This is a genomic window from Actinacidiphila yeochonensis CN732, from assembly GCF_000745345.1.
GTDB lineage: Bacteria > Actinomycetota > Actinomycetes > Streptomycetales > Streptomycetaceae > Actinacidiphila > Actinacidiphila yeochonensis.
Map to the genome: position 1 here is coordinate 4,261,310 of NZ_JQNR01000005.1, position 115,343 is coordinate 4,376,652.

The window sequence follows — 115,343 nt, forward strand, 5'->3', positions numbered from 1 at the left end:
GGCCACCAGCACCCCGCCGACCTCGGCCAGCAGTGACGCCGCGGACTCCACCAGCAGACGCCGCCACATCGGCAGGTCCTGGTATTCGGCGACCTCCTGGAGCTGCTTCTCGGGCAGCAGCCGGCGCAGGCACTCGCTCAGCGCCGCCGGGTCGAAGAGGGTGCTCTCCGGTACCAGGTCCAGCATCTCGTGGGCCACGTCGGCTTTGCCCGCGCCGAACGCGCCGTTCACCCAGATGATCACGGTGCCCCCTTCTCCTTGACGCCTACGAACTGCCCGGATCATCGGCCCCGGCAAACGCGCCCATCGCCTCTTGCGGCGGGTAGCGACCGCACTGCGGGATCGTGACCACCGCCCGGAGCGGGCGGACGGCCCATTGCGCGAGGTCGACCGACTCCGGTGCGGCACAGTGGTGCTGACGGCACATCGGCGACCGACGCCGTCGGGAGGGGGGATCGGAAAAGGGCCTGTGTGGGCCCTGGGTGAGTCGGCGTGGCCGTGGTGGAGGTGTTCGCCCAACAGTCTGCCCGATCGGCCCGGCCTCAGGGCAGGGGAATTCCCCGTGGGGCGGGCCGGGGTGCTCCGGCCGGGCCGTACTGCCGTGGTGGTGTGGAGGGGCGCGAGGCCCAAACGTCGTCCAGGTGGTGGCGAAGACCAGGCCGGTACGCAGCCGGACAGGAGAGCGCGAGCGAGGGACGGGACCGAGGAACGGGAACCCGGAACGGGACCAGGGAATGGGACAGCGGCCCGGGGGAGGGCAGGCCGGGCGAAAGGCCCGGCCGCGAGAGGCGAAGCGCCGGCCAGACGGTCAGAAGAGCGGCTGCGGCGGTGGAGTGGAACGCGGCGCCGGCGTGGACGGGAACGGCGCCCCGGGTGAGGAGGACGACCGTGCCAGGGGCCAGCCGCAGGTCAGCCGGGTGTCCAGGAGAACGGCTCCGGAGGGTGCGTCCACCACCAGATCGTGTCCGGCGGCCACGGTGACGGTGCCGACCAGGGCGCCCCCGGGGACCAGTTCGCTGATCGCGGAGGCCGGTGCGGAAGGCGGCGGATCGGCGTCGAGCCCGAAGGAGGCGGTGTGGTCGTCGTACTGGAAGGGGCGCAAGCGCAGCGCCTCGGGGAGCCGGTCGCGCAGCCCCGCCGCTTCGGCGTACAGCGCCGCCAGCTCGGCCCTCCGCTCGGCGGTGGGCGGCAGCTGGTGCCGAGCCGCCCGCTTGGCGGTGTCCCGCACCCTGTCGGGCAGCCGCAGCGCCGCCCCGAGCACCGCCTCCGTGCGGCGTGCCGTCATCAGCGGGCCCTCGCCCAGGAACGCCGAGCAGACGGCTGCCTGTTCCAGCAGCCGCAGGCCGCCCCGCGCCGCCGAAGTGATCCCCACCTTGTGCAGGCCGACGCCGAAGGAGGCGAGATAGACCGCGTACGGTCGCGGGTCGCCCGGGACGGTGTCCGCCGCCACCGACGCACTGCGGTCCAGTGCCGCGCACGGCTCGCACTGGTCCCGGCGCGCCCGTGCGTCCAGCACCGCCTCCTCCGCGCACGGGATCCGGCGCCCCGCCCGCCACACACCTCCGCAGAGCCGCTCCGCGTCCGGGCCCAGGGCGAACCCCACCGGCCCCCCGACCCGCAGGGGGCTCGTACGCCGCCCGTGGCGCGGGTGCCACCACACCCAGTACGCCCCCTCCTGCTGCCATCGCACCCCGCCGCACCGCCACACCTCCGGCTCCCCACGTCCAGCGCGCCCGTCGGCATCCGCTCCAGGCGGCGGCCGGGCACGGCTCCTCATCGGCCGCCTCCCGCGGACCCGCCCGCGCGGACGGCGGCCGCACCGTACGTACGCAGCCTAGGCGCGCCCACTGACAGCGCCCGCGCCGAAGCGTTCCGTGCTCCGGAGACGGCCGGGGGACCCCGGCGAAGACCGCTCTGGAAGGACACGCGCCGCCCTACCCGAAGGCGGTGGCGGACGGCAGCCGAGCCGGCCAGCCCGCCCGCCCGCTCGGCACGTCGGGGGACCCGGGCCCGTGGACCGGGCACTCCTGCCACTCCTGCCGCTCCCGGCGCCTGGCTCGAACGGGCCGGCCGCCGCTCTCGCAAGGGAGCGGCGGCCGGCCCGTCGGGGGTGCGTGGCGCTGTGGGGCGCTGCGCCGGCGCACGCCGGGTGCGCGGGCAGGTGGGGTCTGGGGTTCGGGTCAGGCGACCGAGGCGGCCACGGCGAGGCGCTCTCGCAGGGCGGGTTCCTCCACGGGCGTGCTGGTGGTCCTGAGCGGCACCAGTGTGGGCACCGGGCCCGGCCTGCGCAGGACGAACCACACCACCTTGCCGTCGTCGTCGGGCAGCAGGTCGGTGCCCCAGCCGTCGCACAGCGCTTCGACCATGGCCAGGCCGCGGCCGGTGGTGGCGGTCGGCTCCATCGGCTGGACGTGCGGCAGTCGCGGGTCGCTGTCGGCCACGGCCACCGTCAGGCGGTCGGGCAGCAGGGTCAGCTTCACCGAACACCGCTTGTCCGGCCTGGCGTGCCGGTGGACGTTGGCCAGCAGTTCGCTGATGCCCGTCGAGGCGGCGTCGACGAGGGGTTCGAGGCGCCAGTAGCGAAGCTGTGCCGAGACGATCCGGCGGATCTGCTGGATCCGGTACGGATGCGCCTCGAGTTCGAGCGCGCACTCACGTGCGGCTGGGTCGGTCTGGTCGGATTGCATGATCACGGCTGCGACTCCCTCCGCGGTGGCCGGCCCCGGCGAGCGGGGCTCGGGTGCACACCGCATTGATGGGAACACCTGAGCGGCAATGCGTAGAGTGACTGCGGCAGTACTCCGTGATGCGTAATCAGGTTCACCCGTTGCGGGGGCGTACGCAACTCGGGGTGCCCGCGCATGTACGGGCTGTTCGGGTGATCTTTCCATGACCGTGCGGGGACTCGTTCGCCCCGGCGTGTTCCCGTTCGCCGCCACGCCGTCGTCGGCCGCCGCGGCGGTGGCCTTGGGCCGCGCCGACCGCCCCGGCCTGCGGCAGTCGCAGGCCGCGTGGCTCTGGACCCGGGCCGCTGCCATCCGGCGCCGTCGAACGGTTGCGGGGGATCGTGCCCTCGCCGCCGCGTGGAGGCGTGGTCGACTGGGAGGCGGTCCACCGCCGGTTCGGCCCTCGCCTCCCGCAGGACCACCGTGGCTTCGTCTCCGTCCAGCGGGGCGGCGCGCTCGACGGTGTACGAAGGGCGGCTCCGCCGGGCGCGGTGGTGGATGTGCGCACCAGCGGCAACACCCCGGCATTCCGACCAGCCGATTCGACCGGTACGAGGACGTCATGCACCGGGCCGTGGAAGAGCTGGGTCGTGTCATGCGGCCGCCTCCGAGGGCGGCGGTGTGCTCGGCTGGGAGGCGCCGCGTGCTGATACCGGTTGGGAGTTCCGGCGGACTGCCGCGACTTCGGCGCGGTGTACGGGATGGGATCGATCAGCGACTCGATCGGCGTCCACACGCCGCCCTTCGACGGTTGTCCGCAGGAGGACCACGTGCTCTTCCGGGCTCAATGGCCGCCGACGGACGGGACTCTGACCTGGGCGCCGAACGAGGGCGGTGACGAATTCCCGTTGCGGTGCACTGGCGACCCCGATCAGTGGCGGGGCGGTGTCCCGGCCCAGGGCCCGCGGCCGTGACCACGAATACGCCGTGGGGGTGGTCGAGTTCCTCCTGCGTCTGGTGCGGGGGGGTGCCTCTATGTCTTTCGTCAAGTTTGGGGTGGTCATGCGGTGGCTGCATCGGATTGGGGTGGGTCGTAGAAGGTTCCGTCGCGGAGCATGGCGAACAGGACGCTGATGCGGTGGCGGGCGAGTCGGAGGAGGGCTTGGGTGTGGGTTTTGCCGCGGGTCCGGCATTTGTCGTAGTAGGTGCGGGAGGCGGGGTCGTGGAGGGCGGCGAAGGCGGAGAGGAACATCGCGCGTTTGAGCTGGCGGTTCCCGCTTCTGGGGGCGTGCTCGCCGTGGATCGAGGTTCCGGAGGATCTGGTCGCTGGTGCCAGGCCGGCGTAGGAGGCGAGGTGGGCGGCGCTCGGGAAGGATCTGCCGTCGCCGACGGTGACCAGGAGGACTGCGGCGGTCCTGACGCCGACGCCGGGCAGTGACGTCAGGACCTGGGAAAGAGGGTGGGCCTCCAGGAGTTCGCTGATCTGGGCTTCCAGGGCTCGGCGTTGCTCGTGGACGGCCGCGAGGGAGCGGGCCAGGGACGGGACGACGATGTCAAGGGTGCCGGTGCCGGGGACGGTGACGGTCTGTTCGTCGAGGGCGTCGAAGATGTCGTCGATGAGTCGGGTGGCCATGCGGGGGGCCTTGGGGCGGATCAGTTCGACGAGCTTGCGGCGGCCGGCTGTGCGTAGGGCGGTCGGGGATCCGTGGCGTTCCAGGAGCCAGGTGACGGCCTGGTGGTCCAGACGCGGGCCCAGGACGCGTTCGAGGCTGGGGTGGAACTGGGTGAGCAGGCCGCGTATCCGGTTGGAGGTGCGGGTGGCCTCTGCTGCGAGGTCCTGGTCGAAGCCGATGAGGACGGTGAGTTCGGCGGTGATCTCGTCGGTGAGTTCCAGCGAGCGCAGGGTGTGGGGCATGGTGCGGGCGGCGTCTGCGATCACTGCGGCGTCTTTGGCGTCGGTCTTGGCCTCGCCCGGGTAGAGGTCGGCGATCCGGCGCATGGCAAGGCCCGGCAGGTAGGCGACCCGGCAGCCCGCGTCGCGGGCCACGGCCAGTGGCAGGGCGCCGATCGAGGCGGGCTGGTCCACGACCACCAGCACGGTGCCGAACTTCGCCGCGAGCTTGCCGAAGACCGCCCGCAGCTTCGGTTCGCTGTTGGGCAGCTGCTTGTCGAAGACCGTCTTGCCGGTCGGCGTCAGGCCGTGCCCGTGGTGGGTGCTCTTGCCGACGTCCAGTCCGAGGAAGACGCCCACACCGCTTGTGTCGATCACCGTGCCCCCACATGCTCGTTGCCTGCTGGCCTGGGCATCGGGGCCGTTCTCGCGCATCCACGTTATGCAGACCTGCCGCCCGCGGATGGCCGGGCATTGCGCCGGGCCGGGCGGCGGCCGGACCTCTCATCAGCGTCTCCGACGGCACCCCTCGGGCCCGGTGACACCACCCCCCAGGTCATCCGATCGACAGGGGGCAAAAGTCATACCGGGCCCGGAGGCCAGCGGCCCTCTTGCAGGACCACGAAAAACATAACGGGACGTCCACCCGCCGCTCGGCGCCGAGTTGGAGCTGCCGGCCGTGTTCGACCCGTGGCGTGACGAGGAGCAGCGGATGCTCGACGAGGCCGGTGATCTTGAGGGATTCCGACCCGGGCGGCCGGCTTCAGGGGGCGTCACCCTCTCCTCGCCTTTCGGACCTCCCGGCAGCCGGTCGCCCAGGCGCGGCCCCCGACGTGCCCCCCCGACGTGATCCGCCCCGGCCTGATCCGCGCCGCCACGACGTCCGCCGACTGCCGGTGGTCCGGCACACCGCCCCCGCACGCTGGGCCCAGGAGCCCGGCCGGAGCAGGACCATCACGCCGTGACCAAGGCGGCGCGTTGCCCGCGCGACCGCACGGCCCATAGCCTCGGTGGGCCGGGCGGGGAGCTCGGCAGGCCGCCGTTCGGCGGGCTGATCCCCAGGGGAGGACCCTCATGACCGCGCAGACCGTACCGGTCCCAGGCGCGCCTGCCGCCGACGGCTCCGGGAGGCCGGCCCAGCGCACCGTGCGGGCACACGATGTCGTCCTCGCCTACGAGGAGCACGGTGGCCCCGCCGGCGACGGCTCCGAGGCGCCGCCGCTGCTGCTTGTGCACGGCCACCCCTTCGACCGGACGCTGTGGCGGCCGCAGTCCGCCGCGTTCCCCGGGCGCCGGGTGATCCTCCCCGACCTGCGCGGCTACGGGCACAGCGGCGGAGTGCCGCAGCCGGGCGGCAAGACCCTCCTGGAGGTGTACGCCGCCGACCTCGCGGCCCTGCTCGACGCGCTCGGCGTACCGCGGGCGGTCCTGGGCGGGATCTCCATGGGCGGGCAGATCGTCATGGAGTTCCTGCGCCTCTTCCCCGAACGGGTCGCGGGGGTGGTGCTGGCCGACACCTCCGCGCAGGGCGAGTCCGAACCGGCCCGCCAGGAGCGGCGCGAACGGGCCGACCTTCTGGAACGGGAGGGGATGGCGGGATACGCGCACGCCGTCCTCGACTCGATGATCACACCCGCCAACGCGGCCGCCCTGCCGGACGTCGCCGGGCACGTGCTCGGCATGATGCTCGCCGCCCCGCCGGCCGGGGCCGCCGCCGCCCTGCGCGGTCGCGCCGAGCGGGCCGACCGCACCGCCCTGCTGGCGCAGATCGCGGTACCCGCCCTCGTCGTCGTCGGCCGGGAGGACGTCTTCACGCCGGTCGCCGACGCGGAGTTCCTGCACGCGCGCATCCCCGGAGCCCGGCTCGCCGTCATCGACGGGGCGGGTCACCTGCCGAACCTGGAGCGGCCGGAGGCGTTCAACGCCGCCGTGGCCGAACTGCTGGCCATGGTGCCGCTGGAGGACGGCGGCGAGGCCTGATCGGGCGCGCGGCCACGGCCGGGGCACCGTTCCCGGCGGTCGCCGCGCGCCGCCCGGACGCCCCGGGGCTCCGCCGTCCGCGAAGGCCCCGTCAGGGCTCCGCGAAGGCCCTGAAAGGGCCCCGACACCTCAGCCATGGCAAGGGGGTACGACGATTCGCCGGCGGCACGCCGCCGGACTCTGGCCCGCCGGACTCTGGCCCGCGGGCCCGGCACGTGCTCGAATCACGGCATGGACAACGACACGGCCGCCGGCGGGCCCACGGCCGGCGGACACCGCGGCGGCGACCCGGTGCCGCTCGACCCGCCGGGCGGACCGCACCAGGAACCCCCGGAGAGCGGCACGGCGGACGACGAGCGCGAGGGCACCCCCGTGGGCAGGCGCCTCGTGCTCGGCATGCTCGGTCTGGGCGCGGCCGGAGTCGCGGTGGGCGGCGCCCTCCAGGACCGGATCGACTCCGTACTGGCCGCCGTCAGCGCCAAGGACCCCGTCGGTGTGACCGGACTGCTGCCCGGCGGCGGGGGGTTCCGGTTCTACTCCGTGGCGAACTCGATCCCGCACCGCTCGGAGGCCGACTACCGGCTCACCGTCGACGGGCTGGTGGACCGCCCCGCCTCGTACCGGCTCTCCGACCTGCGCGCGCTGCCGCAGACCCGACTGGTGCGCGACGTCCAGTGCGTCACCGGTTGGCGGGTGCCGAACACCGCGTTCTCGGGCGTGCTGCTCTCGACCCTGCTGGACGCCGCCGGGGTCCGCCATCCCGGCACCGCCGTCCACTTCACCTGCTTCGACGGCGTCTACACCGAGAGCCTCACCCTGGAGCAGGCCCGCCGTTCCGACATGCTGGTCGCGCTCACCATGGACGGCAGGCCGGTGACCGCTGCCCACGGCGGCCCGGTACGGCTGTACGCGGCGCCCATGTACTTCTACAAGTCCGCGAAGTGGCTTTCGGGCATCACGGTCACCGAGCACGTTCGGCGCGGCTACTGGGAGGAGTACGGTTACGCCGTCGACGGATGGGTCGGGAGGTCCAACGGGCGCCATGACCAACCCACTTCCTGACCGCCTCCCGCGCGCGAACGCCGGGGACGGTCCCCTCCCGGAGAGCGTGCGGCGGTTCAGCCGTGCCGAGACCTGGGTGCACCGCTCGCTGGCCTGGCTGATGGGCGTGTGCGCCGTCACGGCGGCCGTCCTGTACCTGCCGCCGCTGGGTGAACTCGTCGGCCGGCGCCGCCTGGTGGTCACCGTCCACGAGTGGTCCGGGATCGCGCTGCCGGTGCCGGTCCTGCTGGGGCTCGTCTCGCGGGCGTTCCGGGCCGACGCGCGGCGACTGGGCCGGTTCCAGCCGCACGACCGGCAGTGGCTGCGCGCAGCCCTGCGACGGCGCCGCCGCGAGCCGGGCCTGGCCGGGAAGTTCAACGCCGGCCAGAAGCTGTACGCCGCGTTCACCGTCGGCTTCGTCCTGGTGATGGCGGGAACCGGGCTGATCATGTGGTTCCCGCGGCTCACGCCGCTGCTGTGGCGCACCGGAGCGACCTTCGTCCACGACTGGCTGGCTCTTCTGGTCGCCGCCGTGGTCGCCGGGCACGTCTACTTCGCCGCCATCGACCCCGAGGCCCGCCGTGGCCTGCGGACCGGCCGGGTGGCGCGCTGGTGGGCCGGCAGTGAGCACCCCCTGTGGCGTCCGGAACCGGCCGAACCGCCGGAACCACCTGATCCGCCTGAACTGTCCGCAGGGGAACGCGAGTAGGCCGGGCCCGCCCGTCGACCCGCAGGAGTCCCTCGCCTGGGTGATTTGTCGACCAGAGGGTTGACCGTGTAAGAGTGGGCGGAACTGCTTGGGGGAGCGTTGAGGGGCGAGCCGTCACCGTCACCCCTGCCGGAGGAGACGAGACCCGCCCGATGAGCACCAGTCCTGTGCCCGAGCCCGAGGAGCCGCCTGTCCCCGACGACGTCTGGGACCGGTTCCTCAACGACACCGAGCGCGACATCCGAGCCTCGGCGCCCAAGGAGCCCTCAGCCCGCGCCCGGGTCGTGGCCCGGCGGCTGCGCGAGATGGACGCCCGCACCGCCGAGGGCTCCGGCCGCGTCCCGCGCCGCGGCGCCCGCGAGGCGTCCGACACGCGGCGGCGTCCGGCCGCCGTACCGGGCGACGGCCGGAACCGCCGCTTCGGCTGGCTGCGCTCCGTGGCGACGGTCGTCGGGGTGGTCGCCGTCGTCCTGTTCGTCCTGGCGCCCACGCGCTTCTGGGACCTGATCTCCGGCAACTGACCGCCCTGCCGTACGGGCCGGGCCGCACCACGCGGGTGCGGCCCGGCCGCTCCGGTATCCGGCCTGGCCCCGGAACCCCGCAGGACGCGCGCGGGGGGAAGCGGGCTCAAGGGGAGCCATGTGGCCGCGGCCGGGGAGCCGCCGGCCGTGGCGCCGCGCGTCCCCCGGCGCGCGGCCGGGACCGCCAGGTGCGCCGGGGTGTCAGCTCTCGGCGGCGGCCGGGGGCTCGCCCGCCACCACGAGGTCCGCCAGGTGCTCGGCGATCTCCTCGCGCAGCACCTCGGGGATGCCGGCGTCCGTCACCAGGGTGTCCACGTCCTCCAGGGTGGCGAAGGAACTCAGGCCGACGGTGCCCCACTTGGTGTGGTCAGCGATCACCACGACCCGCCGCGCCGACCGCACGAACTGCCGGTTGGTCTCCGCCTCGGCCAGGTTCGGCGTGGACAGGCCCGCCTCCACCGAGATGCCGTGCACGCCCATGAAGAGCAGGTCGAAGTGGAGTGAGCGGATCGCCCGGTCGGCCACCGGGCCGACCAGCGTCTCGGACGGGGTGCGCAGCCCGCCGGTGATCACCACCGTCGCCGCGCCGCCGTGGCTGCCCATCCGACGCTGGCCGGACTGGAAGACGTCGGCGACACGCACCGAGTTCGTCACCACCGTCAGGTCCGGCACGTCCAGCAGGTGCTGCGCCAGCGCGTAGGTGGTGGTGCCGCCGGCCAGGGCGATGGCGCTGCCCGGCGAGACCAGGGTGGCGGCGGCCCGGGCGATGGCCTCCTTCGCGCCCAGCTCCAGCCCCGACTTGGCCTCGAAGCCCGGTTCGTGGCTGCTCGGCTCGGCCACCGGCACGGCCCCGCCGTGGACCTTCTCGACCACGCCCTGGCGGGCCAGCGCGTCCAGATCGCGGCGGACGGTCATGTCCGAGACGTTCAGCCGCCGGGTCAGCTCGTTGACCCGCACCCCGCCGCGTCGCCGCACCTCGTCGAGGATCAGGGCCCGACGCTGTTCCGCGAGGAGGTTCTGGTTGTCGCTCACCCGTGACCTCGTCCCGTCCGTTCTCGTTGTTCCAGTGCGCCCTGCGCGTCGCGCGCGGTCCGCTCGCGCCTGCCGCCGCCGGCCCTGCGGACCGGCGGAGCGCTGCCGTCATCCTTCCACGCCTCAACCCGCGCCGGGTACGGAGTGGCCAGGCTCGTGGCTGATCCCGGCGGCCCGCTCCACCGCGGCGCCTGCTCCCGGTCGTCCGGCGGCCGGCTGCGGTCGGTCGGTGGCCGGGCGGGCGGCGGGCGGTTGGTCGGCGACGCACGAGACGGGCGGGAAGCGCCGGACACAGCGCGAGGATCGGGGCACCAGTGACCACGGAGACCACAAAGACCGCGGAGACAACAGGGACGACGCAGACAGGGGACCGGCACAGCCGGGACCGCCGGGTGGGCGCACCGCCGATCGCCCTGGAGTTGCTGGTGCACGGGGTGGGCGGCACCACCCCGGAGCAGATGCTCGCCGACCCCAGGACGGTCCGGGTCGCCGGCGACGACACCGCCGGGCTCTACCGCCGCGCCCGCGACGCGGACGCCGAGCGGTACCGGGCGCGCCGCCGGGGGACCCCGGTGCCCGAGGCGTACTGCTGGTCCAACCTCACCTCGGGCAACGGCTGGCGTGCCCTGTGGCTGCTGCTGCTCCCGTTCATGATCGCCAACCTGGCGCACTGGATGCGCCCGCCGTCCCGCCGCTCCCGGCTGGCCGCCGGCTACGAGGTCGTCGTCAGGCTGCTCGCACTCACCCTCACGGTGCTGCTGGTCGCCGCGGCCTGCGAGGTCGCCATGGACGCCGTGGCGTGGCAGTGCGCCGGCCGCTCCGGCTGCTCCGGCAGCCACTCCTGGCTCGGCTTCGCCGCCGCGGACCGGGAGGGCTGGTGGAGCCGGCCCGGCCGCCGGCTCGCCCTCGCCGCGGCCGTGCCCGTCGCGCTCACCGGGCTGCTGTGGCTGGCCTCCCGGCGTTCCTGGTCCGCCTACGAGGCGCAGCGGCCCGCCGTCCCCGCCGAACCTCCCGCGCCCGGCAGCCCCGCGCTGGCCCTGCCCGGCTTCTGGTACGGGCGGCGCTCCGGCGCCCGGCTGCGTGCCGCCCACACCGCCGTCGCCCTCGCCACCGCGGCGACCGCGCTGACCGTCCCGGCGCTGACCCACGACCAGGGGCGCGGCGGCCCGCTGCGGGTGCTCGGCTGGGCGCTGGCCGGGTCCCTGGCCCTGCTCACCGCGGGCACCGCCGTCACCGCCGCCCGCTCCGGCCGCCGCGAACACGGCCTCGACGACGGCGGCGACCCGCTGGCCCAGGCCCTGCCGGCGGTCTCCGCCGCGCTGCTGGCGGCCGCCGCGCTCTACGCGGGCTGGAACCGCCCCGGTTGGGCCTCGGACGGCCCGTTGCCGGCCGCCTCCGCCTTCTTCACCGGCCTGACGATCCTGCAGAGCGCCCTGGTCGCGGTCCTCGCCGTCGCCGCCGCCCTGCTCCACCGGGCGCCGCCGCCGGGCCACCCGGGCCGCGGTGCCGCCATGGCAGGGCAGGCCGGTCCCGCCGTGGCCCTGCTGGCCTGCGTGATCGGCGGGCTGTTCACCGGCTGCGCGGCGCAACGCGCGGCGGACTGGCTGGACCGGGGCGGTACCCCCGGTGGACCCGGCAGCCCGCTGCCGGGTGCACCCGCCGTCCTCACCTGGCAGTCCGCCACCGTCCCGGTGGTGCTCGCCGTGGTCCTCGTGGTGGCGGGCGGCCTGGCGCTGCGGCTGCGCCGCCGGGAGCGGGCGCTGCGCCCGGAGGTGGAGCGGCTGTACCCGGGGGTGCCACACCAGCCGGCGCGGACCCGTGCCATCGCCGCGGCCATCGGCCGCGCCCGGCTCACCGACTCCGCGCCCCTCGGCGTCGCCACCCTGTGCGGTGCCGCGTTCGTGCTCGGCGGGGGAGCGGTGGCCGGGGCGTGGGCGGGCGGCGGCACCCCGGAAGAGGTCGCCGCGCACGCACCCGCACCGGTGGCCGGGCTGGCCGCCGCCGCACAGTGGCTCGGCTCGTGGCTGGCCGCGGCCGGGGCCGTCGCGCTGGTCGCGGTGGGCCGCCGCGCCTATCGCGACCTCTCCGCCCGCCGCATGGTCGGAATCCTGTGGGACGTCGGCACGTTCTGGCCGCGCGCCGCCCACCCGTTCGCGCCCCCCTGCTACGCCGAGCGGGCCGTCCCCGATCTCACGTGGCGGCTGGACACCTGGACCCGGAGCACCGGGGGCGTGATCGTCCTCTCCGGCCACTCCCAGGGCAGCGTGCTGTCCGCCGCGGCCGTCTGGCAGCTGGGGCCCGCCGCACGGTCCAGGGTCGCCCTGCTCACCTACGGCTGCCCGCTGGCCCGCCTCTACGGTCGCTGGTTCCCGGCGCACTTCGCTCCCGCCCTGCTGCGCGACCTGCACGACACGCTGCCGGCCTGGCGCAACCTCTGGCGCCGCACCGACCCCATCGGCGGGCCGGTCCTGCTCGGCGGGCGCGGCAACGGCCTTGACGGGCGCGGCAGCGGCCTTGACGAGGGTACGGGCACGCGCGTCCCGCGTGCCGTCATCACCGAGGCGCAGGCCGCCCCGCCCTGCCGAGGTGACGCCGCCATCCCGGCTCCGGCCCGACCCGAAACGGCCGACCCCCTGTCGAAGGAGCCGCTGAGGGCGCCGGAACCGGAGGGTCCATGGGCCGCCGTCGACGTCGGGCCGCTGCTCGATCCGGTCGCGTACGGCCGCAGCGCCGCCCACCCGCTGCCCGAACCCGTCCTCGCCCACACCGGCTTCCAGACCGACCCCGCCTACGCCGAGCAGCGTGCCCTCCTGCTGTCCCGCTTCGGCCCGGCGGTCTCCACGGCGCTCCCCGCCCCCGCGCCCGCGGAGCCCGACCCGGTGTGAGCCGGGGCCGGCCCGGATCGGGTCGGGCTGACCCGATCCGGGCCGCGGCGCGGCCGCGGCCCCGGCTACGGCAGCGTCGGGAGGTCCTCGGGGTGGAGGAGCTGGAGTTCCTCGTGGGTCGGGTCGGCGATCTGCGCCAGCCGTACCGCGTGGCTCTCCACCATCGCCTCGAAGGTCTGCCGCGCGGTGCGGCCGTTGCCGAACGCGGGGCCCTTGGGGATGGCGGTGAAGTACTTCAGCAGTGCCTCGGAGGTGTCGTCGGCGATCTCGTACTGCTGGTCGGCGGACTGCGTGCCGACGATCTGCAGCAGCTCCTCCGGGCTGTAGTCACTGAACGTGATGGTGCGTGAGAAGCGTGAGGCGACACCGGGGTTGGAGTCGAGGAAGCGTTCCATCTCCGCCGTGTAGCCCGCGACGATCACCACCACCGCGTCCCGGTGGTCCTCCATCAGCTTCACCAGGGTGTCGATCGCCTCCCGGCCGAAGTCCCGGCCCGCGTCCTCCGGCGCGAGCGCGTACGCCTCGTCGATGAACAGCACGCCGCCGCGGGCCCGTTCGAACGCCTCCTGGGTGCGGATGGCGGTCGAGCCGATGTGCTCGCCCACCAGGTCCACCCGCGCCACCTCCACCAGGTGGCCGCTCTCCAGGACCCCGAGCGACGCCAGGATCTCGCCGTACAGCCGTGCCACGGTGGTCTTGCCGGTGCCGGGGGAGCCGGTGAAGACCAGGTGGCGGCGGGGCGAGGGGGCCTTGAGGCCGGCCTGCTCGCGGCGCCGCCCGACCGAGATCATGTCGATCAGGGTGCGCACCTCCCGCTTGACGCCCTCCAGGCCGACCAGCGCGTCCAGGTCGCCCAGGACGTCCGTGCTCTCCCGGGTGGCCACCCGCACCTGCGGCGGAGCGGCGGGCTCGGCAGGCCGCTGCGGCGGCACCCCGCCGAGCACACCGAAGGACTGCCCGCCGCTCACCGCCCGCAGCGGCTCCGGCGGCGGGGTCGCCGACGGCTCCTGTGCCGCGGCCTTGTCGCTCGTGCAGTCCTCCACCACCGGCCCCGGCTCGGCGAACTCGTACCCGCCCCGGGCGCACCGCTCGGTGCGGCACCGGGTCAGGGTGGAGCGGCAGCCGTCGATCACGTGGAAGCCGTACCCGCTGCTGCCGGTCACCCGGCAGCCGGTGAACGTGCCCCGCCCGCCGGCCGAGACGTAGACACCCGCCTCCGACGGGTTGGTGATCGTGCAGCGCTCCAGGGCCGGGTCGGCGCCCTTGGTGACGATGACGCCGGTCGAGGTGGCGTCGATGGTCGTCTGGGAGAGGGTGCCGCCGCTGCCGTGGTCGCGGAACCAGGCGCCGGTGGCGGCCTCCCGGATACGGCAGTCGTCGAGCTGGACGACGGCGCCGTCGCTCACCGACACGGCCGTGTTGCGGATCTGCGTGAAGTCGCTGTCCACGACGTCGGCGCGCGAGCCCCGGTCGAGCACGAACAGCGCGTCCGGGACGTCGTGCACCCGGCAGGAGTCCAGTATGGCCACCGCGCCGTCGCTCACCCACACGGCCGGGTAGTCGCCGGAACTGTCGTGTATTTCGCACTGGTTGGCGTCCACCCGGGTGCCCGGGTCCCACACCGACAGGCCGTTGCGGCCGAAGCCGCGCACCGTGCAGCGGGTGAGGGTGAGCACCGAGCGGGCCCGCAGGTCGACGGCGTTCTCGGGGACGTCGTGGATGTCGCAGTCGTTCAGGGCCAGCACCGCGTCGGTGTCCAGGCTGATGCCGTCACCCGTGGTGCGGTGCACCTGGCAGTCGGTGAACTGGCCGGCGCCGCGCGCCGACAACTGCACGCCGGGCCCGCGCACCTCGTACACCTCGCAGCTGACCGCCTCCAGGTTGCTGCCCTCGCCGGTCACCTCCAGTCCCGCCCCCGAGGCGTGGTGCACCCGGCAGCGCTCCAGCCGCGGTCCGGCGCCGCCGCGCACCGACACCCCGCTCTGCCCGGCCGAGACGACCTCGCACTCCTCGAACAGGCCCCCGGCGCCGTCCAGGACGCTCACCCCGATCCCGGCCGGGTTGTCCACCACGCAGCGGCGGACCGTCGGCCGGGCCCCGTCGCGCACTTCCAGCCCCACCGCGGAGCGGGTCGAGATGCGCAGGCCGACCAGTTCGGGGGTGCTCCGCTCGACGAGGAGGGCGGGTGAGGTGACGTCCTGGCATTCGACGGTGAGGTCGTGCACGGCGGCCGGGGCGCGCAGTGTCAGGCCGACGCCGGAGGACGGCGCGATCCGGACCGTCCCTGGACCGTCGGCGCAGCGCAGCACCACCGCGTGGTCGAGGACCAGATTCTCCCGGTAGGTGCCCGCACCCACCGAGAGCACGTCGCCGTCGCTCGCCGCCTCCAGCGCGGCGGCGAGCGACTCGTACTCACCTGTGCGGCGGCGCCACCGAGAACCGCTCGGATTGGTCACCTGCACCACGCCATGTGCCATCGGGCTGCCCTGCCCCCACCTCTTGCGATCGGCCGACCGGGGGTCAACGGTAGCGTGCTGCGAGGTGTGCCCGTGACCGCGACCCGGTGAACGGACGGCGCACTCCGGCGCGCCCGGAGGCGGCCCTTCCGCCGAGGCGGCCGGCGCGCGATGCCGCAGATGGCGCGCCGTCAGCCGTCAGCCGCCGGTCGTCAGCCGCCGGTCGTCAGCCGCCGGTACGGCCGGGACACGGCGCTGCGGCTGGCGCGCCGTCAGCCTCCGGCGCCCGCCCGGCCCCAGTTCTGCCCGACGCGGGCCCACTCGCGCTCCCACGACGCCATGCGGCGGCGCATCAGGCGCCACATCGCCACCTGGCGGGTGATGACGATCAGGCCCGCCACGGTGGAGGCGGCGGCGGTGCCGGTGAGCACCGCCCGGGTGTCGGCGGTGACGGGGTCCAGGGGCACCGGGACCAGGTCCCCCCGCCGGTCCACCCACAGCCGGACGCCTCCCCGCTGCCACACTTCGAGGTCCGAGGAGACCGCCGCGGTGTGCGTGCTGCCGTTCGGGGCGGTCCACCTCAGGACGTCGCCGTGGCCCGACAGTCCGGCCCGGGGATCGTTCCTCGCCCCCTCGGCGGTCCGGGCGACCACGACGCCCTTGGCGCCGGACTCGACGGTCGCGGGCACGAGGGCGCGTTGCGCGTGCTGGGCCCGCACCGTCTGCCGGAGGGCCCGGTCGGCCGACTGGCCGGCCCACCAGCCGAGCAGCGGGGTCAGGCACAGCAGCACGGCGCTGACCAGCACCAGCCACGCCTCGACGACATCGGTGGGACGGCGCAGCGCGTTGCGCCGCCACCGCCACCCGCGTCGGACCAGCCCTTCGCGACGGCTCATCGGCGGCCACCCCCTCTCACACCCTTCAACTACCGCGGACGGCGTGATTCATGCGTGTCCGCCCGCAGGGGTCGCGCGACGGGGCGCGGAAAGTCACTCCATCAGGGTCAACGCGTCGCCGACGTGCAGGGTTCCGGGCGCCTCGGGGATGAGGTTCTGGCCGAACAGCAGCTTTCCCGCGCCGGTGCGGCGGCGGGCCAGCGCGGGCAGCGGTTCACGGCCGCGCTCGCCGGTGACCTGGTCGGTGGTGGTGACCACGCACCGGGCGCACGGCTTGGGCGCCCGGAAGACCACCTCCCCGATACGCACCCGGCGCCACCCGTGCTCGGCCCACGCCTCCGTCCCCTCCACGACCACGTTGGGCCGGAACCGGTCCATCGGCAGCGGCCCCTCGTGCGGTGCCGTCCCCTGGGAGACCAGGTCGTTGAGGGCGGCCAGGGACGCCGTGGCCGTCAGCAGCAGCGGGTAGCCGTCGGCGAGGCTGACCGTGTCGCCGGGCAGGGCGTACTCGGGGTCCACCAGCCGGGGCAGGGCGACCGGGTCCTGGTGGACCAGGCGGACGGGCGTGCCCAGGAACGCGCTCAGCCACGCGTCGGCCTCCGGGCCGGCCGCGCGCACCCGGATCTCGTCCTTGAAGTGCCTGACGAGCAGCTCCGGGCCGGGCGGCGGCACCGCCACCGTCAGCGGGGCGCCGCCGGCCACCGACAGCCGCACCGCGCCGTCCGGCAGGAGCGCGGCGTCGACCCGGGCGAGTGCGGGCTGCTCCCGCTGCGTCACCGAGCGCAGTGTCCGGGCGTCGGCGATCATCCACCGGCGGTCGCCCGCGAGTCCCCACGGCTCGACGACCGCCGTACGCACGCCGGTGGTGCGCAGCGATTTCACCGGATAGAGGTACAGGGCGGCAACGCGCGGCGGTGTCATCCCCCCAGGGTGCCATCGCCGCGGCTGGTCCCCCGATCCGCCCCGGCCCCGCACGGTGTCGCGTCAGCCCTGGTAGTAACCGCCCCCGTGCTGCTGCTGCGGGGGCACGCCGGCGCCGAGGTTGCGGCGCTGGTAGAGGTCCTCGGGGTGGCCACCGGGCATCTGGCGGGGCGCCATCGGGCGCGGCGGCACCGGACGGGCGGTGTCGTATCCGGAGGGTGACGGGTGCTGGGGGTTCTGCGTCGGCTGCCCGCCGCCGTTCCAGCCCCCTCCGTAGGCCGCCGGCCGCGGGGCCGGCGCCGGCTGGGGTGTGTACGGCGTGGCGGGCTGCGGGTAGCCCTGGGCCGGGTAGCCGTTCTGCACCGGCTGGGGCTGGCCGTAGGACGGCTGCGCGGACGGCCCGGAGGGCAGCGCCGGCAGCGCGGGCAGCGCCGGGCGCATAGGCATGTTCCCGCTGTTGCCGAAGGCGTTGAAGCTGCCGGTGTCGTACGACGGGTAGGGCGCTGGCACGCGGATGGGTGCGATCTGCGGGGTGCCGCGTTCGGCCACGAGGCTGTCGTAGATCGGGGTGTCCGGGAAGGACGCAGACGAAGGGTAGTAGCTGCCGGAGCCGCCACCGTACGAACCGCGGGGGGTGGTCATGAGCCATAAGTTAAGCCCACGATGTGGTCGTTGGGGAGACCGATTTGATGGTTGTTTTGCGTGCAGTGGGTGACCTCCGGTCATCAATACGAGCGAACCTGTGGAAAACGGTCCGCATATGCCGCTGTGATCAGGTAAAAGCCGCGTTTCGCGGACCCGTCGGCGTGTCGGGTGAAGCCCGTCGGGAATGGTGGGGCCGAAGGGCGCCGAGGGGAGTTCGATGGCGCCGCCGCGAAGCGCGGTGCCTGGTGCCCCCGCGCGGGCTCAGCCCCCAGCGCACCGCCGGCTACGCCGACGGATGGGGCCTGGCCTGGCCGCCCGGGCCCGCGTCCTGACGCACGGCCTCCGGGCACGCTTCCGACCCCACGGCCGCCGCGGCCCGGACCGACCGGGCGGACTGGGGCGCCCCAGGAGGCGAGTCCGGCCTCCAAGGGCGCGCACCCGGCCGCGCCGCTCGCTCAGACCGACGGGTCCGGCTTGGCGTAGGTGCGGCCCTTCCAGGCCGCGCCCTGGCCGCGGTAGTGGCGTACCGCCGAGTCCACCGTCATCAGCAGGTACAGCGCCGCCGTGTACGGCAGCAGGGGCGCCAGCCGGCGCGGCTGCCCGTAGTACCGCAGCATCGGCAGGTACGTGCCCGCCATCACGGCCCAGGCCGCCGCACCCAGCGCGCACAGCGGCCACGCCCCGGCGACCGCGCCGCCCACCGCGGCGACCGGCGGCACCAGGTAGACCAGCGCGAGCCCCAGCACCGTTCCGGCCAGGACCAGGGGGTTGTGCCGCAGCTGGGCGTAGGCGCTGCGGGCCACCATCCGCCACAGCTCGGCCAGGTCCGGGTAGGGGCGGACGCTGTCGACCCGCTCGGCCAGGCCCAGCCAGATCCGCCCGCCCGAGCGCTTGACCGCGCGGGCCAGCGCGACGTCGTCGATCACCGACTGGCGGATCGTGTCCGGCACCCCCGCTGCCTCGGCGGCCGTGGCGCGCAGCAGTACGCAGCCGCCGGCGGCCGCCGCCGTGCGCCCGCGCGGCCGGTTGATCCAGCGGAACGGGTAGAGCTGCGCGAAGAAGTACACGAAGGCCGGGACGATCAGCCGCTCCCAGCCCGTCTCCACCCGCAGCCTGGCCATCTGGGAGACCATGTCCAGGTCGTGGTCGCGGGCGGCCTCGACCAGCGCCCGCAGGCTGCCCGGGCGGTGTGCGATGTCCGCGTCCGTGAGCAGCAGGAACTCCGCGCCGGTGCGCTCGCGGGCCAGGTCCATGCCGTGCCGCACCGCCCACAGCTTGCCGGTCCAGCCGGCCGGCGGCTCGCCCGGCGAGGACACCGTCAGCGGCAGCGAACCCGGCCGCCGGCCCAGCTCCCGGGCGATGCCGCCGGTGCCGTCGGTGCTGCCGTCGTCGACGAGGAACACCTCCGCGCGGCCCGGGTACTCCTGCTCCAGCAGTGAGGCCAGGCTCACCCCGATCACCTCGGCCTCGTCCCGGGCGGGCACCACCACCGCGACGTCGGGCCACTTTGCGGGCCCGGCCCCGGGGCGCCCGCCCGCGTCGCCGGACACGCCCCGCCCGCGTCGCCGGACCGTCCGGCCCGGGAGCCGGGCAGCCGCACGTCCGTGCGCCAGAACCCGCCCTGCCCGGCCAGCAGCCAGATCCACGCCACCAACGACACCCCGGCGATACCCGTCATCACACTCACCCCCGCAGTCTGCCGGACCGCCCCCGCCGGCCGGCGGACGGCACCCCGCCCGCGTCCCCGGGCCCGGAGGCCGGGCGCCCCGGAGCGGGCCGGGTGCGGCGCGGGAGGGCCGGCGCGGCGGGCGGTCGTAAAGTGTGGGGTGTGAAGATCGGCTTGGTGGATTCGGGGATCGGACTGCTCGCCGCCGCGGCGGCGATCCGGCGGCTGCGGCCGGACGCGGACCTCGTGCTGTCCTCGGACCCCGAGGGCATGCCCTGGGGGCCGCGCACGCCGCAGGACGTGGCCGGGCGGGCCCTGGAGTGCGCGCGGGCCGCCGCCGCACGCGGGCTGGACGCCCTCGTGGTGGCCTGCAACACGGCGTCCGTGCACGCCCTGCCCGCGCTGCGGGCCGAGTTCGAGCCGCTGCTGCCCGTCGTGGGCACGGTGCCGGCGATCAAGCCCGCCGCGTCGGCCCACGCCGCCGTGGCGATCTGGGCCACCCCGGCCACCACCGGCAGCCCCTACCAGCGCGGACTCATCGACGAGTTCGGCAACGGCGCCCGCGTCACCGAGGTGCCCTGCCCGGGGCTCGCCGACGCCGTGGAGGCCGGGGACGCCGCCGCCGTGGCCGCCGCCGTGGCCGCCGCAGCCGCCCGCACCCCCGCCGGCACCGAGGCGGTCGTCCTCGGGTGCACGCACTACGAGCTCGTCGCCGACCGCATCGCCGAGGCCGTCCCCGGCGCCCTCCTGTACGGGTCGGCCGACGCGGTCGCCGCCCAGGTGCTGCGCCGCGTCGCCCTCTCGGCGCAAAGTGGCCAAGTTCACAAGGATGCCGCAGGGGAGGGTCCGCGGGGCGGTGCTCTGGAGGTGCTGCTGGACGGGCGCGCGGCCGAACTCTCCCCCGTCGCACGGGTGTACCCCCAGGGCGCCCTTCTGGCCGAAGCGCCGGCGAGGGCCTGAGCATGTCCGGTGCCGCCGGACCGGGCTGTGGGTACGCTGCGAGGCATGACGCACGCCCCCCGGCCGGAGAACGGCGCGTCCCAGGTGTGGACGGGCCGGGCCAGTAACCGTATGCAGTGGGTGCTCGCCGCCATGGGCGGCGCGTGCCTCGCGCTGGGCATCGTCCTCGCCGTGGAGGGCCCTGGCCCCACCGCGGGGCTGGCGCCCCTGGTGATGTCCGTCGTGGGCTGCCTCGCCGTCGGCCTCCTGGTGCTGTTCGGCACCGTGGCCTTCACCCACGTGCGGGTACGCGTGGACCGGGAGGCTGTCGACGTCCGCTGCGGGCACATCGGGGTGCCGCGCCGCCGCATCCCGCTGGCCGAGGTGAGCGGCGCCCAGCTCGCCCCCTGGATCAGCCCGCGCTCCTGGGGCGGCTGGGGCTACCGCTGGCGGCCCGAGAAGGGCACCGCCGTCGTCGTCCGGCGCGGCCCCGGAGTCGTCATCGACCTCGGCGGCGGCCACTGCTTCACCGTGACCGTCGACGACGCCGAGGGCGCGGTCCGCACCATCCGCGAACTGCTCGGCCTTGCCTCGTCCCGCTGAACCGCCGCCGGCGGGGGCCGGGCCGGATACCGGCCGCGGCGCCCCCGCTGCCGACCCCGTGACCGTGGCGCCGCCTCGGGCGGCGGCACGCGTTCGCCTCCCGCCCGCCCGATGCCCGGCGACGCCGTCTCGTAGGCTCTGGGCATGGCGACTCCCAAGTTCATCCAGGACATCCGGGCGAAGGCCGGGCACATCCTCCTGCTGCTCCCGGGCGTGGTGATGGTGGTCTTCGACGGCCAGGGCCGGGTTCTGCTCAACCTCCGTTCGGACAACGGGAAGTGGGCGCTCATCAGCGGCATCCCGGACCCCGGGGAGCAGCCCGCCGAGGCGGCCGTGCGCGAGATCATGGAGGAGACGGGGGTGTCGGCGGTCGTGGAGCGGGTGGTGAGCGTCTTCACCAACGAGCCGGTGGAGTACGGCAACGGCGACCTCGCCCAGTACACCGACATCGTGCTGCGCTGCCGCGCGGTCGGCGGGGAGGCCCGGGTGAACGACGACGAGTCGCTGGACGTCCGCTGGTTCGCGGTCGACGACCTGCCGCCTCTGGGGCCGATCGCCCGGGAGCGGATCGCGATGGCCCTGGCGGACGAGCCGACCTGGTTCGCGCCCGCCGCCCCGCCCGTTCCCGACGCCCAGGCGGCTCCCGGGGCCTGAACCCTGCTGCCGCCCCGGCCCCGGACCCGCGCCGGGTGCCGAGCCGCGTTCCGGCCGGTGGCTCCTGGGGTCGGGGCGGCCCTGGGGGAGACAATCTGACGGATGGTCATACCTATGCTGGCCAGCGGACTTTGTCAGTGCGTGGGAGTAAAATCGACAGTGTTCGAAAGGGTTGGCCGACGCCTCAGGAGGAAGCCCGATGGCCGCTGCCGTACTGCCCCTGCCGATGCCCATGGAGGGGCGCCACGCCCCACTGCCGAAGAGGCCGCTGCCCGCCGGACTGCCCCGGGAGTGGTACGTGTCCCACAACCGCCGGCTCAAGACGATGCGGCTCGCCATCGCCCTGCTCGACTCGGGCGTCTACGAGCCGGAGCAGGCCGGCAACGGCCTGATCCGGCGTACCGCCGAGCGGATAGGCGTGCACGCGCCGTCCGACCTCACCTGCCGGATGGTGCGCCGCATGCTCACCTACGGCCGCTGAGCCGGCCCCGTCCCGCGCGCTGCCGGGCCGTCCGCATCCGCCGCCGTGCGGTGCGGACGGCCCGGCAGCGCCCACCGCTTCGGGCCGGGCGCCGCCGGCCGTCAGGTCTTGCGGTACGTGTAGGCGTCCGCGGCCGCGGCCGCCACGGCGTCGAGGTCGGCGCCCGTGGAGGCCGTGACCACCGCGGCCACCGCTCCTTCCAGGAACGGCGCGTCCACCAGCCGTGTCCCGGCCGGGAGCTCCTCGTCGGCCAGCAGCGCCTTGACGGTGAGGACGGCGCTGCCCAGGTCGGCGAGGACGGCCACCCCGGCGCCCCGGTCCACGGCGTGCGCGGCCGAGGAGATCAGGTCGGAGCTCGTCCCCAGGCCGCCGTCCGGCCCGCCGCCGGCGGGTGCCACGGGCACGTCGGCGCCGCCTCCGGTGAGCGCCCTGGCGAGGTCCGCCACGGCCTGGGCCGCGGCGGCGCTGTGGGAGACGAGGACGACGCCCACCAGCGGGCGCTTCTCGCGTACGGGGGTGTCCGGGCTGTCCCCGGTGGGCGCGGTCATACGGCGGCCTCCTGCACGGTGTCGGCCAGGGCGTTCAGCAGCAGGGCCGCCGAGGTCGCCCCCGGGTCCTGGTGGCCCACGCTGCGCTCGCCCAGGTAGCTGGCGCGGCCCTTGCGGGCCCGCAGCGGGACGGTGGCCAGCGCGCCCTCGTCGGCGGCGCTCGCGGCGGCGGCCAGCGCGGCCGCGGTGCCGCCGCCGTCGTCGAGCGCGGCGCCCATCGCGTCCACGGCGGGCAGCAGCGCGTCGAGCATGGTCTTGTCGCCGGCCGCCGCGCCGCCGAGCTGGGCCACCCCGGCCACGCCGGCCCGCAGCGCGTCCCGCAGCGCCGCGCCGTCCACGGCCGCCGCGTCGCCGAGCTCCTTGCCCGCGCGCCGCAGCAGCGTGCCGTACAGCGGGCCGGAGGCGCCGCCGACCGAGCTGATCAGCTGCCGCCCGGTCGCCACGAGGACCGCGCCGGGCGTCTGCGGCGGCTCCTGCTCGACGGCCGAACGCGCGGCCTGGAAGCCGCGCCGCATGTTGGTGCCGTGATCGGCGTCGCCTATGGGGGAGTCCAGATCGGTCAGGTGCGCGGCTTCTCGGTCGAGCACCGCGGCGGCCGTCTCCAGCCAGCGGCGCATCAGCGCCGCGTCCACGGGGGCGTCGGGGGTGGCGTTCATGCGTGACCTTTCGACGGTTCGGCGGGTGTCGGGCCGGTGGCGCACCGGCGGAACGGGGGCGGCTCCCCGGGGAGCCGCCCTGGCGGTCGGTGGTCGGCGGTCGGTGGCTGTCGGTCGGTCGCGGTCAGCGGCGGGTCGTCGGTGGTGGGTCGTCAGGGGCCGTACGACGTCGGGCCGGACGGTCGCGCGCCTGTGCGGCGGTCAGCAGCCCCAGCGCAGCGCCGGGGTCGACACCGGCGCGTCCCACAGCCGCAGCAGCTCCTCGTCCGCCTCGCAGACCGTGACCGAGGCACCCGCCATGTCCAGCGAGGTGACGTAGTTGCCCACCAGGAAGCGGGCGACCGACACCTTGCGTTCGGTCAGCGCCCGGTGCACCTCGGCGGCGAAGCCGTACAGCTCCAGCAGCGGGGTGGCGCCCATGCCGTTGACGAGAAGGAGGACCGGCGCCTCGGGGCGGCGGTCCTCGACGACGGCGTCCACCGCCGCGTCCGCGATCTCGCGGGAGGTCATCATGGCCCGGCGCTCGCGGCCCGGCTCGCCGTGGATGCCGACGCCCAGCTCCAGCTCGCCCTCCGGCAGGTCGAAGGTGGGGCCGCCCTTGGAAGGGGTGCTGCACGCGCTCAGCGCCACACCGAAGCTGCGGGAGACCTCGTTGACCCGGCGGGCGACGGCGGCGACCTCCTCCAGCGGCGCGCCCTCCTCGGCGGCGGCGCCGGCCAGCTTCTCCACGAACAGCGTCGCGCCGGTACCGCGCCGGCCCGCCGTGTACAGGCTGTCGGTGACCGCGACGTCGTCGTTGACCAGCACCTTGGATATCTGGACGCCCTCGTCCTCGGCCAGCTCGGCGGCCATGTCGAAGTTGAGCACGTCACCGGTGTAGTTCTTGACGATGAAGAGCACGCCGGCCCCGCTGTCCACCGCGGCGGCGGCCCGCACCATCTGGTCGGGCACCGGGGATGTGAAGACCTCGCCGGGACAGGCCGCGGTCAGCATGCCCATCCCGACGAACCCGCCGTGCAGGGGCTCATGCCCGGAGCCGCCCCCCGACACCAGCCCCACCTTGCCCTCGAAGGGCGCGCCCCGGCGGACGATCACCTGGCGCTCGACGTCCACCGTCAGGTCCGTATGCACCGCGGCGAAACCCCGCAGCGCGTCGGCGACCACCGTCTCGGGCACGTTGATCAGCATCTTCACGGGTACTCTCCCTGGCACGTCACCAGACGCCCCGCACCCCGGCCGGCAGCCGGCCGCGGACCGTCCAACGGATGGTTGAGCCTCGGCGCTGCCGGGCGCCGCACGCGCCCGCGGGGCACCCCGCGGCGACCGGTGCCCCGCCTGGCCGGGTGGCTCCCCGGCGACGGGGTATCGGCACCCGGTCCCTCGTCCCGCGCGTGTCCCGCACGCAGCCGGCGCATGGCTCCAGTATCCGCTGGTGATCGGCAATCGTCACGGCGAACGTACGACCTACTCCGCGGCGCCTGCCGTCCGCCGGGCGCCGGCGCACCGCCGCGCCGGCCTACCGCGCGGCCGCCGAGGTACCCGGCCACGCCGCCGCCACCGCGCTCCCGAGCAGCTCAGCGGCCGCGTCGACGGCCGCGTCGACGGCCGCGGCCAGCGCGGCGGGCGCGCCGGTCAGGCCGGCCAGCACCCCGTCGACGTCCCGCAGGCCGGCTGAGGCAAGGAGGTGCTTCTCGTCGGCCACCCACGTCCCGCGCGCCGCCAGCACGCCGTGCGCGGCTTGGCAGGCGGCCGTGGCGATCGCGCCGGCGCAGTCGGCGAGGTGCCCTTGCCGCGCGCCCTCGTCCTCTCCGTTGCCCCGCACCACGCCTACCGTCCGCACCGTCCTCACGGCTCGTCCCGTCGGCTGTCGACTGCGGCCAACCGCGGGCAGCCGCCGCAACCGGACACGTTCCGGCACCCGCACCCTCGGTCGAAGTCCGCCCGGCTGCGCCCGAACCCGAGCCGCCCCGCGCCCGGACGCGCCCCGGGCACCCGATAGGGTGGGATCAGCGGCACCGGAAGGTCGCCGCCACGGCGGTGGGGCCCGCCGTACCCGAACCGCGGCGACACCGCCGCCAACGGTCCCTGCTTGCGACGCGCACCCGTGCGCGCGCCCGTACCGTCCACCGACGGCGCGGGGTCCGCGCGCGCCCGTACCCGGCGAGTAGGAGTTTCCCGTGCCCAGCGACCCCCGTCCTCCCCTGGCCGGCGAACCGGTCGACCCCGACGTCGACCTGCGCGTCCCGGAACAGCGTGCGGAGACGAGCCCCAGCCCCGCGCCGGTGCTCGCGGTGATCGCCGTGGGCGGTGTGATCGGCTCCTGCGCCCGCTACGGGGCCGGCCTGCTGTGGCCCACCGCCGCCGGCGCGTTCCCGTGGACGACGCTGGGGATCAACGTCGTCGGCTGCTCGGTCATCGGCGTGCTCATGGTGGTGATCACCGAGGTGGTCACACCGCACCGCCTGGTACGGCCGTTCTTCGGCACGGGCGTGCTCGGCGGTTTCACCACCTTCTCCACCTACGCCAACGACGTGCGGGGCCTGATCGACGGCGGCAACCCCCGTACCGGCCTGGCCTACATGGCCCTCACCCTTCTCGCGGCGCTCGCCGGGGTGTGGCTCGCGGCCACGGCCACCCGGCGGCTGCTCGTCCACCACCGGGAGGCACGGTGAACTGGCTGCTGGTGATCGCGGGCGCCGTGGTCGGAGCCCCGCTGCGGTACCTCACCGACCGCGCGGTGCAGTCCCGCCACGACACCGCCTTCCCCTGGGGAACCTTCCTGGTGAACGTCTCGGGCTGCACCCTCCTGGGCTTCCTCAGCGGCGCCACCACCGCGGGCGCCATCTCCTCGCACCTGGTGCTGCTGCTCGGCACCGGCCTGTGCGGCGCCTTCACCACCTACTCGACCTTCTCCTACGAGACGTTGCGACTCGCCGAGAGCGGCGCCCGCCTACAGGCGGCGGTGAACGCCGTCGGCATTGTGGCGGCGGGGCTGGGCGCGGCCTTCACCGGCGCGGCGGTCGCCCAGGCGCTCTGGCAGTAGCCGCGCCCATCCCTCTCCGCGGGGAGCATGACATCACCGCCAGGATCAGCACCAACGACATCTCCACTGCGGCATCATCCGGTCGGCCGTCCGCCGATTCCCGAGCGGCCGGCCAACCAGATGACCGACCGTTGAAGTGGGGTGCCCGGCCGTGCGGGCCCGCACGGCCGACGGCTTGGACGCGTCGGCCAGGGTCCTGCCCGGAGCGGCGGCTGGTGAGCGGGAAGAGGGTGCACGGTGTGCAGGGCGGATCGTGAGGCGGCGGCGGTGAGCGCCACAGCGGCACTGGCGACGGCGTACCCGAGCCTGACGCGGGGGCGTTCTCCGCACCCCGCGCTCGCCGGCTGTGAGGACGTGGCGTGGTCGGCGGTTCCTGGTTGCCCGAAAGACGTCCCGGTCGTGTTGCGCGGCCTGCTCGACCCGGACGCGGCCGAGCAGGCCGAAAGCGTCCTGGGGTGGATTCTGTTGTCGGGGCCGATGGCCATCAGCGCGGCGACTCCGGCCTTCGTGCCCTTCCTGCTGCGTCTGGCCGCCGACCCGTCCGTCCCGCGACGGGGTGAACTGTTCGGTCTGGTGCTGGTGGTCGCCGCCCTTTCGGAGCCGTCCGACCCCGGCAACGCGTGGTCCCTTGCGCTCAGCGGCGCCGAGCAGGATCATCCTGAACGGCGCCTGTGCCGGGCATCGTTCGCCGCTGACGCCGCGTTGGTGCTGGGCTTGCTGGCCGACGAGGAGCTGTCGGCGGCCTCCTCGCTGAGTGAGGACGACCGCACCTCGCTGCTCCGGGCCGCCGGGCTGTGACGCGCACGAGAGCCACGCTGCCGCGCGCCCGTGACGGCGGCGGGGTCACGTCGTCCACCGCTTGAGCGCGGCGCGGCCCGCCTCCTCCGCCAGCCACTCGTCGAACGCCTGCCGGGCCCTCGCCGCCCGCCCGGACGGCAGCAGCGCGCCCTCCGCGACCGCCCGGCCCGCCGCGCCCGGCAGCGGTACCGGCAGCACCAGGCGGCGCTCGCCGCGTGCCCGCGCCACTCCGCGCACCATGTCCGGCAGGTACTCCTCACGGGGCCCCGCCAGCTCCGGCGCGACTCCCAGCGGCGGTCCGACGGCCAGTTCGGCGAGGGCGGCGCCCACCTCGCGCACCGCCACCGGCTGCACCCGGGCCTTCGGGACCGCGGCCACCGGCCCCGGCGTCCGGTCCAGCAACTGCCGGGGGAACTCGTGGAACTGCGTCGCCCGCAGCACCGTGCACGGCACCGGGCCCGCCGCGGCGAGCCGCTCCTGCCGCAGCTTGCCCCGGTAGTAGCCCAGGCCCACCCGGTCCACGCCGACGATCGACAGGACCACGTGGTGCGCGACGCCCGCACGGCGTTCGGCGTCCAGCAGCATCCGTCCGGCCGTGTCGAAGAAGCCGACCGCCGCCCGGCGCGTGACCGCCGTCGTGTTCGAGACGTCCACCACGGCCGCCACCGACTCCAGGGCGGCGTCCAGTCCGGCGCCGGTGAGCAGGTCGACCCCCGCGGAGCGGGCCAGCACCACCGGATCGTGGCCCAGGTCCCGCAGCGCGGCGGCCACGTGCCGCCCGGCCAGGCCGGTCCCGCCGGCCACCGCCACCCGCATCCCGACCGCTCCTCCCGTCCGGACCGCGCTCCGGCGGCGCCCGCGGGCACCGCGCACCCGCCACCAGCGCAGTATCGCCCCCGGGAGGCCGCGCCACCCGTCAGCCGGCACCCCCGCGCGCGGCGGGGCGGGGCCGCGGGCTCCCACAGCTCGGGCCTCACCATTACCGTGGGTGGTGTCAAGGAGGGCGGCGGGCGGGACAGCCTGTTGTGGCAGGCAGGCAGGCAGGCGGACCGGGCGGCGCCCACGGTCCCCGCGGGACGACACGGAGGCGGCGATGCGTGACGCGGACCCCGGGCTCTTCGGGCCCGGCTCGGTGACCTGGCAGTTGCACGGCGACCCGATCATGTGGGTCGGCGGGGTACGCGCGCTCTACCTCCAGGCCCTGCATCCCCGCGCGGTCCGAGGCGTCGCCCAGAACTCCGACTTCCGGCAGGACGCCTGGGGCCGGCTGCTGCGTACGGCCTCCTTCGTCGGCGGGACCACCTACGGCACCACCCTCGCGGCCGAACGCGCCGGCGCCCGCATCCGCGGTATCCACCGCCGCCTGACGGCCACCGACCCGGAGACCGGCGAACGCTTCCGGATCGACGATCCCGAGCTGCTGCTGTGGGTGCACTGCGCGGAGATCGACTCCTACCTCTCCGTGGCCCGCCGCTCCGGCTACCCGCTGACCGACGCGCACGCCGACGCCTACGTCGACGAGCAGCGGGAAGCGGCCCGCCTGGTCGGCCTGGACCCGGCCGACGTGCCCGCCGACACCGCCGAACTCGCCCGCTACTTCGAGAAGGCCGAGCCCCTGCTCGCGACCACCCCCGAGGCCCACGACGTGCTGCGCTTCCTGAAGTCGCCGCCGGTGCCGGCCCCGCTGGTGCCGCTGCGGGCGGCGCTGTGGGGGACCCTGTCCGCCGCCGCCTACGCGGCTCTGCCGCCCTACGCGCACGCCCTCTACGGCACGCCCCCGCCCTCCGCGGCCGGCACCGACCGGCGGCTGCGCGCACTGGGCCGGCTGCTGCGCGCCGTCCCGGCCACGGGGCGCTGGCAACTGCCGCCGGGCCACATCCTCAAGGCCGTCGGACGGCTCGGCCCGGGCACCCACCCCTCGCCCCGCCGACTGCCGCCGCCACGAGCGGGGAGTTGACGCGCACGGGGTTGACGTACCGGGGCCGCCGGGGGACGGACCGGCCATACTGGGGCGGGGAAGCACGAGCGGCCCGCGGGACACGACCCCCCGTCGGGCAGGGGAAGCACCGACAGCACGGGGGCGGCGGCGCTGATGACGGCTGGACAGCAGCAGGAACGGCAGGGCGGGGACGCCCCGCCGCAGGAACGGGTGCCGGAACCGGCACTCCGACGGGCACAGGAGGCCGCACGGGAAACGGTCCAGGGGCAGTCGGCGGGCCGCGCCGCCGGGACGCCGAACGGCGGCCGAGGGTACGCGGGGCCGCGCGGCGAGGCGGGCCCGCGCGACCTGCGTGAGCTGCGCAGGCCGTCCGGAGCCGACACCGGCACGGACGTCCTGGAGCCGGCGGGCCCCGGCACCGGAGATGCTGACACCGCGTACCCGCCTGGCCGGCACCCGGACCTCTCCGCCCCGTACCGCACGGGGCCCGCGGTGCCCTCGGCCGTCGCGGTCGTCCAGGGCCGCTACCGGCTGCACGAACTCATCGGACGCGGCGGCATGGGTGAGGTGTGGCGTGCCCTCGACGAGTCCCTGGGCCGCCGCGTGGCCGTCAAGTGCCTCAAACCGCTGGGCCATTCCGGTGATGCCTCGTTCACCCGCGTGCTGCGCGAGCGGTTCCGCCGAGAGGCCAGGGTCGCGGCCTCCCTCCAGCACCGCGGCATCACCGTCGTCCACGACTTCGGCGAGCACGACGGGCTGCTCTTCCTGGTGATGGAGCTGCTCGACGGCCGCAACCTGCGCCAGGCGCTGGACGACGGGCAGCGCCGGCCGCTGCCCGTGCCGGAGGTCGCCGACATCGCCGAGCAGGTGACCGCCGCCCTCGCCTACACCCACGCCCAGGGCGTCGTACACCGGGACCTCAAGCCCGCCAACGTCATCCGGCTGACCGACGGGACGGTGAAGATCTGCGACTTCGGCATCGCCCGCCTCGGCCACGAGATCGGCTTCACCTCCCGGCTGACCGGGACCGGTGTCGCCATGGGCACCCCGCAGTACATGTCGCCCGAGCAGATCGGCGACTCCGAGGTCGACCACCGCAGCGACCTGTACTCCCTGGGCTGCGTGCTCTACGAACTGGCCACCGGGCGACCGCCGTTCGACCAGGACGACGCCTGGTCGATCCTGGTCAGCCACCGCGACGCGGTACCGGAGCCGCCGCGCGCGCTGCGGCCCGAGCTGCCCGCGGCGCTGGAGGAGCTGATCCTCCACCTCCTCGCCAAGGACCCCGCCGACCGGCCCCAGGACGCGGCGGACGTCGCCACCCGTCTGAGGAGCGCCCGTTCCGCCCCCGGCGCCGGCCGCCCGGTGGTCGGGGCCGAGGGACCGCCGCCCGACTGGGCCCGGACGCTGAGCGCGGGCCCCGCCGCCCGCTCGACCCTGCGGGCCCTGCCCCCGGCGCCGGCCCACCACGAGCTGACCGGCGTCTGGTCCACCCGCGCCACCGGGGCGCACCCGGACCCGGCGGAGGTCGGCACCCTCGACGCCCGGCAGTCCGAGGCCGCCGACCACGGCCGGATCGGCAACTGGCAGCAGTCGTACGACCTGCACACCGCGGTGGCCGCCGACCGCGACCGGCTCCAGGGCACCGAGCACCCCGACACTCTCGCCAGCCGGCACGAGGCGGCCTACTGCCTGGCCCGCCTCGGCCGTACCGAGGAGTCCCTGCGCCTGTACTCCTACGTGGCCGAGGTCCGCCGCCGGGTGTTCGGGCCCGACCACGCCGCCACCCTCGCCGCCCGCCACGAGGCCGCCTACGCGCTCAGCGTCCTGGGCCGCCGTCTGGAGGCCCACCAGGAGTTCTCCGCCGTGCTCGCCGGCTACGGACGCACCCTCGGGGCCGACCACCCCGACGGGCTGCGGTGCAAGCACAACCTCGCCTACAACCTGGGCGAGCTGGGGCGGACGGAGGAGGCGCACACCGCCGCCGAGGAGGTGTACGCCGCCCGCAGCCGGGCGCTGGGAGCCGACCACCCGGAGACGCTGAGCAGCCGGTTCGAGGTCGGCTACACCCTCGGCCGGGCCGGCCGCTGGTCCGAGGCACTGGCCGTCCACCGCGAGGTGGCCGCCGCGCGCTCCAGGCTGCTGGGCCCCTGCCACCCGCACACGCTCGCCGCCGACTACGAGACCGGGATCTGCCTGGGCCGGCTCGGCCGTCCCCGGGAGGCGCTGGAGCTCTACGAGAGGCTGGTCGCCGACCTGGTCCGGACCGCCGGCTCCGCCGACGAGGAGACGCTGCGGGCCCGCCAGGCGTTCGGCGTCAACCTGGGCCGCCTCGGGCTGTGGGACCGGGCGCTGGCCGAGGCACGGGACGTGGCGGCCGTCCGGCAGCGGGTGCTGGGGCACGCCCACCCGGACACCCTGGTCAGCAAGCGCGAGATCGCGGTCTGCCTGGGCTGGCTCGGCCGCTGGTCCGAGGCGCTGGCCGTCTACCACGAGGTGGCCGAGGCCCGCGAGGCCGTGCTCGGCCCCGTCCACCCCGACACCCTCACCTCCCGCAACGACGAGGCGCGCTGCCTTGAGCACCTGGGGCGCGACGACGAGGCGCAGGTCCTGTACCGGAAGGTCGCCGCCCACCACGACGGCCTGGAGGCGCTGTAGCCCGCCGCGTGCGGCGGACGGCGTGGTGGGCGCCCGCGCGGCTATGGTCGCGGTATGGGAGAGGTCACGGCGTACGAGGTCGGCGGGGTGCGGCTGGTGTGCGAGGAGGAGGGGCCTTCCGGCGGGCCCGCGGTGGTGCTGCTGCACGCGCTCGGTGAGGACCGCACCTCCTGGCGCTCCGTCACTCCCGCGCTGGCGGCTGACGGATGGCGCACGCTGGCCCTGGACCAGCGCGGCCACGGCGCCAGCGACCGCCCGGGGGAGTACGCCTTCGAGGCGATGCGCGACGACGTGCTGGGCCTGCTCGAACTGCTGGGTCTGGAGCGGGCGGTGTTCGTGGCGCACTCCATGGGCACCGTCCCTGCCTCGCTGGCCGCGATGGACCGGCCGCACGTGGTGGCCCGGCTGGTACTGGAGGAGGGGCCGCTGCCCTTCCCGGCCGACCCTCCGCGCCCGGTGCCGCAGGGGCCGGACGGTTCGGCCCGCTACGACTGGCGGGTGGTGCGCGACGTCGCCCGGCAGCGCAACGCCCCGCCCGCGCGGCACTGGGACGGCCTCGCGGAGATCACCGCGCCCACCCTGGTCGTCGCCGGCGGCCCGCGCAGCCACCTGCGCCAGGACCACCTCGCGCGCGTCGCCGCCCGCATCCCCGGCTCGGCGCTGACGATGCTGGACGCCGGACACATGGTCCACGACGAGCGGCCGGCGGAGTTCCTCGCGGTGCTGCGGGGGTTCCTGGGCCGCCCGTTCGCCACGCCGGGCGGGGCCTGACCGGACGCCTTTGATGCCGGACGCCGCCGGACGCCGCCGGATGACGCAGGGCGATGCCGGGCGGGGCCTGACACCGGACGCCTCTGATGCCGGACGCCGCCGAGAGCCGGAGCCGTCCGATGCCGTCCGATGCCGGATGACGCCGAGCACGGGACGTCGTCCGACGGCGCCGGACGCCCTCCGGCCCCCGACGCCTGACGGCCCGCGGCCGTCCCGCGTCCGGGTTCAGCCCGCCGCCACGCGGGCCGCGATCACCCGCGCGCACTCCAGCGTGCTCGCCGTACCGGTGTCGACCTCCAGGTCGTAGCGGACGCCCCGGTGCACCAGCTCCGCCTGGCCGCGCGCCATGCCGGTGGCCCGGTCGCCGCGTGCGGCCTCGCGCGCGGCGGCGGTCCCGGGGGCGCAGCGGACGCCCACCCACAGCACCTCCAAGTCCCCCAGCGCGGCCCGCCAGCGCTTCTGGGAGTCGGCGCCGCCGAGGAAGACCTCGTCGACGATCAGCCGCGCCCCGGCCCGCGCGACCTCGGCCAGGCCGCGTGTCCAGGCCGCGTCCAGCCGGCGGAACTCGGCTCCGGCGGCGACCTCGCCGCCGGAGCCGAGGAGCAGCCCGGAACCGCCCGCCAGTAGCCTGGGTGGCAGCGCGTCCACCAGGGTGTCGGTGCCGAACGTGAGCCAGGGGTCGCGCAGTTCGACCTGGAGTGCGCGGGCGAGGGTGCTCTTGCCGGAGCTGGAGCCGCCGTTGAGGACGATCACCTGGACGGGCATCCGGCAACCTTACGAAGGGCGGGTCGCCGGATGCCAGCGGGATTCCCGGCTGAGGCCGCCTCAGCGCCAGTCGGCGGCGAAGGCACGGGCGGGGTTGCGCGTGAAGACCGTCTCGGCGGCGTCCTCGCCCAGCTCCCTGGCCACCCGCGGGCGCAGCACCCGCAGCTGGTAGGGGAGGCCGGGGCCGCCGCCGGTCGAGGCCCGCGCCCGCGCGGTGGTGGTGTCCCCGCCGAGCAGCAGCTGTCCGAGATGCCCCGCCGAGGCCAGGGCGGTCAGGCACTCCAGCAGCCGCCAGTCGGTCGGGTGGTTGGCCAGGGAGGGGCCGTCGAAGGCCAGGAACGCGCCGGACGCGGCCAGTTCGAGGTGCAGCCCGGGGTCGGGGAACCGGTTGAGGTGCCCCAGGACGATGCTGCCGGTGGGGACGCCCAGGTCGTCGTGGAGCAGACCGAGCACGTCCGCCACGGCGGTGCCCATCTCGTGGTGGACGCCGATCGGGGCACCGGTGGCGTGGTGGGCCGCCGCCGCGGCGGCCATCACCTCGCGGGCGTGGGCGTCCAGACCGTGGAACACGCCGGCGACCTTGATCATGCCGGCCCGGACGGCGGTACGCGGACCGTCGGGGCTGTCGTCGGCGAACATCCCCTCGGTCAGCTCCGAGGTGAACAGCTCGGCCAGCCCGCCGGCCCTCAGCCGCTCCAGCAGCTCCGGCGGGTAGTGGGCGGCCTGGTGCAGGCCCGTCGCGGCGATCAGGTGCACCCCGGCCGCCCGGGACAGCTCCGGCAGCTCCCCGGCCCGCCGTCCCAGCCCGAACGGCGTCCACTGCGCCAGCCCCCGGCCGCCCAGCTCCCGGTAGGAGGCCAGTTCGGCGGCGGCCGCCGCCGGGTCGTCGAGTTCCTGGCCGCGGAGTGCGGGGATGCGCAGGAAGAGGTGGTCGTGCGCGTCGCAGGTGCCCAGGGACTCCGGCGCGATGTCCCCGAGTACGGTACGGACCGCGCTCACGGCGCCGCCTCGCCGGTGTCCCGGTCCGCGTCGCCCGGTGCGGTGGCGCCGTCCGCCGGGCCGCCGCCCGCACCCGGGTCGGTACCCGTTTCCTTGAAGACGGCCGCGGCCACCCGCAGCCCGGCCAGCGCTCTCGGGACGCCGATGTAGGGGGCGAGGTGGACCATCACCTCGACGATCTCGCGCGGCTCCATACCGATCCGCAGCGAGTTGCGCACATGGTCGTCGACCTGCGGCTCGACCCCGCCGAGCGCGGTGAGCGCGGCCAGCGTGGCGATCTGCCGGTCCCGCAGCTCCAGCCCCTCCCGCTGGTAGGTGCCGCCGAAGAGGGCGGTGACGATCCAGTCGGCGAAGCCCGGGGCCAGGCTCTCCAGGCTCTTGAGGGTGCCCTCCACCGTCTCGGGTCCCGCGAGGCGGCCCATCAGCGCGTAGCCGGCCTCGCGGTCGACGCTCGCCCGGGTGTTCACCACTGCCGTCCCTCCTGGATCGCGTCGAGGCCCGGGCGGGACAGGTGCAGCACCTCGAAGCGTTCGGCGCCGGGCCCGTCCTCGGGCGCGGCGTCCTCCCAGAGGGTGAAGCGCAGGAGCTCCCAGTGGCGGGGGTCGACCAGCAGCGCGGCCGAGTGCAGGCCGGAGCTCCGCCCCAGCTCGGCGACCTCCGCCAGCTCGCGGGCGATGACCTCCGGCAGGTCCGTGTCCCGCGCCAGCGGGCGGGACGTGCGGGCGGCGGCCCGGGGCGCCTGCCCCACCGCCGGTCCGCGGGTGAAGCCGAGACCGGTCCAGTGCTCGACGACCGGGCGCCCGAAGTCGTCGGCCAGGGAACGGAATCCGGGGCCCCACAGGAAGCTGTTCATGCCCTGGGGGGTGTTCCATAGGTAGAAGGGGGCGTACTCGTTGACGGGCGAGCCCTCGCGGCCGCGCTCCCGGATCAGATACGCCTTCTGCCCCAGGCCCGGGAAGTCGTCCAGCAGGTGTCCCCGGGTGGCCACCCGGCGGCGGATGACGCCCATGTCGTAGTCGGCGGGCAGGGTGACGCGGTAGTTCATGCCGTGCACAGGTGTGCGCTCCTTTGTTCGGCGGCGTGGTGTGAGATGGCAGTACGCGGTGTGCGGCGGCCGGGCACGATCCGCGGCAGTTCAGGAGCCTTCGTCGGGCCGCCCGGTGGCGGTGGGCGGGGTCGGCGGCGCGGAGGCGCGGAGCAGGGCGAGCGCGCCGCGTACGGCCTCGTCGAAGGGCGCGCGGTCGCCGGCCGCCCGGGCCAGGACGTAGCCGCCCTGTACGACGGCCGCGACGGCTGACGCCGTCTGCCCCGGGTCCAGGTCCGGGTGCAGCTCGCCCGCCTCGACCGCCTCGGCGACGAGTCCCGCCAGCAGCTCGCGCAGCCAGGCGAAGGTCTCCTGGACCGGCTCGCGCAGCTCCGGGGCGGCCACCACGTCAGGGTCCATCGACAGCCTGCCCACCCGGCAGCCGCGCAGCGGGTCGCGCTCGCGGGTCAGGTAGCCGGCCAGGGACTCCAACGCCGAACCGCCCTCGGCGAGTTCGGCCTCCACCAGGGCGCGCAGGTCGGCGGCGCTGCGGCGCATCGCGGCCACCGCCAGATCCGGCTTGCCCCTGAAGTGGTGGTACATGCTGCCCTGCCCGGCGCCCGCGAGCTCCTGGATGGCTCGGGGGCTGGTCCCGACGTATCCCCGCTCCCACAGGAGTTGCTGCGTGCTCGTGATCAGCCGTTCCGCGGTGTCCATGCAGGCAGTGTACATACTAGTAGGTACAGAAGATCGGGAGGGGAGTTACGGGGCGGCGTCCCTGGCCGGTCCGCGGCCGAATCCGTTCGGACCGAGCGACCCGACCGGTCGCCACCTGGGCCGTTCGCGGCGGTGCCGGCCACGGGGCCGGGCGGGGTGCGGTCCGGCGGAGTCCGCTCCCGCCGTCTGCTTGGTACTTCCGGCCTATGGGCGCACCCGCGGCCGATACGCTGTGCGGCGTACCACCTGATTGGGAGGAGCCCTACGTGGCCGAGAGCAACAGCGGACAGCCGTTGGCGAACGGGAAGAAGCCGCAACTCGACCTGAGCGGTGCGGAGTGGCTGTCGAGCAGCCAGGGCAGCGGCGACGTGCAGATCGCCTTCGTGGAGGGCTACATCGCCATGCGCGACGGCCGTGCCCCCGACGGTCCCGCGCTGATCTTCACCCCGGCCGAGTGGCGCGCGTTCGTCCTCGGCGCGCGCGACGGGGAGTTCGACCTCACCTGATCCGGGGCGGGCCCCCGCCGGCCCGGCCTGACCGCGCCACGGCCCGCACGGCATCAGACCGTGCGGGCCGTGGCGCGCTCGTATGTTCGTACGTTCGTCCGCGCGTTCACCGCGCGCGTTCACCCGCGCCAAAGGGCGCGTCCAGCGCGTGCGTCCAGGGTGTGCGTCCGGCCGCGCAGGCCGGCTTCCGGCGTGCCGTCAGGGCCACGGCCCCAGCAGCGGCGGCGCGTCCCCGGACAGCCGCGCCGCCGGGGCGCGACCCGCCAGCCACGCGGCCACATCCGCCAGCGGTCCGGCGAGCCGTACCTCCCTGCCGTCACCGCGGCTCGACGTCCAGCCGTCGTCGGTGGCGGTGAGCGTCAGGCGGACGTCTGCCGGAGCCCGGACCGACAGGAAGTCCACCAGGTGGCGGCAGAGCGGGCGCGACCAGTCCGCCGGGGTCGGCCCCATCAGCAGGTCCGCCGTGTGGATCGCCGACTCGCGCCACCAGGCGGCCACCGCACCGGTCAGCGCGCCGTCGCGGTAGGCGACCGGGCGCTGCCAGTCCGCCGGGCCGACCGCCGACCAGGCCGCCTCCACCTCGTCCAGGGCCGCGCCCACCGCCGCGGCCACCTGGTCGGCCGTACGGCCGTGCAGCGCCTCGATCGCGGCGTCGCGAGCCGGCCGCCCGCCGTCGTAGACCTCGACCCGCTCGCCGCGCACGGCGTACCGCGCCTGCCGGGCCAGCGCCAGGCCCACCCCCTCGATGTGCGCCCACACGTGCCCGCGGCTCCAGCCCGGCAGCGCGCTCGGCTCCCGCAGCGACGCGTCGGTGAGTCCGGGGAGCAGTCCGCGCAGCAGGGCCGTGCCCGCCGCGCACTCCGCCCTGGCCTCCTCCGGTCCGGTCACGGCCACAGTGATCCCCTCTCCCATCCGCCGGCGGCCCGCCGGTACTCGACTCTCGTGTGCGCCCGTCGTGTGTCGCCCTGCCAGAACTCCACCTGGCCGGGAAGCAGGGTGTAGAGGGTCCAACCGGGCGCGACGAGGCCGGGGTCGGCGGCGATCCGGTCGGCCGCCGCGGCCGCCTCCCGCTCCCGTACGGCCGGGTCCGCCAGCGGGCTGCTCTGCCGGCCGAGCAGCGCCTCGGCCCGCGCCGAGGGGGAGCGGGCCAGGAAGTCCGCGGCGGACTCCGCCGCGGAGGCCGGCTCCACCGTGCCGCGCACCCGGACCTGCCGCGCCTGGGCCGGCCAGTAGAAGGTCAGGGCGGCGGCCGGCGAGGCCGCCAGCTCCCGGCCCTTGCGCCCGCCGGCGTCGGCGGCGAAGCGCCAGCCCTCGGCGGTGACGTCCTTGCAGATCAGCACCCTGGCAGACGGAAGGCCGTCGAGGCCGATGGTGGAAAGCGTCATCGCGTGCGGCTCGCGCACCCCCTCCTTCACGGCCTGGAGCAGCCACCGGGTGAAGAGTTCGTGTGGCGCGGCGGGCAGGTCCGCGAGGTCGAAGACCGGCAGCCTGCCCTCGAAGACCCCGATCCCGCGCAGGAGTTCGCGCAGTCCGGACATGAAGACCCCCCCTCTTTTAATGGTTTCACCGGACGATACCATTAGCGAATGCACGATGATCATCTCGCGCTGGACCTCGCCCTCACGATCCGCCACGACGGCCACGGCGGCGTCGCCGACGACCTCGCCGAACCCGCCGGGCTGACCGTGTGGGCGGCCGCCCACGCCGACGCCCTGGCGGAGTCCGGCTTCGCCCCCGAGGGCCGCTACGCCGCGGACCAGGCCGGGCTGGCCGCGGTACGGGCGGTGCGGACCGCCGTGCGAGCCCTGTTCGCCCGCGCGGTCCCGGGCGAGCCCAGCGCGGCGGACGCCGGGCGCCTGCCCGCCCCGGCCCGCGCCCTGGAGGTGCTCAACGCCGCCTCGCTCCGGGCCCCGGTGGTCCACCGCCTGGCCTGGCCCGACGGCGGTGAGCCGGCCGCCGTCCAGACACCGGCCGGCGCCGTCCCGACCGCGGACCTGCTCGCCGGCGCCCTGGCCCGGGCCGCCTTCTCCTTCCTGGCCGGCCCCGACCGGACCCGGCTGCGCGCCTGCCCGGCCCCGCGCTGCGTGCGGTACTTCGTCCAGTCCGACGCCCGCCAGGAGTGGTGCAAGCCCTCCTGCGGCAACCGCGCCCGCGTGGCCCGCCACCACGCCCGCCGCAGGGACGCCGCCGCCGGAGCCGTGCCTGGGCCCGCGTCCGCGCCAGAGTCCGCGCCTGCGCCAGAGTCCGTGCCAGGGCCCGCGTCCGATCCTGTGCCCGCACCCACCGTCGACTGATCGGGAGCGACCGGCGCTGATCACGCCGCGACGTGATGTGAACGTCTCGAGGGGACGCGCGCCGCGGGGCGGCGGATTCGCCGGAACGCGGAGTCGGGGAGGGCGACGGAGGGAACAGGGGCGCACGAGGGGCGCGTGGGGGCGCCGGGGCGGTGTGGAACGGAGGTGCGGTGGCGGGCGGCCGGACCTTCGCGGGACGGGCACACCCCCGCCGAGCAGGGATCGCGGCCGGCTGTCGGAACCCGTCGGCCCCGCCCCCCGGCGGTGGCCGGACCGGCACCGGCGTTCCCTCTCACACAGCGCAGTCGGCGGCGTACGCTGTGACCCCACCGCGAGTGCGCGCCGGGCGCGCACCCACTGGCGGCAAGGGGAGGCCAGGGAATGGCACTGGGGCGGATGAGCCGAGGGGACGCGTTGCTGGAGCGGGACGGCCCGCTCGCGGCGGCGGACGCCGCGCTGGCCGACCTGTGCGGCCCACTGCGCGGCGGCGGCCTGCTGACGGTCGCCGCCCCGGCAGGCCTGGGCAAGACGACCCTGCTGGCCGAGGTGCGCGCCCGGGCCGGCGAACGAGGCTGCACCGTGCTCTCGGCGCGCGGCGGCGACCAGGAGCAGCAGGTCGCCTTCCACGTCGCCCGGCAGCTCCTCCAGCCGCTCCTCGCCGGCTCCACCGACGCCGAACTGCGCGACGCCCTGGGCGGCTGGTACGGCATCGTCGGCCCGGCGCTGGGGCTGTGCGCGGCCGGCGGCGCCGCCCCTGACCCGCAGGGACTGCGCGACGGCCTGGACTGGGTGCTCACCCACCTCGTCGTCCAGCACGCGCCCGTGGTGCTGGTCCTGGACGACGCGCACTGGGCCGACCCGCAGTCGCTCACCTGGCTGTCGGCGTTCGCACCACGCGCCGACGACCTCGCCCTGCTGCTCGTGGTCGCCTACCGGCCCGACGAACTGCCCACCTCCGCCGCGGCGTTCCGCGGCCTGCCCGGCCGCGCCGGCAACCGCCCCATCGGCCTGGAACCGCTCACCCCGGAGGCCGTCACCAGCCTCGTACGGGGCCGGCTGGGCGCCCACGCGGACGAGGAGTTCTGCCGCGAGTGCTGGACCGTCACCGCCGGCAACCCCTTCGAGGCGGTGGAGCTGACGGCCAAGGTCGGCGAACGCGGCCTGCGTCCGGAGCGGGCCAGCGCGCCCCTGCTGCGGGACCTTGCCGCCGCCGTGAAGGGCAGCGGTCTGGTCGCCCGCCTGGAGCGGATGGGACCCTCCACCGTGCGGCTCGCCTGGGCCGCCGCCGTGCTCGGCACCCAGGTCCAGCCCGCCCTGGCCGCGGCCGTGGCGGGTCTGGGCAGCCAGGAGGCCGCCGACTGCGCCGACCGGCTGCGGGAGGCCCGCGTCCTGACCGGCAGCCGCACGCTGGAGTTCGTCCACCCCCTGATCGCCACCGCCATCTACCGGGCCATCCCCGACGCCCTGCGGGTCGCCCTGCACGGCAAGGCCGCGTGGACGGTCGTCGACGCGGGCCTCGGCCCCGCCGCGGCAGCCCGCCACCTCATGGAGACCCACCCCGAGGAGGACCCCTGGGTCGTCCAGCAACTGCGCGCCGCCGCACAGGAGATGCTGCGGGCCGGCGCCCCCGAGGCGGCCCGCGACCACCTCACCCGCGCACTGCGCGAGCCCCCGCGGCCGGGCGAGCGCGCCGCCGTACTCTACGAACTGGGCTGCTCCACCCAGCTGCTGGAGCCCGCCACCACCGTCAACTACCTCCAGGCCGCCCTGGCGGAGCCCATCGACGACGCGGACCTGCGGGACAACATCAACTACCGGCTCTCCCAGTCCCTGGCCCACAGCGACCGGCTCAGCGAGGCCGTCGACGTGGTCGCCCGGGCGGCCCGCGGTGCCACCACCGCCCGCGCCCGGTTGTGGATGCAGGCCGAGGAGTTCATGTGGAGCGCCTTCCGCTCCGACGAACCGGACTCGCCCAGCCGCTCCCGCCGGCTGGCCCGGCTCGCCGACCGCCTCACCGGCCAGGACCGCATCGAGCGCTACATCCTCGGATTGCGCGCCTGGGACGCCGTCGTGCGCGGCGAACCGGTGGACACCGCCCTGCTGTACGCCGGACGGGCCCTGGAGGGCGGACTGCACTGGGCGGCTGAGGACTGCGGCTTCGAGGTGCCGGTGCTCGCCTGCCTCGTCTACATGTACGCCGACCGGGTGGAGCGGGCCGAGGAGCTCTTCGCCCAGGGCATAGCCGAGTTCGAGCGCCATGGCTGGCGCGGCGCCCACCTGGCCTTCAGCCACGCGCTGCTCGGCTACGTCCGGCACCGCAGCGGCCGGCTCGCCGAGGCCGAGGCGCTGGCCCGCGACGGGCTGCGGATGGCCGAGCGGGTCGGCCGCGGCACGCCCGTGCTGTGGTACGCCGTCACGATCCTGACCGGGGTGCTGATCGCCCGGGGCCGTACCGCGGAGGCGGTCGGCCTGGCCGCCGAGTACGACTTCCACGCGCCCTTCCCGGCGGCCGTCACCTTCCCCGACGCGCAGACGGGCCACGGCGAACTGCTGCTCGCCCAGGGGAGGGTGGAGGAGGCTATCGAGGAACTGGCCTCCGTGGGCCGGCGGCTGGACCAGCGCGGCATGCGCAACCCCAGCTGGAGCCCCTGGCAGCTCCACCTCGCCCAGGCGCAGCGCCACACCTCGCCCGGCCTCGCCCGGGAGACCGCCCTGGACGCGCTGGACCGGGCCCAGCGGTTCGGCGCCCGGTCGGCCGTCGGCCAGGCGCTGCGGGTGGCGGCGGAGGTCGCACGGCCCGAGGAGCGGCTCGGCCTGCTCGACCGGGCGGTGGCCTCTCTTGAGGGCTCACCGCCGGCCCACGAGCTGGCCGCCGCCCTGGTCGCCCAGGGCCGGGCCCTGCACGCCGAGGGCCGCCGCGCCGAGGGCGCCGCCGCGCTGAGCCGCGGCCTGGACCTGGCCCGCTCCTGCGGGGCCGACGGCCTGGCCGCCCGGGCGGAGGCGGCCGTCCGAGCCGACCAGGGGCCGGCCGACGTGGCGCCCGTGGGCTGACCGGCCCGGGCCGGCCGGGCGCGCTCGCCCACCGGTGCGCCCGGCCGGCCGGGCGCCCGCGGCGCAGGTCCGCGACCCCCGGAGCGGCACCCGCAATCCCGCCTCCCGCCGCCTCCGGGGTACCCGTACGATGGCGGCATGTCCTTCCTCCGCCGCCGCGCTGCCACGCCCACCGGGCCGGACTTCGACGTTCTCGCGATGGATCCGGGGGACTGGCCCGGCGACCTCGGCGCGGGGCTGCTGCCCGGCCCCGACGGGAGCTGCCAGGGCGTCTACCTGCGCTACGACCTGTTCGGCGGCCGCGGCCCGGCCATGCTGATCGGCAACCTCCCGGAGGGCTCGCCGGCCCGCGAGCTGGCCGACGGCGAGGTGCCCTTCGAGGTCGCGCAGCTGCTGGTGGCGCTCGGCAACGACGAGCCCGCGGTGGTGACCCAGGTCGAGGGCACGCCGGTGATGCTCAACGACGGGCCGCTCATCGTACGGCGGATCAAGATCTCCGAGTCGCGGCTCTCCTGTGCCCAGTTCGACCGCAGCGACGGGGTGCAGGTCACCATCGCCACCTGGGACCGGCCGATCACCGACGACCTCTACCAGCTGCTCAAGCCGCTCCCCGCGGCGATGTTCCAGGCCGGCTGACCCGCGGGCGCGCCCCGGCGGTGCCGCCCACGTGTAAGGGGTGCCCTCTACGGGAGGGCACCCCTTACACGTTTCAAAGGAGCGCCACGGGATCAGCCCAGCGCCGAGGGCAGTAGCGTCACGTCGTCGGCCAGCACGTACTCCACCCGGTGCCCCAGCTGGATCTCGTAGTACAGGTTCCTGCCCCGCACCACCTGGTGGCTCGCCGGGTCGAACGTCGTCGAGTAGTAGTACGCGCCGTGCACCAGGCCGCCGACCACGTACCGCTGCCCGGCCAGGACCGTGTACGGCATCGGCGAGATCGGCTGCGCCGGCACCCCGGCCGGGTAGGCGCTCGCCTCCGGGTAGGCCCGGCCGTAGACCGGGATCGAGGCCAGGCCCTTCTTCGGGGTGACCACCAGCCCGGTGGCGTTGACGGCCGTCGGACGCGCCGCCGGGTTGTGGAACCACGCCTTCTGGCCGAGGTACCAGACAGCCGTCCAGTCGCCCTGGCGGCCGGCCACCGCGAACTGCTGCCCGGTCGAGGCCCGCGCGCCCACGTCGTTGACGTCGTCGGTGCTGCCGGCCCCGGTCGCCCCGTGCAGGCCGACGTCCTGGACCAGCGGCGCGTCGGTGCTGGGCGCGGTGTACAGCCGTACCGCGTCGGAGCCGTGCGCCGGGCAGGCCGCGCCCGCGGTGGTGCAGCCGGTGTACAGCGGCTGGTTCGCCGCGTAGTCCGGGTCGATGGTCACCTCGCCGCCCCAGGAGCCGGCCGTGGCGTGCACGGGCGCGCCCAGCAGCGCCATGTAGTGGCCCCAGTCCCAGTACGGGCCCGGGTCGGTGTGCATCCCCGGCACCGAGGAGGCGGTCGGCCCGGGCACGTTGTCGTGGCCGAGGATGTGCTGCCGGTCCAGCGGGATGCCGTACTTCTGGGACAGGTACCGCACCAGGCGCGCGGACGAGCGGTACATCGCCTCCGTGTACCAGGCGTCCGGATCGGTCAGGAAGCCCTCGTGCTCGATGCCGATCGACGTGGCGTTGGTGTACCAGTTGCCCGCGTGCCAGCCCACGTTCCGCGTCGCGATGTGCTGGTCCACGTGCCCGTCGGCGGACCGCACGGTGTAGTGCCAGCCCAGGTAGGTCGGGTCCTGCACCAGGCGCAGGGTGGTGTCCCAGGTGGCCTCGGTGTCGTGGATGACGATCGTGTCGATCTTCTGGCTCGCGGGACGGTCGGCCAGGTCGTAGTTGCCGTAGTCGCCCGGGTCGGCGCCGGTCTGCTGGTACGGCGCGGGCACCCATGCGCAGCCCAGCCCCGGCGGGCACTCGGTCAGCGACGAGTCGTCCGCCGGCAGGCCCACCTCCGAGGCCTGGCCGGACGCCGCCGTCAGCGTCGGCAGCGCGGCCAGCCGCACGGCCTGGCCGTTGTCGGTGGTGCGGCTCTGGCCCTGCCGCATCACGTCGAAGACCTCGTCGGCGAAGGAGTCGGCGGTGCCGCTGTCGTCGGCGCCGGAGTAGCGGGCCACGGCCGCGTACCAGTCGGCCGGGTCGGCGCTCAGCGGCTCGCCGAGCCCGCGCTGGGCGGCGGCGAGCAGCGCGGCGCCGCCGGCCACGTTGGCGGTCTCGTCGCCGCGCAGCGCGGACGCCGTGCGGCCGGTGAGGGCCGCGGCCCGGTCCAGCGTGCTCAGCGCGGCCGGGACGGGCGCGTCGGCCGACGAGGAGGCCGAGGCTGGCGAGGAGGCCGCGCCGGCGGTCAGCGGCCGGGAGTCGTCGCCGCGGCCGTCACCGCCGTCCCCGGGGCCGGTCACCGGGTGGTCGGCGAGCGCGGTCCGGATGTCGGTCAGGTGCATCGGCCCGTAGCCGCCGCTGACGCTGGGCACGCCGTCGTGGCCGTCCCAGCGGGACTCCATGTAGGACACGCCCAGCAGCACCGGAAGCGGCACGCCGTAGCGCGCGGCGGCCGTGGCGAACGCCTGCTGGAGCGCGCCGTCCCGGGCGGCGCCGGGTTCGGCCGCGTGGGCGGTGCCGAACAGCGGCAGCAGCGCGGCGGCAGCGGTGAGCGCCGTCAGCGCGCGGGCGCGGCGCCGTGCTACGGGCACCGGGCCTCCGCGCGGATGAGCGGATCGGGGCACAGCATCCTCCTCCGAGGGGGAACCTGTCGGGCGGTCCCCAGAGAGGTATCGGCTGTGCGTGCCCACGTCAACTACTCGTATACGGAGTCTTCTTGGCACGTCAGAGCGGTCGCGGGGCCCGGCGCGGGGCGGCGCCGGGGTCGGCCGCGCGGGGCTTTCCCCGCTCAGGGCGCGCCCACCTGCCGGGCGTCAGTGGCCTTGACCAGTGGAGGTCGGCGGGACCAGCGCGGCCCGTGGGGAGGCAGGGGGCAGGGCCGGCGGAGCGCGGCCGGCGCGCGGAGGAACGTCCGACCGGATGGGCTCACCCTTCCGGCCCGGCCGGTCACCGGGTGCCGACCGCCGCCCGGACCGCCTTGCGCGCCCGGCCGCAGTCGTCGTGGAGCCGCCGCAGCAGCAGCCGCTGCTCCTCGCCGGCCTCCGCCGTGCCGGGTACCGCGGGGCCGGTGGCCCGCATGGTGCGCTGCACGGCCGTCTCGTAGGTGCGGATCTCCCGGGTCAGGACCAGCATCAGGTTCACCAGGAAGGCGTACCGGGCGTCCGGCCCGATGCTCTGCGCCTGCTGGCTGATCTGCCGCCGGGACGTCGGGTCGTCGCCGAGCACCGACCACAGCACCGCGAGGTCGTAGCCGGGCAGGTACCAGCCGGCGTGCTCCCAGTCGACGAGGGACGGCCCGGCCGGCGACAGCAGCACGTTCGACAGCAGCGCGTCACCGTGGCAGAACTGCCCCTGGATGTGGCTCAGTCCGCGCAGCAGCTTGTGCAGGTCGTCCCGGTCGCGGTCGGTGAGCAGCCCCAGCTCGTGGTAGCGCGAGATCCGCTCCGGGTAGTCGATCGGCGCCTCGAAGACGCCGGCCGGGGGCCGCCAGGCGTTGATCCGGGAGTACGCCGACAGCGCGGTCCGGACGTCGGAGCGGGTGGGCGCCTGCAGCGGGTGCCGCTGCGGGGTGACGACCCGTCCGGGCATCCGCTCCATCACCAGTACGCAGCTGTCCGGGTCCGCGGCGATGAGCCGGGGCACCCGCACCGGGGGGCGCTGCCGGACGAACGTACGGTAAGCGGCTATCTCGCGGCGGAAACGTTCCGTCCACGCGGGGGAGTGGTCCAGCAGGCACTTGGCGACCGCGGGGGAGCGGCCGGAGGTGCCGATCAGCAGGGCCGTGCGGCCGCCGCGGCGCAGCAGTTGGGCCGGAGCGAAGTCGGGGCAGATCCGCTGGACCGCGGCCACCGCGGTGCGCAGCTGGGCGGCCTGGGGGCCGGTCACGTCGATTCTCCCGCCGAGCGGATGGGGGCTGCCTCCCGCCGCGGCCCGCCGCACGGCGGCCGGGCGCGGGCGCAGCACCGGCTCAGCGGCGGGCAGGCGTGCGGGCCGTGGCGGCGCGGACACGGAGGTCGTCAGGGGATACATGGGTGACAGGGGCTCCCTTCGTGAGGATGGGGCGGGCGCCGGCTCCGGCTCGTCCGCATCCTGGGGAATGCGGCGCGGGCCGGGGAGGCGCGTTCCTACCTGACACCCGTGTGCGGGTGGCACACCATCTGGCGGACCCTGGCGAACCCTGGCGAATAGTCGGGAGGCGAATACCAACGCCATTGCGCACGGCTAGTGTCGAACGTGTCGAGGAACCTGGGGGCTTGACGTGGGCAACGAGGCCAACACCCGACTCGCGGACCTGTTCGGCCTCACCGGCTGGTCCAAGGGCGAACTCGCGAGGCTGGTCAACCGGCAGGCGGCGGCCATGGGCCACCCGCAGCTGGCGACCGACACCTCGCGGGTGCGCCGTTGGATCGACACCGGTGAGTCGCCGCGCGAACCCGTCCCGAGGGTACTGGCAGCGCTGTTCACCGAGCGCCTCGGCCGTGTCGTGACCACCGAGGACCTCGGGTTCGACCGGCACAGGCAGTCGACGAGGCGCACGTCCGGCGACGGTCTGCCGTGGCTGCCGGAGCGGACCGCCGCGGTCCTCACCGAATTCACGGGAATGGACCTCATGCTCAACCGACGCGGTCTGGTGGGCGCGGGCGCCGCGCTCGCCTCCGGCACCGTACTCAGCACGGCCATGTACGACTGGCTGCGCACCGACCCCGCCCTGGCGGCCGACGCGCCCGACCTCGACAACCCGCTGGACGCCGACCCCGGCGCCCACGACCGCTACGAGGCGGCCCCCGTGGGGGACGAGGAAGTCGACTCCCTGGAGGGGTCGGTGGACGTCTTCCGGGCGTGGGACGCCTCCCGCGGCGGCGGTCTCCAGCGCAAGGCGGTCGTCGGCCAGCTCAACGAGGTCGGCGGGATGCTCTCCTACCGCCACCCGCCGCGCCTCCAGCGGCGGTTGTGGGGCGTCGCCGCCAACCTGTCCGTACTGGCCGGGTGGATGTCCCACGACGTGGGCCTGGAGCCCACCGCCCAGAAGTACTTCGTGATCGCCACGCACGCCGCCCGGGAGGGCGGCGACCGGCCGCGCGCCGGTGAGGCGCTCTCCCGGGCGGCCCGCCAGCTGGTCCACCTGGGCCGGCCGGACGAGGCGCTGGAGCTGATGAAGCCGGCGGTCGGCGCCTCCGAGCAGGCCCCGCCGCGCACCCGGGCGATGCTGAGCACCGTGGAGGCGTGGGCGTACGCCTCCCTGGGCCGCGTCCAGGAGACCCACCGGGCGCTGGGCGAGGCGGAGGTGCTGTTCGCCGCCGACAAGGGCGACGTCGAGCCGCCCGACTGGATGCGGCACTTCGACGAGGCCGACCTGCACGGCATGCAGGCGCTCGCCTACCGCACCCTCGCCGAGTACGACCCGTCAGTGGCCGCCGAGGCCCAGGAGCACGCCCACCGCGCCCTCGCCCTGCGGGCCGGCGGCCACGAGCGGTCGATGGTCTTCGACTACCTCTCGCTGGCCTCGGCCTGCCTGCTCGGCGGCGACCCCGAGCAGGGGGCCCGGCACGCGCGGACCGCGCTGCAGAACATCGTCCAGACCTCCTCCCACCGCACCTGGGACCGGATGGCGCAGATGTACCGGCTCACCGACCGGTACTCCGGCAACCCGGACATCCAGGGGCTGCGCGAGGAGATCGAAGCGGTGCTGCCGCGCCGCGCCAGGGGCCGGGTGCCGCGCACCCGCGCGGTGTGACGCCGTCGACTCGTCACACCGCCACCTCGGCTCCGGGGAACGGGCGGGAAGGCCCGGCGGCAGCCCCGATCGGCTGTCGCCGGCGACAGACAAGGCGCCCGTGCCCGCGCGGAAGCGGGTGTCCGGGCGGGCGGGGCGGGGGCCCGCGGGCCCGAACGGTGGTCCCGCCACCGGCCGGGCGGAAGCGTCAACCTCGCGATCGGCGGAAGGGTCGGCCGATCCGGTGATGCGGCGGGTGGCCTTTTGACGTCAGCCGATCCGGGCGACGAGGACGCAGGCGTCGTCCTCCCGGTCGGGTGCGCCGTACTCCTCGGCGATCGCCCGCAGTACGTCCTGCGCGGACCGGGCACCGTCGAAGAGCGGCGCCATCGACAGCAGTGCGTCGACCCCGGCCCGCCGGTCGGCCTTGCCGGCCGGGCGGCCCGACACGAGGCCGTCGGTGTGCAGCAGCAGCAGGTCGCCGGGGAGCAGCTTCTCGGCCGCCTGGCCGTAGCGGGCCCCCGAGGTGGCGCCCAGCAGGACTCCCTCAGGCGCGTCGAGGGCCCGTCCGGTACCGTCCCGGAACAGCAGCGGGGCGGCGTGCCCGGCCTGTGCCCAGTGCAGTGTCCGGGTGGCCGGCTCGTACCGGCAGCACAGGGCGCTGCCCAGCGCGGGCTGGGGGGAGGTGTCGAGCAGCTCGTTGAGCCAGCCCATCAGCGGGCCCGGGTGCAGCCCCGCCACCGCCATGCCGCGCAGCGCCCCCAGCAGCATCGCCATGCCCGAGGTGGCGGCCACCCCGTGGCCGGTCAGATCGCCTACCGTCAGCAGCGAGGAGCCGTCCGGCAGTTGCATGGCGTCGTACCAGTCGCCGCCGATCAGGCTGCTGGTCGCCGACGGCAGGTAGCGGGCGGCCAGGTCCAGGGTGACGGGGCCGCTGCCCGACTGGAAGCGCTGCGCGCCCCGCCAGGGTGGCAGTACGGCCTCCTGGATCTCCACGGCCATCTGCCGCTCCGCCTGGGCGATCTGCCGCTGCCGGTCCAGGGAGTTCCGGCTCTCGCGCAGCGTGCGCTGGCTGCGCCGCAGATCGCTGACGTCGCGGATGACCGCCCACATGGACACCGTGCCGCCGTCCGGGCCGAGGACCGGTTCGCCCACCATGTGCACGGTGCGGGTCGAACCGTCGGGGCGCACGATGCGCAGCTCCCCGTCGATGGGGCGGGCGTCGACCAGGCACCCGGTGACCATCTCGGTCAGTACCCGCCTGTCCTCGGCGAGCAGCCACGAGGGCAGCTCGTCCAGCGTCAGCGGGCCGTCCTGGGGAGAGCGCCCGAAGATCCGGTAGAGCTCGTCGGACCACTGCACGCCGTCGGTGAGCAGGTCCCACTCGGCGCTGCCGGCCCGGCCCAGCGCGCCGGCCGCGCCGCCGACCGGCTCGGCGGGCGGGCGCGCGGCGGGCACCGAGCGCCGCCCGCCCGGGTCGAAGCCCTCGCGGAGCTGGCCGAGGTGCGTGCTGAGATCGTCCAGTTGGTGTACGGCGAGGTCGCACAGGGCGCGCTGCCAGCGCAGCCGCGGGTCCTCGACCGCCGCGATCCCGTCCCGGGTGTCCCTGAGGACCGCGTCCACCCGGCAGCGCAGCTGCCGGGCCTCGGAGATCAGCGCGTCCACGTCGCCGGGGTCCGGCGGTTGGGCTGCGGTGTGATCCGCGTGCGTGGGGGACGGCATGACGCACTCCGTTGCTTCCGGGAGGGGCCGCCATGGCGGGTGCTGCCGTGGGCGACCGGGACGGCTGGGACGGCCGACTCCGGTCGGCGCTCCGGAACGGCGGCCCCGGGGGACCGGTAACGACTGTTGCACAGCGAGCGATGGGTCGTAAGGGTTTCCGCGATACCCGCCCCGGTGGTGCTGTTGGCATATGCCGGGTGCCGAGTAGGGCGACGAAACCGCCGAATGCCCCCGCGAACCCTCTCCGGAGGCCCTGCCGTGCCGCCTGACGGGGCCGGTGTGGCTTCCGGGGGTGACGCGGCGGACGCGGTGGACGTGATGGACGCGGCGGACACGGTGGACGTGATGGACGCGGCGGACGTGAGGGAGACGGCCTGGGGCTCTCGGACGCACCGGACGCACCGGACGCCCAGGTCGCCCGGGGCGCCGGGGGCGCGTCCGCCGCTTCCGGGCTCGGGGCGCGCCCGGTCGTCGCCGCCCGAGGGGGACGCCGGTTCTCTTCGGCTCACGCTGCTTCCCGCCGGTCACGGCCGGTTCGCGCCGGTATGCCCCTGTCCCGGCCGGGCCGTGCCGCCACCGGGGCCGACCCGCCGCCCCCGGCCGCCGCGCCCCGGCGCGGAACGGCTCGGGAACGGCCGCCGGTGCGCGCCGGCGCCGCCCCCAGCCGCCCGCCGGCCACCACCTGAAGCGACACCCGGGGGGCCGAGTCGGTAGGCTGCCGCAGCCCGTCCCCACGGCAGCCCCCGCCTCCGCCAGGCATGAAACGCCCGGTGGCCGGTAAGGATGCCGGGCATCGGCTGCGGAAATCCCGTTGCCAGAAGATCCCCCGCACCGGATGCTGACCTCATGTTCGATCCAGACATAGCGCCCAGTGGCAGCCTTCTCGGCCTCCTCCAGAGGGGGCGCGGAGACGGTCCGCTGCACGCCCTCGCGGCGCCCCGGGCCGAGGCCCTCGCCGCGCTGGAGCAGTGTGTGCTGCGCGACCCGCGCCTCGACTGGCGGGTGGAGTCGCGCTCCCTCTACTACGCGCGGCTCTACTCCGACCTGGAGGGCCCGCTCGACGGGATCGAACACCACCTCTTCGCCGTCGACGACCTGCTCAACCCCGACGAGCACCGCTGCGGCCTGGCCCTCTCCGTCCTGGGCCACCTCGCCGGGTACGGCCGCCAGGACGCGCTGCGGCTGCTGCGGCGCTATGCCGCCACCGGAAGCTGCTGGTCCTGGGCGCTGGACGAGCTGGCCGTCAGGGACGACGACGCCGGGCTGCGCGGGCTCGGTCCCGCCGTCGTCGGCCGCTTCCCCGCCACCCCCGAGGGCGACGCCGACCTCGCGCGCGCGGTCCGGGAGGCGTACGAGCCGCGGCCGTGGCGGCTGTGGGCCGAGGACGCCGCCGGCCCCGCCATCGCGGCCCGGTTGCGGCGGGCCGCCGAGCGGGGCTCCTTCGACCGCTGGCAACGCCAGTTGAGGCCCGGCGGACCGGCCCCCGGCTGGGGCGTCGGCGCCGTGCTGGAGTGGGCGGAGGAGGGGCTGGCCTGCCACCCCGCCGTCGAACGCGACCAGGCCGCCGCCCGCCTGCTGGCCTCCGTGGCCGGCGCCGAGGACCGCCCGGCCCTGCTGCGGGCCGCCGTGGACGGCCCCTCGGCCGCCCGCGCCGCCGCCCTGCGCCACCTCTCCGACCGGCGGGACCCGCAGGCCCTCGACCTGTTGGAAGCCGCCGCCTCGGCCATCGACGCGCGGGTGGTCCGCGCCGCCGCGGAGTCCCTGGAGCGCCGCCGGGACGAGCCGGCCCTCGCCCGGGCGCGCCGCTGGGCCGACCGCGGCGACGCCCTCGGCCTGGCCGCCGCCCGCACCCTCGCCCGCCACGGCGGCTCCGAGGACGCCGGGCTGGTGCTGGCGGCGCTGCGCCGCACGGTGCAGCGCGGCGGCGCCGACGCCGAAGGGCTCGACGCCCTCGTCGAGGGCGCCGGGCGCCTCGCCTCCTGCGCCGCCGCGCCCGTGCTCCGCCACCTCTACCGCGAGACCTCGTCCTCGCAGCTGCGCGGCGCCGCGGCGCGCGCCCTGTCAGCGGTGGACCCCGGGTTCGCCGCCGGGTTCGCCGTCGAGTGCCTCTGGGACTGCGAGGAGAGCACCCGCGAACTGGCCGCGCACACCGCCGCCTCCGGCGACGTCCGGGTGCTGACCCAGCTGCGCCGGCTGGCCGCGGACCCCGCCGAGGAGGTCGAGGTCCAGACCGCCGTGCGCGGGCGGCTCAGCTCCGGCGGCAGCGCCCGCTGAGACGCGGAGCCGAGCCGCCCGCGCCCGGTAGAAGCGCACGCCGAAGCTTCGCGGAAGGGCATGCCGAAGCTCTACGGAAGGGCACGCCGAAGCCCGGAGCGCACTCACCGGCGGCCCGGCCTCCGCGCCACCCGCCGCCCTTCGGACGACGGCAGGGAGCGCAGTCGGCCCGCTACCGCGGCAGGGCGTACGCGGACGGCTTCTGCCGGGCGGGTGGGCGGCGGCCGGCGCCCGGCGAGCGCCTCCACCGCGGAAGCCCGTACCGGGGTGCCACGGTGGGGGTGTGAGGAGGCGCGCGGGGCAGGGGTGAAAAGGGGCGCGAGGCGAGGGGAACGACGGGCGTCACACCTCGCCCACCGCCTGGCGGGCGGTCGGACCCAAAGCTCACGGGGCGTTCGGTTCCGGTAAAGATCCTCGTGTTCCTGACAACGCCGGGCGTGGCGACAACGACCGTATGAGAGTCGCCATCGTTACGGAGTCCTTCCCCCCGGACGTCAACGGAGTCGCCCACTGCACGCTCCGCACCGCGGAGCACCTGGTCCGGCGCGGCCACGAACCGCTCGTCGTGGCGCCCGCGGGACCGCACCCGGCCGCCCCCGGCGCGGACCCCTGCCCGGTCGTACGGGTGCCCTCGCTGCCGCTGCCCGGCTACCCGCAGGTCCGGGTGGCGCTGCCGGGCCGGCGCACGGCGGCGGCCATCGCCGCCCACCGCGCCGACCTCGTCCACCTCGCCAGCCCCTTCGTGCTGGGGGCGCGCGGCATGGCCGCCGCCGGCCGGCAGGGCGTGCCCGCCGTCGCCATCTACCAGACCGACCTGGCCGGCTACGCCAGGACCTACCTCAGTGCCGGGGAGGCCGCCGCCTGGCGCCGTATCCGCGCCGTGCACAGCGCCGCCGCCCGCACCCTCGCCCCGTCCACCGCCTCCGTGGCCGCCCTCACCGCGCACGGCGTGCCCCGCGTCCACCTGTGGGCCAGGGGCGTCGACTCCGTGCTCTTCGACCCGGCCCGCCGCGACGGCGCGCTGCGCCGCGAACTCGCCCCGGACGGGGAGCTGATCGTCGGGTACGTGGGCCGCCTCGCGCCGGAGAAGCACGTGGAGCTGCTGGCCGGGGTCTGCGCCCTGCCCGGGGTGCGGGTGGTCGTCGTCGGGGACGGACCCAGCGTGTCCGGGCTGCGCGCCGCCCTGCCGGGCGCGCTCCTGCTCGGCCGCCGCACCGGCCCCGAACTCGCCCGCCTGTACGCGTCCTTCGACGTCTTCTGCCACACCGGGCCGTTCGAGACCTTCTGCCAGACCGTCCAGGAGGCGATGGCCAGCGGACTTCCGGTGGTCGCCCCCGCCGTGGGCGGGCCGCTCGACCTCGTCGACCACGGCCGCACCGGCCTGCTGGTGCCGCCCGGCGACCCCGAGGCGGTCGCCGCCGCCGTCCGGGAGCTGCTGGCGCGGCCGCCGCTGCGGGCCCGGTTCGGCGCCGCCGCCCGCGCCGCCGTCGCCACCCGGACCTGGGAGGCCGTCGGCGACCAGCTGCTGGGCCACTACGACGAGGTGCTCGCCCGGCACCAGGCGGCCGCCGCGTGACCGCCGCCGAACCCCGCCCCGGCCGGCGGAACGCACGGGTCTCACGGTCCGGGCAGGTCCCGCGGACCGGAGAGGTCCCGCGGTCCGGAGAGGCCCTGCGCATCGTCCGGTTGGCGAACTTCGTCACCCCCGTCTCCGGCGGGCTGCGCACCGCCCTGCGCCACCTGGGCGAGGGGTACGCCGCGGCCGGCCACGAGCCCGTGCTGATCGTCCCCGGGCCCGCCCGGAAGGACGAGCACACGCCGCAGGGGCGGGTCATCACCCTCCCCGGCCCGGTGGTTCCGGGCAGCGGCGGCTACCGCGTGCTGGCCCGCCGCGGTCCCGTCGAAGCCCTCCTCGACGCCCTGGCCCCGGACCGGCTGGAGGTCTCCGACCGCACCACCCTGCGCTGGACGGGCGAGTGGGCGCGGCGCCACCGCGTCCCGGCGGTGATGGTCTCGCACGAGAGCGCCGACGGGGTCCTGGGCGCCTGGGGCGTCCCGGGCGGCGTGGCGCGGCTGCTCGGCGACGGCCTCAACCGGCGTACCGCGTACGCCTACTCGCGGGTGGTGTGCACCACCGCCTGGGCCGAGGCCGAGTTCGCCCGGATCGGTGCCCGCAACGTGGTGCGCGCCCCGCTCGGCGTCGACCTGGACGTCTGGCGGCCGGACCTCGGCGGCCCGGCCGTCCGCCGGCGGTACGCGCGGCCCGGCCAGGTCCTGCTGGTGATGGCCTCGCGGCTGTCCGCTGAGAAGCGCCCGCAGGACGCGGTGCGGGCCCTCGCCCACCTGCGGGCGGCCGGAGTCGACGCCGTCCTCGCCGTCGCCGGCGACGGTCCGCTGCGAGGGCGGCTGACCGCCCTGGCGGCGCGCCTGCGGCTGCCCGCCGTCTTCCTCGGGCACATGGCCGACCGCACCGCGCTGGCGGCGCTGCTGGCCACCGCCGACCTGGTGCTGGCACCGGGCCCCGTGGAGACCTTCGGGCTCGCCGCCCTGGAAGCCCTCGCCTGCGGGACACCCGTGGTGGCCAGCTCCCGGTCGGCGCTGCCCGCGCTGGTCGGGTCGGCCGGGGCGGGGGCGGGCACCCCTGCGGAGTTCGCCGCCGCCGCCCGGGAACTGCTCGCACTGCCGGAGCCCGCTCGCCGCGCCCGCGCCCGCGCCCGGGCCGAGCTGCACCCCTGGCGGACGGCCGTGGACGCCTTCCTGGCCGCGCACGGCGCCGCACCCTCACCCGCCCTCCTGCCGGCAGCGGCCGGCGCGGGCCTGACCGGCCCCGGGCGGTCACGGGGCCTGCCTCCCCGGCACGGCGCGGCCGGCCCGCCGGCCTCCCCGGCGCGTGTCCAGGGCGTCGCGAGCGCGCGGCCGGCGGGGAAGGGCGCGGAGCGGTGAGCGCGGCCGTGCGGTTCGCCGTGCTCGGCGACTCGCTCAGCGAGGGGCTCGGGGACCCCGTGCCCGGCGGCTGGCGGGGCTGGGGTGTCCTGCTCGCCGAGGGGATCACCGACGACCCGGCCGGCGTCGACGTCCTCAACTGCGCCCGCAGCGGGGCCCGCAGCACCGACGTCGCCGGGTCGCAGCTGGCCGCCGCGCTGGCCCACCGACCGCAGGTGGCCACCGTGCTGGTGGGCGGGAACGACACGCTGCGGGGCACCTTCTCGCTGCCGCGGGTCGCCGCCGACCTGCACACGGCGATCGGCACCCTGCGGGAGAGCGGCGCCGTCGTGCTCACCGCGTGCCTGCCCGACCCCGGCGCCGTGCTCGGCCTGCCCTGGCCGCTGGCCCGTCCGCTGGGCCGCCGGATGGACGCGCTCAACACCGTCGTCCACGCGCTGTCCGACCACCACGGGGCGGTCCACCTGCACGCGGCCGAACACCCGTGGTCCAGCACCCCCGGAACGCTCAGCGCCGACCGGCTGCACCCCAGCGAGAAGGGCCACCGGATGCTGGCCCACGCCTTCCACCTGCTGCTGGTCCAGCAGGGGCTGGCGAACGGGCCCGCCCCCCGGCTCACGCCGGACCAGCCGCCACCCGGCCGCGGCGCCTCGGTCTGGTGGATGGCCACCCGGGGCACCCGCTGGGTCGTCGAGCGCAGCACGGACCTGCTGCCCGACCTCCTGCGGCTGGCCGCCGAGGAGTACCGGCACCGGCGGCGCGGCACCGCCGCCCTGCTCGACCTGGCCGCCCGCGCGGAGACCGACCGCGCCCTGGCCGTCCTCGGCGCCCGTGCGCCGGGCGCCGCCGACCGGCCGCGCGGCGCGGCCCCGGCAGCGGGCTACCCGCGGGAGCCGGCCGGCAGCGGCCTGCCCCGCAGCGGGACGAAACGGACCGGGGTGCCCGGGGGTGCCTGCGCGGCGGCAGCCAGGGCCTCCTCGGGCACCACGCCCACCACCGGGTAGCCGCCGGTGGTGGGGTGGTCGGCCAGGAACACCACCGGGCATCCGTCCGGCGGCACCTGGACCGCGCCCAGCACCATGCCCTCGCTGGGCAGTTCGCCCTCCCGGGCCCGTTCGAGCCGGGGACCCGAGGTGCGCAGCCCGATCCGGTTGGACCGCGCGGAGACCTCGTACCGCCCCGCGGCCAGCGTGCGCTCCGCCGCCGGGGTGAACCAGTCGTCGCGGGGGCCGGGAAGCAGCGGCAGCACGAGTTCCCGGCCGAGCCCCCGGCACGGCACCACGTCGGCGCCGCCGGGCGGCCCCGCGCGGTCCACGCCCAGCGGCAGCACGTCCCCGTCCGACAGCGGTGCCGGACCCAGGCCCGACAGCAGGTCGCAGGCCCGGCTGCCGAGCACCGGGGGCACGTCCGCGCCGCCGGCGAACGCCACGTACGAGCGCAGGCCCAGCGCCGCCGTCCCCACGTCGAGCACCGCCCCGGCCGGCACCAGGACCGGGGCGCCCCACGCGACCGGGCGGCCGTCCACCCGGACCGGGCAGGCCGCGCCGGTCACCGCGGCCAGCACCGCCCGCGAGGGCCGCACCGCGCACCCGGTCACGGTCGTCTCCAGGCAGGCCGCCTCCGCGCCGTTGCCCACCAGCCGGTTCGCGGCGGCGAACGCGGGGCGGTCCAGCGCCCCCGACCGCGGCACCCCCAGATGCGCGTAACCGGGCCGGCCCGCGTCCTGGACGGTGGTGAGCGCGCCGGCCCGCACCACCCGCACCTCCGCCCGCCGGGCGCTCACCGGACCTCCGTGAAGCGCACGTCGGTGCCGGGGGCCAGGAGCGCGGCCGGGTCCCGCCCGGGGTCCCACAGCACCGCGTCGGTACGGCCCACCAGCTGCCAGCCGCCCGGCGAGGAGCGGGGGTACACCCCGGCGTACGGGCCGGCCAGGCCGACCGAACCCGCGGGCACGGCGGTACGCGGGGTCGCGCGGCGCGGCACCCGCAGCTCCTCGGGCAGCCCCGCCAGGTAGCCGAAGCCCGGCGCGAACCCGCAGAACGCCACCCGGAAGGCGGTCGCCGTGAGCACCTCCGCGACGCCCTCCCGGCTGGTGCCCCACCCGGCGGCCACCTCGTCGAGGTCGGGGCCGTCGAAGCGCACCGGCAGCTCCACCGTCCCGCCCGATCCCGGCACCGGAGGCGGCAGTTCCCCCCACCCGGCGACGGCCGCCGCGAAGGCTGCCGGGTCGGCGAGCCCGTCGACGAGGACGGTCCGCGCCGCCGGCACCACCTCCAGCAGCCCGCCCGGACCCGGGCCGCCGGGCAGCCGCCCCTCGGCCCGGCGCCGCAACACCTCGGCGTGCAGGGCCTGCGCCTGCTCGCCGTCGGCGGTCTCCACCAGGACGCCCGCCGCGCCCGCCCGGAGCGCCCGCAGCCCGCGCGGCCGGGTCTGACCGGCCTGACCGGCCTGCTCCGGGCCTCCGGTGCCCCGAGGAGCGTCCCGATCCTCCCGGCCGCCGGTGTCCTGGCGGCCTTCCCGATCCGCCGGACCGCGCCCGTCGGGGGCCCGCGGCGTCACGCGAACGCCGCCACGCGCAGCCCGGCCTCCTCCAGGGCCCGCCGGACCCGCGCGGCCGTCCGCGCCGCGCCGGGGGTGTCGCCGTGCACGCACAGCGAACGGGCCCGGACCGCCACCTCCCGGCCGGTCGCCGACCGGACCGTACCGTCCCGGGCGAGGCCGACGGAGCGGGCCACCACGGCGTCCGGGTCCTCCACCACGGAGCCCGGCTCGCGCCGCGGCACCAGGGTGCCGGCCTCCGTGTACGCCCGGTCGGCGAACGCCTCCCGGACGGTGCCCAGTCCGGCCCGCCCGGCGGCCGCCAGCAGCTCGGAGCCGGGCAGGCCCAGCACCGGCAGGCCGCCCGCCAGCCGAACCCCGGCCACCACCGCCTCGGCCTGCTCCGCGTCGGCGACCACCCGGTTGTAGAGGGCGCCGTGCGGCTTGACGTACGCCACCGCCGCACCCGCGGCCCGCGCGAAGACGTCCAGGGCGCCGATCTGGTAGGCCACCTCGGCCGCCAACTCCTCCGGCGGCACGTCCATCGCGCGCCGGCCGAAGCCGGCCAGGTCCCGGTAGGAGACCTGCGCCCCGATCCGCACCCCGCGCTCGGCCGCCAGCGCGCACACCCGCCGCATGGTCGCCGGATCGCCGGCGTGGAACCCGCACGCCACGTTGGCGCTGGTCACGACCTCCAGCAGGGCCTCGTCGTCGGTCAGCGACCAGCGGCCGAACCCCTCGCCCAGATCCGCGTTGAGGTCCACCGCACCGTCCGCCGCCATCTCCGTCCGCCCCTCCTGTCGTACACAACGCCGTGCGCCGCCGTGTCCGCCGCGCCGCCGTATCCGCCTGTCCCGCCGTGTCCTGCCGCCGTCCGCTGTCTACCGCAGGATCATGGCAGGCGCGCGCACGGCGCGCCCCGCCGCGTGCGATCCGTGCCGTTTGGGACGTTGTCACTGCCACCGCATAATGTGTGGGGCGTGACCACCGCCGCCCTGATCCCGACGCAGCCGCTGCCCGGTGCCGCGCGCCCCGCGCCGGGCCCCGCGGCCGACGAGGGCCTGGCCCGCCGGCTGCGGGCCCTGGCCTGCACGGCGCCGCTGCACGACCTCGACACGCGCAAGGCCAACCTGGCCGGCGAGTACTCGGTCTACGCCATGGCCGAGGTGGCGCTCGCCGCGATCGACCTCGTCACCCTGCACATGGACTTCGACACCGGCGCGGACCACGACCAGATAGTGGCCAGGCTGCTGCCCCGCGTCGCCGCCCAGGCGCCCGCCCGCCCCGCCGCCGAGCACGAGCGGGCGGCCCGCTGGGTGCTGGAGAACCTGATCAACGTCGGCAGCGCCGACCGCGGCTTCCGCGCCGTCTACGGCACGTTCGGCTCGGACGGCGTCTACGTGCGGCGGGACTACGACTTCAAGCTGATCGAGGAGGTGCCCGGGCCCGGCGGCACCGTCTACCTGCGGACCACCGACGAGGCGGTGAACGTCCTGGTCGGCGCCCTGGACACGGACGTCACCAGCGCGCAGATCGCCGCCGAGGTCAAGCTGGAGGTGCTGATCAGCCGCGGCCGGCTGGCCGACGCCCAACTCGCCGCCGAGCAGGCCCGCTACCGCACCGTCCAGTACGCCGAGACGCTGCGCCGCACCCTGGAGGCCACCCGGCGCAATGTCCGGGCCGTCGACTGGCTCCAGCAGGTGCCCGACCTGATCGCCGAGGCGCTGGACCACGTCGCCGACCGCTACCGGCACGAGAACGCCATCCTCACCAACATCCGCAAGGCGCGGGACGAGGCCGAGGAGCCGGAGCACAAGCGGCGCGCGGCCGAGCTGGTGGACATCGTCAAGGACTGCATCCGCCGCCACACCCAGCTCCAGTCGCGGCTGCTGGAGGCCGGGCCGCTGTTCCGCGCCGAGCAGGACCGCCAGGAGTTCGCCGCGCCGCCCGCCCGCGCCGGCCTGGACCTCTACGGGCAGCTGGTCGCCCCGGTGCTGCCGCTGCCGGTGGAGCAGGCGTCCCGGGTCACCGACGCGTTCTTCGCCAAGGGCGCCGGCCTGCGCACCCCCGGCTCGGTGCGCGTCGCCGACCTGGTGGACCTGCTGCTCACCCCGCCCGTCGAACGCGACCACCTGGGCGCCGAGATGCCCGAACCGGACCTGGTGGCCACCCCGGACGACTCCCGGTTCAGCGACGAGCAGCTGGAGTCGGCGCTCGCCCTGCTCGACCTTCCGTACGACGCCCCCCGGCGGCTGTCCGGCCTGCTCGCCGAGGCCCGCGCCCAGGACGCCGAACTGCCGCACCTGGTGGCGCTGCTGGCCGTGCACGCGGCCTCGCCGCCGGTCGGCACCGCGCATCGGCAGGGCGAGCCGCACGTCCTCTTCGCCGTCGACGACGGCACGCCGCTGGACGACCCGGAGTTCGGCGGCGCCGACCTGGTGCTGGGCACCGCCCGGCTGGCCCCGGACCCCGGGGAGGCGCCGTGACCGGGAGCGCCCACGGGTACGGGACGGGACACGGGTACGGGACGGGAGCGGCAGGACAGGCGCCGGCAACGGAACGGGAGGCACGGATGGAAACGGCCGAGCGCGAGAGCGCGGCCACCGCGGTGAGCGCCGCGGACGTCGCCGACGCCGCCCGGCTGGTCGGGTTCGGGCTCCAGCCCAAGCTCGTGCCCGCCCGGGACGCGGAGTACGGCGAGCTGATCCGCCGCCACCGAGAGGATCCGGCCTTCGCACGCCTCGCCGGCGCGGTCGCCACCGGCCTCGGGCTGATCGTGCTGGAGGTCTCGCCGCGCGCCGGGATGGCGGTGGCCGCGGCCGAGGACTCCGTCTTCGCCGTCCGGATGGGCGACTACGCCCGCCGGGCCGCCTCCGACGCCGGCGACCGGTTCCTGCACGGCCTGGCCCACCTGGCCGCCGCCGCCCTCGCCTTCCCCCGCCCGGAGGACCTGGCCGACGACGGCTACATCGGCCGGATCACCGTGCAGGGCGTGGACGCGTTCGTCCGGCAGGCGTGCCGTCGGCTGGAGGAGCGGGCCGAGCTGGAGGGCGAGAACACCGACCCGGCCAGCGACGCCCCCGGCCTGGAGGCGGCCTGGCGGGTGTGGGCCCGGCGCAGCGCCACCGGCGCCACCAAGGACGCCCGGCGGCTGGCCAGTTCCACCACCGGCATCACCGGCAAGGCGCTGGCCTTCCTCGTCGACTCCGGCTTCCTCCAGCGCACCGGGGACGAAGCCGGCGGCACCTACCGCACCACCGCCCGCTACCAGCTCCAGGTGCGGGACATGGCCGGCGGCGCGGCGATGGCCGAACTCCTCGACCTGGGCGTGGTCCCGGTGGCCGACGGCACCCCGAGCCTGGTCCCGGCCGCCGAGGGCGAGGACGCCGATCTCGCCGCCGACGCGGGGCTGCCCTTCCACGCCGCCCCCTGACCGCCCCCGGACCGGCCGCTGGCCGGCCCTGACCGGCCCCTGAGGGGCTCGGCCCGCGCCGGCCCCCGCACCAGCCCCGCGACTCCACCACCCCCCGCAGCCCCTGAGCACGAGAGCCCCCGCATGTACGAGCTTTCCCGACTCCGCCTCTACTCCATCGGGCCCGCCGGCGCGCGCTACGCCGACACCGTGCTCGACCTGCGGGGAGTCGGCGAACCGGTGCCGCACCCCGCGCCCGCGCAGGGCGACTTCTTCGCCGACGAGCCCGCCGGGCCGCCGCGCCGCCCCGCTCCGGCGGGCGTGCTGTTCCTGGAGAACGGCGGCGGCAAGTCCGTCCTGCTCAAGCTGATCTTCTCGGTGATGCTGCCCGGCCACCGCAACACCCTGGGCGGTGCCAGCTCCGGCGTGCTGCGCAAGTTCCTGCTCGCCGAGGACTGCGGGCACGTCGCCCTGGAGTGGCAGCACACCCTCACCGGTGAGCTGGTCGTGGTCGGCAAGGTCAGCGAGTGGCGCGGGCGGCAGGTCTCCTCCGACCCGCGGAAGTTCGCCGAGGCCTGGTACTCCTTCCGGCCCGGCCCCGGGATGAGCCTGGACTCGCTCCCCGTCTCCGAGTCCACCGCCGTACGGCCGACCGCCGAGGGCGCCTCCGGGGCGCGCGGCCGGCGCCGCACCATGAAGGGCTTCCGCGACGCCCTCACCGAGGCGGGGAAGGCGTACCCGAACCTCGACGTGCTCTGGGAGGAGATCCACGACCGCTGGAACGAGCACCTCGGCGACCTCGGCCTGGACCCGGAACTCTTCCGCTACCAGCGCGAGATGAACGCCGACGAGGGTGAGGCCGCCGGCCTCTTCGCGGTCAAGAAGGACTCCGACTTCACCGACCTGCTGCTGCGCGCCGTCACCGACACCCGCGACACCGACGGGCTGGCGGACCTGGTGCACGGCTTCGCCGGCAAGCTCGGCCGGCGCGCCGAGCTGACCGCCGAACGGGACTTCACCGCCGGCTCGCTGGACCTGCTCGACCGGGTGGTCGCCGAGGCCGCCGCCCGCGACCAGGCCCGCGGCGTGCACACCGGCGCCGAGCGGCGCACCCGCACACTGGTCCGGCGGCTGGCCGCGCGCTCCCGCGAGGAGCGGGGCCGTGCCGCCGGCCTCGCCCAGCACGCGGCCGAGGCCGCGCGCACCGTCACCGACGCCGAACAGGCCCGGGCCGGCAGCGGTCGCACGGCCGCCGAACTCGCCTACCGGCACGCCTCGCTGGCGCTCGCGGCGGCGGAGAAGGGCGCCGCCGCGCTGCGCCGCGAACTCATCGACGCGCGCACCCTGCACGCCGCCTGGCAGGCCGCCGAGGTGGTGCTGCGGCAGCGTGCCGCCGGGGACCGGCTGGCGCGGGTCACCGAGGCCATCCGCGCCGCCGAACGCGACGCGGCCCCCGCGCTGGCCGCCCGGACCGAGGCCGCCGCCGCCCTGGTGCGGGCGCTGCACGCCGCCGCCGGACGGGCCGAGGCGCAGGCAGACGAGGAGGAGGAGCGCTCGGCGGTCCTCCAGGAGCGGTACGAGAGCTCCCACCGCGCCGCCACCGCCGCCGCCACCGAGGCGCAGCGGGCCCGCAGCGAATCCGGACACCTCGCCCAGCGGCTGGCCGAGGTGGCGCAGGAGACCGCCGAGGCCGTCCAGGCCGGCTGGCTCGACGACTCCGCGCCCGACGCCGACCCGGCCCGCGCCGCGCTGGCCGCCTCCGACGCCGAGCGGGCCGCCGACGAGGCCGCCCGCTCCGCCGCGGCGCAGGCCGCCGCCACCACGGTCCGGGCCCGTGAGGCCGCCTCCGCCGAGGCGCGGGCCGAACTCGCCGCCGCCCGCGCCTCCGACGCGGCCGGCCAGGCCCGCACCGCGCACCGTGCCGCCCGCGCCGCGGCCGACGCCCTGGCCACCGACCCCCGGGCCGCGGCCCTGCTCGGCCTGTCCGGCCCGTCTGATCCGTCCGGTTCATCTGATATGTCCGGTGTCGGCGGCCGGGACGACACCGGCTCGGAGGGCACCGGTGACCGGGAGGGCGCCGGTCCGGAGGCCGCGGACCCGGACACCGCCCCCGACCGCCAGGCCCCCGACCCCGAGTGGGTTGCCGAACACCTGCGGGAGCTGCTGGACACCGCCGTCGCGGCCGCCGAACGGCAGCTCTTCGAACTGCGCACCGACGCCGAGGCCGACTCCCGCATCCTGGGCGCCCTCGGCAACGGCGGCCTGCTGCCGCCCGGCCCGGACGTGCTCGCCACCGTCGAGTTCCTCGGCGAGCACGGCATCCCCGCCCTGCCCGGCTGGCGCTACCTCGCCCAGTCCGTCGACCCGGCCGACCACGCCGCCGTACTGGCCGCCCGGCCCGAACTCGTCGACGGCGTCGTCGTCACCGACCCCGGCTCCTACACCCGCGCCCAGGAGGCACTGGGCAGCGCGGCGCTGCTGCCGCGCTCGGCCGTCGCCGTGGGCACCGCGGCGGCGCTGCTCGCACCGCCGCCGACCGCCGACACCGCCCAGGACGTCTTCCTCGTCCCGCCGAACCCGGCGATGCACGACGAGGTCGCCGCCGACGTCGAGCGCCACGAGCTGCGGGCCCGGGCCGCCGCCCGCGACGAGGAGATCCGGGCCCTGGCCGCCCGCCTCACCCACGACCGCACCCTGGCCGCCCGGCTCGCCTCCTGGCGCGGCGCCTGCCCGCCCGGCCGGCTGGCCGAGCTGGCCGCCGAGGAGACCGCCGCCGGCGAGACCGCCGAGCGGGCCCGCGCCGAGCTGGCCGCCGCCCGCGAGGAGCGCGCCGCGGCCGACGCCGACGCGGCCGGTGCCGCCGCCGAGAACGACGCCCGGCGGGCCGCCGCCGAGCAGGCCAGGCGGCGCGCCGACGCCCTCGCGGGCCTGGCCCACCGGCTGCGGGAACGCGCCGGCTGGCAGCGCCGCGCCCGCGAACTCGCCGCCGACGCCACCGAGGCCGAGGCCCGTGCCGAGGACTGCATGGCCCAGGCCCGCGCCGCCGACGAGGACCGCCGCGCCGCGCAGCGCGCCTCCGACGACGCCCGGCGCACCGCGCGCGTGCTGCGCGCCGAACGCTCCGAGATCGCGGGCGCGCCCGACGGGGCCGACGCGCCCGAAGAGCCGCAGGACACGACGGGCGGCGCCCGCCGCACCGGCCGCCGGGCCGCCGCCGACACCCCGTCACTGCCCGCGCTGCGTGAGGCGTACCGGGCGGCTTCACAGGTCTACGAGCAGGTCGGCGTCGGCGCGGACCTGCGCGCCGAGCAGGCCCGCGCCGAGAGCACCGAGAACACGGCCCTGACCGAGCTGGAGCGGCTGTCCAACAAGGTCCGGAGCCGCGCCGCCGAGCTCCTCCAGGGCCCCGAGGGCGCCGACGGGCCCTCCCGGCAGGCCGCCGCGGGCCGCGCCGAGCAGCTGGTGCAGACCCTGGAGTCCCGCCAGTCGGCGGCGAGCGAACAGCTGGGCCGGCTGCGCGGCGAGACCGAACGGCTCGCCCCCGCCGAGGGCGCCTCCCACACCGAGCTGCCCGAGGCGCTCCAGCCCCGCGACGCCGAGCACGCACAGGAGCTGCTGCGCGCCGCCAACGCCGAACTCGCCTCCCACACCGAGCAGGTGGAGGCCGCCCGGGCCGCGCACGACGACGTACTCCGCGGCCACCGCGCCGCCGAGGACGCGGCGAGCGGCTTCGACGAGACCGCGGCCATGCTGCGCGACCTGCTCCGCGACGGCCCCCAGGCAGCGCCCGAGGAGGAGGAGCCCGAGCCCTACCCGGGCGGTCTGGAGGACGCCCGGCGCGAGGCCGCCGAGGTCCGCCGGTCGCTGCGCGGCTGCGCGGCCGACCTCGCCGCGGCCGACGCGCGGCTGCGCGACGCCGCCGACCTCCTCGTCCGGCACGCCAACGCCGTCCGCTACGAGCAGGTGCGCACCCCCGCCCGGCAGCAGATCCGGGAGCTGCCGGCGGCCGCGCTGCCCGAGCACGCCGCCGCCTGGGCCGCCGCGTTCCGCCCCCGGCTGCGGGTGCTCGGCGACGAGCTCGACCAGCTGGAGCGGAACCGGGACAGCATCGTGGACCGGCTGCGCGGCATGGTGGAGACCTCGCTGGCCACGCTCCGCTCCGCGCAGCGCCTCTCCCGGCTCCCGGAGGGGCTGGGGGAGTGGTCGGGCCAGGAGTTCCTGCGCATCCGCTTCGACGACCCCGACCAGGCGGTGCTCACCGAACGCCTCGGCGAGGTCATCGACGAGGCCACCCGGGCCGCCGTCCGCAAGAACTCCGACCTGCGCCGCGACGGTATGACGCTGCTGCTGCGGGCGGTGGCCGGCGCTCTCGAGCCGCGCGGGGTCGCGGTGGAGATCCTCAAGCCCGACGCGGTGCTGCGGGCCGAGCGGGTGCCCGTCGGGCAGATGGGGGACGTGTTCTCCGGCGGCCAGCTGCTCACCGCCGCGATCGCGCTGTACTGCACCATGGCCGCGCTGCGCAGCAACGACCGCGGCAGGGACCGGCAGCGGCACGCCGGCACGCTCTTCCTCGACAACCCCATCGGCCGGGCCAACGCCACGTACCTGCTGGAGCTCCAGCGGGCCGTCGCCGACGCCCTCGGTGTGCAATTGCTCTACACGACCGGACTGTTCGACACGACCGCGCTGGCCGAGTTCCCCCTCGTGGTCCGGCTGCGCAACGACGCGGACCTGCGGGCGGGGCTGAAGTACATCAGCGTCGAGGAGCACCTCCGGCCCGGGCTGCCCGTGCCCGCCCCGCGCGGTGAGGCACACAGCGAGATCACCGCCACGCGGATGTTCCTCCGGCCGGCGGAGGCGGCCGCAAGCGAGGGCTGACGGCGCCGCTCACTCCGGGCCCGGCCGGCGCCCCGGCGCCTTCCAGGGGCCGGGCCCTGCGGACCTCGCGTCCCGCCGGTGTCAGGCACCGTGGGCGCGGGGCAGGCGCGGGCCGCGGGCCTCCAGGCCGGGCGCCTCGGCCCGTACGTCCGCGCGCTGGCCGGGCCGCGGACCGCCTCGCTCGGTGACCCGCTCACCGGCCCTCTCCCCGCCCCGCTCACCGACCCGGCGGTCGTTCCGCGGGCCGGTCCGCCGCTCGGCGCGCGCCCGGGTCCGGTGCTGCCTGCGGGCCCGGCGCCGCTCCCGGCGCAGGGCGCGGGCGGCGCTGCTCGGACTCGACACCACGCCGTCGCGCTGGTTCCACACCTGCCGTGTCACCCACACGTCGAGCACCGCCCAGGCGGCCAGGACACTGGTCAGCACGGTGAGCAGGGTCATCGGCGCGGACAGCCAGGAGTGCCCGACCGCCAGCAGCAGGGACACCACCGTCTCGACCAGCGCCACCGATCCGATCAGCACGGCCCGCACCGCCGCTTCCCGCACCGGGTCCGGCATCCGCGGGGTCGGAACGGGCTGGTTCTCCCACACCTGTCGCCGTTCGTACTCCATGCCCCGGTGCCTGCCCCGAAACCCCCGCGGCCATTCGGACCGCAGGTGCCCGGTACGTATCCGCGCAGACCCGTAAGAGCTGGTCAACTACCTTTGTACACTTTCGAGTTACGGCAGATGCAGTAGTAGGCTCACGCCGTTTGCAGGCGACCCGGCAGAGCGTGCCGGCGGGGTGGGACGTTGGGGAGGCCATGAACTTTCGCGGTACGACGATCCGCCGGAAGATCGTTGCGCTGCTGTTGATCCCGCTGGTGTCCCTCACCGCGATCTGGGTCTTCGCCGTCGCCACCACCACCCGCGCCGTGCTCGGCCGCCCGGACGTGCGAACCGTGTCCGCCGATGTCGCGGTCCCCGCGCAGAACGTGCTCGGCGCGGTGCAGCAGGAGCGCAAGGCCGCACTCCTGTACGCCGCCGAACCCGACGCCGCCCCCGCGCGCATCGCCTACCAGCGGCAGGTGGAGGCCACCGACACCGCCGTCGCCGAGTTCCGCACCTCCACCGGCTCCGGCGCGGTCCGCTCCGCCCTCGACGCGACCAGCCGCGCCCGGCTCGACGGCCTCCTCGACGGCCTCCAGGGCCTGGCCGCGTTGCGGCAGCGGGTGACCGGCCACCACCTGGACGCCGCCGGCGCCTACACCGCCTACAACGCGATGACCGCCCCCGTCCTCGGCCTCTTCGAGGACCTCGGCGCCGCCGGCGACACCAGGCACGGCGACCAGCGGCACGCCGTGGCCGGACTGGACCGGGCGCTGGAGCAGGCGGAGCGGCAGGACGCGCTGGCCACCGCCGCCATCGCGTCCGGTTCGATGAGCCGCGGTCAGCTCACCGACTTCACCTTCGCGGTCGCCCAGGAGCGCGGCTACGCCGACGACGCCACCGCGGCGCTGGACCCCGGCTACCGCGACCCCTACACGTCCTTCTGGCAGACCAGCGCGGGGAAGCGGCTGCGCGCCGCCCAGGACGCGGTCGTGGCCGCCACCCCCGGCCGGGCGCCGGCCGTCGCCGCCCACGCGGACTGGCCCGCCGTGGCCCGCCCGGCCCTCGGCTCGCTGAACCACGTGGTCGCGGAGACCGTCACGACCTTCGAGGCCGCCGCGCCGCCGGTCTCCGGACGGCTCGTGGCCGAGGCACTGCTGACCGGCGGCCTCGGCCTGGTCGCGGTGATCGCGTCGCTGGTGATGTCGGTACGGATCGGCCGCACCCTGATCCGCGACCTGACCGGGCTGCGCCGCGAAGCGCAGGAGGTCTCCGGCAGCCGCCTGCCGCGCGTCATGCGGCGGCTGGCCTCCGGCGAGCAGGTCGACATCGAGGCGGAGACGCCCCGGCCGGTGTACGCCGACGACGAGATCGGCCAGGTCGGGCAGGCCCTCCACCACCTCCAGCGGGCCGCGGTCGAGGCCGCCGTACGCCAGGCCGAGATGCGGCGCGGCGTCTCCGACGTCTTCGTCAACCTCGCCCGCCGCAGCCAGGTCCTGCTGCACCGCCAACTGACCCTGCTGGACGCGATGGAGCGCCGCACCGAGGACGCCGAGGAACTGGCCGACCTCTTCCGCCTCGACCACATGACCACCCGCATGCGCCGCCACGCCGAGGGCCTGGTGATCCTCTCCGGTGCCGCCGCCTCCCGCCAGTGGCGCCGCCCGGTACGGCTGATGGACGTGGTCCGCGCCGCCGTCGCCGAGGTGGAGGACTACGAGCGGGTGGAGGTGCGCCGGCTGCCCCGGCTGGCGGTGGCCGGCTCCGCCGTCGCCGACCTCACCCACCTGCTGGCCGAACTCATCGAGAACGCCGCGGTGTTCTCCCCGCCGCACACCCAGGTGCGGCTGCACGGAGAGGCCGTCGCCAACGGCTTCGTGCTGGAGATCGACGACCGCGGGCTGGGCCTGGCGGCGGACGCGCTGCTGGAGGCCAACCTGCGGTTGGCCGAGACCCCCGAGTTCGAACTCTCCGACACCGACCGGCTGGGCCTGTTCGTGGTCAGCCGCCTCGCCCGGCGGCACGAGGTGCGCGTCTCGCTGCGCCAGTCGTCGTACGGCGGTACCACCGCCGTCGTGCTGATCCCGCCGACGCTGCTGGCCGAGCCCGAGGAGGACACCGGCGCCACCCAGCCGGAGGCCGAGGAGCGCCGGACGCCGCGGCAGCACGGGGAGGGCTCCCGGCCCGGCTTCCGGCAGCGGGGAGCAGGACGCCCGGACGCGGACGTCCCGGCCCCCGCCGCCGAGCCGGAGCGGGCCCCCGAGCAGGTGACGGCGGCGGAGAAACCCACCGGGCTGCCCCGGCGGCGCCGTACCACCCCCGTCCTGGTCTCCGACCGGGGCCGGCCCGTGGCCCCGCCCGAGGACCGCGCCGCGCCGCCCGCCGGCTCACGCCCGGCCGAGCACGCCCGGCCCGAGGGGCCGTCCGCCGACCGGTCCGCCCGCGACGGCGGCGCCCGCCCGTCGGACACCGCCGCCGCTCCCGGCGCCGCCGGGAGCACGCTGCCGCGCCGCGTCCGGCAGGCCAGCCTCGCGCCCCAACTGCGCGCCGAGGCGGTGGCCCAGGCCGAGCGGCGCGGTGCGGAGCCCGCCGGCCGGGAGCGCAGCCCCGAGGAGGTCCGCGACCGCATGGCCTCGCTCCAGCGGGGCTGGCTGCGCGGCCGCGACAGCGAGTCCGACGGAGACTCCGGCACCGGCGGCCACTCCGGCACCGCCGGCGGACACGGCACCGAATACGCGTCCGGCACCGGAAACGACACCGGAAACGGCATCGGAAACGGAACCGACACCGGGGACGGCGCCGCGGGCGCCGACGGCGGCCACGGCCGCGACCGCCCGGGTACCGGCGGCACCCCGCCGTCTGTCACACGAACAACACCTGAGGGGAACGGTCGATGACGGCACCATCCAGTGCGACGCGCGAGCTGAGCTGGCTCCTGGACGACCTGGTCCAACGCGTGGCCAGCATCCGCAAGGCGCTGGTGCTCTCCGGGGACGGCCTGGCCATCGGCTCCTCGGAGGGGCTCACCCGTGAGGACTCCGAGCACCTCGCGGCCGTGGCCTCGGGCTTCCACAGCCTGGCCAAGGGCGTCGGACGGCACTTCGACGCCGGAGGGGTCCGGCAGACCATCGTGGAACTCGACGGAGCGTTCCTGTTCGTGACGGCGGCCGGCGACGGCAGCTGCCTGGCCGTCCTGGCCGACGCCGAGTCCGATGTCGGCCAGGTCGCCTACGAGATGACCCTCCTGGTCAAGCGGGTGGGCGCACACCTGAGCACGGCGCCGCGGCAGGACGGCGGCAGGGCGCTCGGCGGCTGACCAGCCGTCGGGGGACGGCGCGCGGCCGGGGCCTGCACCACGCGTCGGCGGCAGGGCCGGCCAGGCGAGATGACGGGGTGACGGGGTGTCATGAGTTCCGGAACGGACCAGTGGTACGACGACGCCGCGGGCCCGGTGGTGCGGCCCTACGCGATGACACGCGGCCGGACCGTCCACGCGGCCGAGGCGAAGATCGACCTGATCGCGCTCGTGGTCGCCCGGAACGCCCCGGGGGAGGGCGAACCGCCCGACGAGGACCTCGGGCTGTCCCCGGAGCACCTGGACATCATGGACCTGTGCCGGTACCAGGCCGTCTCGGTGGCGGAACTGGCCGCCGACCTGGACCTGCCGGTCGGTGTCATCAGGGTCCTGGTCGGAGACCTGCTGGCGGCCGACCACGTCCACCTGCACAAGCCCGTCCCGCCCGCCGAACTGCCCGACGAGCGCCTGCTGCGCGAGGTGATCGCCGGACTGCGCGCCCTGTGACGCCCGCCCTGTCACGTCCGCCCGCCCGTCCGGGGCGCCCCCCGGATGGCCGGCCGACCGCGGCGCCCCGTCCCGTACCACGGCACGACACCCCCACACCGGGCACGACGCCCGCCTCGTCGCAGGGAAGCAGGGAAGAGACCATGGGCATGGCCCGCAGCCGTCGACCCGAACCAGCCGCCGCGGAGCCGGTGGCACTGAAGCTGCTGGTGGCCGGCGGCTTCGGCGTGGGCAAGACCACCCTCGTGGGGGCGGTCAGCGAGATCAGGCCGCTGCTCACCGAGGAGGCGCTGAGCGAGGCGGGCCGCCCGGTCGACGACACCGCGGGCGTCGAGGACAAGCGGACCACCACCGTGGCGATGGACTTCGGCCGCATCACACTGCGCGAGGACCTGGTGCTGTACCTGTTCGGCACGCCGGGACAGGACCGCTTCTGGTTCCTGTGGGACGAGCTGGCGCAGGGCGCGCTGGGCGCGGTGGTGCTCGCCGACACGCGGCGGCTGGCCGACTGCTTCGCGGCGGTCGACTACTTCGAGCAGCGCGGCATCCCCTTCATGGTGGCCGTCAACTGCTTCGACGGCGCCGAACTCCACAGCCCTGACAGCATCCGCGAGGCCCTCGACCTGGACCCCGGAGCGCCCGTGGTGCTGTGCGACGCGCGGGAGCGCGAGTCGGCCAAGAACGTGCTGGTCACCCTGGTCGAGCACGCCGCCGAGGTGGCCGAGGCACACCGCGCGCCCGCCCCGATGTGACCGCCCGCCCCGGAGCCTCGCGCTCCAAGGCCCCGGGGCGGGAGACCAGCGGCGCCGGGCTCGGCGGGCCGGGCAGCCGCGGAGGAACCGGCCGGCCCGGGCACAGGCAGCCGTCGGCCCGACCGCGGTCGACCACTGGTCGACCGTCAGCAGGGCGGCGCGCACGGCGCACACGCCGGCAGCCTCTGCCGGCCCGCCGAGGTCCCTCCGCGCCGCCGCCTCGCAGTCCGTCCCGGCGGCCGCTCCGGGGCCGGTGTCCCGTCCGAACCCGGCTGCGCCGGTGTGGTGTTGGGCACAGCCGCAGTCGAGACCGGTTCGTGACAACGGGTAGTAGCATCCGGCCAAGATCGCCGCAAGTTGTGGCACGAGTCAGGGAGAAGCCGTGGAACACGTGCGTCTGGGCAAGTCCGGACTGATGACGTCGCGCCTGATCATCGGGTGCATGAGCTTCGGCGACCCGCAGCGCGGGCCGCACCCGTGGTCGATCGGCATCGACGAGGCGCGGCCGGTGGTCCGCGCCGCGCTGGACGCCGGGATCACCTGCTTCGACACCGCGAACGTGTACTCCGACGGCTCGAGCGAGGAGATCCTCGGCGCGCTCATCGAGGAGTTCGGGGTGCGGGAGCAGGTCGTCATCGCGACCAAGGTGAACGGCCGGATGGGGCCCGGCCCGAAGGGCGGCGGGCTGTCGCGCGGCGCCATACTGAGCCAGGTCGAGGAGAGTCTGCGGCGCCTCGGCACGGACTACATCGACCTGTACCAGATCCACCGGCTGGACCGCTCGGTGCCGCTGGAGGAGACACTCCAGGCCCTCGACGACCTGGTGCGTTCCGGGAAGGTGCGCTACATCGGGGCGTCCTCGATGCACGCCCGCGAGTTCGTCCGCGCGCAGTACACGGCGGACCTGCACGGCTGGACCCGCTTCGTCACCATGCAGGACCAGTACAGCCTGCTGATGCGCGAGGAGGAACGGGAGATGCACCCGTTCTGCCTTGAGGAAGGCGTCGGCGTCATCCCGTGGAGCCCGCTGGCCCGCGGGCGGCTGGCCCGCGAGTGGGGCACCTCGACGTACCGGCTGGAGACGGACCAGCCGGGAGCCACCTTCTACACCCAGGCGGAGGAGTCGGACCGGGCCGTCGTCGAGGCGGTCGGCGAGGTGGCGGCCGAACGCGGCGTCTCCCGGGCGCAGGTGGCGCTCGCGTGGAACCTGCACAAGCCGGCGGTCAGCGCGCCCATCGTCGGCGTGAGCCGGGTCGAGCAGCTGCAGGAGCTGGTCGGCGCGCTCGACGTCAAGCTGGACGACGAGGAGATCGCGCGCCTGGAGACCCCGTACACGCCGCGCCGCCCGGTCGGTTTCTAGCACCTGCTCCGGAGCCGCCGACAAATCGCGTGAATCATAATTCGAGTGCGGGATTATGATTCGCTCCCGTGGTGGTCGATTCCTCCTTGTGCCGCAGCCTTCCGAACAATAGAGTTCAAGGCGATCCGGCTGGCGTTCGCGTATTGCCGGATCAAATGGGCGCCATATCCAAAAGTGGCGGATCATAAAGCCAAGGAGGAATCGCCGCTCCATGACCAGTCCGGAGACCCGTGTCGTCCACCATGCCGACCAGCTGATCGAACCTGACGCGGCCGAGCGGAAGCGCCGGTCCGGCGCCCTGTTCATCGATGTCCGCCGGGACCGCCCGGAGGCCCCGCAGGGCGGGATCGAAGGCGCGGTGAAGGTGGCCAAGGACCACGCCGACGAGTTGCTCGACCCGGCCTCGCCGAACCTGATACCGCAGCTCGCGGACCTGCCGGAGGGTGCGGAGATCGTGGTCTTCTGCAACTCCGAGTTCGGCTCCGATCCCGTCATCCGGAAACTGAACGATTTCGGATACCGGAATGTCAGCCACGTCAGGGGTGGTTTCGCGCGCTGGCAGGCCGAGGCACTGCCCGTCGTCGAGCCGCGACTGCCCGGCGAGGCCCAGTAGTGGTCGCCGATCGGCCGCGCCGGATGCATCTGGCGATGTCGATCGGCCGGCCCGCCGGCCAGCTCTGGCGGCGGCCGGACAGCCGGGTCGAGGAGGCGTTCTCGCTGCCGCTGCTCTCCGAGATCGCCCGGGCGGCCGAGGAGGCCAAGTTCGACGCGCTCTTCCGCGCCGACAACACCCGCCTGGACTTCTCGCGGGTCCGGGTGAGCGGCCCGCCGCACTACCTGGAGCCGATGGTCGTGCTCTCCGCGCTGGCCGCGCGGACCCGGCACATCGGCCTCATCGGCACGGCGTCGACGACGTTCAGCGCGCCCTACACACTGGCCCGCCAGTTCGCGACCCTCGACCACCTCAGCGGGGGCCGCGCCGGCTGGAACATGGTGACCTCCACGGTCGGCGAGGAGAACTACGGCGACCAGCCACTGCCGTCCAAGGCGGAACGCTACGCCCGCGCACGGGAGTTCGCCGATGTCGCCATCGGACTCTGGGAGAGCTGGGAGCCCGACGCGCTGGTCCTCGACCGGGCGGCAGGCGTCTTCGCGGACGACGAGAAGATCCACCCGATCGGCCACCGCGGCCGGCACTTCAGCGTCCGCGGCCCCCTCAACGTCCACCGGCCTCCCCAGGGCCGGCCGGTGCTGGTCCAGGCCGGCCGCTCCGAGGAGGGCCGGGACTTCGCCGCGGAGTACGCCGACATCGTCTTCGCCGCCGCCGACGACCTCCGCGGCGCCCAGGCGTTCTACGCGGACATGAAGGACCGGGCCGGACGCAAGGGCCGGGACCCCGACTCGCTGAAGATCCTGCTCGGCACGCACATCGTCCTCGGCGCCACCGAGGCCGAGGCGCTCTCCCTGGAGCGCGAATGGACCGACGGCGTGGACGTCGGCAAGGCGGTCGAGTACCTCCAGACGGTGGTGAGCCCGCACCTGCGGCTGGCCGAACTGCCCCTCGACGAGCAGGTCCCGGCCCGCCTGCTCGACGCGGCCGAGGCCCTCGGGGAGGAGCAGCACCAGCGGGGCCTGGCCTGGCTGCGCACCCACCAGGGCAGCACAGTACGGCAGTTGGCCCTCCGCCACCGGCAGAACAGCCTGCACCTCGGCTTCACCGGCACACCCGAGCAGGCGGCCGCAGAGCTGGCCCGGCTCTTCCGGGCGAGGGCGGCGGACGGCTTCGTGCTGTCGCACAGCCACCTTCCCGAAGGACTGGAGCTGCTGACCTCGGGGGTGGTGCCGCAGTTGCGCCGCGCCGGGCTCTTCCGGCACGACTACGAAGGGCCGACCCTCAAGCACCACCTCGGCCTCCGCTGACCTGCCGCCCACCCGCGGGCCGCGCCGGGCACGGGACCCCGCCGGTCCGAGCGGCTCCCGCCCGGACCACGCCGCGGCCGCCCCGTTGCGGCCGACCCGCGCTCTTCTGACGGCCCGTGCTTGTCTGACGGCACGGCGGCCCGGCGGGCCGTTCCCGTACGCTTCCGCCGGTCACGCCCGCCGCCTCACGGGGGCCGCGTCAGGCGGGGGAGGCCCACAGCTCGGCCAGCACGCTGCGGGCCGTGCGGTCGGCCTCGCCCAGTGCCGCGGCGTTGGCGCGGGGCGCCGGCGCCGCGAGGGAGCTCACCCGGGCATCGCGCATGAGCACGCCCAGCGCGTAAAGCCGCGACGCCGGCCGCCGGCCGTCCACGCCCGCTGAACCGTCCTCGGCGGCTGGGCCGTTGAGCCCCTCCGGGCCCAGCAGGCGCCCGGTCGACGGCTCGGCGCGGGGCGCGGCGGTGGGGACCGGGCCGTGCGCGGACCGCAGCGAGAAGACGTCGGCGAGGCCCCGGCGGCGCAGCGCCCGCAGCAGCGGGTCGGACCCGCCGTGCAGACTGGGCTGCGGCACCCGCGCCTCGATCACCAGGTGCGCCCGCACCCCGGGGCCCGGGACTGCCGGGGAGCGCCACGGCACACCCTCCGTGCCGCTCACGCCGCCGCTCACGTCGGGCGATTCGACCGGGACCGGCGCCGCGCGCGGGCCGAGGAACCTGACCACGCCGGCGTCGACGAGCGCCAGCAGCTGCCGCAGGCGGACCGGCGGCGGGCCGTTGTTCAGGCGGAACGCGAGGTCGACGAAGTCCGCGTAGCCGCCGAAGTAGCTCTCCGCGTCCAGACCGCCGTCCTGGACCGCGGCGACCAGCAGCGCGCGGGCCCGGCCGAGGGAGCGGTGGGCGGTCCTGACGCTGCTGCCGGCCCCTTTGGCGGTCTCGGCCAGGTCGGCGAGGACCCGGGCCCGTACCGCGTCGCCGAACCGGGCCGCGTCGTCCCACACGCGGTCGGCGAGCGCGCGGTCGCCGTCCAGCTCCAGCCGGTTCGCCGGGACCGGCACCGCCTCGGCCACCGTCTCCCGCCACCGCGCGCCGTCGGGCGGCACCGACGCGAGCGTGTCCAGCAACCTCCGCAGCGGGACGGCGAGCGCGCCCGGATCGGTCGCGGCCAGGTGCGTGTAGTAGTCCCAGAAGGTGTCGCGCAGCACCGCCGGGCCCAGGCTCTCCTCGAACCGTCCCGGGCGGGGCCGGCACCGCAGCGCCTCGCGCAGGAATCGGTGCCCGCTGTCCCCGTCCGGCAGCGCGGCGCTCGGCCGGCTCCAGTACGGCACCCCCACCCGCGAGGTCGCGTGCAGCACCGGCTCGGTACCCGACGGCTCGTAGCGCAGCCCGTGAGCGGCGGCCCTGTCGGGCCGGAAGCGTCCGCCGCGGCCGACCGTGAGCAGGGTGGTGACGTCGAAGAAGCTCAGCCCCAGGCCCTCCACCACGACGTCTGCTCCGGGCTTGGCCTCGGCGAGGCTCTGGTCGGCGGCGTTGTCACCGCGCAGCCGGTGGACCGCGCCACGCGGGGCAGACACGCGGCCGGCGGGCGGCGGTGTCGAGCGGGCCGGTGTCGACCACCCGGTGCACAGGACGATGGAGTCGGCGAGGAGCGGTGCGCCGCCGCCGGCGAGCACGACCTGGTAGCGGTCGCCTGCCGCCGCGATGTCGGTCACGCGGTCGGCCGTCTCGGTGTACCGCGTCCCCGGCGGGAGCGAGGCGACCACCGACGTGTGGCACCACCGCAGGTAGTGGCCGAGCAGCACGCGCGGCGTGTAGGAGTGCGCGGTCGCCTCCCTGAGGAAGGCCGCCAGCTCGGGGCGCCGGACCAGATCCGCGGCGAGCTCGCCGCTGAGGACCCCGCCGTCGGCCGGCGGAGGACCGGCCGCCGGCCCGGTGCTGCCGGGGGCATCCGCCGCAAGGAGGGCCGCGAGCCGGCGCTGCCACTCCCACAGGCTGGGCCCGGCCACGGCGGGACCTTCGGCGTCCACCGACTCGTCGAGCCACACGGTGAACGCGGCCGCGGGGGTGTTCATCAGCAGTTCGGAGCTCTGGTCGGTACGCCAGATGCGGCCCGGCCCCGAGGGGTACTCGTCGACGGCGACGACGTGCAGCCGTCCGCCGGCCGGCCGGAACCGCCCGACGTTCGCCGCGAGCCGCTCAAGGACCGACGTGCCGCGGAAGCCCGCGCCGACGACCACGACGACCCGTTCGGCGGTGTCCGGGGCCACGACTGCGCGCTCGGCGGTGTCCGCCGCCGCGGTGGGGGTGTCAGGCACGGGCGGCGACCCGGCCCTGTCCCGCCGGGCGGGCGAGCCCGTAGTGCTGGCGCAGCGTGGTCCCCTCGTACGCGGGCGGCCGCAGTCCGCGCCGCTCCAGTTCGGGGACGAGGTGGTCGACCAGGGCGTGCGTGCCCTGGTGCAGCACTTCCGGCTGCAGGTTGGCGCCGTCCATCGCGCCGGCCCGGAACCACGCCTCCAACTCGTCGGCCACCGAGGCGGCGTCCCCGACCAGCAGGTTGTCCGCGCCCAGTCCGCCGCCCAGGCGCTGCGCGAACTCCAGGACCGTCGTGGGCCGTTCGCGTGCCATGAAGTCGTGCACCGCGCGCAGGTGCGAACGGTAGGAGTCGGAGCTCTCGACCGGCGGCACCGGCGGGAGGGGGGCGTCGAGCGCCAGGCGGCTCAGGTCGTAGCCGCTGAACAGGGCAACCTGGGCGAGTACCTGGCGGGGGTCGGCCAGCCGGTTGAGTTCGGCTTCGAGCGCCCGCGCCGCGGCCGCCGTCTCGGCGACGAGCACCCGGAACCCGGCGAAGACGCGTACCGCGTCCGGGTCGCGTCCCTCGGCGGCGGCGCGTTCACGCAGGTCGGTGCGGAACGCGCGGCCGTCCTCGACCGTGCTGACCACCGTGTAGACGGAGTCGGCGTGCCGGGCGGCCAGCGCGCGGCCGTCGTCGGAGGAGCCGGCCTGCACGATCACCGGCCACCCCTGCGGCGGCCGCGGGGAGTTGAGCGGTCCGGCTATCCGGAAGCTGTCGCCGGCGTGGTCGACGGCGTGGACCTTCGCGGGGTCGACGTACCAGCCGCGCCCGCGGTCGGCGACGATCGCGTCGTCCTCCCAGCTGTCCCACAGCGCCTTCACGGCCGTCACGAACTCCTCGGCCCGCCGGTAGCGCTCGCCGTGCCCGGGCAGCGCGTCCTGACCGAAGTTGCGGGCTGCCGCCTGGACGCCGCTGGTCACCACGTTCCAGCCGAAGCGGCCCCGGCTGATGCGGTCGAGGGAGGCGGTCTGGCGGGCGACGACGAAGGGGTCGGAGTAGGTGGTCGAGACGCTGCCGATCAGGCCGATCCGGCTGGTGGCCGCCGCCAGCGCCGCCAGCAGCGTGAGCGGCTCGAACGCGGGTGCCACGGCGGCGGGTTCACGGGAGAAGCTGAGCTTGTCGGCGAGGAACAGGGCGTCGAACCTGCCGCGTTCGGCCACCTTGGCCAGGTCGACGAGAGCGTCGATGTCGTTGATGCCGGCCAGGTCCACGGCCGGATGCCGCCACGCGGCGGGGTGCGACCCGGCCGGCTTGACGTTGAGGTTCAGGCCGAGCGTCGCTCGCGGCTGTCCCGTCACGGAGGTTCTCCTTCGGTGCGTGCGTGCGTGCGTGCGTGCGTGCGTGCCGGTGCGGTGCGGTGCGGTGCAGGGCGGTGCGGCTCGGGCACGGCTTCAGGCGTAGAGGTCCCGCATCTGGCCGCGCATGGCGCGTTCGACGGCGCCGGCGATCTGGTCGATCGCCGCCGTGTCGTCGGGCAGCCGGAGCGTGGCGATGCGGAGGTAGCCCGTGGAGGGCGGTTCGACGAAGCTGCGGCTGCCCGCGCCGACCGAGTAGCCGGCGGCGGCCAGGTCGATGAGGGTGTCGACCTCGCTGTCCACCTCCACCCACAGGAACTGGGCGTTGGGGCCGGAGCGGGAGGCGATCCCGCGCCGGTGCAGGGCCCGGGCCAGGGTCTCCTTGCGGCGGGCGTACACACCGCGGGCGCGCTTGAGGGTGCGGGCGGTCGCCGGGCTCTCGACGAGGTGGGCGAGCGCGTCCTGCAGGATGCGGCTGTTGACGCCGAGCCCGTAGCTGCGGTTGTCGCGGATGCGCTCAACGGCCTCGCGCGGTCCGCCGATCACCGACGTGCGCAGGTCGGCCCCGTACGAGCGGCAGAACGACCGTACGCGCACCACCTGGCCGGGCAGCGCGGTGCCGAACGTCGGGCCGGCCGCGTTGGCGAGCGGCCCGACCGAGTCGTCCTCCACCACGACGACGCCGTCGAAGCGCGCCATGGCGTCGGCGAGCCGCGCGACCCGCTCGGGGGTGGCGGGCGGCGTCAAGGCGTACGGCCCGGTCGGCTGGAACAGGTACGTGCGGGCGCCCCGGGACAGCGCGGAGGCCAGCGCGTCGGGGTCCGGGCCGCAACTGTCGGCGGGCACCTGGAACACCTCCAGGCCGAGCCGCCGGATGTGGTCCAGCAGGCCGGGGTTGATCGGCACGTCCAGCGCGAGCTTCCGCTCCGGCGCGGCCAGCGTGCCGACGCACAGCAGGGCGGCCTCCGCACCGCTGCCGCCGGCCACGTACGCCTCGGCGGCGAACGGCCAGTCGCGCTGCGCCGCCGTCCGCAGCCGGTCGGTGATGTACTGCCGGACGTTCGAGTGCAGGCCGGGGCTGCGCAGCCCCGCGGCCAGCGCCTCCGCCAGGTCCGGCAGCAGCTCGGGGTCGGACGAGGCGTGCGCGAGCTCGCCGACCGGATTCGTCCCCGCGGCCTCGGCCGCGGCAGGGTCGCCGGGGCGGTCGGGCCGGGTGGCCAGCGGATCGGCCACGACCGTGCCGCCCCGCCGCCGGGTCTCGATCAGGCCCTTGCCGCGCAGCACGGCCAGGGAGTCGCGGATGTTGCGGAAGCTCACCCCGGACTGCTCGCTCAGCGCGCGGATGGTGGGCAGCCTCGTCCCCGGCCGGATCACCCCCTCGCGGATCTTGCGCTCCAGCAGGGGGACGACGGACTCGGCGGAGCCGGCGGCGGCGATCTGCCGGACCAGCCAGGTGTCGTCGAGCGGGCCGCCGGCGGCCGGGGTCGGTGTGGTGTTCGGGTGTTCGTTGGCCATGGTCTCGTTCGCCCAGGCGGTGCTCGCGCCGATCGGTTCGTGGGCGCCGGTTGGGCGCCGCGACCGGACGAGCCGGCAGGCGCTACCCCCTTCTTCGACTTCTCGCGGCGGGAACGGGCGGCGCGCCCGGGCGGAGGCCGGTACGCTCCCCGCCCGGGCACGCCCGGTCACCGTGCCGGCACCTGGTACACGTAGCCCCGCGGGGTGAACTTCGCGGCGCCGATGAAGTCCTTCGACCACTCCGCCACGACCGACAGCGGGTCCACGTCCTTGTAGAGGTCAGGGTAGGCGAACGACGCGAAGAAGAGCGGTGAGACCTGGTTGCCCGCCAGGTCGAAGGCCCACGGGTTGTAGAGGAAGAGGTTGCCGTCCTTCACCGCCCTGAGGTTCTTCCAGCCCGGCCGCGCGAGCAGCTTGTCGGCGACGGCCCTGAACTCCGCGTCGGAGCGCCCGCCGTAGACGTTGTCGGTCTCCACCACGATGACGTCCGGGTCGGCGGCGAGGATCGCCGCCGGATCGGAGTCGATGGTGTTGCCGGGCCGGTCCGCGAAGATGCTCCTGACGTTGCCGTCCGCGAGGGCCATCGTCTTGCCGCCCTCCTTGCCGATGGTCTTGCCGCTGTCGTCCTCGTAGTAGGCGGTGGCCTGCTTCGGCGCCCGCGCGGCCCGGGCGGTCAGGGCGTTGACCTTCGAGGTGAAGGCCAGGACCTTCCCGGCCTGCTGCTCGCGCCCCAGCACCTTGCCGAGCAGCTCGACGTCCGTCTTCCACTCCTGCGAGATCCAGGAGCTCACCACCAGGACCGGCACCCCCGAGGACTTCAGCGAGGACGCGGCCTCCTGCCAGGGCTGGTTGCCGTACATGACCACGGCCTGCGCGCCGCTGGCGATGATCCGCTCGTAGTCCAGGGCGTCGGAGCTCTCCCCGATGGACAGGCTCTTGGAGAAGCCGGCGAAGTTCTCCTGGTCGATCGTCTTCGTGTCGATGCCGACGATCTGGTCGCGGGCTCCCAGAGCGAGCGCCAGGTCGACGTTGAAGCCGCCGACGATGGCGACCTTGCTGACCGGGCCCTTCGGGAAGCTGACGGTCCGCTTCGCGCTGTCGGTGACCGTGATCGCCCGGGAACCCGGCCCCGACGCACCCGCCGCACCGGAGTCGGCCACCGGACTCGAACCGCACGCGGCCGCCAGCAGTGCCGTGATGGCCAGCAGCGCCGCGGCGGCCACCGCGCGCAGCCGGGAGGTGGATGGATGGCTCACTTCTCTCCTTGTGTTGATGGGGTGCGGAGCGTGGTGACGGGACACGGAGTGTCGGGCCGGAACGGCCGGCGTCAGGAAAGGGCGGGGGCCGACAGGGGCTCGATGACCGGATGCACCTGCACGGCGCCGTCGCGTTCGAACAGCTCGACCCCCAGGCCGTAGACGCGCTCCAGAAGCTGCCGGTCGTAGACGTCCTTGGGCGGTCCGAAGGCGACGATCCGGCCCTCGTGGAGGATCGCGACCCTGTCGCAGAAGCGGGCCGCCAGGTTCAGGTCGTGGATCGCGATGAGCGACACGAGGTCGCGGTCGCGGGTCAGGTCGCGTACGTGGCGCAGCGTCTCCACCTGGTAGCGAAGGTCCAGCGCGCTGGTCGGCTCGTCGAGCAGCAGGATCCGCGGCTCCTGGGCGATGGCGCGGGCGACCAGGACCCGCTGCGCCTGCCCGCCGCTGAGATCGCCCACCGACCGATCGGCCAGTTCCGTCAGCCCCATGTGCTCGATCGCGGCGTCGACGATCTCCCAGTCGTGCTCGCGCGGCCGCATGCCGAAGTGCGGGGTGCGGCCCAGCAGCACCGACTCGCGAACCGGCAGCTGGAAGGTCACCTGGCCGGACTGCGGCACGTAGGCGACGACCTTGGCGTGCTCGCTCAACCGCAGGTCGCCCAGGGGCTTCCCCTCGAAGGAGATGGTCCCGGCGCGCAGCCGGTTGACCCGGGCGACGAGCTTCGTCAGCGTCGACTTGCCGGAGCCGTTCGGGCCGAGCAGGCCGACGAACTCGCCGCGCCGGACGGTCATGGACACGTCGTGCAGTACCGGGCGGTTGCGGGCGTAGGAGAAGGCCACGCCCTCGACGGAGAGTGTCATGACTGGGCCGACCCCTTCGAGAAGATGAGGTTGATGAACAGCGGCGCCCCGATGAGCGCGACGACGATGCCGACCGGGATGACGACCGGGGACAGCACGGTCCGGCCGACCATGTCGGCGTAGAGGATGAGCAGCCCGCCGGTGACGGCCCCGAACGGCAGCAGGTAGCGGTGGTCGGACCCCACCACCATGCGGGCGATGTGCGGGCCGACCAGCCCGACGAAGCCGATGACCCCGGTGAAGGACACGACGACCGCGGTCAGCGCGACCACCACGATGATGAGCACCAGCCGGGTGCGGCGGACGTTGACGCCGAGGCTGGCCGCCGCGTCGTCGCCGGCGAACGCGATGGCGTTGAGCGCCTTGGCCCGTGCGAACAGGTACGGCAGCGTCACCGCGAGCAGGACCGAGACGTCCACCACCTGCTGCCAGGTGGCGTCGTTCACCGACCCGAACGTCCAGTGCACGATCTCGGCCAGGGTGTTGTCGTCGGCGAAGAACTGGGTGGCGGAGGTGAGCGCTTCGAAGAGCTGGAAGAACGCGATGCCGACGAGGATCAGGGTGGTGGCCGTCATGCGCTTGAGCGAGGCCAGGGTCAGCACCACCAGCGAGACGACCAGACTGAAACCCAGGGCACTGAGGATGGTCACCGCCGACGAGGGCGTGTGCCCGGCCTTGTCGGCGAGCACGATGGCCAGCGCGGCCCCGAAGGAGGCCGCCGGCGAGAGGCCGAGGGTGTAGGGGCTGACCAGCGGGTTGCGCAGCAGGCCCTGCATGACCACCCCGGACACCGACAGCGCGGCGCCGGCGACGAAGGCGAGCAGGGCTCGCGGGAGCCGCAGATCGGCGACGATCACCTCGGTGGGGCGGAAGGCCGCGCTCGACGGATGCCCGAGGACGCGGATCGCGATCGTGTGGACGACGTCGCCCAGACCGATGCCCGCCGTACCGACGACGATCGACAGCACGATCGACAGCAGCGACACCACCAGGCTGACGCCGATGATCACCGGTCGTGATGGTCGGCGCGGCAGCGGTACGACGTGAAGGGTTCGCACAAGTACGTTGGCCATGATGCTCCGAGTCGCAGGCGGACGCTCCGCGCCCGCTGGTCGGTCAGCGCGCGCGTCGGGGGAGGGTTCCGAATCAAAATCCTGGGCGTGGATGTGATCCGCTTCCTGTCGGCCGGTTGTGATCCGACCGATGGGGCGTCATTGATCCGATGGCTCGAAGCCCAGGAGTGATGCCGGGGTCAAGGGCGGGCCGGACGGGGCCGGATGCGGCCGGACGCGCGGCGCGCCCGCCGGGGGAGGGTCAGATCGAGGCTGCGGTGACCGGGCGACAACAACAGAGCCGCAGTGCCGTCACCCGAGCACACGTGGCCCGCGGGGTGCCGGAGTGGATCGGCCGGGTCCGGCCGGCGAGGGCGTCGGGCCGCGCTGCTGTCCCCTTCGGGTTCACGGTCGCGGCCCCCCTTCGGTCCGATGTGTGTGGCGGCGGATCTTTTCCATCTGATCCGCCGTTACGGCGTGATCATAAGACGGCTTGAGGGTGGGCACAATACCCGTCCGGATATTAGCCCCAGTCGTTGGTGAGCCGTCAGGGGAGGGCATGGCGGCGGCACAAAGGCGCGGCGCGAATCGGACGGAACGCCCCAATCGGCCTAGCGGCGGCGGTGCGACGTTACAGACGCGTGAAAAGCCGGGCCCCAGCTCACGGTGCGCGCCGCGCCGGCGGCCGCTACCCGCGGTTGACGCGAAGGTGCAGGTCAACGGGGTGCGCGGTGGGCTTCCGAAGGGAGGGGCGGCAGTTCCCGGGCGACGGGTCGAGGTCGCTCACGGTCGTTGACGATGTGTCCGCTCCTTTGGCACGCTCCACGCCATGCCGACACCGTGTGTGCTCACCGTCCGGCTCCACGTGGACCTGGGCCGCTGCTCCACCACTGGCTGTCCCACTATCTGACGGATCGTCGATCCGGCCCGGCGGGGCCGGCCCGCGTCCCCGCCGCCGACTGGCCGAGGCGAGCGTTCGAGGTGCCTCGGCCAGGTCAAAAGCCCCTCGCCGAAGGCGGGTTGACGGCGCCGAGTGGCGCGCCTGAGCTCCGCCTCCTACCCCGAACCGGCAGCCGTCGCGACCTCGGCCGTGGCCCCGGTGGCGCTCGACATCCCCGCCCGGGCATTCCGCCGGGCATTCCGCGGGATCTCCTGTCGGACCTCCGTCCGAGTGCCCCCAGCGGGGAGTGGATGGGCGGAGCTGGAGGACCCCGCCCACCCTTCCCGTGACTCCCCGTCGTTCCGCAGGCGTCTCCCGTGCGGTGCGCCGGTGCGCCGGTGTGTGCGCGGGAGTGAGAGCCGGCACGACGTCAAGTACAGCACCACGGAAGAACTTTTGAGGAAGTCCCGAGAACAAGGAGAGATCGGCGTGATGGGTGGACGGATGCGGCCGGGTGCCGCGGTCGCGGTGCTGCTGGCCGGAGCGCTGACGCTGTCGGCGTGCGGCTCGTCGGCCAAGGGGTCCGCGGCCTCCGGAAAGGGCTCCCGGACCACGGTGGAGGTCGCGGGCGGACTCAGTGATCCGACCGAGGAGGGGGTGATCAAATACGTGGCGGACAGCATCGCGCCCAGCTACGGGATATCGGTCAAGTTCGTTCCGGTGGACGACGGGACCGCCCTCATCAAGGAGCTCGACAACGGCACGAGCATCGACGCGGCCGTGCTGGGCTACAAGCCGTGGATCGACTCGCTGGACAGGAGCGAGGGCTACCACGTCTCGGCGGTCGCACCGCTCTTCAGCCAGTACTGGGTCTTCTACTCCAAGAAGCACGCCTCGCTGAAGGACCTGCCCGACGGGGCCACCGTCGCCTACCGCGGCGACGCCGCCTTCTACACCGGGCAGTTCCTGCTCGCGCTCCAGAAGCTCGGAGTCATCGGCCTGGACGCGAACAGGGACCCGCTGACGATCTCCACCAAGGACGTCACGTCGAACCCGAAGAAGCTGAAGTTCGTCAGCGTGCAGTCGGCCGCCCGCGCGCTGGACGACGTCGACCTGGCGGCGAGCCAGTCGACGGAGTTCTCGCTGGCCGGCGTCCCGGACACGTACGAGGTCGCCAAGGTCAAGAACCAGGACCTCTTCGCGAAGCAGCTCGCCGTCCGCGCCGACCGGGTGAGCGAACCCGGGATCCAGAAGGTGATCAAGGCGTTCAACGACCCGAGAGTCGGCCAGTGGGCGACGAAGCACTACGGAAACCTCGTCGCACCCGTTCGCAGGACCGCCGGCTGACCGGGGAGCCGATCGAGCGACGCGACCGGGCAACGGAGAGGAACCATGGGGAAGTCGAGGACCGGATCAGTGGCTGGCACAGGGGATCGGATCGGCCGCGCGGCCCCGTCCGCGGCCGAGCGGCCGGGCGCGCCGCCGTCGCGCCGGCAGGTGGCCGCCGCCGTCGCCGGGATGGGGAGCGGCCCTCTGGACTCCGCCGACGGACGAGGAAGGGACGCCCTGGTCGAACGGCTCACCGTCGAAGGCGTGTTCCGGCTGACGGCCGACGGCGAGCCGGGCTCGCCGGTGCGGGCGGAGGCCGTGGTGGAGGCGCTGCTGCTCGTCGCGCGGCTCTCCCCGTCGATAGCCCAGGTGGTGCAGACGCACTACTCGGCGCTGGCCGCCGTCGAGCGCTACGTACACCTCGACGGCCGGCCGGTGGCGGGGCTGCCCGGCGGTCGCTACGTGCAGATGCAGTCCGAGTCCGCCGGCGCGACCGGCTCGGCCGTCGCCTCGACACTCCGGCGGACGCCCGACGGCTTCCGCCTCGACGGCGCGAAGGACTACGTCACCGGCATCGAGTGGGCCCAGTGGCTGAACACCGGCGCCTGGTACGAGGGCCGCAAGGTCCAGGTGATCCTGCCCCGTTCGGCGCCGGGCGTGTCGGTCACGCCGACGTGGGCGGCCTTCGGACAGCGGGACACCGAGAGCAACCGGGTCGACCTGCGCGACGTCCCCGTCGACCCCGACCGCGTGTACGTCCCGGACGGCGTACCGCCGTCACCCGTCACCAAACTCGGCCACGCGGCCATCGACATCGGCATCGGCGAGGCCGCGCTGCACGCCTTCCGGCACTTCCTGCTCCGGCAGGCCCGGGTACGCAACGACGCCGCCGCCTCCGGCATCCGGGCCACCCGCCAGGACCCCTACCTGCGCCGCCAGTTCGGGTACTGGGCGGTCGAGCTCGCCGCGCTGCGCGCCCGGCTCTTCGAGCTCGCCGCGGCGATCGGCGGCGGGACATCGTCAGCTCCCCTGGCCGGGCCGGCCCTGCCGTCCCCGTCCGCACCGCCCGACCAGGGCGCCGACCCGGCGGTGCGGATCCGCGCGTTCGCCGCCTACGCGGGGGAGACCGCGGTGCGGCTGACGTCCGACCTGTTCAGCAACGCGGGCGGGCGCGCGGCCGGACTGGACCGCGGACTCGACGCCTTCTGGCGCGACGCACGTGTCCACACCCTGCTGAACCCGAGGGACTGGGGCCTCGCCGAACTCGGCGGCGCGCTGCTGGACGAGGAGGACCGCGATGACCGGGACGACTGAGCCACTACGCCTGGGACTCTTCCTGCGCCCGTTCGGACACCACGTGGGCGCCGCGGCCGTCAGCGACGTCACGCGGTTCCCCAACCAGGTCGCGATGTACGCCCACTACGCCCGGCAGGCCGAGGGGGCCCACTTCGAGTTCGTGTTCCTCGCCGACAGCCTGCTGCACATCCCCTACGCCAAGGGCGACTTCGTGTCGCAGGTGGAGCCGCTGACGGCGCTGAGCGCGATCGCCGCGCTGACCTCGCGTGTCGGGCTGGTCGGCACGATCTCGACCACGTACAACGCGCCCTTCCACATCGCCAGGAGGCTGGCCGCCCTCGACCACCTGTCCGGCGGACGCTCCGGCTGGAACGTGGTGACCTCGCGGCACGACGGCGAGGCCGCCAACTTCGGCCTGCCGGAGCACCCCGGCCACGGTGAGCGGTACGCCATGGCGGCCGAGTCGATCGAGATCGTCAGGCGGTTGTGGAGCAGCTGGGACGCGGACGCGTTCTCCCTCGACCGCCCGTTCGGCCGCCGCTTCGACCCGGCGGGGGTGCGTCCGGTCGACTTCACGGGGGAGCACTTCACCGTCGCCGGCCCGCTCGACCTGCCGCGTCCGCCGCAGACGTCACCGCTCATCGTCCAGGCCGGCGGGTCGGCCGACGGCGTGGCGCTGGGCTCCGGGCAGGCCGACGCCGTGTTCACCGCGCAGAGCGACCCGGAGGAGGGGATCGAGTACCGGCGCCGGGTGCGCGAGGCGGCCGCGCTGGCCGGACGGGCGCACCCCCCGCTCGTGGTGCCGGGCCTCTACGTGCTCCTCGGATCGTCCGAGGACGAGGTGCGCCGCCGGTCCGACCGGCTCGCCGAGTTCGTCGACTACCCCGCGGAGCTGGAACGCCTCTCGCGGCAGCACGGGACGGAGCTGTCGGAGGACGACCTGGAGCGGCCCGTCAGCGCGCTGGAGGAGATCCTGGTGCCCACCGGCAAGGGGAGCGTCTGGCTGCAGGAAGCCCAGATCAGGGACGCGCTGCGCCGGGGGTTCACGCTGCGCGACTACGTCCGCGACAGCGCCGAGCGGGCCTCCCACCTGCGGCTGGCCGGGACCCCGGAGCAGGTCGCCCAGAGCATCGCCGACCTGCACCGGCGCGGTTTCGCCGACGGCCTCAACATCAAGCCGGCGGTGATGGACACCGATCTGCCCGCGTTCCTGGACGAGGTGGTGCCCGCACTGCGCCGCGCGGGACTGCGCCCGGAGGGCTACACCGGCGCGACGCTGCGCGAGAACCTGCGCGTCGGCCCGGCCGCCGCTCCCGCCGCTGCGGGTGGTGACCGGTGATCCGGCTGTCCCAGGCCTCCAAGACCTACTACCCGAGGGGCCGCCCCCCGGTCGTCGCGCTGAAGCCCACCACCTTCGACATACCCGTGGGCGAGGTGACCGCGATCCTCGGCGAGAGCGGCGCCGGAAAGACCACGGCCGGCCGGCTCATCAACGGCCTGACCCGTCCGACCAGCGGCTCGGTCGAGATCGACGGCGTCGACATCGCCCGGCTCGGGCACCGGGAACTGGTCGAGGCGACGAGGCGCATCGGAGTGGTCTTCCAGGGCGCGGCGCTGCTGGCCCGGCGGACCGCGCAGCAGAACGTGGAGCTCCCGCTGCGGATCGCCGGGGTCGGGCGGGCGGCACGCCGCGAGCGCGCGCGGGAGCTGCTGGCCCGCGTCGGCCTGGAGGCGAAGGCCGGCGCCCACCCCTCGCAGCTGTCCGGCGGCCAGAGACAGCGCGTCGCGATCGCGCGCGCCCTGTCGGCCCGTCCGGAGTACCTGCTCGCGGACGAGGCCACCTCGGGCCTGGACGCGGAGACGACCCGGTCCATCCTGGGGCTGCTGCGCGAACTGCGCGACGACCTGAACCTGACCGTCGTGCTGATCACCCACGAGATGGACGTGGTCCGGGAACTCGCCGACCGCGCCGTCCTGTTCGAGAACGGATCGGTGGCCGAGCAGGCGGCGGTGAGCGAAGCCGTGCGGACACCCGGCTCCCGCCTCGGCAACCTCATCCTTCCCCCCGTCAACGTCGCGCCGGCGCCCCGGGGCACCACCACGTGGGAGGTCGGCTACACGGTGGGCGGGGTCGCGCTGGACTGGCCGGCCGCGCTCTCGGCACGGCTGGGCGTACCGGTCCTGCTGCTCGGCGGCATCTCGGAGGTCATCAACGGGGACGCGGCCGGCCGGCTGTACGTCGCCGTCCCCTCCGGAACACCCGCCGAGTCGATCCTGGCCGCGGGCAAGAGCCTCGGGCTGATCCTGCAACCCCGCGGCGGAGATTCCGCGGACGCGGAGAAAGTGACGTTCGCGCGATGATCCTCGCTGAGAACTCGTCGGTGAACGACGCCCTCACGCTCTTCTGGCCGGCCCTGCGGCAGACGTTCCAGATGGCCCTGATCGTGCTCGGGCTGACCGTTTCCGTCGGCGTCCCCTTCGCGACCTGCCTCTTCAACGTCTCGCCGTTCGGCCTGTTTCCGAAGCACCACGTCTACACGGTGCTGAGCTGGCTCGTCAGCCTGGGACGGTCGATCCCCTTCCTGGTGCTGATGGCGGCGATCGTCCCCTACACCCGCGACGTGGTGGGCACCGGGATCGGAGTGCGCGGGGCGATCCCGCCGCTGACCCTGGGTGCGCTGCCGGTGGTGATACGCCTGGTCGAGTCGGCGCTCAGGAGCGTCCCGCCGGAGATATCCGAGGTCGCCCAGGTCTCCGGAGCGTCCCGCTTCAAGACCATCCTGATCGTCCAGTGGCCCGAGGCGCTCCCGGCCGTCGTCACGAGTTCGACGATCGCGATCATCGGCGTCTTCGAACTCATCGCCGTCGCCGGGGTGATCGGCGCCGGCGGGATCGGGTACCTGGCGATCTCCTTCGGCTACAACCGCTTCGACAACACCGTCATGACGGTGACGGTCGTGGGGCTGGCCGCCATCACGATCACCGTCCAACTGGTGGGTGACGCCCTCGCCCGTATCACCCGGAAGTGACCCGGCCCTGGCGTCCCGGCCGCGGCCGGCCGTGCGCGGCAGGCCCGGCCGAGCGCGCTGCCGGGCGCTCCCGGGCGGTGCTGGCGCGGCAGGTGACCAACCCGCTTCGCTCCAGCGGATCGTCGCGCACACTGAAGTGGGGCGGCACGGTGGCCCCAAGCCCCCGGCGACCATCAGCCTGCCCATCTCCGCGCCGTCGGTGGAGTCGGAGAAGCGCGGGCCGCGCCCCCCGGCAGCCGGTGCACGTAGCGGTGCATGACGTACCCGAGCGCATGACGACCAGCGGCTGCGCCAGCAGGTCGGCGACGGTGACCCGGTCCTTGGCGGCGGGCGGACCGTCGGCGCGGACCACGGCCACCGGCCGGCCGCGCAGCAGCTCGGTGGTGTGCGGGCCGGGCGGCTTGGCCTCGCCCTGGAGGTAGTTGACCAACCCCAGGTCGAAGCCGATGTCCAGCAGCCCTCGGTGGATCTCCTCCTGCTGGGCGGCCACCTCGATCTGCGTCTCCGGAGCGCGGCGCGGAAGGCGCGGATGGTAGGGATCAGCAGCGGGACCGCCGCGGTGCCGACCGTGCCGAGGCGGATCATCCGACTGGCGCGGTGCTGGTCGTCCGCGGCCCGGCGCAGCCGGTCCACCGCATCCAGCACGCCGACGGCGTGCGGCGGCAACTCCCGTGCCTCGGAGCTGACCCGGGCCCCCGAGCGGCGGCGTTCGAGCAGGTCGACGCGCCGAGTTCGCGCTCCAGGCCGCGCATGGTCTGGCTCAGCGCGGGTTGGCTCGGCGCGGGCTGGCTCGGCGCGGGCTGCGAGAGGTACGGCGCCTCAGCCGCCCCGCGCAGGAACCCCAGCCGGGTCACCGCCTCGACGTACTCCAGCTGTTCGACACCCTGGAAGCTGACGCCCCCTCGGCCGGGTGACAGGGAAGCCCTGGCAGCGGGTCGACGATCCCGAGGACCTCCGGTGGTGGTCGTCGGGTAAGCTGCTGAGCCAGTGGTCAAGGGAATTCCGACGCATTGACGAGACGGACGAGAGCGGACGAGGGCGGTGACGAACCGGTGCGGGATCTGTGGGAGCTGACCTGCCGGCGCCACGTCGATCTCGTGCGCGTCTCTTCCGCGCTGTGTCGGCGTACGCGCTGAACGGCCCCAGGCCGCGATCCGGTTGATCGCCCGTCTCTCCGCCCCACAGTACGGGAATTGACGCCTCGCCAGGATTTTCTGTCCTCCGGCCGACTGACCGGTGCGCGCCCGCCCCGCCCCGTCGAGCCCGGTTCCGATTCCGACGGGTCGTGTCGCACTCTGGTTTCCGTGCTCCGCGTATTCCGAGGTGATTGTCCTGGCCACCGTCCTCTCCGTCTCCGGCGGTCCGTCGTCCTCGCCGCGGACAGTGCGTCTGCTGCGCCACGTCGACGAGCGGCTCCGCGCCCGCGGCCACGACATGGTGCCCTTCGACATCCGCTCACTGCCACAGGAGGCCCCGTTGCGAGCTGACTCCGTCCACTCCGAACCGCGCCCCGCAGCCGCGCTGTTCGCGTCGGCCGACGGCGTGGTCGTCGGCGCCCCCGTCCGCAAGGCAGCCCGTTCGGGGCTGCTGAAGGCGCCGCTCGACCTGCTGCCCGTGGTCGACGCCTCCTCCGCCGCCCTGGGCGGGGCCGCGCGCGAGGCGGCGGCGTGAACGGGCCTCGGACGGACGACCATTCCGGAGCCGGAGCCGGAGCCGGAGCCGGAGCCGGAGCCGGAGTCGGAGCCGGAGCTGCGGCGTACGCGACCGTGCGGGCGGCCGCCCACGTGATCGCCGACGAGGCGGAGGCGCTCGACGTGGCTGCCCGCCTCGCGGCCGGGTTCCGCGTCGATGCCGATACCCGGGACGCCGAACGACGACTGCCCCGAGCGGAGTTGGAGAAGCTGTCGGCCAGCGGCCTGCTCGGGATCACGGTGCCCGCCGAGTACGGCGGCGCCGGAGTGTCCGCCCGCACCCTCGCGGAGGTGCTGCGGCTGCTGGCCACCGCCGACGGCAGCCTCGCCCAGATCCCGCAGAACCACTTCGTGTACGTCAACGTGCTGCGCCGGCAGGGCACGGCCGCGCAGCGGAGGTTCTTCTTCGCCGAGGTGCTCGCCGGCCGGCGGTTCGGCAACGCCCAGTCGGAGGCCGGCACCAAGCACGTCCAGGACATCCGCACCCGGCTGGAGTCGCGGCCGGACGGCTCCTACCTTCTCGACGGCGAGAAGCACTACTCCACCGGGGCGCTGTTCGCCCACTGGATACCGGTGCTGGCCCGGGCCGCCGACGACGCGCTGCACGTGGCGTACGTGGCGGCCGACACCCCAGGAGTCACCGTCGTGGACGACTGGGACGGCATGGGGCAGCGGACCACGGCCAGCGGCACCGTGCGGCTGGCCGGGGTGGCGGTGCCCGCCGACCGGGTCGTCCCGCACCACCTCACCTTTCGGGGTCCGCAACTGCACGGTGCTGTGGCGCAGTTGCTGCACGCGGCGATCGACGCGGGGATCGCCGCCGCGGCCCTGGGGGCCGCAGTCGAGTTCGTCCGCACCAAGAGCCGCCCCTGGTTCGAGAGCGGCTTCGAGACCGCGGCCGAGGACCCGCTGCTGATCCAGCGGTTCGGCGAACTCTCCCTCGCCGTAAGGTCGTCCGACGCCCTGCTGCGCGCGGCTGCCGACGCCGTGGACGCCGCCGAGGCGGACCTCACCGACGACAGCGCGGCCGAGGCGTCCATCGCGGTCGCCGCGGCCAAGGTCCAGGCGGCGGCCGCCGCCGTCGACACCGGCAGCGCGCTGTTCGAGGTCGCCGGCACCCGCTCGGCGCTCGACTCCCTGAACCTGCACCGCTACTGGCGGGACGCCCGTACCCACACCCTGCACGACCCGGCCCGCTGGAAGGTCCAGCACATCGGCCGGTACGTCCTCAACGGGACCAGGCCGCCACGGCACGGCCTGCTCTGACCACCCGGCCTGCGTCACCCCCCGTACGCCGGCCCCGCCCCCCGCATGCCACCGCGCATGCCGCCCCGCACGCCGGACGGACCGCATCTCCGGACGGCGGCGGACCCCCGCGCCGACCCCGCGGGCACCCGCACCCGCGGGCCCGTGCCCGCGCGGCTCCGGTGCGACGGCGGGGCCGCGAGTCCGTCCGCCGCGGCCCCGCCCTACGCCGGAGCCGCCCGAGACCCCGGAGAGTCCTGTGAGCCTCACCTTCCACTGGTTCCTGCCCACCTACGGAGACAGCCGGCACGTCGTCGGGGGAGGGCACGGTCTGCCCGCCGGCGCGGCCGGCGGCGAGCGGCCCGCCGAGATCGGCTACCTGGCCCAGATCGGCCGCGCCGCCGAGCAACTGGGGTTCGTCGGCGCGCTCACCCCGACCGGCGCCTGGTGCGAGGACGCCTGGTTGACCACCGCGATGCTGGCGGCGCAGACCGAGCGGCTGAAGTTCCTGGTCGCCTTCCGGCCCGGATTCGTCTCGCCCACCCTCGCCGCGCAGATGGCCGCGACCTTCCAGCGGCACGCCCCCGGCCGGCTGCTGCTCAACGTGGTCACCGGCGGGGAGAGCCACGAGCAGCGCGCGTACGGCGACTTCCTGGACAAGGACGCCCGCTACGCCAGGACGGACGAGTTCCTGACCGTGGTGCGGGCCCTGTGGCGCGGTGAGTCGGTCACCTTCGCCGGCGAGCACCTGCGGGTGGAGGACGCCCTGCTGGCCCGGGTTCCGGACCCGGTGCCGCCGGTGTACTTCGGCGGCTCCTCCCCGGCCGCGGGGCAGGTGGCCGCGCGGCACAGCGACGTCTACCTCACCTGGGGCGAGCCGCCCGCCCAGGTCGCCGAGAAGATCGCCTGGATCAGGGCCCTGGCGGAGAAGGAGAACCGGACCGTCCGCTTCGGCATCCGCCTCCACGTGATCTCCCGCGACACGGCGGACGCCGCCTGGGCCGAGGCGCGGCGGCTGCTCGACGGCTTCGATCCGGAGACGGTCGAGGCCGTCCAGGCCGGGCTGGCCCGCAGCGAGTCCGAGGGGCAGCGGCGGATGCTGGCCCTGCACGGCGGGCGGGCCGAGCGCCTGGAGGTGTCGCCCAACCTGTGGGCCGGCATCGGCCTGGTCCGCGGCGGCGCCGGCACCGCGCTGGTCGGCAGCCACAGCGAGGTCGCCGACCGGATCGCCGAGTACCACGGCATCGGCATCGACGAGTTCGTCATGTCCGGCCATCCCCACGTCGAGGAGGCGTACTGGTTCGGCGAGGGCGTCCTGCCGATCCTCGCCCGGCGGAACCTCTGGGCGCACCCCGCCCCCGGCCCGGGCGCCCCGACCGCCGTGCCCTTCGCCGCGGACGTCTCACGCTGACACCCCGCCCCCGGCCGGTCCCCGACCGCTCCGGTGGGGACCGCCCGCCGGTCCGTCCGCGCGTACTCGCGCGTACCCCGCGCGACCAGCGGCCGCGTCCGCCGACCGGCTGACCGGCGGGGGCGGCGGGGCGTCGGGCGGGGACAGCAGCTACGCGTCGGCCTCCGGCGCCTTCCCCGGCGCCTCGCCGCAGTTGCCGGCCAGCCACTTCGCCGCCGTACCGGCGAGCTCGTGGTCCCGGCCGGCCAGCATCGTGGTGATCATCCGCACGTCGCCGCGGAGCGACCAGGCCGGGTGCCCGAAGGTCGCCGGATTGTTGCCCTCGATGAGGAAGTGCGCCGGCCACGCCGTCCCGTAGCCGATGAGCGGCAGCGCGGCGGCGTACCGCGCGCGTCCCCGGGCGAGCCCGTACGCGCTGACCGCCAGCCCGGCCAGGGTCCCCGCCAGGTGCACCCAGCGGGTCGCCGCCTTGGAGTGCATCGCCACGTAGTAGGGCCAGAACTCCTCGAAGGAGTCGAACGTCCGCTGCTCTGCCGCCTGCGCCATGTGCCCACCGCCAGGATCGTCCCGTCCTTGCCGGCCACGGTAACGCCGCTCCCGGGTCGTTGTCAGGGGTGGGTAGTAGGTTCGTCCCGACCCCGGTGCCCGTCCCGGTGCCGGACTCGGTGTCCGACCCCGGCGTCGGATCCGAGGCGGCGTCAGGGCCGGCGCGACCGGGGCGGGGAGCACGCCTCGGTGGCGCACCGGCGCGGCAACCGCGCGGTGCGGCCCGGCGTCCCTTCGGGCAGGACCGGCCGACCGGAACCCACGGGGGTGGTACCGGTCGGCCGGCCTGTTCCGACGACGCCTCAGGCGCGCCCCGCCCGCCGGCGCGCCCCGTCGGCGGTACGCCTCCGTCGGCAGTACGCCCCGTCCGCCGCCGCGCTCCGGTAGGGTCCGCGCGTGCTGACCGACTCCCGCTCCCACTGCTCCGCGTGCGGAAGCCGCTACCCGGCCTCCGCCGGCTGGCCGCGCACCTGCGCCGTCTGCGGACGAACCGCCTACCGCAACCCGCTGCCCGTGGCGGTCTGCCTGCTGCCCGTCCATGACGACGCCGGCACCGCGCTGGTCGCCATCCGCCGTACCATCCCCCCGGCCCTGGGTGAACTCGCCCTGCCCGGCGGCTTCGTGGACTGGGGTGAGAGCTGGGAGCAGGCGGTCGTGCGGGAACTCGCCGAGGAGACCGGCATTCCCGCTCGGGCGGCCGACGTGCGCCTGGCCGACGCCCTCACCGACACCGAGGGCGGCTACCTGCTGCTGTTCGGCCTGCTGCCGGCCCGTCCGGCCGGGGAGTTGCCGCCCGTCACACCCACCGACGAGACCGAGGGCCACCTGCTGCTGCGCGAACCCACCGCTCTCGGCTTCCCCCTGCACGACGCCGTGATGCGCCGCTGGTTCGCGAGCGCCTACTCCGCCCCCGGCACCCCCCGGACCCGCACCCGGTAGCCGAGCGGCTCCGCGCCGTCCCGCTCGACGACCACCCGGCCGTCCTCCCACCGGGAGACGAATCGCTCCCGCCGCACCGGCCCCCAGGCCTCCGGGGCACCCATCGCCAGCTCCCCGCCACCGGTGCGGCCCTGCCGCGGCGCCCACGCCTCCAGCTCCACGGCGCCCTCCGGCCCGGTCACGGGCAGCACCGCGCCGGCCCTGGCCAGCACCGGAGTCCGGCCCAGCGGCGCGTCCAACTCCACGGTGCGGCGCCCGGGGTGGAGCGTGCCCGTGGCAGTGTCGTACCAGTGGCCCCGCGGCAGCCGCACCCGGCGGCGCACCGTGCCCTCCTCCAACACCGGTGCCACCAGCAGCGCGTCACCCAGCAGGAACGCGTCCGCGCACTCGCGCAGGGCCCGGTCGCCGGGCGACTTCCACCACAGCGGCCGCACGTACGGCGCCCCCGTCCGGTGAGCGGCGTGCGCGAGCGTCTCGAAGTAGGGCAGCAGGCGCTGCCGTTCCGCCAGCGCGCGCCGCGCGTGGTCGAGCACGTCCGGGCCGAACTCCCACGGCTCGGGGTGCCCGGCTCCTGCGGCCGCGTGGGTGCGGAACAGCGGCAGCCAGCAACCCAGTTGGAGCCGCCGAAGGTAAAGCTCCGGCGAGGGCGAACCGGCAGAACCGGCAGAACCGGCAGAACCGGCAGAACCGGTGGAGCCGGTGGACCCGCTGACGTCCGGGCCCGAGAAGGGCACCCCGCACAGCCCCAGCCCCAGCACCAGCGCCAGCGAGGCGCGCAGCCCCGCCCAACCGGTGCCCGTCTCCTCCGACCAGGTGCCGCCGTAGCGCTGCAGCCCCGCCCAGCCCGAACCGGAGAAGAGGAACGGCCTCTCACGGGGGCGCAGTTGCCGCAGCCCCTCGTGCCCGGCCGCGGCCATCATCAGCCCGTACACGTTGTGCGCCTCGCGGTGGTCCCCGAGGCGGCCCTCCAGTGCGTGCCGGGCCGAAAGCGGCAGCATGGGGTCGCCGAACGCGGTGAACGGCGCCGCCTCGTCCACGCCGTGCCAGAACCCCGCGAAGCCCTGCTCCAGCCGCTCCCCGTAGAGACCGCCCCACCACCGCCGCGCCCCGGGGTCGGTGAAGTCGGGGAACACGGACTCCCCGGGCCGGGCCGCCCCCCGTATCTCGCGGCCCTGCGCGTCCCGCACGAACGCGCCGGCCGCGGTGCCGCTGTCGTAGACGGCCGTGCCCGGCTCGGCCTTCACCCCCGGGTCCACGACGGACACCAGCCGTATCCCCTGGTCGGCCAACTCGCCTGCCAGGCCCGGGAGATCGGGGAAGCCCACCGGGTCGGCGGTGAACACCCGGTGCCCGTCGAGGTGGTCGGCGTCCAGGTGCAGCGCCGACAGCGGCAGGTCGTGCCGGCGGTACCCGGCCGCGACCCGGCGCACCTCGGCCGCCGAGCCGGCCCCCTTCCGGGCGTGGTGGTGGCCCAGCGCCCAGCGCGGCGGCACCGCGGCCCGGCCGGTCAGCGCCGCCCACCCCGCCAGCAGCCGGGACGGCGTGCCGACCAGGACCCAGTACCGCAGCGGGCCGCCCTCCAGGGACACCCGGCACACCCCCGGCTGGTCCGGCGCGGAGCCCTCACCCTCCCGGCCGTCCCGCAGCACCACCTCGCCCTCCCACGAGTTGTCGTGGAAGACCAGGTGGCAGCCGGCGTCGGCGACCACCGTCTGCACCGGCATCGTCAGCGACAGGGGGGTGTCGCCCGGCCCGGACGCGCCGCCCGGCCCGCTGTTCCACAGCCGGTAGCGGCCGGCCCGCAGCGCCGGACCGGACGGCCGCCCGCCCAGCCCGAACACCCGTGCGTCCGCAGGCAGTCTGGCCTGCTGCTCCCACCCCGCCGCCCGTCCACCGCCGGCCGCCGGCTCGCGCCACCGGGGCGGTCCCTCCGTCCGCAGCAGCAGCCCGCCCGGGGTGTGGAAGGACACCGCCCCGACGGAGGAGACCCGCACCGTCACCCGCTCGGACACCAGCCGCCAGCCCCCCGCGTCCGGCTCCAGCACAGCCCGCGGATCGGCCGCCGGGCAGCCGTGCGCGAGCGCGTACGAGGGCTCCGGATCGGCGCCGTCCCAGCCGCAGAAGACCGCGCCGCCCGCCGTCACCAGCAGCCGCAGCCGGGCCCGTTCGAAGCGGACCGTGCCGCCACCGGTCTCCGGCCGCGCCTCCACCGCCCGGCCGGGGGTACGCACCCGCTCGGGCTCGCGCGGCGGCAGGTCGCGCCGGTCCGCGGCGCGCGAGCGCAGCGCCGAGCGCACCACCAGCCGCCCCGCGCCGAGCCCAGCGACCGCCCCACCCGGGCCAGCCGCAGCAGGGTCCGGGCGGACCGGAACGCCGCCGCGCGCACGTCCCGCCAGCCGTGCACGGCCTCCCTCCACCACGCGCCCAGCAGATATGCCCCGTTCATGCGCCACACCCTTCCACCGGCGCGTTCGGGTGCGCCGAGTGTTCAACCGCTGTTCATCCGGGCCGATCCGGGACGCCCCTCGTGCGGCGCCGCTGGACCGGCCGTGCGATCCCCGGCACGTCCCGCCCGTGCTCCCTGGTGTCCAAGACGATCACATGGCATCGTCAAGCCGTGGCCCAGGGTGGGCGATCCCCGCCGGGCCGGCCAGCAGCGCAACAACGCGTACCGTCCGGGAGCCGCTCATGAACACCACGCCCGACCCCGCCCAGCGGCCCGCCGGCGGGGAAGCCCCGGAGCCGCTGTGGCGGCCCACCGCCGAGCAGGTCGAGGCGGCGGCGGTCACCCGCTTCCACCGCTGGAGTGCCGAGCGGCACGGCGCACCCGCGCCCGGCGCCGGCCCGGAGGCCGACTACGCCGCCCTGCACGCCTGGTCGGTGGCCGAACCCGAGGCGTTCTGGCGGGCCGTCACCGAGTGGTTCGAGGTCCGCTTCAGCGCCCCGGCCGGTGCCGTCCTCGCCGACCCGGCGATGCCGGGGGCGCGCTGGTTCCCCGGCGCCCGGCTCAACTACGCCGAGCACGCCCTGCGCCACGGCCTCGCCCCGGAGCACGCCGACCGCCCAGCCCTGACCCACCTCGACGAGCGGCACGAACCGGCCGCCACGAGCTGGGCGGAACTCACCCGCCAGGTCGCCGAGACCGCCGCCGAACTGCGCCGGCTCGGTGTCGCCCCCGGCGACCGGGTCGCCGGTTACCTCCCCAACATCCCGCAGGCCGTCACCGCGCTGCTGGCCACCGCGGCCGTGGGCGCGGTGTGGACCTCCTGTGCGCCCGACTTCGGCGCCCGCAGCGTCCTGGACCGACTCCAACAGGTCGAACCCGTGGTGCTGTTCACCGTCGACGGCTACACCTACGGCGGCAAGCGGCACGACCGGACCGCCGTCGTCGCCGAACTGCGCTCCTCCCTGCCGTCGTTGCGCGCCACCGTGCACATCCCGCTGCTGGGCACCCCCGCCCCCGACGGCGCCCTGGAGTGGGCGGACGTCGTCGCCGGCGGCGCCGAGCCGGCCCAACCCCGCTACGAGCAGGTGGACTTCGACCACCCGCTGTGGGTGCTCTACTCCTCGGGCACCACCGGACTGCCCAAGGCGATCGTCCAGTCCCAGGGCGGCATCCTGCTCGAACACCTCAAGCAGACCGGGCTCCAGCTGGACCTCGGACCCGGACACCGCTTCTTCTGGTACACCTCCACCGGCTGGATGATGTGGAACTTCCTCGTCTCCGGCCTGCTGGTCGGCGCCACCCCGGTGCTCTACGACGGCAGCCCCGGCCACCCCGGCACCGACGCCCAGTGGCGGGTGGCCGAGCGCACCGGCACCACCGTCTTCGGCACGTCCGCCGCCTACGTGATCGCCTGCCGCAAGGCCGGCGTCCACCCCGGCCGCGACCTGGACCTGTCCGCGCTGGCCTGTGTGGCCACCACCGGCTCGCCGCTGCCCCCGGACGGCTTCCGCTGGCTGCACGACGAGGTCCGCGCCGACCTGTGGATCGCCTCCGTCAGCGGCGGCACCGACGTGTGCAGCTGCTTCGCCGGCGCCGTGCCCACCCTGCCGGTCTTCACCGGCGAGCTCCAGGCCGCGGGCCTCGGTACCGACCTCCAGGCGTGGGACGACCAGGGCCGCCCGGTCGTCGACCAGGTCGGAGAGCTGGTCGTGGCGGGGCCTATGCCCTCCATGCCGACCCGGTTCTGGAACGACCCCGACGGCAGCCGCTACCTCGACAGCTACTTCTCGGTCTACCCGGGCGTGTGGCGGCACGGCGACTGGATCACCGTCACCTCGCGCGGCACCGTCGTCATCCACGGCCGCTCCGACTCCACCCTCAACCGGCAGGGCGTGCGGATGGGCTCCGCCGACATCTACGAGGTCGTGGAACGCCTGCCGGAGATCCGCGAGTCGCTGGTGATCGGCGTCGAACAGCCCGACGGCGGCTACTGGATGCCGTTGTTCGTCCGGCTGGCCGAGGGGGCCGAACTCGACGACGCGCTGGTGGACCGCGTCCGCACCGCCATCCGCGCCGAACTCTCCCCCCGCCACGTCCCCGACGAGGTGATCGCGGTGCCCGGGGTTCCGCACACCCTCACCGGCAAGCGCATCGAGGTCCCCGTCAAGCGCCTGCTGCAGGGCGCCGCGCTGGACCAGGTGGTCAACCCCGGCTCCGTGGACGACCCGGAGGTGCTGCGCTTCTACGCCCGCCTCGCCGCGCGACGGGCCGGCCGCGCCGAGGAGTAGGCCCGCCTCCCAGGGGGCGGGGACAGGCCGCCTCCCGGGGGCGGGGACGGGCCCACTCCCGGAGTGCCGGGAAGCGGCGCACGAAGCCGTCCGGTACGGGGTGGCCCCCGCGCCCCTCAGCCGCCGTACGGGCCGGGCGTCCCCGCCGCGGCGGCCGCGAGGTCCGCGGCCAGCCGCGGGGCCTCGTCCGTGCGCAGTTCGGCGGTGGTGATCCGTACCCCCGGCTCCGACGCGATCCGGAACCGCGTCCCCGCGGCCACCCACCACCCCTGCGAGCGCAGCCCGTTGACCACCGCGGACTCGTCCTGCACCGGTACCCACACGTTCAGCCCGCTCACCCCGCGCGCCGGCAGGCCCAGCGCGGCCAGCGCGCCGAGCAGCGCCTCCCGGCGCTCCCGGTAAGCGGCCCCGGCCGCGGCCACCAGTCCGAGCGTGGCCGGGTCGGCCATCACCGCGGCCACCGTCTCCTGGAGCACGTGGCTGACCCAGCCGGAGGTCAGCAGCATCCGCCCGTCGTGCCGGGCCAGCGTCGTGGCGTCGCAGGCCATCGCCGTCCACCGCAGGTCGGGGCCCAGGTGCTTGGAGACCGTCCGCACGTGCGCCCACCGCGCCGGGCCGCCCGCCCCCGCCGTCACCAGCGAGCACAGTGGTCCGCCCGCGGTGTCCGCGCTGTGGTCGTCCTCCACCACCAGCACCTCCGGCGCCGGTGTCAGCACGTCGAGCAGCGCGTCCCGGCGCCGGGGCGTCAACCGGGCGCCGGTCGGGTTCTGCGCCCGCGGGCTCAGCACCACCGCCCGCGCGCCGGCCCGCAGCGCCGCCCGCAGGCCCTCCGGCCGCATGCCCTCGTCGTCCACCGCCACCGCGGCCGTCCGCAGCCCCAACGCCGGTACGAGGTCGAGCAGATGGTGGTAGCCCGGGTCCTCCATCGCCACCGTGTCGCCCGGCCGCAGCTCCACCGACAGCAGCCGCGCGACGCAGTCCAACGCCCCGTGCGCGAACGTCACATGCTCCTCTGGCACCCCGTCCCGCCGGAACCACGCGCGCGACAGCGCCTCCAACTCCGGCAGCCGGGGCGCGCGGCGGTGCGAGCGGGCGCCGGGCGACAGCCGGCGCGGCGGCACCAGGTCCGGCAGGAAGGCCGGGTCGGCGTGGCCGCCGGCCAGGTCCCGCAGCCCCTCGGGCACCCGCGGCGGGCGCCGGGAGCCCACCGCCGGGGCCGGGGCCACCACGGTGCCGCCCCGGCCCTTGGTGAGCACGATCCCGCGCCGCCGCAGCTCCTTGTAGGCCGCGGCCACCGTCCCGGGACTCACCCCCAGGGACTCCGCCAGCGCCCGCACCGGCGGCAGCGGGTCGCCCGGGGCCAACCGCTCGCCGGCCACCGCCTCCTCGACCGAGCCGGAGATCTCCCTGGCCGTCCCGCCTGCGATGCCATAATGTGGTGTCACAAAGTCAAGTATGTATCAGTACAAAGAGTTTCGGCGCAAGTGCGCGGCCGCCCCCGAGGCCGGTTCCGCTGAACCCCCGGGCGCGGCAGAGCACTCGCGCGGGGAGGGCGGCACTCGTGGAGCGGGCGACGGAATCCGTGACGGGACGGGCGGCGCAGGCGTCGGGGGAGTCGGGCGGCGAGGCGCCGGCGGCTTCCGAGGGCTCGGCCCGGCAACGGAGTTCGGGGGCGGACGGCTCGGGGGCCGCCGGAGCCGGGGGCCGCGCCCGCGGCGGACGCTGCCGGATGCCGCGGCTCCCGTCGGTACCCGGTGGCCCGGACGGCCGCCGCATGCTGTGGATCAACCTCATCGACAAGACCGGCTCCGGCCTCTGGCTGTCCGTCACCGCCCTGTACTTCGTCGTCGCCGCCGGACTCGGTACCGGCCAGGTCGGCCTGCTGCTCGGCCTCGGCGGCGCCGCGGGCATCGCCGGCGCACCCCTCGCCGGACTGCTCGCCGACCGCCTGCCCCTGGTCCGGCTGCTGCTCGCCGTCCAGACCCTCCGGGCGGCCGCCAGCCTCCTGCTCCTGGCCGCGCACGGCTTCTGGCCACTGCTCGCCCTCACCGCCGCCGGAAGCCTCGGCGAACGCGCCGCCTCCGTCCTCACCAAGCTCTTCGCCGCCCGTGTGGCCGGCCCCGAACGCGCCCGCTACCAGGCCGTGCAGCGCACCGTCGTCAACCTCGGCTACACCATCGGCGGCCTCGGCGCCTCCGTCGCGCTCGCCGCCGGCTCCACCACCGTCTACCGCGTGCTGCTCCTCGGCGACGGGCTCTCCTTCGTACTCGTGGCCCTGCTCGTCGCCGCGTGCACCGAACCGGCCGCCCCCACCACCACACTCGTCGTCCGCACCGCCGCCGGACGGCCCGCCCATGGCCCAGGCGGACAGGACCCGGGCGCACGGGACCCGGGCGGACCGTCCGCACCCGCGCACGTGCTGCCGGACCGGGCCGCTGGTGCCGCGAGAGGCGCCAGCCCCTGGCGCGACCGCGACTACCTCGCCTACGCCGGCCTCGACGCCGTCGCCTTCCTCTACAGCAGCGCCCTCGGCGTCGGCCTCCCGCTGTGGGTGATCACCCGCACCAGCGCCCCGCACGGCCTGGCGGCGGCCACCTTCGTCATCAACACCGTGATCGTCGTCGCCCTCCAGGTCCGCCTCGCCCGCCACGCCGACGGGCCGCGCGCCGCCGCCGACGCCCTGCGCTTCAGCGCCCTGTGGTCCGCGCTCGGCGGGGCCGCGGCGGCAGCCGCCGCGCTGCCACCGGTGTGGGCCGCGGCCACGGCGGTCGTCGGGGCGGCCGTCGCGCTCACCGTCGTCGAGATGGTCCAGTCCGCCAGCACCTGGGAACTGTCGGTCAGCCTCGCGCCCCCGCACGCCCAGGGCCGCTACGTCGGCGTCCACGCCCTCCTCCAAGCCGTCAGCCGCAGCGTCGGCCCGCTGCTGCTCACCTCCGTCGTACTGCCCGCGGGCGCGGTCGGCTGGCTCGGCCTCGGCGCCGCCCTGACCGGCACCGCACTCCTGCAACGCCGCCTCGTCCTGCGCCGCGTCAGCGCTCCGGACGTGCCCCCGGACCCGGCCGGGGCGGCGTTGTCAGTGGCACCCGCTACGTTCGGTGAGTGAGAGATCACGGGCCGGAACCGGCCCGTGCCGCCGAGACTCCCAGGGGGAGACCATGTCCCGACCCGCACGACGCCCCGACGGTCCCGCCGACGGCCCTGCCCGCCGTACCGCCGGTGCCCGCCCCGCCTCCTACGCCCCTTCCGGCGCGGCCCCCGCTGCCGCCTCCCGCACGGGCGGTCCCGAAGCGGGAGCCGCGGATGGTCCCGCGACGGCCGGCGGCAGCCGTCGCGGAGGAGGCCGCCGAAGCCGCCGCCCGGCCGCCGAGCCCACCGCCAGGCGGGGTCGGGACGCCCGTAGGAGCGGACCACCGGGCCGCGCCCGCGAGCGGTACCGCCGAGCGCTGCGCCGCGAGGCCGCCACCATCGTCGGCGTCCTGCTGGACCCGGCCGACCTCGCCGCCATGACCCGCTACCGGTCCTTCCCCTTCCCCGACCACCGCACCTACCTGCGCCACCTCGACGGCATGCTGCGCGGCCTGCACAGGACCGGCGTCCCCATCGCCCTGACCCCCTTCGACCCCGAGGCGTACGACGACTACTGCCGCGACACCCGGCAGCCGCCGGACACCCCCGCCACCCGCAGCCGCTACGTCGCCGAGGCGGCCGGCACCGGCGCCCTCCTGCCCTACAGCCGCCGGCCCCTGACCGCCCTGCGCGCCGACCTCGCCCAGGAAGCCGAACGGCGTTCCACCTGGCAGCGCGCGACCGACCTCCTCGTCGCGGCCGGCACCTGCGCCGAGTGCGGCCAGGACCTCGCCCACTGCGCCTTCGACCACGCCACCGAGTCCCTGCTGCGCGTCCTGCGGGCCCTGGGCGAGGGCCCGCACCACCTCGTGTGCAGCGTTCCCGACGGCACCGCGCCTCCGCTCACCGCCGCCGTCCACGTCACCGCGGAAGCGGGGGAGTGGCCGCGGATCGCCGACTCCGACACGCTCGCGCTGTGCACGCTGATGGCCGTCTGCGCGGTCACCGACGCCCGCGGCGGACTCGTCGCGCGCACCTTCCACCCCGGCGGGCAGCCGCCGACGGCCACGGTGCGCGGCTGGGCACTGCACGGCGCGGAACCGGTCCCCCTCACCGAGGCCGAGGTCTTCGACGCCTACTGCACCGACCCGGAAACCGGAGACCCCGTCCCGCCCGAAGCCGGAATCCGCTACGCCCCGGGCCTACCCCTGCCACCAGCACCACCGGCAGGAGGCCCGGCCTGAAGCGGCGGCGCGAGGCGGCTTCGCGCGGCCGACCGGCGAGCCTGCGGGTCCGGCTCGCCGCGGCCGGGCTCGCGGAGGCCCGACCGGGCCAGGCCGGCGGATACGAACCAGGGGAACCGCGCCTGGAACCGGCCAGGCGGCTCCGTGCGGCCTGCTCTGGGCCCGGGCTCGCGGAGGCCGGGAGCCGCCGGCCGCCACAGGACGGGGAACGGACCGGCACCCGTGGCGGCCGAGGGGACCCGGGCCGGGCCGAAGTGCCGTGACGGCGCGCCGACCGGACGGACCAGCGCCCACCGGCACTGCCCGGCGGCGACGAAGCAGCACAGCACCGACGGGTACCGGCCGATACCGAGCGATACCGACCGGTTCCGGCCGGCACCGCCCTGAGGAGGCGGCGCCGGGCCGGTTGATTACCTACTCCCCGGACAGCACCGCGTGCGCGGCCCGCCGCGCCCCCTCCGCCGAGTCCTCCGCGCGGGCGGCGGCCGCCGCCCGCGCGCACTGCGCCACCGTGTACTTCGCCAGCGAAGCCCGTACGTACGGGATCGAGGACGCCCCCATCGACAGGCTCGTCACCCCCAACCCCACCAACACGCACGCCAGCAGCGGATCGGAGGCCGCCTCACCGCACACCCCGCAGCTCTTGGCCTCGGCCCGCGCCGCGTCCGCCGCCGCAGCCACCAGGTCCAGCAGTGCCGGCTGCCACGGGTCCTGGTAGCGCGCCACCGCGCCCACCTGCCGGTCGGCCGCGAAGGTGTACTGCGCCAGGTCGTTCGTGCCCAGCGAGACGAACTCCACCTCGCGCAGTACCGCCCGGGCCCGCAGCGCCGCCGCGGGCACCTCCACCATCGCCCCGACCGTGGCGGTCAGCCCGGCCGCACGGCAGGCGTCCGCGAACGCCCGGGCGTCCTGCCGGTCGGCCACCATCGGCGCCATCACCTCAAGGTGCACCGGCAGCCCCCGGACCGCCTCCGCCAGCGCCTCCAGCTGGGTCCGCAGCACGTCCGGGTGGTCCAGCAGGGTCCGCAGCCCGCGCACGCCCAGTGCCGGGTTCGGCTCCTCCGCCGGGGTCAGGAACGCCAGCGGCTTGTCCGCACCCGCGTCCAGCACCCGTACGACCACGCGGCCCTCGGGGAACGCCTCCAGCACCTCCCGGTAGGCCGCCACCTGCCGCTCCCGCGACGGCGCCCGCACCGCGTCGTCCAGGAAGAGGAACTCCGTGCGGAAGAGGCCGACCCCCTCGGCCCCCGCCTCCACCGCGGCCGGTACGTCCGCAGGCCCGCCGATGTTCGCCAGCAGTGGCACCCGGTGCCCGTCCGAGGTGACCCCGGGCCCCGAGGACGCGGCCAGCGCGGCCTTGCGCTCCGCCACCGCGGCCGCCAACTCCTCCCGCCGCTCCGGCGACGGCTCCACGAACACCTCGCCGGTGCTGCCGTCCACGGCCACGACAGTGCCTTCGGCCAGCTCCACAGCGCCCGGCAGCGCCACCACGGCAGGCACCCCGAGCGCCCTGGCGAGGATCGCGCTGTGGCTGGTCGGCCCGCCCTCCTCGGTGACGAAACCCAGCACCAGGGACGGATCGAGCAGCGCCGTGTCGGCCGGGGCCAGGTCCCGCGCGATCAGCACGTACGGCTCGTCGCTGTCGGGCACCCCCGGCATCGGGACGCCCAGCAGCCGGGCCACGATCCGGTTGCGCACGTCGTCGAGGTCGGCCACCCGCCCGGCCAGGTACTCACCCGCGCCCGCGAGCAGCGCCCGGTAGGAGGCGAAGGCGTCGTAGGCCGCCCGCTCCGCGGTGCTCCCCACCGCGATCCGCCGTTCGACGTCCGCGCGCAGCTCCGGGTCCTGGGCCATCAGCGCCTGGGCCTCCAGTACCGCCTGCGCCTCACCACCCGCCAGGTGCCCGCGCGCGGTCAGGTCGGCCGCGACCGCCTCCAGCGCCTGCCGGGCCCGCGCCTGCTCGCGCTCCGCGTCCTCGGCTCTGATCTGCTTGGCCGGCGGCTCCAGCACCGCCGTCCCCATGTGCCGCACCTCGCCGATCGCCACACCGTGGCTGACCCCGACGCCCCGAAGCGTTGTCTCCATGGCAGCTACTTCCAGTTGAAGAGGGTGTCCCCGGCCGCGACCTCGACCCCGGTCGTCAGCCCGTCGAGTGACTCGACGCTAGTCTCCAACGCGATGACCGGGCAGACCGGCGACTTTCCCGAAGCCTCCACAGCTCTGGGGTCCCAGTGGACCAGTCCCTGGCCCCGTGCCACCGTGTCGCCCTTGGCCGCGAGCAGCGCGAACCCCTGCCCGTTGAGCTGCACCGTGTCGATTCCGAGGTGCACCAGCACCCCGTGTCCCTCCTGATCGACCACCACGAACGCGTGCGGGTGGAGGGAGACCAGGACGCCGTCGACCGGTGCCACGGCGACGGCCGGCTGCCGCGGCGGGTCGACAGCGGCGCCGGGCCCCACCATCGCCCCGGCGAACACCGGATCGGGTACCGCGTCGAGCGCGATGACCCGACCGGCCATAGGTGACGAGACGACGGTCATGGGAACCCTCCTCAAGGGCCGCAAGGGCTGAGACCGGACGCCATCACACTCAGTGACCGGACGGCGGGCCGTCACAGCAGCCTAAGTCATGCCAAGTGCGGATTCCGCCCCAGCGCGCGGCGTCCGCCCCCGGCCCCGGTTTGCTCCTCGCGGACACCGTCCAGTACCGTGGCACACCCACCCCGGACGAGATGTACGGAAGATTGTTCTCTCGAAAAGGGCTGGTGAATCCGACTCGAAAGATCCTGGTAGGGTCGGAGACGCAAAAAGAGCAGTAAGAAAGCAAAGCCTCGCTGACCGGGGGTCGGACACTGAAAAGCGTCTGATAGAGTCGGAAACGCAGAACGAAAGAAAAACCCCGCCGACGGGGATCGGACGCTGGAAAGCGTCTGATAGTGTCGGAGACACGAAGGGAAAGCCCGGAGGGCAGCCGGAGACGGTGACCGAAGGAAGCGTCCGTTCCTTGAGAACTCAACAGCGTGCCAAAAGTCAACGCCAGATATGTTGATACCCCGTCTCTCGGAGATCATCTCTGAGGACGAGGTTCCTTTGAAGAAAAACACACAGCGAGGACGCTGTGCACGGTCCGGCTTATTCCGTTGGACTGTGCCGCTCTTTCGCGGGTGTTGCCAGGATTACCTGGAAGCATTCACGGAGAGTTTGATCCTGGCTCAGGACGAACGCTGGCGGCGTGCTTAACACATGCAAGTCGAACGGTGAAGCCCTTCGGGGTGGATCAGTGGCGAACGGGTGAGTAACACGTGGGCAATCTGCCCTGCACTCTGGGACAAGCCCTGGAAACGGGGTCTAATACCGGATACGACCTGTCCTCGCATGGGGACGGGTGGAAAGCTCCGGCGGTGCAGGATGAGCCCGCGGCCTATCAGCTTGTTGGTGGGGTGATGGCCTACCAAGGCGACGACGGGTAGCCGGCCTGAGAGGGCGACCGGCCACACTGGGACTGAGACACGGCCCAGACTCCTACGGGAGGCAGCAGTGGGGAATATTGCACAATGGGCGAAAGCCTGATGCAGCGACGCCGCGTGAGGGATGACGGCCTTCGGGTTGTAAACCTCTTTCAGCAGGGAAGAAGCGCAAGTGACGGTACCTGCAGAAGAAGCACCGGCTAACTACGTGCCAGCAGCCGCGGTAATACGTAGGGTGCGAGCGTTGTCCGGAATTATTGGGCGTAAAGAGCTCGTAGGCGGTTTGTCACGTCGGATGTGAAAGCCCGGGGCTTAACTCCGGGTCTGCATTCGATACGGGCAGGCTAGAGTTCGGTAGGGGAGATCGGAATTCCTGGTGTAGCGGTGAAATGCGCAGATATCAGGAGGAACACCGGTGGCGAAGGCGGATCTCTGGGCCGATACTGACGCTGAGGAGCGAAAGCGTGGGGAGCGAACAGGATTAGATACCCTGGTAGTCCACGCCGTAAACGTTGGGAACTAGGTGTGGGCGACATTCCACGTCGTCCGTGCCGCAGCTAACGCATTAAGTTCCCCGCCTGGGGAGTACGGCCGCAAGGCTAAAACTCAAAGGAATTGACGGGGGCCCGCACAAGCGGCGGAGCATGTGGCTTAATTCGACGCAACGCGAAGAACCTTACCAAGGCTTGACATACACCAGAAAGCTCTGGAGACAGAGCCCCCCTTGTGGTTGGTGTACAGGTGGTGCATGGCTGTCGTCAGCTCGTGTCGTGAGATGTTGGGTTAAGTCCCGCAACGAGCGCAACCCTTGTCCTGTGTTGCCAGCAGGCCCTTGTGGTGCTGGGGACTCACAGGAGACCGCCGGGGTCAACTCGGAGGAAGGTGGGGACGACGTCAAGTCATCATGCCCCTTATGTCTTGGGCTGCACACGTGCTACAATGGCCGGTACAATGAGCTGCGATACCGTGAGGTGGAGCGAATCTCAAAAAGCCGGTCTCAGTTCGGATTGGGGTCTGCAACTCGACCCCATGAAGTCGGAGTCGCTAGTAATCGCAGATCAGCATTGCTGCGGTGAATACGTTCCCGGGCCTTGTACACACCGCCCGTCACGTCACGAAAGTCGGTAACACCCGAAGCCGGCGGCCTAACCCCTTGTGGGAGGGAGTCGTCGAAGGTGGGACTGGCGATTGGGACGAAGTCGTAACAAGGTAGCCGTACCGGAAGGTGCGGCTGGATCACCTCCTTTCTAAGGAGCACTTCCTACCATCGCAAGGTGGTCAGGGGGCCAGTTCATCGGCGAGTGTCCGGTGCTGGTTGCTCATGGGTGGAACGTTGACTATTCGGCACTGCCTCGGGATGGGGTTTCGTCAGTACTGCTTCGGCGTGGAAAGCGAGGGTTCATCGTGGGTGGTGTCGGGCACGCTGTTGGGTCCTGAGGGAATGGTTTCGTTCCCTTGAGTGCTGGTTGTTTGAGAACTGCATAGTGGACGCGAGCATCTGTGGCCAATTTATTAAGGGCGCACGGTGGATGCCTTGGCACCAGGAACCGATGAAGGACGTGGGAGGCCACGATAGGCCCCGGGGAGCTGTCAACCAAGCTTTGATCCGGGGGTGTCCGAATGGGGAAACCCGGCAGTCGTCATGGGCTGTCACCCGCTGCTGAACTCATAGGCAGTGTGGAGGGAACGCGGGGAAGTGAAACATCTCAGTACCCGCAGGAAGAGAAAACAACCGTGATTCCGGGAGTAGTGGCGAGCGAAACCGGATGAGGCCAAACCGTTGGCGTGTGATACCCGGCAGGGGTTGCGTCAGCGGGGTTGTGGGAGTTTCCTTGATCGGTCTGCCGGCCGGTCGGAGAGTCAGAAACCGTATGTGTAGGCGAAGGGCATGCGAAAGGCCCGGCGTAGAGGGTAAGACCCCCGTAGCTGAAATGTGTACGGCTCTCTTGGAGATCACCCAAGTAGCACAGGGCCCGAGAAATCCTGTGTGAATCTGGCGGGACCACCCGTTAAGCCTAAATATTCCCTGGTGACCGATAGCGGATAGTACCGTGAGGGAATGGTGAAAAGTACCGCGGGAGCGGAGTGAAATAGTACCTGAAACCGTGTGCCTACAAGCCGTGGGAGCGTCGCAGTGTGTGCTTGCATGCACTGTCGTGACTGCGTGCCTTTTGAAGAATGAGCCTGCGAGTTTGCGGTGTGTTGCGAGGTTAACCCGTGTGGGGGAGCCGTAGCGAAAGCGAGTCCGAATAGGGCGTTTCAGTAGCACGCTCAAGACCCGAAGCGGAGTGATCTAGCCATGGGCAGGTTGAAGCGCGGGTAAGACCGTGTGGAGGACCGAACCCACCAGGGTTGAAAACCTGGGGGATGACCTGTGGTTAGGGGTGAAAGGCCAATCAAACTCCGTGATAGCTGGTTCTCCCCGAAATGCATTTAGGTGCAGCGTCGTGTGTTTCTTGCCGGAGGTAGAGCACTGGATAGGCGATGGGCCCTACCGGGTTACTGACCTTAGCCAAACTCCGAATGCCGGTAAGTGAGAGCGCGGCAGTGAGACTGTGGGGGATAAGCTCCATGGTCGAGAGGGAAACAGCCCAGAGCATCGACTAAGGCCCCTAAGCGTATGCTAAGTGGGAAAGGATGTGGAGTCGCAGAGACAACCAGGAGGTTGGCTTAGAAGCAGCCACCCTTGAAAGAGTGCGTAATAGCTCACTGGTCTAGTGATTCTGCGCCGACAATGTAGCGGGGCTCAAGTATACCGCCGAAGTCGTGTCATTGCAGCATTACCCCCAACGGGGGCTGTGATGGGTAGGGGAGCGTCGTGTGCCGGGTGAAGCCGCACTGGAAGGTAGTGGTGGACGGTTCACGAGTGAGAATGCAGGCATGAGTAGCGATTCAAACGTGGGAAACGTTTGCGCCGATTGACTAAGGGTTCCTGGGTCAAGCTGATCTGCCCAGGGTAAGTCGGGACCTAAGGCGAGGCCGACAGGCGTAGTCGATGGACAACCGGTTGATATTCCGGTACCCGCTATGAAGCGCCCAGTATCGAATCCTCTGATGCTAAGGCCGTGAAGCCGCCCTTGATCTCTTCGGAGTGATGGGGAGTGGTGGAGCCGCTGATCCGAGGGGGTAGTAGGTAAGTGATGGGGTGACGCAGGAAGGTAGTCCAGCCCGGGCGGTGGTTGTCCCGGGGTAAGGGTGTAGCCCGGACGGTAGGTAAATCCGTCGTCCATGCAGGGTGAGACCTGATGCCGAGCCGATTGTGGTGAAGTGGATGATCCTATGCTGTCGAGAAAAGCCTCTAGCGAGTTTCATGGCGGCCCGTACCCTAAACCGACTCAGGTGGTCAGGTAGAGAATACCGAGGCGTTCGGGTGAACTATGGTTAAGGAACTCGGCAAAATGCCCCCGTAACTTCGGGAGAAGGGGGGCCATTCCTGGTGATGGGCCTTGCGCTCTGAGCTGGGGGTGGCCGCAGAGACCAGCGAGAAGCGACTGTTTACTAAAAACACAGGTCCGTGCGAAGCCGTAAGGCGATGTATACGGACTGACGCCTGCCCGGTGCTGGAACGTTAAGGGGACCGGTTAGTCACATTTCGGTGTGGCGAAGCTGAGAACTTAAGCGCCAGTAAACGGCGGTGGTAACTATAACCATCCTAAGGTAGCGAAATTCCTTGTCGGGTAAGTTCCGACCTGCACGAATGGCGTAACGACTTCTCGACTGTCTCAACCATAGGCCCGGTGAAATTGCACTACGAGTAAAGATGCTCGTTTCGCGCAGCAGGACGGAAAGACCCCGGGACCTTTACTATAGCTTGATATTGGTGTTCGGTTCGGCTTGTGTAGGATAGGTGGGAGACTGTGAGACCATGGCGCCAGCCGTGGTGGAGTCGCTGTTGAAATACCACTCTGGTCGTGCTGGATGTCTAACCTCGGTCCGTGATCCGGATCAGGGACAGTGTCTGGTGGGTAGTTTAACTGGGGCGGTTGCCTCCTAAAGGGTAACGGAGGCGCCCAAAGGTTCCCTCAGCCTGGTTGGCAATCAGGTGGTGAGTGTAAGTGCACAAGGGAGCTTGACTGTGAGACTGACGGGTCGAGCAGGTACGAAAGTAGGGACTAGTGATCCGGCGGTGGCTTGTGGAAGCGCCGTCGCTCAACGGATAAAAGGTACCCCGGGGATAACAGGCTGATCTTCCCCAAGAGTCCATATCGACGGGATGGTTTGGCACCTCGATGTCGGCTCGTCGCATCCTGGGGCTGGAGTCGGTCCCAAGGGTTGGGCTGTTCGCCCATTAAAGCGGTACGCGAGCTGGGTTTAGAACGTCGTGAGACAGTTCGGTCCCTATCCGCTGCGCGCGTTGGAGTCTTGAGAAGGGCTGTCCCTAGTACGAGAGGACCGGGACGGACGGACCTCTGGTGTGCCAGTTGTTCTGCCAAGGGCATGGCTGGTTGGCTACGTTCGGGAGGGATAACCGCTGAAAGCATCTAAGCGGGAAGCCTGCTTCGAGATGAGGACTCCCACCCCCTTGAGGGGGTAAGGCTCCCAGTAGACGACTGGGTTGATAGGCCGGATGTGGAAGCACCGTGAGGTGTGGAGCTGACCGGTACTAATAGGCCGAGGGATTGTCCATGTATGCTCGCGTCCACTGTGCGGTTCTGAAACAACCAGCCGCCTCCGATCCTGTCGGGGGTGTGTGTTTCATGGTGTTTCGGTGGTCATAGCGAGAGGGAAACGCCCGGTTACATTCCGAACCCGGAAGCTAAGCCTTTCAGCGCCGATGGTACTGCAGGGGGGACCCTGTGGGAGAGTAGGACGCCGCCGAACAATTTTTGAGCCCCGGCCCCGGATCACTGATCCGGGGCCGGGGCTTTTTCTTTTACGGGCCTGAGGTAGAGTCGGCCCGCAACGTCCGCATATGGAGTGACAACAGCAGGAGGGACCCCGGTGGAGGTCCAGGAGACACGGATCCAGACGGATCGTGTCCTGACGATCCCGAACATCCTGAGTATGGCCCGCCTCGTGGGCGTCCCGGTGTTCCTGTGGCTGATCCTCTGGCCCGAGTTCGGTGGTCCGAAGGTCGACGGATGGGCTCTGCTGCTGCTCGCGTTCAGCGGTGTCAGCGACTACCTGGACGGCAAGCTTGCCCGCCGATGGAACCAGGTCAGCGCACTCGGCCGCATCCTCGACCCCGCCGCGGACCGGCTGTACGTCCTGTCCACCCTGGTGGGCCTGACGTGGCGCGACATCCTCCCGCTGTGGCTGACCGTACTGCTGCTGGCCCGCGAGGCCATGATGGCGGTGATGCTGCTGATTCTGCGGAGGCACCGCTACGGCCCACCCCAGGTGAACTTCATCGGGAAAGCGGCTACCTTCAACCTCATGTACGCGTTTCCGCTGCTGCTGCTGAGCGACGGGAGCGGCTGGATCGCGACGCTGGCGGCAGTTTTCGGCTGGGCGTTCGCAGGTTGGGGTACGACCCTGTACTGGTGGGCAGGAATCCTCTATGTGGTGCAGGTCCGCCGGCTTGTGAAGGCGGACGCCACGTCTGGCTGAGTCACGAGGAGGACGTTCCAACATGAAGGCGGTAGTCATGGCCGGCGGCGAGGGCACACGCCTTCGCCCGATGACATCGAGCATGCCGAAGCCTCTGTTGCCGGTGGTGAATCGCCCCATCATGCAGCACGTGCTGAATCTCCTCAAGCGGCACGGACTGACGGAGACAGTGGTCACCGTCCAGTTCCTGGCCTCCCTGGTGAAGAATTACTTCGGGGACGGCGAGGAATTGGGTATGGAGTTGACCTATGCCCATGAGGAGAAACCGCTCGGCACCGCGGGAAGCGTCAAGAACGCCGAGGAGGCGCTGAAGGACGACGCTTTCCTGGTGATCTCGGGCGACGCGCTCACCGATTTCGATCTGACCGACCTGATCGCGTTCCACAAGTCGAAGGGCGCGCTCGTCACCGTATGCCTGACCCGGGTGCCGAACCCGCTGGAGTTCGGTATCACCATCATCGACGACGAGGGACGCGTCGAGCGTTTCCTGGAGAAGCCGACCTGGGGCCAGGTCTTCTCCGACACCGTCAACACCGGAATCTACGTGATGGAACCCGAGGTCTTCGACTACGTCGAGGCCGATGTCTCCGTCGACTGGTCCGGCGATGTCTTCCCGCAGCTGTTGAAGGAGGGCAAGCCCGTCTACGGCTATGTCGCCGAGGGCTACTGGGAGGATGTCGGCACCCACGAGAGTTATGTGAAGGCCCAGGCGGACGTCCTGGAGGGCAAGGTCGACGTCGACATCGACGGCTTCGAGATCTCGCCCGGCGTGTGGGTGGCCGAAGGCGCCGAGGTCCACCCCGACGCGAACCTGCGCGGCCCGCTCTACATCGGCGACTACGCCAAGGTCGAGGCCGGCGCCGAAATCCGCGAGCACAGCGTGATCGGCTCCAACGTCGTGGTGAAGACCGGCGCTTTCCTGCACAAGGCGGTGATCGCCGACAACGTCTACATCGGGCCGCAGACCAATCTGCGCGGCTGCGTGATCGGGCGCAACACCGACGTGATGCGGGCGGCCCGGATCGACGAGGGGGCGGTGATCGGTGACGAGTGCCTGATCGGCGAGGAGTCGATCATCGCCGGCACGGTCCGCGTCTACCCGTTCAAGACCGTCGAGGCGGGCGCGTTCGTCAACACCTCCGTCATCTGGGAGTCGCGCGGGCAGGCGAACCTGTTCGGCGCGCGCGGCGTCTCCGGCATCCTCAACGTCGAGATCACCCCCGAGCTGGCGGTGCGGCTGGCCGGGGCGTACGCGACCACGCTGAAGAAGGGCGCCACCGTCACCACCGCGCGCGACCACTCCCGCGGCGCGCGGGCGCTGAAACGTGCCGTCATCTCCGCGCTCCAGGCCAGCGCCATCGAGGTGCGGGACCTGGAGAACGTCCCGATGCCGGTGGCACGGCAGCAGACCGCCCGCGGCAGCGCCGGGGGCATCATGATCCGCACCAGCCCCGGTCGTCCGGACTCGCTGGACATCATGTTCTTCGACGAGCGCGGCGCCGACCTCTCCGCGGCCGGCCAGCGCAAGCTGGACCGGGTCTTCGCCCGCCAGGAGTACCGCCGGGCCTTCCCCGGCGAGATCGGCGACCTCAACTTCCCGGCCACCGTCTTCGACTCCTACACCGGCGCCCTGCTGCGCGCCGTCGACACCTCCGGTATCGCCGACTCCGGCCTGAAGGTCGTGGTGGACGCGGCGAACGGCAGCTCCGGCCTGGTGCTGCCCAGCCTGCTCGGCCGGCTCGGTGTGGACTCGCTGACCATCAACCCCGGCCTGGACGAGGCCCGGCCCACCGAGACCGAGCAGAGCCGGCGGGCCGGCCTGGTGCGGCTGGGCGAGATAGTCGCCTCGGCCCGGGCGGCGTTCGGCGTGCGCTTCGACCCCGTCGGCGAGCGGATGTCGCTGGTGGACGAGCGCGGCCGGATCGTCGAGGACGACCGCGCGCTGCTGGTGCTGCTCGATCTCGTGGCGGCCGAGCGCCGCAGCGGGCGGGTGGCCCTGCCGGTCACCACCACCCGCATCGCCGAGCAGGTGGCCGCGTACCACGGCACGCAGGTCACCTGGACGACCACCTCTCCCGACTCGCTGACCAAGGTGGGCCGCGAGGAGGGCACCATCTTCGGCGGCGACGGGCGCGGCGGGTTCATCGTGCCCGAGTTCAGCAGCGTCTTCGACGGCACCGCCGCCTTCGTGCGGCTGATCGGCCTCGTCGCCCGCACCCAGCTGACCCTCAGCCAGATCGACGCCCGCATCCCCAAGGCGCACGTCCTGAAGCGGGACGTGCCCACCCCGTGGGCGATCAAGGGCTCCGTGATGCGGCGGGTGGTCGAGGAGGCCGGCGACCGTTCCGTGGACACCACCGACGGTGTCCGCGTGGTCGAGTCCGACGGGCGCTGGGTGATGGTGCTGCCCGACCCGGCCGAGGCGGTCACCCACCTGTGGGCCGAGGGCCCTGACGACGCCTCCGCGCAGGCCCTTCTGGAGGAGTGGTCGTCGGTGGTGGAGAGCGCCGGCCACTGACCCTCCGCGTCCCGGACGGCGGCCGCCCTCTTCGAACGGCCCCGGCTGAACGGCCCCGGGCGAACGGCTCGCCGTCCGGGGCCCGTTCGGAGAAGCGGCGGCGACATGCGACGATGTCCGGCATGCCGCAAGCGCGACCCGAACGGAGCAGCCCCCGCCGCGGGGCGGCTCCGCCGCGTCCGGACGCCTCCATGTCGCTGCTCACCGCGATCACGGAGCACAGCCTGGACGACGGCTACGCGGAGGCGGCCGCCCGCCGCGGAGCGGTCGGCGCGTCGCGGCTGCCCGAGGCGCTCAG

88 protein-coding genes, 3 rRNA genes and 3 pseudogenes (2 of these 94 running past the window's edge) are annotated in these 115,343 nt (G+C 74.6%); 53 read left to right on the forward strand and 41 right to left on the reverse strand.

Annotated elements, in window-relative coordinates; all coding sequences use genetic code 11:
• From BS72_RS29250 to BS72_RS29270, 4 genes are all read right to left on the reverse strand, one after another.
• A protein-coding gene (locus BS72_RS29250; RefSeq protein WP_037914837.1) for an NUDIX domain-containing protein crosses the window boundary here: on the reverse strand, positions 1 to 243 show its 5' portion. Its footprint begins 774 nt before the window's first position; 243 of the gene's 1,017 nt are visible here — the first part of the coding sequence; the start codon lies at positions 241 to 243; its stop codon lies beyond the left edge, outside the window.
• Between the two features lie 565 nt (positions 244 to 808).
• Positions 809 to 1,516, reverse strand: coding sequence for a DUF2797 domain-containing protein (locus BS72_RS29255; protein WP_232792563.1), 708 nt, complete (start codon positions 1,514 to 1,516; stop codon positions 809 to 811).
• A 664-nt stretch (positions 1,517 to 2,180) separates the two neighbouring features.
• Complete coding sequence (locus BS72_RS29260) at positions 2,181 to 2,687, reverse strand: ATP-binding protein (protein ID WP_078901938.1); 507 nt, start codon at positions 2,685 to 2,687, stop codon at positions 2,181 to 2,183.
• A 1,039-nt stretch (positions 2,688 to 3,726) separates the two neighbouring features.
• Positions 3,727 to 4,935: an IS110 family RNA-guided transposase gene (locus BS72_RS29270; protein ID WP_037910641.1), complete on the reverse strand. Its 1,209-nt coding sequence runs from the start codon at positions 4,933 to 4,935 to the stop codon at positions 3,727 to 3,729.
• A 696-nt stretch (positions 4,936 to 5,631) separates the two neighbouring features.
• Between BS72_RS29270 and BS72_RS29275 the strand changes: the two genes are divergently transcribed.
• From BS72_RS29275 to BS72_RS29290, 4 genes are all read left to right on the forward strand, one after another.
• Complete coding sequence (locus BS72_RS29275; RefSeq protein ID WP_078901723.1) at positions 5,632 to 6,537, forward strand: alpha/beta fold hydrolase; 906 nt, start codon at positions 5,632 to 5,634, stop codon at positions 6,535 to 6,537.
• A 231-nt stretch (positions 6,538 to 6,768) separates the two neighbouring features.
• Positions 6,769 to 7,599: a molybdopterin-dependent oxidoreductase gene (locus tag BS72_RS29280; RefSeq protein WP_107498912.1), complete on the forward strand. Its 831-nt coding sequence runs from the start codon at positions 6,769 to 6,771 to the stop codon at positions 7,597 to 7,599.
• Positions 7,580 to 8,287 carry a cytochrome b/b6 domain-containing protein gene (locus tag BS72_RS29285; RefSeq protein WP_051951806.1) on the forward strand — a complete coding sequence of 236 codons (708 nt, stop codon included), beginning with the start codon at positions 7,580 to 7,582 and terminating at the stop codon, positions 8,285 to 8,287. Before BS72_RS29280 ends, BS72_RS29285 begins: the two co-directional genes overlap by 20 nt.
• A gap of 152 nt (positions 8,288 to 8,439) precedes the next feature.
• Entirely contained in the window at positions 8,440 to 8,808 is a 369-nt protein-coding gene (locus BS72_RS29290; RefSeq protein ID WP_107498913.1) for a hypothetical protein, read from the forward strand.
• Between the two features lie 201 nt (positions 8,809 to 9,009).
• Here the strand turns inward: BS72_RS29290 and BS72_RS29295 are convergent, their stop codons facing one another.
• Positions 9,010 to 9,840 (reverse strand): DeoR/GlpR family DNA-binding transcription regulator, encoded by an 831-nt coding sequence (locus BS72_RS29295; RefSeq protein ID WP_037914848.1) that lies wholly within the window; start codon positions 9,838 to 9,840, stop codon positions 9,010 to 9,012.
• A 314-nt stretch (positions 9,841 to 10,154) separates the two neighbouring features.
• Between BS72_RS29295 and BS72_RS29300 the strand changes: the two genes are divergently transcribed.
• The gene (locus BS72_RS29300) at positions 10,155 to 12,725 is read left to right on the forward strand and encodes a hypothetical protein (RefSeq protein ID WP_157856354.1); all 2,571 of its coding nucleotides are present in this window, start codon (positions 10,155 to 10,157) and stop codon (positions 12,723 to 12,725) included.
• Positions 12,726 to 12,790: 65 nt separating this feature from the next.
• On the opposite strand, the gene BS72_RS29305 is transcribed toward BS72_RS29300, so the two are convergent.
• The 5 genes and pseudogenes from BS72_RS29305 to BS72_RS29325 all read right to left on the reverse strand — a co-directional run.
• Complete coding sequence (locus tag BS72_RS29305; RefSeq protein ID WP_037914850.1) at positions 12,791 to 15,202, reverse strand: right-handed parallel beta-helix repeat-containing protein; 2,412 nt, start codon at positions 15,200 to 15,202, stop codon at positions 12,791 to 12,793.
• Positions 15,203 to 15,453: 251 nt separating this feature from the next.
• Positions 15,454 to 16,077, reverse strand: coding sequence for an Rv1733c family protein (locus BS72_RS36025; RefSeq protein WP_037914852.1), 624 nt, complete (start codon positions 16,075 to 16,077; stop codon positions 15,454 to 15,456).
• Positions 16,078 to 16,170: 93 nt separating this feature from the next.
• Positions 16,171 to 16,998 carry an MOSC domain-containing protein gene (locus BS72_RS29315; RefSeq protein ID WP_037914853.1) on the reverse strand — a complete coding sequence of 276 codons (828 nt, stop codon included), beginning with the start codon at positions 16,996 to 16,998 and terminating at the stop codon, positions 16,171 to 16,173.
• A gap of 63 nt (positions 16,999 to 17,061) precedes the next feature.
• On the reverse strand, positions 17,062 to 17,640 hold the full coding sequence (locus tag BS72_RS29320; protein ID WP_037914855.1) for a DUF6643 family protein: 579 nt from the start codon (positions 17,638 to 17,640) through the stop codon (positions 17,062 to 17,064).
• A 458-nt stretch (positions 17,641 to 18,098) separates the two neighbouring features.
• A pseudogene (locus BS72_RS29325) lies at positions 18,099 to 19,289 on the reverse strand (glycosyltransferase); the annotation flags it as partial.
• Between the two features lie 182 nt (positions 19,290 to 19,471).
• Between BS72_RS29325 and BS72_RS29330 the strand changes: the two are divergent.
• From BS72_RS29330 to BS72_RS29345, 4 genes are all read left to right on the forward strand, one after another.
• Positions 19,472 to 20,269, forward strand: coding sequence for a glutamate racemase (locus tag BS72_RS29330; protein WP_037914856.1), 798 nt, complete (start codon positions 19,472 to 19,474; stop codon positions 20,267 to 20,269).
• 45 nt (positions 20,270 to 20,314) lie between these two features.
• Positions 20,315 to 20,851 (forward strand): lipoprotein, encoded by a 537-nt coding sequence (locus BS72_RS29335; RefSeq protein WP_037914857.1) that lies wholly within the window; start codon positions 20,315 to 20,317, stop codon positions 20,849 to 20,851.
• Between the two features lie 144 nt (positions 20,852 to 20,995).
• A complete protein-coding gene (locus tag BS72_RS29340; protein WP_051951807.1) occupies positions 20,996 to 21,505 on the forward strand; it encodes an NUDIX hydrolase in 510 nt (169 codons plus the stop codon).
• Positions 21,506 to 21,704: 199 nt separating this feature from the next.
• Positions 21,705 to 21,986 carry a hypothetical protein gene (locus BS72_RS29345; protein WP_037914859.1) on the forward strand — a complete coding sequence of 94 codons (282 nt, stop codon included), beginning with the start codon at positions 21,705 to 21,707 and terminating at the stop codon, positions 21,984 to 21,986.
• Between the two features lie 101 nt (positions 21,987 to 22,087).
• On the opposite strand, the gene BS72_RS29350 is transcribed toward BS72_RS29345, so the two are convergent.
• The 4 genes from BS72_RS29350 to BS72_RS38930 form a co-directional block, all read right to left on the reverse strand.
• Positions 22,088 to 22,534, reverse strand: a complete 447-nt coding sequence (locus BS72_RS29350) for a PTS-dependent dihydroxyacetone kinase phosphotransferase subunit DhaM (protein ID WP_051951808.1) — start codon at positions 22,532 to 22,534, stop codon at positions 22,088 to 22,090.
• A complete protein-coding gene (gene dhaL / locus BS72_RS29355; RefSeq protein ID WP_037914861.1) occupies positions 22,531 to 23,190 on the reverse strand; it encodes a dihydroxyacetone kinase subunit DhaL in 660 nt (219 codons plus the stop codon). Before dhaL ends, BS72_RS29350 begins: the two co-directional genes overlap by 4 nt.
• 201 nt (positions 23,191 to 23,391) lie before the next feature.
• Positions 23,392 to 24,384, reverse strand: a complete 993-nt coding sequence (gene dhaK, locus BS72_RS29360; RefSeq protein ID WP_037914863.1) for a dihydroxyacetone kinase subunit DhaK — start codon at positions 24,382 to 24,384, stop codon at positions 23,392 to 23,394.
• 322 nt (positions 24,385 to 24,706) lie between these two features.
• Positions 24,707 to 25,012: a hypothetical protein gene (locus BS72_RS38930; protein WP_322942531.1), complete on the reverse strand. Its 306-nt coding sequence runs from the start codon at positions 25,010 to 25,012 to the stop codon at positions 24,707 to 24,709.
• 355 nt (positions 25,013 to 25,367) lie between these two features.
• On the opposite strand from BS72_RS38930, the gene BS72_RS29370 reads away from it, so the two are divergent.
• The 3 genes from BS72_RS29370 (at position 25,368) to BS72_RS29380 (ending at position 27,031) form a co-directional block, all read left to right on the forward strand.
• Entirely contained in the window at positions 25,368 to 25,862 is a 495-nt protein-coding gene (locus BS72_RS29370; protein ID WP_037914866.1) for a fluoride efflux transporter FluC, read from the forward strand.
• A complete protein-coding gene (gene crcB / locus BS72_RS29375; RefSeq protein ID WP_037914868.1) occupies positions 25,859 to 26,233 on the forward strand; it encodes a fluoride efflux transporter CrcB in 375 nt (124 codons plus the stop codon). The genes BS72_RS29370 and crcB overlap by 4 nt, the downstream gene beginning before the upstream one ends.
• Positions 26,234 to 26,500: 267 nt before the next feature.
• Entirely contained in the window at positions 26,501 to 27,031 is a 531-nt protein-coding gene (locus BS72_RS29380) for a hypothetical protein (protein WP_232792564.1), read from the forward strand.
• 45 nt (positions 27,032 to 27,076) lie between these two features.
• On the opposite strand, the gene BS72_RS29385 is transcribed toward BS72_RS29380, so the two are convergent.
• Positions 27,077 to 27,847 carry an SDR family oxidoreductase gene (locus BS72_RS29385; protein ID WP_037914870.1) on the reverse strand — a complete coding sequence of 257 codons (771 nt, stop codon included), beginning with the start codon at positions 27,845 to 27,847 and terminating at the stop codon, positions 27,077 to 27,079.
• A gap of 277 nt (positions 27,848 to 28,124) precedes the next feature.
• On the opposite strand from BS72_RS29385, the gene BS72_RS29390 reads away from it, so the two are divergent.
• The 3 genes from BS72_RS29390 (at position 28,125) to BS72_RS29400 (ending at position 32,399) form a co-directional block, all read left to right on the forward strand.
• Positions 28,125 to 28,988 carry an oxygenase MpaB family protein gene (locus tag BS72_RS29390; RefSeq protein WP_037914871.1) on the forward strand — a complete coding sequence of 288 codons (864 nt, stop codon included), beginning with the start codon at positions 28,125 to 28,127 and terminating at the stop codon, positions 28,986 to 28,988.
• A gap of 135 nt (positions 28,989 to 29,123) precedes the next feature.
• Positions 29,124 to 31,628, forward strand: coding sequence for a serine/threonine-protein kinase (locus BS72_RS29395; protein WP_198545977.1), 2,505 nt, complete (start codon positions 29,124 to 29,126; stop codon positions 31,626 to 31,628).
• Between the two features lie 54 nt (positions 31,629 to 31,682).
• Complete coding sequence (locus BS72_RS29400) at positions 31,683 to 32,399, forward strand: alpha/beta fold hydrolase (protein ID WP_037914872.1); 717 nt, start codon at positions 31,683 to 31,685, stop codon at positions 32,397 to 32,399.
• Between the two features lie 225 nt (positions 32,400 to 32,624).
• Here BS72_RS29400 and cpt read toward each other — a convergent pair whose 3' ends face one another.
• From cpt to BS72_RS29425, 5 genes are all read right to left on the reverse strand, one after another.
• Positions 32,625 to 33,164, reverse strand: coding sequence for a chloramphenicol phosphotransferase CPT (gene cpt, locus BS72_RS29405; RefSeq protein ID WP_037914878.1), 540 nt, complete (start codon positions 33,162 to 33,164; stop codon positions 32,625 to 32,627).
• Positions 33,165 to 33,224: 60 nt separating this feature from the next.
• Positions 33,225 to 34,163, reverse strand: a complete 939-nt coding sequence (locus BS72_RS29410) for a phosphotriesterase family protein (RefSeq protein ID WP_037914880.1) — start codon at positions 34,161 to 34,163, stop codon at positions 33,225 to 33,227.
• Positions 34,160 to 34,633 (reverse strand): carboxymuconolactone decarboxylase family protein, encoded by a 474-nt coding sequence (locus tag BS72_RS29415; protein WP_063836164.1) that lies wholly within the window; start codon positions 34,631 to 34,633, stop codon positions 34,160 to 34,162. The genes BS72_RS29410 and BS72_RS29415 overlap by 4 nt, the downstream gene beginning before the upstream one ends.
• Positions 34,627 to 35,217, reverse strand: coding sequence for a DUF4865 family protein (locus BS72_RS29420; RefSeq protein ID WP_037914883.1), 591 nt, complete (start codon positions 35,215 to 35,217; stop codon positions 34,627 to 34,629). Before BS72_RS29420 ends, BS72_RS29415 begins: the two co-directional genes overlap by 7 nt.
• Before the next feature lie 81 nt (positions 35,218 to 35,298).
• Complete coding sequence (locus BS72_RS29425; protein WP_051951809.1) at positions 35,299 to 35,904, reverse strand: TetR/AcrR family transcriptional regulator; 606 nt, start codon at positions 35,902 to 35,904, stop codon at positions 35,299 to 35,301.
• 266 nt (positions 35,905 to 36,170) lie between these two features.
• Here BS72_RS29425 and BS72_RS29430 point away from each other — a divergent pair, with 266 nt between their 5' ends.
• Entirely contained in the window at positions 36,171 to 36,410 is a 240-nt protein-coding gene (locus tag BS72_RS29430) for a DUF397 domain-containing protein (RefSeq protein ID WP_037914886.1), read from the forward strand.
• 198 nt (positions 36,411 to 36,608) lie between these two features.
• Here the strand turns inward: BS72_RS29430 and BS72_RS29435 are convergent, their stop codons facing one another.
• Entirely contained in the window at positions 36,609 to 37,298 is a 690-nt protein-coding gene (locus BS72_RS29435; RefSeq protein ID WP_232792565.1) for a maleylpyruvate isomerase family mycothiol-dependent enzyme, read from the reverse strand.
• Positions 37,295 to 37,948 carry a pyridoxine/pyridoxamine 5'-phosphate oxidase gene (locus BS72_RS29440; protein WP_051951810.1) on the reverse strand — a complete coding sequence of 218 codons (654 nt, stop codon included), beginning with the start codon at positions 37,946 to 37,948 and terminating at the stop codon, positions 37,295 to 37,297. Before BS72_RS29440 ends, BS72_RS29435 begins: the two co-directional genes overlap by 4 nt.
• A gap of 48 nt (positions 37,949 to 37,996) precedes the next feature.
• Here BS72_RS29440 and BS72_RS29445 point away from each other — a divergent pair, with 48 nt between their 5' ends.
• From BS72_RS29445 to BS72_RS29455, 3 genes are all read left to right on the forward strand, one after another.
• On the forward strand, positions 37,997 to 38,704 hold the full coding sequence (locus BS72_RS29445; protein ID WP_063836165.1) for a CGNR zinc finger domain-containing protein: 708 nt from the start codon (positions 37,997 to 37,999) through the stop codon (positions 38,702 to 38,704).
• Between the two features lie 396 nt (positions 38,705 to 39,100).
• Complete coding sequence (locus BS72_RS29450) at positions 39,101 to 41,755, forward strand: ATP-binding protein (RefSeq protein WP_232792566.1); 2,655 nt, start codon at positions 39,101 to 39,103, stop codon at positions 41,753 to 41,755.
• Positions 41,756 to 41,893: 138 nt separating this feature from the next.
• Complete coding sequence (locus tag BS72_RS29455; RefSeq protein ID WP_037914891.1) at positions 41,894 to 42,391, forward strand: hypothetical protein; 498 nt, start codon at positions 41,894 to 41,896, stop codon at positions 42,389 to 42,391.
• 92 nt (positions 42,392 to 42,483) lie between these two features.
• Here the strand turns inward: BS72_RS29455 and BS72_RS29460 are convergent, their stop codons facing one another.
• Both BS72_RS29460 and BS72_RS29465 read right to left on the reverse strand, forming a co-directional pair.
• Complete coding sequence (locus BS72_RS29460; RefSeq protein WP_322942532.1) at positions 42,484 to 44,466, reverse strand: N-acetylmuramoyl-L-alanine amidase; 1,983 nt, start codon at positions 44,464 to 44,466, stop codon at positions 42,484 to 42,486.
• A 355-nt stretch (positions 44,467 to 44,821) separates the two neighbouring features.
• Entirely contained in the window at positions 44,822 to 45,904 is a 1,083-nt protein-coding gene (locus BS72_RS29465; protein WP_037914893.1) for an aminoglycoside phosphotransferase family protein, read from the reverse strand.
• Between the two features lie 229 nt (positions 45,905 to 46,133).
• On the opposite strand from BS72_RS29465, the gene BS72_RS29470 reads away from it, so the two are divergent.
• Complete coding sequence (locus tag BS72_RS29470; protein WP_037914895.1) at positions 46,134 to 47,609, forward strand: DNA-binding protein NsdB; 1,476 nt, start codon at positions 46,134 to 46,136, stop codon at positions 47,607 to 47,609.
• Between the two features lie 249 nt (positions 47,610 to 47,858).
• Here BS72_RS29470 and BS72_RS29475 read toward each other — a convergent pair whose 3' ends face one another.
• Entirely contained in the window at positions 47,859 to 49,310 is a 1,452-nt protein-coding gene (locus BS72_RS29475) for a PP2C family protein-serine/threonine phosphatase (protein WP_037914897.1), read from the reverse strand.
• A gap of 846 nt (positions 49,311 to 50,156) precedes the next feature.
• Between BS72_RS29475 and BS72_RS29480 the strand changes: the two genes are divergently transcribed.
• The 4 genes and pseudogenes from BS72_RS29480 to BS72_RS38935 form a co-directional block, all read left to right on the forward strand.
• On the forward strand, positions 50,157 to 51,584 hold the full coding sequence (locus tag BS72_RS29480) for a hypothetical protein (RefSeq protein WP_037914899.1): 1,428 nt from the start codon (positions 50,157 to 50,159) through the stop codon (positions 51,582 to 51,584).
• Between the two features lie 454 nt (positions 51,585 to 52,038).
• Positions 52,039 to 53,160, forward strand: coding sequence for a glycosyltransferase family 4 protein (locus tag BS72_RS29485; RefSeq protein WP_037914901.1), 1,122 nt, complete (start codon positions 52,039 to 52,041; stop codon positions 53,158 to 53,160).
• Between the two features lie 101 nt (positions 53,161 to 53,261).
• Positions 53,262 to 54,527, forward strand: coding sequence for a glycosyltransferase (locus BS72_RS29490; protein WP_407639065.1), 1,266 nt, complete (start codon positions 53,262 to 53,264; stop codon positions 54,525 to 54,527).
• Positions 54,528 to 54,586: 59 nt separating this feature from the next.
• A pseudogene (locus BS72_RS38935) lies at positions 54,587 to 55,033 on the forward strand (SGNH/GDSL hydrolase family protein); the annotation flags it as partial.
• Between the two features lie 374 nt (positions 55,034 to 55,407).
• Here the strand turns inward: BS72_RS38935 and BS72_RS38940 are convergent.
• From BS72_RS38940 to BS72_RS29510, 3 genes are all read right to left on the reverse strand, one after another.
• Complete coding sequence (locus BS72_RS38940; RefSeq protein WP_078901727.1) at positions 55,408 to 56,310, reverse strand: 5-oxoprolinase subunit C family protein; 903 nt, start codon at positions 56,308 to 56,310, stop codon at positions 55,408 to 55,410.
• Positions 56,307 to 56,942, reverse strand: a complete 636-nt coding sequence (locus BS72_RS29505) for a 5-oxoprolinase subunit B family protein (protein ID WP_037918231.1) — start codon at positions 56,940 to 56,942, stop codon at positions 56,307 to 56,309. The genes BS72_RS38940 and BS72_RS29505 overlap by 4 nt, the downstream gene beginning before the upstream one ends.
• 140 nt (positions 56,943 to 57,082) lie before the next feature.
• Positions 57,083 to 57,847 carry a LamB/YcsF family protein gene (locus BS72_RS29510; protein WP_037914903.1) on the reverse strand — a complete coding sequence of 255 codons (765 nt, stop codon included), beginning with the start codon at positions 57,845 to 57,847 and terminating at the stop codon, positions 57,083 to 57,085.
• 198 nt (positions 57,848 to 58,045) lie between these two features.
• Between BS72_RS29510 and BS72_RS29515 the strand changes: the two genes are divergently transcribed.
• The 3 genes from BS72_RS29515 to BS72_RS29525 all read left to right on the forward strand — a co-directional run bounded on the left by BS72_RS29515 (position 58,046) and on the right by BS72_RS29525 (position 65,355).
• Positions 58,046 to 59,551 (forward strand): hypothetical protein, encoded by a 1,506-nt coding sequence (locus BS72_RS29515; RefSeq protein ID WP_051951813.1) that lies wholly within the window; start codon positions 58,046 to 58,048, stop codon positions 59,549 to 59,551.
• An 86-nt stretch (positions 59,552 to 59,637) separates the two neighbouring features.
• Positions 59,638 to 60,498, forward strand: a complete 861-nt coding sequence (locus BS72_RS29520; RefSeq protein ID WP_037914904.1) for a hypothetical protein — start codon at positions 59,638 to 59,640, stop codon at positions 60,496 to 60,498.
• A gap of 123 nt (positions 60,499 to 60,621) precedes the next feature.
• Positions 60,622 to 65,355: a coiled-coil domain-containing protein gene (locus BS72_RS29525; RefSeq protein WP_037914905.1), complete on the forward strand. Its 4,734-nt coding sequence runs from the start codon at positions 60,622 to 60,624 to the stop codon at positions 65,353 to 65,355.
• An 81-nt stretch (positions 65,356 to 65,436) separates the two neighbouring features.
• On the opposite strand, the gene BS72_RS39665 is transcribed toward BS72_RS29525, so the two are convergent.
• Positions 65,437 to 65,964 (reverse strand): hypothetical protein, encoded by a 528-nt coding sequence (locus BS72_RS39665; protein ID WP_198545980.1) that lies wholly within the window; start codon positions 65,962 to 65,964, stop codon positions 65,437 to 65,439.
• 191 nt (positions 65,965 to 66,155) lie between these two features.
• Between BS72_RS39665 and BS72_RS29535 the strand changes: the two genes are divergently transcribed.
• The 7 genes from BS72_RS29535 (at position 66,156) to BS72_RS29565 (ending at position 73,774) form a co-directional block, all read left to right on the forward strand.
• Positions 66,156 to 68,837, forward strand: a complete 2,682-nt coding sequence (locus tag BS72_RS29535) for a sensor histidine kinase (RefSeq protein WP_037914907.1) — start codon at positions 66,156 to 66,158, stop codon at positions 68,835 to 68,837.
• A complete protein-coding gene (locus BS72_RS29540) occupies positions 68,834 to 69,256 on the forward strand; it encodes a roadblock/LC7 domain-containing protein (protein WP_037914909.1) in 423 nt (140 codons plus the stop codon). Before BS72_RS29535 ends, BS72_RS29540 begins: the two co-directional genes overlap by 4 nt.
• Before the next feature lie 90 nt (positions 69,257 to 69,346).
• The gene (locus BS72_RS29545) at positions 69,347 to 69,742 is read left to right on the forward strand and encodes a DUF742 domain-containing protein (protein ID WP_037914911.1); all 396 of its coding nucleotides are present in this window, start codon (positions 69,347 to 69,349) and stop codon (positions 69,740 to 69,742) included.
• A 143-nt stretch (positions 69,743 to 69,885) separates the two neighbouring features.
• Positions 69,886 to 70,494, forward strand: a complete 609-nt coding sequence (locus BS72_RS29550; protein ID WP_037914913.1) for a GTP-binding protein — start codon at positions 69,886 to 69,888, stop codon at positions 70,492 to 70,494.
• Between the two features lie 382 nt (positions 70,495 to 70,876).
• Positions 70,877 to 71,854, forward strand: coding sequence for an aldo/keto reductase (locus BS72_RS29555; protein WP_037914915.1), 978 nt, complete (start codon positions 70,877 to 70,879; stop codon positions 71,852 to 71,854).
• Positions 71,855 to 72,065: 211 nt separating this feature from the next.
• The gene (locus BS72_RS29560; protein ID WP_051951814.1) at positions 72,066 to 72,467 is read left to right on the forward strand and encodes a rhodanese-like domain-containing protein; all 402 of its coding nucleotides are present in this window, start codon (positions 72,066 to 72,068) and stop codon (positions 72,465 to 72,467) included.
• 35 nt (positions 72,468 to 72,502) lie between these two features.
• The gene (locus BS72_RS29565) at positions 72,503 to 73,774 is read left to right on the forward strand and encodes an NtaA/DmoA family FMN-dependent monooxygenase (RefSeq protein WP_157856355.1); all 1,272 of its coding nucleotides are present in this window, start codon (positions 72,503 to 72,505) and stop codon (positions 73,772 to 73,774) included.
• Positions 73,775 to 73,973: 199 nt separating this feature from the next.
• Here the strand turns inward: BS72_RS29565 and BS72_RS29570 are convergent, their stop codons facing one another.
• The 6 genes from BS72_RS29570 to BS72_RS29595 all read right to left on the reverse strand — a co-directional run bounded on the left by BS72_RS29570 (position 73,974) and on the right by BS72_RS29595 (position 82,059).
• Complete coding sequence (locus BS72_RS29570) at positions 73,974 to 76,082, reverse strand: FAD/NAD(P)-binding protein (protein WP_037914917.1); 2,109 nt, start codon at positions 76,080 to 76,082, stop codon at positions 73,974 to 73,976.
• Positions 76,075 to 77,418, reverse strand: coding sequence for an NtaA/DmoA family FMN-dependent monooxygenase (locus BS72_RS29575; protein ID WP_037914919.1), 1,344 nt, complete (start codon positions 77,416 to 77,418; stop codon positions 76,075 to 76,077). Before BS72_RS29575 ends, BS72_RS29570 begins: the two co-directional genes overlap by 8 nt.
• Before the next feature lie 93 nt (positions 77,419 to 77,511).
• Positions 77,512 to 78,930 carry an aminotransferase class I/II-fold pyridoxal phosphate-dependent enzyme gene (locus BS72_RS29580; protein ID WP_051951815.1) on the reverse strand — a complete coding sequence of 473 codons (1,419 nt, stop codon included), beginning with the start codon at positions 78,928 to 78,930 and terminating at the stop codon, positions 77,512 to 77,514.
• A 167-nt stretch (positions 78,931 to 79,097) separates the two neighbouring features.
• Positions 79,098 to 80,186 carry an ABC transporter substrate-binding protein gene (locus BS72_RS29585; protein ID WP_051951816.1) on the reverse strand — a complete coding sequence of 363 codons (1,089 nt, stop codon included), beginning with the start codon at positions 80,184 to 80,186 and terminating at the stop codon, positions 79,098 to 79,100.
• 71 nt (positions 80,187 to 80,257) lie between these two features.
• On the reverse strand, positions 80,258 to 81,049 hold the full coding sequence (locus tag BS72_RS29590) for an ABC transporter ATP-binding protein (protein WP_037914921.1): 792 nt from the start codon (positions 81,047 to 81,049) through the stop codon (positions 80,258 to 80,260).
• A complete protein-coding gene (locus tag BS72_RS29595; RefSeq protein ID WP_232792567.1) occupies positions 81,046 to 82,059 on the reverse strand; it encodes a FecCD family ABC transporter permease in 1,014 nt (337 codons plus the stop codon). The genes BS72_RS29590 and BS72_RS29595 overlap by 4 nt, the downstream gene beginning before the upstream one ends.
• Positions 82,060 to 83,473: 1,414 nt before the next feature.
• On the opposite strand from BS72_RS29595, the gene BS72_RS29600 reads away from it, so the two are divergent.
• The 5 genes from BS72_RS29600 to BS72_RS29620 all read left to right on the forward strand — a co-directional run bounded on the left by BS72_RS29600 (position 83,474) and on the right by BS72_RS29620 (position 88,635).
• Positions 83,474 to 84,328 (forward strand): MetQ/NlpA family ABC transporter substrate-binding protein, encoded by an 855-nt coding sequence (locus BS72_RS29600; RefSeq protein ID WP_078901730.1) that lies wholly within the window; start codon positions 83,474 to 83,476, stop codon positions 84,326 to 84,328.
• Between the two features lie 171 nt (positions 84,329 to 84,499).
• Positions 84,500 to 85,624: a hypothetical protein gene (locus BS72_RS29605; protein ID WP_157856356.1), complete on the forward strand. Its 1,125-nt coding sequence runs from the start codon at positions 84,500 to 84,502 to the stop codon at positions 85,622 to 85,624.
• Complete coding sequence (locus BS72_RS29610; protein WP_078901732.1) at positions 85,608 to 86,945, forward strand: NtaA/DmoA family FMN-dependent monooxygenase; 1,338 nt, start codon at positions 85,608 to 85,610, stop codon at positions 86,943 to 86,945. The genes BS72_RS29605 and BS72_RS29610 overlap by 17 nt, the downstream gene beginning before the upstream one ends.
• Positions 86,942 to 87,967 carry a methionine ABC transporter ATP-binding protein gene (locus tag BS72_RS29615; protein ID WP_037914927.1) on the forward strand — a complete coding sequence of 342 codons (1,026 nt, stop codon included), beginning with the start codon at positions 86,942 to 86,944 and terminating at the stop codon, positions 87,965 to 87,967. The genes BS72_RS29610 and BS72_RS29615 overlap by 4 nt, the downstream gene beginning before the upstream one ends.
• Positions 87,964 to 88,635, forward strand: a complete 672-nt coding sequence (locus tag BS72_RS29620) for a methionine ABC transporter permease (RefSeq protein ID WP_037914929.1) — start codon at positions 87,964 to 87,966, stop codon at positions 88,633 to 88,635. The genes BS72_RS29615 and BS72_RS29620 overlap by 4 nt, the downstream gene beginning before the upstream one ends.
• Positions 88,636 to 88,720: 85 nt before the next feature.
• Here BS72_RS29620 and BS72_RS38950 read toward each other — a convergent pair.
• Positions 88,721 to 89,489: pseudogene (locus BS72_RS38950) on the reverse strand (LysR family transcriptional regulator); the annotation flags it as partial.
• 198 nt (positions 89,490 to 89,687) lie between these two features.
• Between BS72_RS38950 and BS72_RS40100 the strand changes: the two are divergent.
• The 4 genes from BS72_RS40100 to BS72_RS29640 all read left to right on the forward strand — a co-directional run bounded on the left by BS72_RS40100 (position 89,688) and on the right by BS72_RS29640 (position 92,982).
• A complete protein-coding gene (locus BS72_RS40100) occupies positions 89,688 to 89,771 on the forward strand; it encodes a putative leader peptide (RefSeq protein ID WP_407639066.1) in 84 nt (27 codons plus the stop codon).
• Positions 89,772 to 89,967: 196 nt separating this feature from the next.
• The gene (locus BS72_RS29630; RefSeq protein WP_078901943.1) at positions 89,968 to 90,306 is read left to right on the forward strand and encodes an NAD(P)H-dependent oxidoreductase; all 339 of its coding nucleotides are present in this window, start codon (positions 89,968 to 89,970) and stop codon (positions 90,304 to 90,306) included.
• 95 nt (positions 90,307 to 90,401) lie between these two features.
• The gene (locus BS72_RS29635) at positions 90,402 to 91,592 is read left to right on the forward strand and encodes an SfnB family sulfur acquisition oxidoreductase (RefSeq protein ID WP_037914930.1); all 1,191 of its coding nucleotides are present in this window, start codon (positions 90,402 to 90,404) and stop codon (positions 91,590 to 91,592) included.
• Positions 91,593 to 91,830: 238 nt separating this feature from the next.
• The gene (locus tag BS72_RS29640) at positions 91,831 to 92,982 is read left to right on the forward strand and encodes an LLM class flavin-dependent oxidoreductase (protein WP_037914932.1); all 1,152 of its coding nucleotides are present in this window, start codon (positions 91,831 to 91,833) and stop codon (positions 92,980 to 92,982) included.
• Positions 92,983 to 93,132: 150 nt separating this feature from the next.
• Here BS72_RS29640 and BS72_RS29645 read toward each other — a convergent pair whose 3' ends face one another.
• The gene (locus tag BS72_RS29645) at positions 93,133 to 93,528 is read right to left on the reverse strand and encodes a DUF962 domain-containing protein (RefSeq protein ID WP_037914934.1); all 396 of its coding nucleotides are present in this window, start codon (positions 93,526 to 93,528) and stop codon (positions 93,133 to 93,135) included.
• Between the two features lie 396 nt (positions 93,529 to 93,924).
• Here BS72_RS29645 and BS72_RS29650 point away from each other — a divergent pair, with 396 nt between their 5' ends.
• Positions 93,925 to 94,467 carry an NUDIX domain-containing protein gene (locus BS72_RS29650; protein WP_051951820.1) on the forward strand — a complete coding sequence of 181 codons (543 nt, stop codon included), beginning with the start codon at positions 93,925 to 93,927 and terminating at the stop codon, positions 94,465 to 94,467.
• Here BS72_RS29650 and BS72_RS29655 read toward each other — a convergent pair.
• On the reverse strand, positions 94,428 to 96,767 hold the full coding sequence (locus tag BS72_RS29655) for a glycoside hydrolase family 31 protein (protein WP_407639031.1): 2,340 nt from the start codon (positions 96,765 to 96,767) through the stop codon (positions 94,428 to 94,430). The two genes, BS72_RS29650 and BS72_RS29655, sit on opposite strands and share 40 nt — an antisense overlap.
• A gap of 388 nt (positions 96,768 to 97,155) precedes the next feature.
• Here BS72_RS29655 and BS72_RS29660 point away from each other — a divergent pair, with 388 nt between their 5' ends.
• Positions 97,156 to 99,201 (forward strand): acetoacetate--CoA ligase, encoded by a 2,046-nt coding sequence (locus BS72_RS29660; protein WP_037914936.1) that lies wholly within the window; start codon positions 97,156 to 97,158, stop codon positions 99,199 to 99,201.
• Positions 99,202 to 99,317: 116 nt separating this feature from the next.
• Here the strand turns inward: BS72_RS29660 and BS72_RS29665 are convergent, their stop codons facing one another.
• Positions 99,318 to 100,646 (reverse strand): aminotransferase class I/II-fold pyridoxal phosphate-dependent enzyme, encoded by a 1,329-nt coding sequence (locus BS72_RS29665; protein WP_078901733.1) that lies wholly within the window; start codon positions 100,644 to 100,646, stop codon positions 99,318 to 99,320.
• A gap of 329 nt (positions 100,647 to 100,975) precedes the next feature.
• On the opposite strand from BS72_RS29665, the gene BS72_RS29670 reads away from it, so the two are divergent.
• Positions 100,976 to 102,304, forward strand: a complete 1,329-nt coding sequence (locus tag BS72_RS29670; protein ID WP_037918262.1) for an MFS transporter — start codon at positions 100,976 to 100,978, stop codon at positions 102,302 to 102,304.
• Between the two features lie 52 nt (positions 102,305 to 102,356).
• Complete coding sequence (locus BS72_RS29675; protein WP_232792568.1) at positions 102,357 to 103,511, forward strand: hypothetical protein; 1,155 nt, start codon at positions 102,357 to 102,359, stop codon at positions 103,509 to 103,511.
• A gap of 414 nt (positions 103,512 to 103,925) precedes the next feature.
• Here BS72_RS29675 and ptsP read toward each other — a convergent pair whose 3' ends face one another.
• Together ptsP and BS72_RS29685 are read right to left on the reverse strand one after the other, a co-directional pair.
• Positions 103,926 to 105,596, reverse strand: a complete 1,671-nt coding sequence (gene ptsP, locus BS72_RS29680) for a phosphoenolpyruvate--protein phosphotransferase (protein WP_037914938.1) — start codon at positions 105,594 to 105,596, stop codon at positions 103,926 to 103,928.
• A gap of 5 nt (positions 105,597 to 105,601) precedes the next feature.
• Positions 105,602 to 106,051: a PTS sugar transporter subunit IIA gene (locus BS72_RS29685; protein ID WP_037914940.1), complete on the reverse strand. Its 450-nt coding sequence runs from the start codon at positions 106,049 to 106,051 to the stop codon at positions 105,602 to 105,604.
• 648 nt (positions 106,052 to 106,699) lie between these two features.
• Between BS72_RS29685 and BS72_RS29690 the strand changes: the two genes are divergently transcribed.
• From BS72_RS29690 to BS72_RS29715, 6 genes are all read left to right on the forward strand, one after another.
• Positions 106,700 to 108,224: ribosomal RNA gene (locus tag BS72_RS29690) — 16S ribosomal RNA — on the forward strand.
• A 255-nt stretch (positions 108,225 to 108,479) separates the two neighbouring features.
• A 23S ribosomal RNA gene (locus tag BS72_RS29695) occupies positions 108,480 to 111,604 on the forward strand.
• A 77-nt stretch (positions 111,605 to 111,681) separates the two neighbouring features.
• Positions 111,682 to 111,798, forward strand: a 5S ribosomal RNA gene (gene rrf, locus BS72_RS29700).
• The 16S, 23S and 5S rRNA genes sit together here, the layout of an rRNA operon.
• Positions 111,799 to 111,918: 120 nt before the next feature.
• Positions 111,919 to 112,527, forward strand: coding sequence for a CDP-alcohol phosphatidyltransferase family protein (locus BS72_RS29705; protein ID WP_037914942.1), 609 nt, complete (start codon positions 111,919 to 111,921; stop codon positions 112,525 to 112,527).
• A gap of 22 nt (positions 112,528 to 112,549) precedes the next feature.
• Positions 112,550 to 115,045 carry a mannose-1-phosphate guanyltransferase gene (locus tag BS72_RS29710; protein ID WP_037914943.1) on the forward strand — a complete coding sequence of 832 codons (2,496 nt, stop codon included), beginning with the start codon at positions 112,550 to 112,552 and terminating at the stop codon, positions 115,043 to 115,045.
• 113 nt (positions 115,046 to 115,158) lie between these two features.
• Positions 115,159 to 115,343, forward strand: partial view of a DUF881 domain-containing protein gene (locus BS72_RS29715; protein WP_078901736.1) — the 5' portion only. The gene runs 727 nt beyond the window's last position; 185 of the gene's 912 nt are visible here — the first part of the coding sequence; the start codon lies at positions 115,159 to 115,161; its stop codon lies beyond the right edge, outside the window.

Excerpts from the sequence above, each read along its gene's own strand:
- BS72_RS29260 (WP_078901938.1), bottom strand. The coding sequence starts at position 2,687 with ATGCAATCCGACCAGACCGACCCAGCCGCACGTGAGTGCGCGCTCGAA.
- BS72_RS29275 (WP_078901723.1), top strand. The coding sequence starts at position 5,632 with ATGACCGCGCAGACCGTACCGGTCCCAGGCGCGCCTGCCGCCGACGGC.
- BS72_RS29280 (WP_107498912.1), top strand. The coding sequence starts at position 6,769 with ATGGACAACGACACGGCCGCCGGCGGGCCCACGGCCGGCGGACACCGC.
- BS72_RS29285 (WP_051951806.1), top strand. The coding sequence starts at position 7,580 with ATGACCAACCCACTTCCTGACCGCCTCCCGCGCGCGAACGCCGGGGAC.
- BS72_RS29290 (WP_107498913.1), top strand. The coding sequence starts at position 8,440 with ATGAGCACCAGTCCTGTGCCCGAGCCCGAGGAGCCGCCTGTCCCCGAC.
- BS72_RS29305 (WP_037914850.1), bottom strand. The coding sequence starts at position 15,202 with ATGGCACATGGCGTGGTGCAGGTGACCAATCCGAGCGGTTCTCGGTGG.
- BS72_RS36025 (WP_037914852.1), bottom strand. The coding sequence starts at position 16,077 with ATGAGCCGTCGCGAAGGGCTGGTCCGACGCGGGTGGCGGTGGCGGCGC.
- BS72_RS29315 (WP_037914853.1), bottom strand. The coding sequence starts at position 16,998 with ATGACACCGCCGCGCGTTGCCGCCCTGTACCTCTATCCGGTGAAATCG.
- BS72_RS29320 (WP_037914855.1), bottom strand. The coding sequence starts at position 17,640 with ATGACCACCCCCCGCGGTTCGTACGGTGGCGGCTCCGGCAGCTACTAC.
- BS72_RS29335 (WP_037914857.1), top strand. The coding sequence starts at position 20,315 with ATGACGCACGCCCCCCGGCCGGAGAACGGCGCGTCCCAGGTGTGGACG.
- BS72_RS29340 (WP_051951807.1), top strand. The coding sequence starts at position 20,996 with ATGGCGACTCCCAAGTTCATCCAGGACATCCGGGCGAAGGCCGGGCAC.
- BS72_RS29345 (WP_037914859.1), top strand. The coding sequence starts at position 21,705 with ATGGCCGCTGCCGTACTGCCCCTGCCGATGCCCATGGAGGGGCGCCAC.
- BS72_RS29350 (WP_051951808.1), bottom strand. The coding sequence starts at position 22,534 with ATGACCGCGCCCACCGGGGACAGCCCGGACACCCCCGTACGCGAGAAG.
- dhaL (WP_037914861.1), bottom strand. The coding sequence starts at position 23,190 with ATGAACGCCACCCCCGACGCCCCCGTGGACGCGGCGCTGATGCGCCGC.
- BS72_RS29385 (WP_037914870.1), bottom strand. The coding sequence starts at position 27,847 with ATGCGGGTGGCGGTGGCCGGCGGGACCGGCCTGGCCGGGCGGCACGTG.
- BS72_RS29390 (WP_037914871.1), top strand. The coding sequence starts at position 28,125 with ATGCGTGACGCGGACCCCGGGCTCTTCGGGCCCGGCTCGGTGACCTGG.
- BS72_RS29395 (WP_198545977.1), top strand. The coding sequence starts at position 29,124 with ATGACGGCTGGACAGCAGCAGGAACGGCAGGGCGGGGACGCCCCGCCG.
- BS72_RS29400 (WP_037914872.1), top strand. The coding sequence starts at position 31,683 with ATGGGAGAGGTCACGGCGTACGAGGTCGGCGGGGTGCGGCTGGTGTGC.
- cpt (WP_037914878.1), bottom strand. The coding sequence starts at position 33,164 with ATGCCCGTCCAGGTGATCGTCCTCAACGGCGGCTCCAGCTCCGGCAAG.
- BS72_RS29425 (WP_051951809.1), bottom strand. The coding sequence starts at position 35,904 with ATGGACACCGCGGAACGGCTGATCACGAGCACGCAGCAACTCCTGTGG.
- BS72_RS29440 (WP_051951810.1), bottom strand. The coding sequence starts at position 37,948 with ATGTCCGGACTGCGCGAACTCCTGCGCGGGATCGGGGTCTTCGAGGGC.
- BS72_RS29445 (WP_063836165.1), top strand. The coding sequence starts at position 37,997 with ATGCACGATGATCATCTCGCGCTGGACCTCGCCCTCACGATCCGCCAC.
- BS72_RS29450 (WP_232792566.1), top strand. The coding sequence starts at position 39,101 with ATGAGCCGAGGGGACGCGTTGCTGGAGCGGGACGGCCCGCTCGCGGCG.
- BS72_RS29455 (WP_037914891.1), top strand. The coding sequence starts at position 41,894 with ATGTCCTTCCTCCGCCGCCGCGCTGCCACGCCCACCGGGCCGGACTTC.
- BS72_RS29465 (WP_037914893.1), bottom strand. The coding sequence starts at position 45,904 with ATGTATCCCCTGACGACCTCCGTGTCCGCGCCGCCACGGCCCGCACGC.
- BS72_RS29475 (WP_037914897.1), bottom strand. The coding sequence starts at position 49,310 with ATGCCGTCCCCCACGCACGCGGATCACACCGCAGCCCAACCGCCGGAC.
- BS72_RS29480 (WP_037914899.1), top strand. The coding sequence starts at position 50,157 with ATGTTCGATCCAGACATAGCGCCCAGTGGCAGCCTTCTCGGCCTCCTC.
- BS72_RS29485 (WP_037914901.1), top strand. The coding sequence starts at position 52,039 with ATGAGAGTCGCCATCGTTACGGAGTCCTTCCCCCCGGACGTCAACGGA.
- BS72_RS29510 (WP_037914903.1), bottom strand. The coding sequence starts at position 57,847 with ATGGCGGCGGACGGTGCGGTGGACCTCAACGCGGATCTGGGCGAGGGG.
- BS72_RS29520 (WP_037914904.1), top strand. The coding sequence starts at position 59,638 with ATGGAAACGGCCGAGCGCGAGAGCGCGGCCACCGCGGTGAGCGCCGCG.
- BS72_RS29525 (WP_037914905.1), top strand. The coding sequence starts at position 60,622 with ATGTACGAGCTTTCCCGACTCCGCCTCTACTCCATCGGGCCCGCCGGC.
- BS72_RS39665 (WP_198545980.1), bottom strand. The coding sequence starts at position 65,964 with ATGGAGTACGAACGGCGACAGGTGTGGGAGAACCAGCCCGTTCCGACC.
- BS72_RS29535 (WP_037914907.1), top strand. The coding sequence starts at position 66,156 with ATGAACTTTCGCGGTACGACGATCCGCCGGAAGATCGTTGCGCTGCTG.
- BS72_RS29540 (WP_037914909.1), top strand. The coding sequence starts at position 68,834 with ATGACGGCACCATCCAGTGCGACGCGCGAGCTGAGCTGGCTCCTGGAC.
- BS72_RS29545 (WP_037914911.1), top strand. The coding sequence starts at position 69,347 with ATGAGTTCCGGAACGGACCAGTGGTACGACGACGCCGCGGGCCCGGTG.
- BS72_RS29550 (WP_037914913.1), top strand. The coding sequence starts at position 69,886 with ATGGGCATGGCCCGCAGCCGTCGACCCGAACCAGCCGCCGCGGAGCCG.
- BS72_RS29560 (WP_051951814.1), top strand. The coding sequence starts at position 72,066 with ATGACCAGTCCGGAGACCCGTGTCGTCCACCATGCCGACCAGCTGATC.
- BS72_RS29565 (WP_157856355.1), top strand. The coding sequence starts at position 72,503 with ATGTCGATCGGCCGGCCCGCCGGCCAGCTCTGGCGGCGGCCGGACAGC.
- BS72_RS29580 (WP_051951815.1), bottom strand. The coding sequence starts at position 78,930 with ATGGCCAACGAACACCCGAACACCACACCGACCCCGGCCGCCGGCGGC.
- BS72_RS29590 (WP_037914921.1), bottom strand. The coding sequence starts at position 81,049 with ATGACACTCTCCGTCGAGGGCGTGGCCTTCTCCTACGCCCGCAACCGC.
- BS72_RS29600 (WP_078901730.1), top strand. The coding sequence starts at position 83,474 with ATGGGTGGACGGATGCGGCCGGGTGCCGCGGTCGCGGTGCTGCTGGCC.
- BS72_RS29605 (WP_157856356.1), top strand. The coding sequence starts at position 84,500 with ATGGGGAGCGGCCCTCTGGACTCCGCCGACGGACGAGGAAGGGACGCC.
- BS72_RS29610 (WP_078901732.1), top strand. The coding sequence starts at position 85,608 with ATGACCGGGACGACTGAGCCACTACGCCTGGGACTCTTCCTGCGCCCG.
- BS72_RS29620 (WP_037914929.1), top strand. The coding sequence starts at position 87,964 with ATGATCCTCGCTGAGAACTCGTCGGTGAACGACGCCCTCACGCTCTTC.
- BS72_RS29645 (WP_037914934.1), bottom strand. The coding sequence starts at position 93,528 with ATGGCGCAGGCGGCAGAGCAGCGGACGTTCGACTCCTTCGAGGAGTTC.
- BS72_RS29660 (WP_037914936.1), top strand. The coding sequence starts at position 97,156 with ATGAACACCACGCCCGACCCCGCCCAGCGGCCCGCCGGCGGGGAAGCC.
- BS72_RS29670 (WP_037918262.1), top strand. The coding sequence starts at position 100,976 with ATGCTGTGGATCAACCTCATCGACAAGACCGGCTCCGGCCTCTGGCTG.
- BS72_RS29675 (WP_232792568.1), top strand. The coding sequence starts at position 102,357 with ATGTCCCGACCCGCACGACGCCCCGACGGTCCCGCCGACGGCCCTGCC.
- ptsP (WP_037914938.1), bottom strand. The coding sequence starts at position 105,596 with ATGGAGACAACGCTTCGGGGCGTCGGGGTCAGCCACGGTGTGGCGATC.
- BS72_RS29685 (WP_037914940.1), bottom strand. The coding sequence starts at position 106,051 with ATGACCGTCGTCTCGTCACCTATGGCCGGTCGGGTCATCGCGCTCGAC.
- BS72_RS29710 (WP_037914943.1), top strand. The coding sequence starts at position 112,550 with ATGAAGGCGGTAGTCATGGCCGGCGGCGAGGGCACACGCCTTCGCCCG.